The sequence below is a fragment of the Streptomyces sp. NPDC054834 genome (assembly GCF_053611185.1).
Genome location: NZ_JBSGZV010000024.1, coordinates 1 through 113,051, shown reverse-complemented (window position 1 = coordinate 113,051; position 113,051 = coordinate 1). Strand labels below are relative to the sequence as shown.

The window sequence follows — 113,051 nt, the reverse complement described above, 5'->3', positions numbered from 1 at the left end:
CCGAAATGGTTCCCCTCGCCGATGACACCGACGTGGGGGACTGATGAGGTAGGGGATGTGCAACCCCGTATTCCCCACCAGTCCGCCCGTGACCAGGGCGTCCACCGGCCGGACGACGAGGCCGGGCTCGGTGCGGAGCTGACGGCGGTGGTAGCCGTGGCCCGCCGCAGGGCCGTCCGGTACAGGGACCGGCAGATCGACACCGCTCATCTGCTGCACTCGCTCCTGGAGACCGACGCCGAGGTGCGCGCCGCAATCGGCGACGCCCGCAAGGTCGTCCGTCTGCTCGGCTACCTCGTGCAGCGCAGCATCGGCTACGGCCTGCGCTGGCAGAGCAGCGTGGAGGACTCCGGCACGCTGTCCTTCCTGAAGGACGCCGAGGGCTGGTCGCCGGTCGCCGCGGCCGCCATGCGGTGTGCCCGCGACCGCGCCGGTCGGCACGGGGAGGAACGGGCCCGCGGCATCGACCTCCTCGCGGCGCTCGCCGCCGACCCGCAGGCCCGGGCGGTCGAGGTGCTCCGGCGCGCCGGAGTCGAGGCGGCAGACCTGCTCGCGCGGATCGACCGCGCGACGGCGGAGTGCGTCGGCGACGGCGGAAGGGCGCGCTGAGCGGTGCCCGGCGACCCGGCTCCGTCCAGCCGCTGAGACAGGTGTCAACGGGGGTGACGCTCATGTCGTCGCCTGCCATCATGTGCCGGTGCGTACGTCTGAGAGCAGTCATGGCGGTGGCAGGAAGGGCGTCGGGCTCGGCCTGGCACTCGGCTCCGCGCTCGCCTTCGGGGGATCCGGGGTCGCGGCCAAGCCGCTGATCGAGGCGGGGCTCGACCCGCTGCACGTGGTGTGGCTGCGAGTGACGGGTGCCGCGCTCGTGATGCTGCCCCTCGCCGTGCGCCATCGCGCCCTGCCGCGCCGCCGCCCCGCGCTGCTCGCCGGGTTCGGACTGCTCGCCGTGGCCGGCGTCCAGGCCTGCTACTTCGCCGCGCTGTCCCGTATCCCGGTGGGGGTCGCGCTGCTCGTGGAGTACCTCGCGCCCGCGCTCGTGCTCGGCTGGGTGCGGTTCGTGCAGCGGCGGCCCGTCACCAGGGCGGCCGCGCTCGGGGTGGTCCTCGCCGTCGGCGGCCTCGCCTGCGTGGTCGAGGTGTGGTCCGGCCTGGGCTTCGACGCGCTGGGGCTGCTCCTCGCGCTCGGCGCGGCCTGCTGCCAGGTCGGCTACTTCGTACTGTCGGATCAGGGCGCCGGGTCCGGCGAGGAGACGCCGGACCCGCTCGGCGTCATCGCCTACGGACTCCTCGTCGGTGCCGTCGTGCTGACCTTCGTCGCCCGGCCCTGGACCATGGACTGGTCGGTGCTGTCCGGCACCGCGCGCATGAACGGCACCGAAGTCCCGGCCGTCGCCCTGCTGGCCTGGATCGTGCTGGTCGCGACGGTCGTCGCCTACGTCACCGGCGTGCTGTCCGTGCGCCGGCTGTCCCCGCAGGTCGCGGGCGTCGTGGCCTGCCTGGAAGCGGTGATCGCGACCGTGCTGGCCTGGGTGCTGCTCGGCGAGCACCTCTCGGCGCCGCAGGTCGCCGGCGGTGCCGTCGTCCTGCTCGGCGCGTTCATCGCGCAGTCCTCGACACCGGCCACGGGCGCGGCGGAGCCGGTGGCGGGCGGGGGCGCCGAAAGGGAGTTGTCCGCGCGAGAAACGGCCGCCTAGGGTGTCGATCATGCCGTCGAACGCACTCGTCCTTCCGCCCCCGGCCGCCTGAGGCGGGCCTCCGGGAACGCGCCCGGCGTGTCGCCGGGCGGACGGTGCTGCCCGCAGACGAAGTCCGTGGGCTCCGCTCAACGAGATCAGCGGGGCCTCTGCCGAACTTCCACCTCTGCGGAGACCACTCGTGTCGCATGCTGTCTCTGGCCTGCCCGTCGGGCGTGGCCTGCTCTGTCTGATCGTCGCCGGTGCCGCCTGGGGCACCGCGGGCGCCGCCGCCGCACTGGTCTACCGGACCAGTGACATGAGCGCCGTCACCCTGTCCTTCTGGCACTGTGCCGCCGGGCTCGCGCTGCTGCTCGCCGACCGCGTGCTGCGCCGCCGCCCACGCCCTGCCGTGGCCGAAGCGCCCGGCCGCCGTGCGCTGAAGGCCGTGGCCACAGGCGTCGGCCTCGCCGTGTTCCAGACCGCCTATTTCGCGGCCGTGCCGGCCACCGGACTCGCCGTCGCGACCGTGGTCACCCTCGGCGCCGGCCCCGTGCTCATCGCGCTCGGCGCCCGCTTCGCGTTGGGGGAGCGGCTCGGCCCGGCCGGAACGGCCGCCGTCGCCGGGGCGCTCGCCGGACTGGTCGTGCTGATGTTCGGCGGCGCGGGAGCGACCGTACGTCCCTGGGGCGTGCTGCTCGCGCTCGCGTCGGCGGCCGGTTACTCCGCGATGACACTGCTCACCCGCTGGTGGGGGCGGGACGGCGGGAGCGACGCGCCGGGTACGACGGTGTGGGCGTTCGCGGTGACCAGCCTGTGCCTCCTGCCGTTCGCCCTCATGGAGGGCCTGCTGCCACACACCGCTCATCCCGTCCGGGTGCTGTGCCTCTTGGGGTACATCGCGGCGATTCCCACGGCGCTCGCGTATGCCCTTTACTTCGCGGGCGCCGCCGTCGTGAGGTCGGCCACCGTCTCCGTGATCATGCTCCTGGAGCCGGTGAGCGCGGCCGTCCTCGCCGTCGCCCTGCTCGGTGAGCACCTGACCGCTTCCACCGTGACCGGCACGCTGCTGATGCTCGGCTCGGTCACGGGCCTCGCCGTCGCGGAGGCACGCGAGGCGCGACGAGGGACGGGCGAGGAACGACCGGTCCTCGTGTGAGCCGGTCGGGTGCGGTCGACCGGGATGCGGTCGGGGGGCCTGACCAGCGGCCGGGGCCGTCGCTCAGGCCCCCCGCCGTATCAGATGTTCCCGCGCCGCCGCGTCGCGTGGGCCGTTGCGGCTCGCCAGGGCCGTCACCATGTGCCGGCGGACCTCTTCCGGTCGCTTACCCGCGTACTTGAACTTGGCCCGGATGTCCGTCACTTCCAGCCGCAGGACGCGGATGCCGGACAGGAGGCGGCCGTACGGGGCCTCACCCGGGGTGGCGCGGGCCGAGCCGCCCTCCGGCTGGAAGTGGCCGACCTGGCGGTTGAGGAGGCTGGCCTTCTCCACCGGGTCGTCCACGACGTGGGCGGTGCAGCTGAGCTGGACGGCCGCGTAGAAGCTCGTGGGGACGCCGTGTTCGGGCGGGACGTCGGGTGCGGCCTGCCAGGGGCCCGGAACGTAGACGTAGTCGTCGACCACGCTCAGCAGCACCCGTGGCTCCGCCTCGAGAGCGGGCCAGAGCGGATTGGGGCGGGCGAGGTGGGTGACGGCCTCGCCGCGGTCGGGGTCGTAGGCGAAGTGCAGCGGCTGGACGAGCGGTGGCTCGCCGGGCGGGCCGTTGACCGCGAGCTGGCCGAAGTCGTGGGCGGCCAGCCAGGTCTGCCACTCGGCGTCGTCGTGGGGTGCGTCCCAGGGGTGGATCAGCATCACAGGGCCGTGAGGTAGTCGGGGAGCGCGGTGCCGGGAGCCAGGTCGGCCTCGGGGAGCGGAGTGTCGTACCCCTTGCGCAGCGGGACCACGCCGGCCCAGTGGGGGAGGGCGAGGTCCTCGGGCTCGTCGTTCACGCCGCCGGTGCGGAGCTTGGCGGAGACCTCGTCCAGGTCGAGGCGGATCACGGCGGTGGCGGCCAGCTCCTTCTTGTTGGCGGGGCGGGAGTCGGCGGCGCGGCCCGCGACGACATGGTCGACCAGCGCGTCCAGGGCGAGCCGCTTCTCCTCGGGGTCGGTGACTTCGTACGCGGTGCCGTGCACCACCACGGAGCGGTAGTTGATCGAGTGGTGGAAGGCGGAGCGGGCCAGCACCAGGCCGTCGACATGGGTGACCGTCAGGCACACCGGCAGCCCCGGGTCGGCCTGGCCGGTCATCCGCAGCGGGCGCGAGCCCGTGGAGCCGTGCACGTACAGGCGCTCGCCGACCCGGGCGTAGAGCGTGGGCAGCACCACGGGCGCGCCGTCGCGGACGAAGCCGAGGTGGCAGACGTAGCCCTCGTCGAGTATCGCGTGCACCAGTTCCCTGTCGTACGACGCCTTTTGCGCGGCACGCGTGGGGACGGTGCGGTCGGTCGGGCGGTACGCGGCCGGCTGCGGTGGCGTCTGCTGGGTGCCCTGCATGACGGTCTCCCTTGCATTTCGATTGCACTAGTGCATAATTGGTTTTGTGCTAGGAGAGTATCGGATCGAAGGGCGCGGCGCAGCGGAGATTGCCGCGAGTATCGAGGGCGCGGTGGGCGCCGGGACCCTGGAGCCCGGCCAACTGCTCCCTCCGATGCGGGAGTTGGCGGTTCGGCTGGGTGTGAACCCGAACACTGTCGCGGCTGCCTATCGCACCCTGCGCGAGCGGGGGGTCATCGAGACCGCCGGGCGCCGGGGCAGCCGGATCCGGCCCAAGCCGGCCACCACCGGGCGGGAGAAGGTACGCGTGGACGTACCGGCCGGGGTGCGTGACCTGTCCGCCGGCAACCCCGACCCCGCGTTGCTGCCGCCGCTCGCACCGACGCTGGCGGCCGTCGCCGAGGAGGCGGACCGGGAACCGGTGCTGTACGGCGACGATCCCGTGGAGCCGGAACTGGCCCGCATCACACGGGCCGAACTCGATGCCGACGGCGTCCCCGAGGGCCCTCTGGCGGTGCTCTCCGGGGCCCTCGACGCGGTGGAACGCGTCCTCGCCGCCCATCTCAAGCCGGGGGACACCGTCGCCGTCGAGGACCCCGGCTGGGGCCGCACCCTCGATCTCGTCGCCGCCCTCGGACTGCGCACGATCCCCGTCGGCGTCGACGACGAGGGGCCGCGGCCCGAGGCGTTGCGCACGGCCCTGCGCTCCGGCGCGCGGGCCGTGATCGTCACCGACCGCGCGCAGAACCCCACCGGTGCCTCCGTGAGCGCCCCCCGCGCGCGTGCCCTGCGGGCCGTCCTCCGTGAACACCCGCAGACCCTGCTCATCGAGGACGACCACGGTCACGGCATCGTCGACCTGCCGCTGCATCCCCTCGCGGGCGTCACCCACCACTGGGCGTTCGTCCGCTCCGCCGCCAAGGCCTACGGTCCCGACCTCAGGCACGCCGTGCTCACCGGCGACCCGGTCACCGTCGACCGGGTCCGCGGCCGGCAGCGGCTCGGGCCGGGCTGGGTGAGCTTGCTGCTGCAACGGACGGTGGTCCGGCTGCGGGCGAGCGGCGCGGTCGACGGACCGGCGGTGGCGGCGGCGTACCGGGCCCGGCGGGAGCTGCTCATCGACGCGCTCGCCGAGCGCGGGGTCCGCGCCCATGGCCGCAGCGGGATGAACGTCTGGGTGCCCGTCCCCGACGAGACCGGCGCGGTGGCCCGCCTCCTGCACGCCGGCTGGGCCGTCTCGCCCGGCGCCCGCTTCCGCCTCGACGCCCCGCCCGGCATCCGGATCACCGTCTCGACCCTGACCCCGGCCGAGGCCGCCCCGCTGGCGGACGCGATCGCCTCCGCGGTCGGGCCGACCCCGATGCGCAGCTATGTGTAGGGGTGCCTAGGCCGCCCGCTTGCCCCGTGCCTGCGTCAGCGCCGCCCCCGCCAGCACGATCACCGCCCCCACCGGAGTCGTCCAGTGCAGTGTCTCGTCCAGGATGGCGACGCCGGCGGCTGTGGCGATGACCGGGATGAAGTAGGTGACCATCTGGGCCGTCGTCGGCCCGACCTCGGCGACCAGGCCGTACTGGATGAGGACCGCGAGGCCGGTGCCGAGGGCGCCGAGGGCTGCGACGGCGAGCAGCGGTATGAGGGCGAAGTGGGCGGGGGCGGTGGTGAACAGGGGGGTGACGACGGTCAGCTGGAGCGTGGCCAGGAGCAGCTGGGCGCCCGTCATCGACAGGTGGGAGTGGCCGCTGCCGGCGAGTGTGCGGCGGACGTATATCCAGCCGACCGGGTAGCTGAGCGAGGCCAGCAGGGCCAGCGCGGTGCCCGTGGCGTCGAGGCCGGTGAAGCCCTGCCAGGCGCCCAGGACCGTCAGGACGCCCAGGAAGCCCAGGCCGAGCCCGGCGACCCGCAGTCGCGTCGGCCGGTCCTCGGAGAGGGCGACCAGGGACAAGGCCATGCCCCACAGGGGCGAGGTGGCGTTGCAGATGCCGGCCAGCGTGGACGGGATCGTCAGTTCCGAGTAGGCGAAGAGGGAGAACGGCAGGGCGTTGAGCAGGAACGCGGCGACCGCCAGATGGCCCCAGGTGCGGGCCCCGCGCGGGAGTCGCTCCCGCTTCACCGCCATCGCGGCCCCGAGCACCGCCGTGCCGAAGACCAGCCGCCCGAGGGTGACCTGGAAGGGCGCGTAGCCCTCCGTGCCCACTTTGATGAGCAGGAAGCTGAAGCCCCATATCAGGGACAGGGCACCGAAGCGGAGGCGCCAGTCGAGGCGGGCGCGGGGGCGCGCGGCGGTCTGTCGGGCTTCGGTGCGAGTGGCAGTGGCGGTGGTCATGGCCTCCACGATGCTGGAGTCAACCTCGTAGCACAATTGAGATTTCCACAGCGAAACCTCTTAGTATTACTTATATGTTGAACCTGGAGCGCCTGCGCACCCTCGACGCCCTCGCCCGGCACGGCTCCGTCAGCGGGGCGGCCGAGGCGCTGCACGTCACGACGTCCGCGGTCTCCCAGCAGCTCGGCAAACTGGAGCGGGAGGTCGGCCAGCAACTCCTGGCCAAGAACGGGCGGGGCGTCCGGCTCACCGACGGCGGCCGGCTGCTCGCCGAGCACGCGGCGCGCATCCTCTCCCAGGTGGAGCTCGCCCAGTCCGACCTGGAGGCGCACCGGGGCCAGGTCGCCGGAGAGCTGCGGCTGTCGGCGTTCCCGACCGCCGCACGCGGTCTGTTCCCCACCGCTCTCGCCGACCTGCGCGCCCGGCACCCCGCGCTGCGGGTGCGCTCCGGCGAGCTGGAGCCGGAGAACGGCATCGCCGGAGTGGTGCGCGGCGACCTGGACCTCGCGGTCGTCCTCGACTGGTACAACAAGCCGATGCCGGTACCCGACGGCCTGGTCAAGGCACCCCTGCTCGACGACCCCGCCGACGTGGCGATGCCGGCGGGCCACCCGCTCGCGGACCGCGACGAGGTGGACCTCGGGGAGTTCGCCGAAGACGAGTGGATCACCTGGGGCGAGGGCGAGTTCTGCCACGAGTGGCTGATGTTCACGCTGCGCTCGCGCGGCGTCGAGCCGATCGTCGGTCACCGTGCCGCCGAGACCCACACCCAACTGGGCCTGGTCGCCGCCGGGCTCGGCGTGTGCATCGCGCCGGCGCTGGGCCGCCACCCGGTGCCCCCCGGCGTCGTCACGGTCCCGCTCAAGCAGCGGGTGCGCCGCCATGTGTACGTCGTCTGGCGCGCGGACGCCGACCGCCGCCCGTCGATCCGCGCGGCGGTCGAGGCACTGCGGACGGCGGCCGAACAGGTCGGCTGAACCGCCCCGACAGTCTTATGCGGGCCCCAGCTTGCTGAAGTCCCAGGAGACGATCTTCTCCGGTGTCAGCCGCGCCCAGGCGTGCCGCCCGTCGTGGGGCATCTCGTCCAGGCCGAAGTTCTTGCGCGCGAACAGCGTCTCCGCGGTGTCCAGTTCGGCGCACAGCTCCCCGATGCGCGGCACCTCGCCCACGAACTCCATCGTGCCGGTCAGCTCGACGCCGCGCAGCTGGTCGTACTCCTCGCCCGAGTCGACCACGATCGCCACCCGCGGATCGCGGCTGAGGTCCGTCCAGCGCTTGCTGCGCACCACCGAGTACAGCCACAGCGACACGCCGTCCCAGGCGTACCACAGGGCACTCACGTGCGGTGTGCCGTTCGCCGACACGGTGGCGACCCGGCAGGTCCGCTGGGTGGTGAGGAACTCGTCGACCTCACCCGTTGTCATCATGATCTTCCGGCCTCGGCGCTGAGTGGCAGTCATGCATCCCCCTCTTCTCCCACGTCGTGCCAGAGGAGACGGTCCGGGTCCTGTCCGGCGCCTAGATCCTCTGACATCACGTCAGAAAAGAATGAGTCGTCTTCCCCTCGGACGCAATGCCGGTTAGTCTCGCCCGCCCCGAACTCCGGCGAAAGGGCGCGAACATGGCGTCGCACGAGCAGCTCGGTGAAGTCCTCGACCCCGCGAGCACCGTCCTGCTCACCGTGGAGTGCCAGCAGGGCGTGGTCGGTCCGGACAGCGCGCTGCCCGAACTCGCCCGTCAGGCCCGCTCCTCCGGGGCCCTGGGCAACATCGCCCGGCTGGTCGCCGCCGCGCACGACAGCGGTGTCCAGGTGATCCACGCAGTCGCCGAACGCCGGCCCGACGGCCGGGCCGCCAGCCGCAACGCGCGGCTGTTCCGTGCCGCCGAACGGCTCCCGGTACAGCAGCTGTCCGGCACCTCGGCGGTGCGTGTCGCGGCGCCGATCGAGGTCACCGAGGAGGACATCGTCGTACGACGGCTGCACGGCCTCTCGCCCGTACAGGGCACCGAGGTCGACGCACTGCTGCGCAACCTGGGCTGCCGCACACTGATCGTCACCGGGGTCTCGGCCAACGTGGCGATCCCCAACGCCGTGTTCGACGCGGTCAACCTCGGCTACACCGTTGTCGTGCCCGCCGACGCCATCGCGGGGGTGCCCGCCGACTACACCCCCGCGATGATCCGCAACACCCTCGCGCTGGTCGCCACGGTCGCGACCACGGACGAGGTGCTCGGCTGCCTCAGGCGGCCGCGCCGCCGGGACTGACGCCGGCGTTCACGCCAGCTTGATCTCGTCCCCGGAGACGGTGATGTTCGCGGCGGCCAGCGGCTGCGTCGCGGGCCCCTGCTTCACACTTCCGTCGGCGGCGGAGAAGTGGCTGTTGTGGCACGGGCAGACGATCACGCCGTTGGCGACGCTGCCCACCGCGCACCCCGCGTGGGTGCACTTGGACGAGAACGCCTTGTACGTGCCCGCGGCCGGCTGGGTGACGACAACGCCCTGGTCCTTGAAGATCTTGCCGCCGCCCTCGGGGATGTCCGAGGTCTTGGCGAGCGCGGTGCCACCGGCGCTGCCGCCGCTCTCCTGCGCGCTGGGCGAGCTGCCGGCACCAGCGGCGGCACCGGCCGATCCGGTCGTTCCGGTGGACCCGGCCGCGCTGGAGGAGTCCGACGACTTGTCGTCCGAACCGCAGGCGGTCAGCGCGGCGGCGAGTCCCGCCGCTCCGGCCGCCGCCACGACGGTACGACGGGCCGGACCCGCTGCGGGAGTGGGCGATGCGCTGGTCATGAGGGATTCCCTTCCGCGGAGCTTTTCGTGATCCGTCCAGGGGTACGGTCTCGGGGCACCACCTGTTCAGACGGCATCGAGATCTTGTCTTCCTGGAGATGAGGCGAACGTAAACCACAGCTGTCGTTCCGCTGTCGGTCCGGGCGTCGCCGCAGCCCCCAGTAGCCTGGGGCGATGCTCAAAGAAGTCATCGCGACCCGCTACATCACGCCCCTGCGTGAGGGCGGCTCGCTGCCGGGGCTCGTCGAGGCCGACGACTTCGGGACGTACGTCATGAAGTTCACCGGCGCCGGCCAGGGCCGCAAGACGCTGGTGGCCGAGGTCGTCTGCGGCGAACTGGCCCGCCGCCTCGGCTTCCGGATGCCCCGGCTGGTGACGATCGACCTCGACCCGGTCCTGGGGCTCGGCGAACCCGACCAGCAGGTGCAGGAACTGCTCAGGTCCAGCGCCGGCACCAACCTCGGCATGGACTTCCTCTCCGGTGCCCTCGGCTTCGACCCGCTCGCCTTCACGGTGAGCAGCGAGGAGGCCGGGCGGATCGTCTGGTTCGACGCGCTGGTGAACAACGTCGACCGCTCCTGGCGCAACCCGAACCTGCTGATGCACCGGGGAGAGCTGTGGCTCATCGACCACGGCGCCACCATGATCTGGCACCACAACTGGCCTTCCGCCGAGACCTCCGCGGCCCGTCCGTACGATGCCTCGGACCACGCCCTCGCGCGCTTCGCGCCCGATGTCCGCTCGGCCGCCGCCGCGTTGGCGCCCCTGGTCACCGAGGAACTCCTCGCGGAGGTCACCGCCGAGATCCCCGACGCCTGGCTGGCCGGTGAACCCGGCTTCGCCACCCCGGACGATCTCCGGCGGGCCTATGCGCGTCCGCTGCTCGCGCGGGCCGCCGGCATCCACGAGCGCGTCGACGGCATCCACGGCATCGAGGGGAACAAGTGACCGAGCGCCACATCACCCGGGCGGGCCAGGGCGGCGACCGCGACGTCTTCGAGTACGCGCTGCTCAGGGTCGTACCCCGCGTCGAGCGGGGCGAGTGCATCAACGCGGGAGTCGTCGTCTACTGCCGCGCGCAGGCGTACGTCGGCGCCCGTACGCATCTCGACGAGGCCCGGCTGCTGGCCCTCGATCCGTATGCGGACGTGGCGGCTGTGCGGGCCGCGCTGGGCGCGGTCGAGGGCGTGTGCACCGGGGGTGGGGCGGCCGGGCAGGCAGCGGGGGACGACGCCGGGCGGCGCTTCCGCTGGCTGATCGCGCCCCGCTCGACGGTCGTGCAGCCCGGGCCCGTGCACACGGGGCTCACGACCGATCCGGCGGGCGAGGCGGAGCGGTTGCTGGACCTCCTGGTGAGGTAATGGATCACACGCACCCTGTGTGCCGTTGACACCGGGTGCCAGGGCTTCTAGCGTCACGGGTGCTGAAGGTACTAAGCGGTCGCTCACCAATCGGGCGCACCTTCTCTAGGGCGAGGAGAACCAGCAATGTCCACCACTGAGCAGCGGGTCGCCGTGGTCACCGGCGCCGCGCGCGGCATCGGCGCCGCCACCGCCGTACGACTGGCCGCCGAGGGCCGCGCGGTCGCCGTGATCGACCTCGACGAGGCCGCCTGCAAGGACACCGTGGAGAAGATCACCGCGGCCGGCGGCAAGGCCATCGCGGTCGGCGCCGACGTCTCCGACGAGGCGCAGGTCGAGGCCGCCATCGCGCGCGTCGTCGAGGAGCTGGGCGCCCCGACGATCCTGGTCAACAACGCGGGTGTGCTCCGTGACAACCTGCTGTTCAAGATGAGCGCCTCGGACTGGGACACCGTCCTGAACGTGCACCTGCGCGGCTCCTTCCTGATGACGAAGGCCGTCCAGAAGCACATGGTGGACGCCGGCTTCGGCCGCGTCGTCAACCTGTCCTCCTCCTCCGCGCTCGGCAACCGCGGCCAGGCCAACTACTCCGCCGCCAAGGCGGGCCTCCAGGGCTTCACCAAGACCCTCGCCATCGAGCTGGGCAAGTTCGGCATCACCGCCAACGCCGTCGCCCCGGGCTTCATCGCCACCGAGATGACCAAGGCCACGGCCGAGCGCGTCAAGATGGGCTTCGAGGAGTTCAAGGCCGCCGCCGCCACCCAGATCCCGGTGCAGCGCGTGGGTGAGCCCGAGGACATCGCCAACGCCATCGCGTTCTTCACGGGCGAGGCCGCCGGCTTTGTCTCCGGCCAGGTCCTGTACGTCGCCGGCGGACCGCTGAACTAGGAACACTGGGGACCACGGACATGACTGAACTTCCTGAACTCTCCGGCAGGGTCGCCCTCGTCACGGGCGCCAGCCGCGGCATCGGACACGGCGTCGCCGAGGCGCTGGTCGCGCGCGGCGACCGGGTGTGCATCACCGGCCGCAACGAGGATGCCCTGAAGGAGGCCGTCGAGCAGCTCGGCGCCGAACGGGTCATCGGCGTCGCCGGCAAGGCGCACGACCTCGCTCACCAGGCCGAGGCCGTCGAGCGCACCATGGAGGCCTTCGGCCGCGTCGACTTCCTGGTCAACAACGCCGGTACGAACCCGGTGTTCGGGCCGATCGCCGACCTCGACCTGGATGTCGCGCGCAAGGTGTTCGAGACCAACGTGATCTCGGCGCTCGGCTTCGCGCAGAAGACCTGGCACGCCTGGCAGAAGGACAACGGCGGCGCGATCGTCAACATCGCCTCGGTCGCGGGCCTCGCGCCCTCGCCGTTCATCGGCGCCTACGGCGTCAGCAAGGCCGCGATGATCAACCTGACCCAGCAGCTGGCGCACGAGTTCGCGCCCAAGGTGCGGGTCAACGCCATCGCCCCGGCCGTCGTGAAGACCAAGTTCGCGCAGGCCCTGTACGAGGGCCGGGAGGAGGAGGCGGCCGCCGCCTACCCGCTCGCCCGGCTCGGCGTGCCCTCCGACATCGGCGGCGCCGCCGCCTTCCTCACCTCGGCGCAGTCCGACTGGATCACCGGGCAGACGCTCGTGGTCGACGGCGGCATCTTCCTGAACGCCGGCGTGGGCTGACGGCGTCCGCCGTCATGCGCTCCGGGCGCCGTTCCCCAGGGAGCGGCGCCCGTTTCGCGCCGTACAGGATCCGCACAGTGGGAATGACAACGTCGTCATAACACAGTGGATCAAGGAGCCTGCTCACAGGGTGGTTCAGGGGGCGTGACGCTGCGGTATGGTCTGCCGACCCTTGGTATGGCAGATCGAGGAGCGTGCGCGTGTTCAAGCGGAACCGAGGCCTGCAGAAGGTGGCTGCGGTCCTGTCCATATCCTTGGTGGCCGGCTGCGGGATCTTTTCCGACGGTGACCAGGACAGCGGCGGGGCGATCGTGGTGGGCACCACGAGCGCGCCCAGCACCCTGGATCCGGCCGCCTCCTGGGACCAGTCCTGGGAACTCTTCCGCAACATCTACCAGACCCTGCTCAACTACCCCGTCGGCGCGACCACGCCGCAGCCCGACGCGGCCGAGAGCTGCCGGTTCTCGGAGGCCAACACCGTCTACACCTGCAAGCTCCGCTCGGACCTGACTTTCTCCAACGGGCACAAACTGGATGCTCAGGCCGTCAAGTACTCGTTCGACCGAATCAAGAAGATCAACGTCAGTACCGGCCCCGCCGGCCTGCTGGCCGGTCTCGACCGGGTCCAGGCGGTGGGCGACCGCGAGGTCGTCTTCCACCTGAACAAGCCGGACGCCACGTTCCCGTTCGTGCTGGCAACGCCCGGCATGTCGATCGTGGACCCCGCGGAGTACTCGAAGAACGCGCTCCGCAAGGACGACCAGGTGGTCGGGTCCGGGCCGTACGACCTGAAGTCCTACCAGCAGGGCAAGGAGGCCGTGCTGGTCGCGAACAAGAGCTACAAGGGCTTCGCGAAGCGCAAGAACGACGCGGTGACCATCCGCTATTACCAGGATTCGCGTCTGCTGGCCGGCGACCTGCGTGACAAGAAGATCGACGTCATCTTCCGCGGCCTCGCCGCCGCCGACGTCCTCTCCTTCCAGAGCCGGGGCGACAAGGACGTCGATCTCATCGACGGATCGAGCAACGAGATCGAGTACCTGGTGTTCAACCCCAAGGACCCCTGGGCCCGCAAGACCCCCGTTCGAAGAGCCATCGCCCAGCTCATCAACCGCGGCGAGATCGTCCACCAGGTCTACAAGGACACCGTCCAACCGCTCTACTCCATGGTCCCCGCCGGCCTGACCGGGCACACCTCCGTCTTCTTCGACGACTTCGGAGACCCCAGCGTCACCAAGGCCCGCAAGATCCTCACCGACGCGGGCATCACCCAGAAGGTGCCTCTCACGCTCTGGTACACCACCGACCGCTACGGCTCGGCGACCGCGAAGGAGTTCCAGGAGATCAAGAGCCAGCTGGAGGCCTCCGGCCTGTTCACCGTCACCCTGCACGGTGCCCCCTGGAACAGCTACGTCACGGGCTACCAGAAGGGCGAGTACCCGGTGTTCGGGCGCGGGTGGTCCCCCGACTTCCCCGACGCCGACAACTTCATCGCGCCGTTCGTCGGCAACCAGAACGCCGTCGGCACGCCCTACTCGGCACCCAAGATCACTGACGACCTGCTGCCCCGCTCCCGTCGGGAGGCCGACCGCGGCCGCGTGGTGAAGGAGTTCCAGGAGGCCCAGACGATCCTGGCGAACGACGTGCGGCTGCTGCCGCTGTGGCAGGGCAAGCAGTACCTGGCCGTGAGCGACGACATCTCCGGCGCGGAGCGGTCGGTCGACCCGTCCACGATCATGATGATGTGGGAGCTGTTCCGGAAGACCAGCTGGTAGCGGAGGCGTTCTCCGAGGACGCGGCACCGTTGTCAGTGGTCGCCGGTAGGTTCTGAGAACTGGAAGTGACCGCACATCGTGAGGACGTTGACGTGACCGACATCGCCATGCTGCCCGAGTCCTGGCGCGGGGTTCTGGGCGACGAGCTGCAGCAGCCCTACTTCAAGGAGCTGACCGAGTTCGTCGAGGAGGAGCGGTCGAAGGGTCCCGTCCATCCGCCGCGCGAGGAGGTCTTCGCCGCGCTGGACGCCACGCCGTACGAGAAGGTGAAGGTCCTGATCCTCGGTCAGGACCCCTACCACGGCGAGGGCCAGGGCCACGGCCTGTGCTTCTCGGTCCGGCCCGGCGTGCGGATCCCGCCGTCGCTGCGCAACATCTACAAGGAAATGCACGAGGAGCTGGGCACGCCGGTCCCGGACAACGGCTATCTGATGCCGTGGGCCCAGCAGGGCGTCCTGCTGCTGAACGCGGTGCTCACAGTCCGCGGCGGCGAGGCCAACTCGCACAAGGGCCGGGGCTGGGAGCGGTTCACGGACGCGGTGATCCGCGCGGTGGCCGGCCGGCCCGACCCGGCGGTCTTCGTGCTGTGGGGCAACTACGCGCAGAAGAAGCTCCCGCTGATCGACGCCGAGCGGCACGCCGTGGTGAAGGGCGCGCACCCCTCGCCGCTGTCGGCCAAGAAGTTCTTCGGCTCCCGTCCGTTCACGCAGATCAACGAGGCCGTCGCCGCCCAGGGCCACGAGCCGATCGACTGGAGCATCCCGAACCTCGGCTGACCGCGGCCGGGCGGTCCCGTGTCGTACGGGGCCGCCTGACCGGGATTGCCGGTGCCGACGGTTAGCGTCGTCCGGTACAGGCCCCTACGTGTGCCCGGAGGACGCGGTGGCGGAGCGACAGGAGCAGGCGGCGCCGGACGCCGTGCTGACGCGGATCGGGCAGGTCGTGATGCTGCATCACGGCGGGGACCGCGAGGAGGCCCGGCACCGGTTCCTGGATCTGTGGGCGGAGCTGGCGGAGGACGGGGACCCGCTGCACCGCTGCACGCTGGCCCACTACCTGGCCGACACCCAGGACGACCCCTCCGACGAACTCGCCTGGGACCTGCGGGCGTTGTCGGCGGCGGAGGAACTGGCCCAGGAGCACGAGGCCGGGGACGAGAGCCCGGCCGCGGTGCGTGCCTTCTACCCCAGCCTGCACCTGAACCTCGCCGCCGACTACGTGAAACTGGGCCACTCCGAGGCCGCCCGAACCCATCTGCGCCGTGCCCGAGGGGCGGCCGACGCACTCGGCGAGGACCGCTACGGGGACGGGGTGCGGGCGGCGATCAGCCGGCTGGAGCTGCGGCTGGGGGAGGAGGGTTCCTCCGGAGGGGAGTCCTGGGGCCCGCCGAGACAGCGGCCGACGTAGCGCAGGCGGCCTCCGGCCGGGGTCAGTGCCCGTAGGTCTGGTCGCAGATGACCGCCTGCGGGCTGTCCGGGCGCCAGCCGCCGTACTGCTTGCCGAGGGCGCACACGTCCGGGTTCTCCGGCACGGACTTCGGTACGTACTTCGACGCGCCCGGGATCTTCACGCGCGGCTGCTCGGGTGGCTTGCGAGGAGGCCGCGGACGCGTGACCTGGGGCGGCGGCTGCCGGGGCACCGCTGAGACCACCGGACGGTGCGGCGCGGGCGTCGCGGGGTGGCCAGGCCGACGGGACGGGCCGACCATCTCCAGTGCCTCCCGGGCCGGTGCCTGCACGACCCGTGGCCGGGTGCTGCCGTCCGGCCGGGCCACCGAGGTCTGTGACGGTGCCGTACCCGGCGGCGGGCCGGGCGCCAGCGGACGCTGGACCGTCACACAGCCGGAGAGGGCCGAGACGGCCACGGTGGCCAGGAGCGCTGCGGTGGTCGTCGTTCGATGCACCCGGGCAACTCTGGTGGGTGACAGCCGGGTTGGAAATGGCACCGGGGCGGATGGTGCCCCGCACGGGTGATCTCGTACCCCGTACGGGGGGTGCGCGCACGCCGGGGGTGACGTCAGTCGCCGGTGGCGCCGTCCAGCCGCTCGCGGACCAGGTCGGCGTGGCCGTTGTGGCGGGCGTACTCCTCGATCATGTGGGTGTAGATCCAGCGGAGGTTGAAGGGCTCGTCGGTGAACTTGCTGGTGCCCTCGGAGAGGTCGTCGAGACCGAACCTGGCCGCGTGCCGTCGAGCGATCTCTATCTCGGTCTGCCAGGTGCCGTACGCCTCCTGCCAGGTGTCCGCCTCGGTGAGATGAAACTCGCCGTCCGGGTCCTCGTCGCTGTAGTAGACCGGCCCGGGATCGTCGCCGGCCAGCACCTTGCGGAACCAGCCCCGCTCCACCTCCGCCATGTGCCGCACCAGCCCCATCAGCGACAGCTCGGACGGCGGCACGGACGCCGTGCGCAACTGTTCGTCGGTCAGGCCCTCGCACTTCCAGGCCAGCGTCTGGCGGTGGTAGTCCAGCCAGCCCTCCAGCATGGTGCGTTCGTCGGCGTTCTGGGCGGGCTCTTCCCGCTTGGTCGTCATAGCCGCATCCTCGCCCAACTCGCCCTGTCCCTCTACGGGTTTTCCGCGTCCGCTCAGCCCCCCGGTCAGCCCGCCCGGTCAGCGCCCCAGCATTCCGCGCAACAGCTCCCGCATCCCCGCCCGCACCTCCGCCAGGCTGGGTACCTCCGCGTTGAACGACCCGGCCACGCACGAGAACATCAGCCCGTCCGCCCAGCCGACCAGTGACAACACGTGCCGGGCCGGGTCGGTCGAGCCGACTGCGGTGAGCATGGCGGCGAGCTGGTCGCGGAAGACGGCGCCCGTCGCGTCGTAGAAGGCGCGCAGTTCGGGCCGGCGGGTCGCCTCCAGAGCCAGTTCGTAGCGGGCGACGAGCAGGTCGCGGTTGCGGGTGATCGAGCGGTGCGTGGCCAGGGCCAGGGCGTCCGCCAGCGCGTCGAGCCCGCCGTGCGGGTCCGGCATCTCGTCCAGGGCCAGCACCCGCGCCTCCCGCTCGGCGTGCCTGCGCACCGCCAGCTCCAGCAGCGCCTGCCGGGTGCGGGCCACGTTGGACGTGGAGCCCTGCGGCAGCCCCGCCGCCTCGTCGACCGCTCGGTGCGTCAGCCCGCGCATGCCGCGTGAGGCGAGCAGGGCGAGGGCGGTGTCGGCGACCAGGTCGGCGCGGGAGGCGCTCGCGGGGTGTACGGACATGCCGGTCAACCTACCGCCTGAACTACGTCTGTAGTGTCACCTGTCGTCAGGACTACACCTGTAGTACGGTCGAGGGACTACTTCACTACGCTTGTAGTGCGCGGTGCGCCGCGCCGGAGGAGGAGTCATGGCACAGTCGCGTGCCGTCGTCATCGGGGGCGGCATCGGGGGTCTGACCGCCGCGGCGGCCCTGCACCGGGCCGGATGGCAGGTCACCCTGGTGGAGCGGGCCCGCTCCCTGGAGCCGGTCGGCGCGGCCATCTCGCTGGCCCCGAACGCCCTGCGCGCCCTGGACGTCCTCGGTATCGGCGAGGAGGTCCGCGACCTGGCCGCCTGGCAGGGCGACGGGGGGCTGAGGGCACCGCACGGCCACTGGCTCTCCCGCTCCGACGCCGAGGCCGCCGCCGCCCGCTTCGGCGGCCCCCTGGTCCTGCTGCACCGGGCCACCCTGGTCAGCAGCCTCGCCGCGCTGCTTCCGCCGGGTACCGTCCGCACCGCCGCCGCGGCGGCCCTCGCCGACCCCGGCGACCGCGACCGGCCCGCCCGTGTGACCACCGCCGGCGACGAGCTGGAGGCCGACCTCGTGGTGGCCGCCGACGGCGTCCACTCCCGCGCGCGGAGTCTGCTGTTCCCCGGCCGTCCGGGGACCGTGTACGCCGGGTTCACCACCTGGCGGCTCGTGCTCCCGGTACCCGGGGCACGCTTCGCCTCGCACGAGACCTGGGGCCGGGGCCGGCTGTGGGGCACGCATCCGCTCAAGGACGGCCGGGTGTACGCGTACGCCGCCGCGACGGCCCCCGCCGGGGAGCGCTCCCCGGACGACGAACGGGCCGAGCTGCTGCGCCGGTTCGGCGACTGGCACGACCCGATCCCGGCCGTCCTCGCCGCCGCCCGCCCGGAGGACGTGCTGCGCCACGACGTCCACCACCTCGCCGAGCCGCTGCCCGCCTTCCACCACGGCCGTACCGCCCTCCTCGGCGACGCCGCGCACGCCATGCTCCCGACCCTCGGGCAGGGCGGCAACCAGGCCATCGAGGACGCCGTGGTCCTCGCGTTCCACGCCCGCGACCTCCCCGCCTACACGGCGGCCCGGCTGCCCCGCACGACCGCCATCGCCCGGCAGGCCGTCAGGGCCGCCCGCCTGAGCATGGCCGACGGCCGCGTGACCGTCGCCGTACGCGACACCGCGATCGCGGTGCTGTCGAAGGCCGCACCGGCGCTGTTGCTGCGCAGCTTCGACGGCATCGCAGACTGGCGGCCCCCGTATGCTTCCGGCAGGACACCGGCGGGCAACCACGACAGGGAGCGCACGTGAAGGTCGGCTGCATCGGACTCGGTGACATCGCGCAGAAGGCCTATCTGCCGGTGCTGGCCACGCAGCCGGGCATTGATCTGCACCTGCACACCCGCACGCCCGCGACGCTCGCCCGGGTCGCCGACGGCCTCCACCTCCCGGCCGACCGGCGGCACCCCACCCTGGACGCCCTGCTCGCCCAGGACCTCGACGCCGCCTTCGTGCACGCGCCCACCGTCGCGCACCCCGAGATCGTCACCCGGCTGCTCGAGGCGGGCGTACCGACGTACGTCGACAAGCCGCTGGCCTACGAACTCGCCGACTCCGAGCGGCTGGTGGCGCTCGCCGAGCGGCGCGGCGTCCCGCTCGCCGTCGGCTTCAACCGGCGGTACGCCCCCGGGTACGCGCAGTGCGCCGACCATCCGCGTGAGCTGATCATCATGCAGAAGAACCGGGTCGGGCTGCCGGAGGAGCCGCGCTCGATGATCCTCGACGACTTCATCCACGTCGTCGACACCCTGCGGTTCCTGGTCCCGGGCCCGGTCGACGACGTGACCGTGCGCGCCCGCACGGAGGGCGGCCTGCTGCACCACGTGGTGTTGCAGCTCGCCGGGGACGGCTTCACCGCGCTCGGCGTGATGAACCGGCTCAGCGGCTCGGCCGAGGAGATCCTCGAGGTCTCCGGCCAGGACACCAAGCGCCAGGTCGTCAACCTCGCCGAGATAATCGACCACAAGGGCCAGCCGACCGTGCGGCGGCGCGGCGACTGGGTGCCGGTCGCCCGGCAACGCGGCATCGAACAGGCGGTACTGGCGTTCCTCGACGCCGTGCGCGCGGGCAAGGCGCTCAGCGCCCGGGACGCACTGGTGACTCATGAGTTGTGCGAGCGGGTGGTACGTGCGGTGCTGGAGGGGGCGCCGGGGGCGGTCTGAGGGGTCGCAGACCCTCTCGCGCGCGCAGGGCGGCGTGCATGGGCCGGTCGCGGCAGCGGGCGTGTGGGCAGGGTGCTCAGCGCCCGGGACGCAGGCGACTTACGAGTTGTGCGAGCGGGTGGTACTTGCGGTGCTGGAGGGGGTGCCGGCGGCGGTCTGAGGGGCCGCAGATCCTCGCTCGCGCGCAGGGTGGCGCTGCATGGGCCGGTCGCGGCAGCGGGCGTGTGGGCAGGGTGCTCAGCGCCCGGGACGCACTGGTGACTCACGAGTTGTGCGAGCGGGTGTTACGTGCGGTTCCGGAGCGGTCCTCCGGCGCTGCCCGAGGGCGCGCAGGCCTTCGCTGACGCCCAGGGTGGCGAGCACGAGCAGGGCGCCGTGGACCGGCCAGTCGCCGTAGCGGACGTACGGGGTGATGCCGTGGGCGAGGGGCACGTCGTACACGCGGGTGGTGCTCGCGTCCGTGCCGAGCCAGGGCCCGACGCGCTGCCCTGCGGGCCCGTAGACGGCGGAGACGCCGGTCAGCGTCGCGTGCACCATGGGACGGCCGGTCTCGGCGGCGCGCAGTGCGGCCAGCGAGGCGTGCTGGGCGGGTGCCCAGCTGCCCTGGAACGACGACGTCGACGACTGGCCGAGCAGGATGTCCGCGCCGTCCTCGGCGAGATGGCGGCTCATGTCGGGGAACGCGGTCTCGAAGCACACCAGCGGGCCGACGCGCAGCCCGTGGCCGACGTTCATCACCACCTGCTGGGTGCCGCGGTGCCGGTCCTCGCCCGCCGCCCTGCCCACCGAGGTGGCCCAGCCGAGCAGTGAGCGGGCGGGTATGTACTCGCCGAACGGCACGAGCCGCATCTTGTCGTACCGCTCGCCGGTCGGGCCGTCCGGGCCGATCAGGATCGAGCTCTTGTATATGCCGGGCTGGTCGGAGCGGCGGGCGTCCACGTTGACCAGTACGTCGGCGCCGGTCGCACGGGACAGGGCGGCCAGTCGGCGGGCCAGGTCGGGGCGGTCGTCGAGGTCGTAGCCGACGCTGCTCTCGCCCCACACGACCAGGTCGACGTGCTGCCCGGCGAGCCTCCGGGTGAGCGCTTCCTCACGGTCGAAGCGCGTCGTCGGCCCCTTGATCACGCCGGGCTGGACGACCGCGATGCGCACCCCGCCGTCCACGGGGGGCCGTGGCGACCACACCCAGGCCGCCGAGGTCGCGGCTGCGGCAGCCGCCAGCGAGGCCACGGCGGGCACCCGGGACTCGCGCACCGACACCAGCTGGGCGATCGCGACGTTCACGGCCACCACCAGGAAGCTCAGCAGCCACACCCCGCCCACCGAGGCGAGCCGCAGCGCCGGGGCCACCTGCCACTGCGTGGCGCCGAGCATGCCCCACGGGCCGCCCAGCCCCTGCCAGGAGCGCACCAGCTCCACCCCCAGCCAGGCCGACGGCAGCACCAGCACCGCGGCCAGGCCCCGGCCGGGTCCGGGCACGCCACCCGCCGGCCGGTCACCGAGGAACCTGCGGGTGAGCCAGCCCCACGGCGCCCAGAGGGCACCCAGCAGGGCGGCCAGCAGGAAGATGAACACGTGCAGGCTGGGCAGCAGCCAGTGGTGCACGGCCACCATGAACCCGAACCCGCCGCACCAGCCGTCGTACGCCGCCCGCCGCCCGGTCGGCGCCGTGCGCGCGATCAGAAGCCACGGGACCAGCGCGACGAACGCGAACCACCACAACGAGGGCGCGGGAAACGCGAACACGGGCAGGGCACCCGCGAGCACGGCGGCGACGGAGCGCCGCCACGAGGAGGCGAGCCAGCGGTCGAACATATTCATAGATCGCCTCCCTACCCAGTGGACGGCAGCATGTGCACACCGATTTACCGGCGGGTGGCTCCAGTGTGCGCGCCGGAAGGGATCTCGGACAGGGGGCCCGGACTCAGTCCGCCGCCGGGGCCTGGCACGGGTCGGGGAGGCGGCGCCATTTCTCCTGGACGACGACCTCGCGCAGGCGCCAGCCGTCGGCCGTGCGCAGCAGGGCGAAGGAATAGCGCCCCCCGCACACGAGATCCGGCACGGTGGACCCGCCGGCGCCGCCCGCGAACCGCATCGGGTTGACGTAGTCGGCCTGCACCCGGGCGGTGTCCCCGGTGTCCTGCTCCAGAACGCCGAACCGCACCCGCCGGTTGACGATCAGATGCTGCCGCATGGCGAACAGCCCCAGACTCTCCGCGAGCCACCCGGCGATCTGCCCCACGTCCCCCTCGATGCCGCCGGCGCTGCGGTAGTCGGCCCGCCCGTCCGCCGTGAACAGCCTCCGGTACGCCGTCCAGTCGCCGTCGTCCACGGCCACCGCGTAGTCGGTCACCAGCCCGTCCACGGCCAGCCGGTCCATCACGGTCGCGAGCTCCACGCGCTGCGTCATCGGCACAGTGTTGGGCACCGGGCGGGAGGAGCCAAGAGGCGTGCGGGGATACGGGGATATTCGGTGGTGCCGGCCGGCGGCTCGCCACGGCCGCTTCCCCTCCTCCTGGAAGCACAGGTCGGCGGGAAGACCGCATTCCGAATACAACTGACCACGGCTGCTGTGGACTTCCGCTCCGCTCCTGCTTCGGTCACGTCCCGCTGCGCTGCTCCTGGACGGCCTTCATGAGGTCCTCCATGGCGGACTGGGTCTCGCGGTCACGCCCGTCGTCGATCGCTGCGAGAGCGGCGGCCGCGGCCTCACGGATCTGATGGGGAAGCCCGTCCGCGGCCGTGAGGTGGTAGGCGGCCTTACGGCGCGCCATGCGCTCTGCGGCGTCCACCGCGTCGGGGCCGGACAGAGGAAAGACGGCGGCCCTGTATGCCGATATCCCGAGCACCATCATGTCCGCGATTCCGTCGGCGTATCCGAGCGCGGCGGCCTTGCCCTGGCCTTCCCGAATCGTTGCGATCATTCGACGGCGGGACAGGATCGTGCCCAGAGCGCCGCCGCCTCCCAGGGAAAGGGCGCAGGCGACGGCGAGGAACGGCCCGTCCCATGCGTAGCCGGTGAATCCTCCGAGGATCGCGAGCGCGACGGTCCATGCGGCCGCTGTCCGGGCGCTTATCTGCTCGGGTGTGGTGTCCATGGCGGCAGTGTCCCAGCCGATACCAATGGCACCGGCGCGGGGTGGACCGCCGGCGTCGGACATCGGACATCGGACGTCGGGCGTCGGGCGCCGAGCACGGGTGTGCGCCGGTCATGGATCCCACGAGCATGACCGCAGGACGCCAGGTCGACACCCGGGCAGGGATCATGGACAGGTGAACAAGCGGACCAAGACAGCGGCTCCGGTCGAACAACCGGCGCACGAACCCGAGCTCTCCGCCTACCAACGCGCGCTGCGGGACAGGCTTCTCGCTGCCCCGGTGGTTCCCGCGCCCCAGCCCTGGCAGCCCGTCTTCGAGCGCCGCGTCCCGGTCGGCGGACTTCTCGGCATCGGCTTCGCCTCGCACCCCGACGACGGCCACGACCTGGTGATGGTCGTCTCGCACGACGGCCACGGCCTCTTCGACGCCGTCACGGGAGAGAAGATCGCCCGGGACCGGGACCCGGATGCCGAGGACAGTACACCCGACGCGGTTGCCGATCTGTCGTGCCCCGGGCTGGGACCGGTTGCCGGACGCAGAGTGCGCATCGCCGGGCTCTTCGGGGGAGGGCTTCACACCACCACCGCAGATGGCTGGGTGCTGGAGGTCGTCACCCCGGCCTGGCCCCACGATCGGATCCTGCTCTCCGCCGACGGCGGCCTGCCCCACTCCGGTCCGCACGGAGAGAAGTGGTGGCACATCTTTCACTCCGACTACTCCGAGTTCCGAGCCGCGGGCTTCTCACCCTCCGGCCGGACCCTGGCCGTTGCGACGAGCAGCGATCTTTCCCTGTGGACCCGCAGGACGGACGGCCGTAGCGGCGGCAGCGCCGAGACGTGACCGAGGTTGGCCTTGGAAGGGCAGCGGGAGGCGGAGTTGAGCGTCACAGGTGTGTGAATCGTCGGCGCGGTGTCCGACGAGAAGGTACGGGACCTGCTGGGCACCGCGGTCCAGGGCTCGCCGCCGACACCGGTGCCGGTGCACTGTGACGTGCCGGGGGAGCCGGCTTGGTGGCGGGCCAAGGCGCAGGTGTCCCCGTTCAGCGAGTCGACGCGTTGTCCCGGCAGTTGGAGCGCTGATGAGGACGCCATCCGGCTGAGCGCATTCTTCGGCGCCTGCCGCGACGACTCTCACCACGCGGATTCGCTGCGGGACGCCGTGATGGAGCAGTTTCCGCGCGATGTCGAGGGGGGCCTGTTCGTGGCCGTGACCCGCAAGGCCGACCCGTTCTCGGCCTTGGCCTACGCACCCGGTCCCGACGCGATGCTGCGACTGCCAGGCTGGTTCAGGGACTTCCTGCTCGACGTCGAGGAAGTCCGCGCTCAGCTGCCTGCGGCCGAGGAGGGCCGTGCCCTGACCGGAACCCCGCTTCGGGACGCGGTCGAGCGGAAGGAGTTCGCCAACCCGCGCGCCTCCCCGCGTGACCCACCAGGTACCGGTGGGGCACCTTCGGCGACAGGCCGGTCGGACGGGAGCCGGAAGTGGCCGAATCTCCTTGCGGACAGGGGGCGTTGGCGCTGACGGACGGTACCTATACTGACCGGATGATCAGCGTTCCGCTCAGCGCGCTCGAAGTGGCCATGGTCCAGACGGGAGCTCGGGCCGAAGACACGTTACGAGACACCACCGAGTTCGCCCGACGCCTCGAAGACCTCGGTTACCTGCGGCTCTGGTACGCCGAGCATCACCATTCCCCGGCCATCGGAGCGTTCCCGCCCGTCGTCCTGACCGCTCACGCGGCCGCGCTGACGTCGTCCATCCGGCTCGGCTCCGGGGGCGTGCTCGCCCCGAACCACGCCCCGATCATGCTGGCGGAGCAGTTCGGCACGCTGGCCGCGCTGCACGGGGGCCGGATCGATCTCGGCATCGGCCGTGGCCCGGGCACCTTCGACGAGTCCACCGCGCGGGCCCTGCGCCGGGGGGCCGGTCCGGCAACGGACGACGAGTACCGCGACGACGTGGCGGCGACCCTGCGTTTCCTCGTGGACGAGGTTGCCCTCGGCCCGCTCCCGGAGCCATGGCTGCTGGCCTCCAGCACGGCCGGTGCCGCGCTCGCCGCGGAACTCGGACTGCCGGTCGCCTTCGCCCATCACATCCGTCCCGACAACACCCTGCCCGCGCTCGCCCACTACCGCGAGTACTTCTCCCCCTCCCGCTGGTGCGCGCGCCCGCGCGTGCTGATCTGCGTGGAAACGGTGTGCGCCGAGACGGACGAGGAGGCCGCCCGGCTCGCCGGCCCCATGAATGTCGTCAAGGCCGGACTCCTCAAGGGGCGGGGCGACCTCCCCTTCCCCACGCCCGACGAGGCAGCCGGTCACTCGTTCGCCCCGGAAGAGGCGCAGATGCTGAGCAACTTCTGCGCCCATCAGGCGCACGGCTCACCCGAGGCCGTCGCGAAGCAGCTGACGCATCTGGTGGACGTGACCGGTGCGGACGAACTCATGCTCGTGACGCCCGTCTACGCCTTGGCCGACCGACTGAGGTCGTACGAACTGGTCAGACAGCACGTCGTGATGCCGACGGCGTCATGAGGATGCCCTGCGGAGTGGGACGGGCGGGGTTCGCCGAAGCGAGGGGTGTCAGGCCGCCTCGATGATCCCGTCCCGGATCGCCTCGGCCCACTCGATCACCAGCAGCTCGTACTCCGCCCGCTCCTGGGTCGAGAGGGATCCGCCCGCACGCAGCCACAGAGCGCGGATCTGCTCGTTCACCTCGGCAGCAGACCGCACGGAACCAGGGGTCATGGAATCGGGGGACACGCGGACAAGCCTAGGGGCAAGCACTGACACTGCGCTACCGCACCGCTACGCAGACCGTATGCGCTTGGTCACGGCCCGGCCGATCGGGGCCGGCGGACCGCAGAGGCTCTCAGCTCGCCGACTCGGCCGCGTGCGGGCTCAGTGCGCCCGCCGTGACCAGGGCGATGATGACGATGCCGAGGGTGACGCGGTACCAGACGAAGGGCATGAAGCTCTTCGACGAGATGAACTTCATGAACCAGGCGATCACCGCGTACCCGGACGCGAAGGCGATCACCGTGGCGAACAGCGTCGGCCCCCACGCCACATGCCCGCTGCCCACCGCGTCCTTCACTTCGAACGCCCCGGAGGCGAGCACCGCCGGGACAGCGAGCAGGAAGGAGTAGCGGGCGGCCGCCTCACGCTTGTAGCCCATGAACAGGCCGCCGCTGATCGTGGCGCCGGAACGGGAGACGCCGGGGACGAGGGCGCAGGCCTGGCAGAGGCCGTAGACGAGGCCGTCCTTGACGCTGAGGTCGGCGAGGGTCTTGCGCTGCTTGGGCGCCCGGTGCCGCCCGCCCGTCTCGTCGCGCGCCGCCAGGCGGTCGGCGATGCCGATGATCACGCCGACGACGATCAGCATGGTCGCGGTGACCCGCAGATCGCGGAAGGGTCCCTCGATCTGGTCCTTGAGCGTCACGCCCAGGAGCCCGATGGGTATCGAGCCGACGATCACCAGCCAGCCCATCTGGGCGTCGTGGTCCCGGCGCATCTCCTTGTGGGCCAGTGACCGGAACCAGGCCGAGACGATCCGCCCGATGTCCTTGCGGAAGTAGATCAGCACCGCGGTCTCCGTGCCGATCTGGGTGATCGCCGTGAAGGCCGCGCCCGGGTCCTTCCAGCCGGAGAAGGCCGCGGTCAGCCGCAGGTGCGCGCTGGAGGAGACGGGGAGGAACTCGGTCAGCCCCTGGACGAGTCCGAGGACGAGGGATTCGAACCAAGACATGAAGGTGTGGCGTCCAAGTGCTGAGTGGGCCGAGGGGTTGAGGACGATCCCGCGGTGATCCGGCGGTGATCCCGCGGTGGTCCGGCGGTGATCCGAGGGTGATCCGAGGGTGATCTTGTGTCGCGAGGGGCAGCGTACCGCCCCGCCGTGACAGGCCCGACACAGGGGCCGGCCAGGTGGGCGGGGCCGGGGGTGTTGACCGGCCGCGATGTCGCCACATACGTTGCAGCGGACAGGGAAAGCGCTTGCCGTGCTGGTCCGCGCACGCCCGCCGTCCCCGGAGGAGTGCTGATCACGCCCATGCCCCGCCCCACCACCCCGCTCACCGGCCGGCGCATCCGGGCCGCCGTCGTCGGCGCCGGCGCCATCGGACGAGGTTCCCATCTGCCCGCGCTCGCGCGGCTCGCCGAGGAGGGCGAGACGGAGGTCGTCGCCGCCGTGGACATCGACGCGCGGGCCGTCGAGGAGTTCTGCGCCGAGGCCGGCATCCCGCACGCCTACACCGACCTGCACCGGATGCTCGAGGAGCAGCGGCCCGACCTGGTGTGCGTCTGCACCCCGCCTACGCTGCACCGCGAGCAGACCGTGGCCGCGCTGCGCGCCGGGGCCTGGGTGTGGTGCGAGAAGCCGCCGGTGCCGACGCTCGCCGACTACGACGCCGTGGAGGCGGAGGAGGGGACGGACGGCGGTCCGTACGCCTCGATCGTCTTCCAGCACCGCTTCGGTTCGGGCTCCCGGCACGTGCGCCGGCTCATCACCGAGCGGGCGATGGGGCGTCCGCTGGTGGCGCACTGCCAGACCACCTGGTACCGCGACACCGCCTACTACGCCGTGCCCTGGCGGGGCCGCTGGCACACCGAGGGCGGCGGGCCCGCCATGGGACACGGCATCCATCAGATGGATCTGCTGCTGGACCTGCTCGGCCCGTGGAGCGAGGTGCGCGCCATGGCCGGGCGGCTGGTCCACGACGTGGAGACCGAGGACGTCTCCACGGCGCTGGTCCGGTTCGAGAGCGGCGCCATGGCGACGATCGTCAACAGCGTCCTGAGCCCCGACGAGGTGAGCCGCATCCGCATCGACTGCGAACGGGCCACCGTCGACCTCACCCATCTCTACGGCCACAGCAACGCGAACTGGCGCATCACCCCGGCCCGGGACGTGCCGGGCGACGAGGCCGCCGCCTGGCAGGACTTCGGCGCCGACGTGCCCAGTTCGCACCTGGCGCAGCTGCGGGAGCTGGTCGCGAGCATGCGCGCGGGGGAGCGGCCGCGCAGCAGCGGGGCGGACGGGCGGACCAGCCTGGAGCTGATCACCGCGCTGTACAAGTCGGCGTTCACGGACACGACGGTGAAGGCGGGCGAGATCGGGCCCGGCGACCCGTTCTACACGGCGATGCACGGCGGCGCGCCAGGCTGGTCGCCCGTCGTCGCGGAGGAGGTGTCCGCGTGACCCGCATGAGCCGGCTGCGCCTCGTCCACGCCCACGGTGACCGCATCACCGTCAGCGTGCCCGGTACCGGCGTCGAACTCCTCGCCTACGTCTACCGGCCGGAGGCCGCGTGGGAGGCGCCGAAGCCGTACCTCCACCCGATCCGGACGCTGGCCGGAGACGTCGTCACCGGCTACCGGCCCAACGACCACCGCTGGCACAAGGGCCTTCAGTTGACGGCCTCGCACCTGTCCGGCGCCAACCTGTGGGGCGGCAACTCCTACGTCCACGGCCAGGGGTACCTCGAACTCCCGGAGCAGGTCGGCTCGATGGCACACGTGGCCTTCGACGAGGTCACCGCGCACGACGACCGTGTGGTCATCGCGGAACGGCTGACCTGGCACCCGTACGGCGGTGACCTGTGGGCGGAGGAGGAGCGCCGGATCGAGGTGCACGACGTGGACCCGGCGTCGGGTTCCTGGGCGCTGACCTGGACCAGCGCCATCACCAACCGGCGGGCCGAGCCGCTGCGCTTCGGCAGCCCGACGACCGCGGGGCGTGAGATGGCCGGGTACACGGGCCTGTTCTGGCGCGGCCCGCGAGCCTTCCGCGACGGCCGGATCATCGGCCCGGACGCCGAGGGCCCCGACCTGATGGGCGCCCAGGCGCCCTGGCTGGCCTTCTCCGGCGAGCACGACGTCTCCGACGGGCACGCGACGCTCGTCTTCGCGCACGCTCCCGAGAACGACCACCTCGGTGCCGACGGGACCCACCCGGCCCACTGGTTCGTGCGCAGCGAGCCGTTCGCCGCGGTCGCCCCCTCCTGGGCGTTCTTCGACGAGCTGGAACTGGCTCCCGGCGACACGCTGCGCCGGCGTTACCGGGTCGTCGTGGCGGACGGGGCATGGGAGCGCGCGGAGATCGCCAAGTACCTGGAGGCGCATCCGTGGTGAGCGACGGGGAGTTCACGGGCCTGCCGGGCGGCGTCGCCGTCTCCCGGCTGTGCGTGTACGACTGGCCCGCCGCCGACGGCGTCCGCGGTGGAACTCCCCATCTGCACCTGGCCTGTTCGGAGGCGTACGTGGTCACTGGCGGGCGGGGTGCCGTGCAGACGCTCACGACGTCCGGGTACGAGGTCACGCCCCTCGTGCCCGGCACGGTGGCCTGGTTCACACCGGGGACCATCCACCGGCTCGTCAACGAGGACGACCTGCGCATCACCGTCCTCATGCAGAACAGCGGGCTGCCCGAGGCGGGGGACGCGGTGCTCACGCTGCCCCCGGAACAGCTGGCCGATCCCGAGGCCTACGCCGCCGCAACCACCATCCCGGCCGGCGCGCCGGAGGCGGAACGGGAGCGGATCGCCCGCGCCCGGCGCGACCTCGCGCTGGAGGGGTACCGGGCGCTGCGCGAGGCCTCCGGCCCGGAGGCACTGGCGGCCTTCCACCGCGCCGCCGCGGCGCTCGTACGGCCCCGGATCGCCGAGTGGCGCGAGCGCTGGCGGCGTGGCGCGGAGGCCGCCGCGGCGACGACGCGGGAGCAGCTCGACCGGCTCCAGCGAGGGGACGCCTCCCACCTGGCCGGTGCCGTCGTACGGGCCGAGCAGCCGTCGGAGTACGGGAAGTTCGGCATGTGCGGGCGGCTCGACGTGTATCCGGGGCCGGCCTGAGGGCAGGGGCCGGGCAGCCGTCGGGCCGGCCGCCGTCCAGCTCGGAGACGTCGGCGGGTGTCCGCCGGTCCGCTGCCGCGCTCGTACGGCGGATCGCCGAGTGGCGCGAGCGCCGGCGGTGACGGCGGAGCAGCTCGACCGGCTCGACGTGTATCCGGGGCCCGCCTGACGGCAGGGGCTACGCGGCTGTCGGTCCCGTCACCGTCCAGCCCTGGGCCTGCGGGTGGGCCGTGAGGTCCTCGTGGCGTACGGTCTCGCCGCAGGCCCGGCAGGTGACGGCCGGGACGAGTTCGTGGCCGCAGATGTGCTCGATCACCATGGGGCGGTCGTCGTCTGCACGCAGATGGCGGTCGCCCCACGCCATGAGGGTCATCAGGACCGGCTCCAGCTCCAGGCCCGCCTGTGTGGGCCGGTACTCGAAGCGCTGCGGGCGCTCGCTGTAGGCCCGCTTGGTCAGGATCCCGGCGTCCACGAGCCGGCGCAGCCGGGTGGCCAGGATGTCGCGCGGGGCGCCGATGTTGCGCACCAGCTGGTCGAAGCGGCCGTTGCCGAGGCACACCTCGCGCAGTACGAGCAGCGAGTACTTCTCCCCGACGAGCGCCAGGGCGTCGGCGATGGAGCAGGGGCGCGGATCTTTCGTGGCGGCCATGCGCCCAGTCTAGGTGAGGGTTTGATTTTCCAACTCGGCGAGCTATGGTGAGTTTGGTTTTCCTACTCACCGGTAGTCCCCGTAGTCGTGGAGGCCCGCACCATGCGTGACGCAGTCATCGTCGAAGCCGTACGCACGCCCATCGGCAAGGGCAAGCCGAACGGCGCCCTCGCGCACGTCCACCCCGTCGTGCTCCTCGCCCACACCCTGCGCACCCTCGTCGAGCGCTCCGGCGTCGACCCCGCCCTGATCGACGACGTCATCGGCGGCACCGTCGACCAGGTCGGTGAGCAGGCCATGAACACCACCCGGTACGCGGCCCTGTCCGCGGGCCTGCCCGAGACCGTCCCGGCCACCACCGTGGACCGGCAGTGCGGCTCCTCCCAGCAGGCGGTGCACTTCGCCGCCCAGGGCGTCATCGCGGGCGCCTACGACCTCGTCGTCGCCTGTGGCGTGGAGTCGATGAGCCGGGTGCCGATGTGGTCGAACGTGCCGCCCGGAAAGGACCCCTTCGGCCCCGGGATCGCCGAGCGCTACCCCGAGGGGCTCGTCCCACAGGGCATCAGCGCCGAGCTCATCGCCGCCAAGTGGTCCATCACGCGCGAGCAGATGGACGCCTTCGCGGTCTCCTCGCACCAGAAGGCCGCCGCTGCCTGGGAGAGCGGACTGTTCGACGCCGAGGTCGCGCCCCTGGACGGCGTCTCCCGCGACGAGTCGGTGCGGCCCGGCAGCACCCCGGAGATCCTCGCCGGGCTCAAGCCCGCCTACTTCGACCCGGGGTTCGCCGAACGCTTCCCGCAGATCGAGTGGAACGTCACCGCGGGCAACGCCAGCCCCGTCAACGACGGCGCCTCGGCGGTACTGATCACCTCCGCGGAGACCGCGCAGCGGCTCGGCCTGCGTCCGCTGGCCCGGCTGCACAGCTTCGCCGTCACCGGCTCCGACCCGCTGCTGATGCTCACCGGCGTCATACCGGCGACCGAGAAGGTGCTGCGCAGGGCGCACCTCACCCTCGCGGACATCGACCTGTTCGAGGTCAACGAGGCCTTCTCCAGCGTGGTCCTGGCCTGGCAGCAGGAGACCGGAGCCGACCTCACCAAGGTCAACGCGCACGGCGGCGCGATCGCCCTAGGCCACCCGCTGGGCGCGAGCGGCACCCGGCTCACCACGACCCTCGTCCACGCGATGCGCGAGCGCGGCGCCCGCTACGCGCTGCAGACGATGTGCGAGGCCGGCGGACTCGCCAACGCGATGGTTCTGGAAGCCGTCTGACGGCTCGTGCAGGTCCTCAGCGGGCGCGCAGGTGGTGGCGCTTGCGCCAGGCCACCACCATGCCCACCAGCGCGGGTACGGCGATCAAGGCCATCGCCACCAGGAACGCCGGCGAGGTCGGCGCCGAGGCGCGGGCCCCGGCGACGGCGTACGCGGCGGTGTTCGGGACCGAGCCGAGCGCCGTCGCCAGCAGGAACGGCAGCCAGCCCATGCGGGAGACGGCGGCACAGTAGTTCGCGGCCCAGAACGGCACGCCGGGGAAGAGCCGCGCCACCATCATCGAGCGGAAGCCGTGCCGGCTGAGCTGTCCGTCGGCCGCCTTCAGCCAGCGGCCGCGCAGCAGCGGACGCAGCGCGTCCTGACCGAGCAGCCGGCCCAGCCCGAAGGCGACCCCGGCACCGAGCACGGTGCCTGTCAGTGCCGTCCCGAGGCCCACCTGGGAGCCGAACAGGGCGCCCGCCGCGAGGTTGAGCAGCGGCCGGGGCACGAAGGCCACCGTGCACACCCCGTACGCCGCCGCGAAAACGGCCGCCGCGGCGGTCCCGCCGAGTTGCGGCGGCCAGCCGTGCGTGATCAGCCGCTGCGGTTCGAAGAGCAGCACGCATGCCGCGGCGGCCGCGAGCAGCACCACGAGCAGCGACAGCCGCGACCACGGCGACAGCAGCGCGCGCGTGCGGCGGGCGGCGAAGCCGGACGGGGCTGCGGGCAGGAGGGACGGGACGGACGGAAGGGGCGGAACGGTCGCGGCCGTGGGGACGGCGACCGCGAGCTCCGTGGCGGCGGCCCGGGGAGAGGCCGCGGCGGTGCCCCCAGAGCGGTTGGTGGCATCGAGCATCCGGTGACATTAACCGACGAGCGTGTGTGATCGCCGTATGGAACCCGTCCGTTGCGAGGTATCCGGGGCGGGTCAGCGCCCGAAAAACCATTCGACGTGGGACAAAGCGTCGGCCATGATCTACGTCATGTTCCGGCACGCCTTCCTCCTCGCAGCATCCGCGGTCGCGGATGCCCCGAAGGCTGCCGTCCCGATCTTCCTGGCCGCTGTCGACGGCGCCCGAAGCTGACCCTCTCCGGAACGTCCGGCGGACCCCGCAGGGGGAGGGTCGGCGAGTCCTCGGGGTCCCCATCTCTCCCGGATCTTCCCACACAGAGGCTTCGAGGTACTCAGCCATGCCCAAGACGGCATACGTACGCACCAAACCGCACCTGAACATCGGCACGATGGGTCACGTCGACCACGGCAAGACCACCCTGACCGCCGCCATCACCAAGGTCCTCGCCGAGCGCGGCACCGGCACGTTCATGCCCTTCGACCGCATCGACCGGGCCCCGGAGGAGGCCGCGCGCGGCATCACCATCAACATCGCGCACGTCGAGTACGAGACCGACACCCGGCACTACGCGCACGTGGACATGCCGGGCCATGCCGACTACGTCAAGAACATGGTCACCGGCGCCGCCCAGCTGGACGGCGCGATCCTGGTCGTCTCCGCGCTGGACGGGATCATGCCGCAGACCGCCGAACACGTGCTGCTCGCCCGGCAGGTGGGCGTGGACCACATCGTCGTCGCCCTGAACAAGGCCGACGCCGTCGACGACGGCGAGGAAAGCGTGCTCACCGACCTGGTCGAGCTCGAGGTCCGCGACCTGCTCACCGCGCACGGCTACGGTGGCGACGCCGCCCCCGTCGTACGGGTCTCCGGCCTCAGGGCCCTGGAGGGCGACCCGCGCTGGACGGCGTCCATCGAGGCGCTGCTCGACGCCGTGGACACGTATGTGCCCATGCCGGAGCGGTACCTGGACGCGCCGTTCCTGCTGCCGGTGGAGAACGTGCTCACCATCACCGGGCGGGGGACCGTCGTCACGGGTGCCGTCGAACGGGGCACGGTCCGGGCCGGCGACCGGGTCGAGGTGCTCGGCGCCGGGGTCGAGACGGTCGTCACCGGGCTGGAGACCTTCGGCAAGCCCATGGAGGAGGCCGAGGCCGGGGACAACGTGGCGCTGCTGCTGCGCGGGGTGCCGAGGGACGCCGTCCGGCGGGGGCATGTGGTGGCCGCGCCGGGGAGCGTCGTGCCTCGGCGCCGGTTCTCGGCGCAGGTGTACGTGCTGTCCGCCCGGGAGGGCGGGCGTACGACCCCCGTCTCCACCGGGTACCGGCCGCAGTTCTACATCCGTACGGCCGACGTGGTCGGGGACGTGGACCTCGGTGAGGTGGCGGTGGCGCGGCCCGGGGACACGGTTGCCATGACCGTGGAGCTGGGACGTGAGGTGCCGCTCGAGCCGGGGCTCGGGTTCGCCGTCCGGGAGGGCGGCAGGACTGTCGGAGCGGGCACGGTGACCGCCGTGTACTAGGCACAATGGGAAGGTGAACGAGTCCATACCCGTCTCCCGTGCCACCGACCACGGCACCGCCAAGCTGATGCCGGACGTCGACCGGGAGCGGGCGTGGCTGCTCACGGTCGACGGGGCGCCGCAGTCGTACGTGGACCTGGACGCGCCGACGCATCTGGAGTTCGAGTACGCGCGGCGGCTCGGGCATGTCCTGGACACCGTGGCCGAGCCGGGGCGACCGTTGGACGTGCTGCACCTCGGCGGCGGCGCGTTGACCCTGCCCCGGTATCTCGCGGCGACCCGGCCCGGGTCCCGGCAGGACGTCGTGGAGGCCGACCGGGGGCTGCTGGAGCTCGTCGCCGAGCACCTGCCGCTGCCGGACGGCGCCGGCATCACGCTGCACGCCGCCGACGCCCGGGCCTGGCTCGAGGCCGCCCCGGCCGGCTCGGCGGACGTGCTGATCGCCGACGTCTTCGGCGGCTCCCGGGTCCCCGCGCACCTCACCTCGCTCGCCTACGCCCGCGAGGCCGCCCGCGTGCTGCGCGCCGGCGGGGTGTATCTCGCCAACCTCGCCGACGCCGCGCCGTTCGCCTTCCTCCGCTCCCAGCTCGCCACCTTCGCGGCCGTCTTCGAGGAGCTGGCGCTGATCGCCGAGCCGGGTGTGCTGCGCGGCCGCCGGTTCGGCAACGCCGTGCTGGTCGCCGCGCACCACCCGGTCGACACGGCCACCCTGGCCCGGCGCACCGCCTCCGACGCCTTCCCGGCCCGGGTCGAACACGGTACGGCGCTGCGGGAGTTCACCGGCGCCGCCGCACCGGTACGGGACGAGGACGCCGTACCGTCACCGGCGCCGCCCGACGGGGCTTTCGGCATCGGCTGAGCGGTCAGCTCGCCGTCGGTTCCCCGTGCAGCCGTACCGTGCTGAGGATCTTCATGATGGTCGCGGTGTCGACCTCGTCCTTCACGCCCTTGGCGCCGAAGATGTTGAACGTCACCAGGTCCCCGGCGGAGTCCTTGAAGCCGAAGCTGAGTGTCTTGCCGTCGCTCGCGCACTTGCCCTTGCGCGGGGTGTTCGTCGAACGCGCCCAGGCGTAGGCGCCCTTGACGCCCGAGGCGGTCGTGTACGAGGTGGCCTTCTTGTCGTACGTGACGCTCTTCTTGTCCGGCTGGGTGTAGCCGCCGTACACCCACGTGGGCGCTTCCCCGATCGCCGCGTCGCCCGGGCTCTTGGCGCCGCTCGCGCCCTTCGTGCCCGCCGCGGCCAGCGCGGTGTCCGAGGTCCGGCCGTCCTTGTCGTCGTCGGACGTGCACCACTTGGGCTTGTACTCGGCCGGTGCCGACATCGTGTCGACCAGCTTGCCGTCGGACGACTTCTCGTCGGGGAAGGCGATGTTGCTGCCCGGGGGGTCGACCTGCCAGTCCGCGGGGACATCGAAGGCCGTGCCCCACCTGGGGTTGACCACGACCTTCCAGCCCGCGACGGTCGGCTTGTCGGTCTCGTCGCCGCGCGGGTTGTCGTCCGAGGCCGAGGAGGTGGCGGTCGGCGACGTACTCGCCTTGCCGTTCGAACCGCCTCCCTCGTCGTCCTTGCCACCGCCCAGCACGAGGAATCCGGTCACGCCGGCCGCGACGACCACGGTGGCGGCCGCCACGATCGCGACCAGCTTCGTCCGGTTCCCGCCGCCACCGCCCTGCGGCGGCTGCGGCGGCTGGGGGGCGCCGACGGGTGCCGGAGCGTCCCACTGCGGCGGTTGCTGTGGCGGCTGCTGCTGCGGCTGCTGCGCATAGGGGTTGGGCTGCTGGTACTGCTGGTAGCCGGGCTGCTGGTACGGATTCGGCTGCTGGTAACCCGGCTGCTGGTACGGGTTGTTCTGCGGGTTCTGCTCGCCCCCGGGCGGCTGCTGTCCTGGCCACATGGCACGTAACCCTAGTGGGTGGCGTGCGGGCTCTGGCCAGGATCGCCTACTCGTGAGTAACATGAGGGCCATGAGCGCAGACCAGATGTCGATCGGCGAGCTGCTGGCCGCCACGGTGCCGATGGTGCGGACCCTGAACCTCGAGTACCTCGAGACCGCTCCGGAGCGGGCCGTGCTGTCCCTGCCGGACCAGAGCGAGTACCGCAACCACGTCGGTGGGCCGCACGCCGGGGCGATGTTCACCCTCGGCGAGTCGGCCAGCGGTGCCATCGTGCTCGCCGCCTTCGGCGACCAGCTCTCGCGTGCCGTGCCGCTCCCGGTCACCGCGGAGATCGCGTTCAAGAAGATCGCCCTCGGGCCGGTCAAGGCCACGGCGACCCTCGGCCGCCCCGTCGCGGACGTCGTCGCCGAACTAGACGAGGGCAAGCGCCCGGAGTTCCCCGTGACCGTAGCCATCCAGCGGGAGGACGGCGCCGTCACCGGGGAGATGACGGTGGTGTGGACGCTGCGGCCGAACAGCTGAACCACGCTTTCAGGCTGCCCGCCGTCCCTCCTCCCGCCCGGCTGTGTCGCCCTCCAGTTCCGCGACGAACTCCTTGAGCCAGGCCACGAATTCCGGGCCCAGATCCGGGCGGCCGCAGGCCAGGCGGACCACCGTGCGGAGGTAGTCCGCCCTGTCGCCGGTGTCGTAGCGCAGCCCGTCGAAGACGACCCCGTGCACCGTGCCGCCCTCGGCCAGTTCCTGGAGGGCGTCCGTCAGCTGTATCTCGCCGCCGCGGCCGGGCGGCGTGCGCTCAAGGGTGTCGAAGACGGCCGGGTCGAGGACGTAGCGCCCGATCACCGCGTAGGCGCTCGGGGCGCTCTCGCGGGACGGCTTCTCCACCAGGCCGGTGACGCGTACGACGTCGTCCTCGCCGGTGGGTTCCACGGCCGCGCAGCCGTACAGGTGGATCTGGGCGGGGGCGACCCGCATGAGGGCGACCACGCTGCCGGCGTACCGGTCGCGGACGTCGAGCATGCGGCTGAGCAGGGTCTCACGCGGGTCGATCAGGTCGTCGCCGAGGAGGACGGCGAAGGGCTGGTCGCCGACGTGCCGGCGGGCGCACAGGACGGCATGGCCCAGGCCGAGCGGGTCACCCTGGCGGATGTGGTGGATGTCCGCCAGGCGCGCCGGGTCCCGCACGGCGTCGAGGCGCACGGTGTCGCCCTTGGCCGCGAGGGCCTGCTCCAGTTCGTAGGCGTGGTCGAAGTGGTCCTCGATGGCGCGCTTGTGCCGCCCGGTGACCATGAGGATGTCGTCGAGGCCGGCCGCGGCGGCCTCCTCGACGACGTACTGGATGGCCGGCTTGTCGACGACCGGCAGCATCTCCTTCGGTGTCGCCTTCGTCGCGGGCAGGAACCGGGTGCCCAGCCCGGCGGCCGGGACGACGGCCTTGCGCACCGTGCGGGGGAGGGCAGGGCCGGCTGGTGAGTGGGGGGCGATCATGCGCTCCATGCTGGGGGACGGGGATGAGAGCGCGCCGGGAGAGTCATGGGAGAAGCCTGTGGACGGTGCGTCATCCGGCCTTTGCCGACCAGTGTTTGATGCTTCCTCGAACGCCGCTTTCGAATGAGGGTGCGGATACCGTCGGTAACTCCGCTGAATTACCCGGACCCTGAACTTGGGTCACTCGAACTTCTTGTTTCCTGTGAGGCGCGTGTGCGAAGGTGAGCCTCCCGCGGGAGGGGCGAGGCCGGGCTCATGGAGGAAGGCCGAGCTCCTAAGGTACGCACCAATCAGCACTGATTTCCGCAGGGCGCGCATTCCCCGTGCCGCCTGCGGCTCGGAAGGAAAAGGTCCAGTGCAGCCCCCTCACCCCCCACGCCCGCCGTACCCGCCGCGCCCCGGATCCGGACCGGGGGATTCCGACCGTGACCTCGTCGCCCAGCTGCGCGGCACGGGCGAGGGCAGCCACCGCGCGGTCGCCCTGCTACTGGCCCGGCACTGGCGCGCGACCTGCGACTACGCGGTCATCTGCCTGTCGACTTCCACGAGTTCGGCCCAGTTGGTGGCCACCTCCGCCTTCAGCCGGGTACTCGGCCGCCTGTCGGGCGGGGCGGTCGGCGGCGCCCTGCGCCCGCAGCTCCTGGTGGCCGTACGGGAGACGGTCCGGGCCTGGGCCGCCGACGACGTGATTCCCATCGTCCTGCCGGAATTGCGCAAACCCAACGGCGGCCGCGGTCTACGCGCGGCGATGCCCGGCACCCCCGAAAGGCGCCAACTCGCCGAGCGCGCATTCCGGGCACTCCCGGGAGCCTCCCAATGCCTTCTGTGGCACACCGAGGTCGAGGCCGAACCGATAAACATACCAGCCGGTCTGCTGGGGGTCGACACAGCCACCGCGTCGGCCGCTCTGGGGCAGTCTCGCGAGCAATTCCGGGTGGCCTGCGTACGCGCCCACCGGGAACTCGCACCCACCAAGGAATGCCGCTTCTACAACCGTCTGCTGGAGGTCCCCATTCACCGGGGCGCCGCCCTGCTGCCCGATGTGCGACGGCATCTGGTGGAGTGCCGCTACTGCCGGTACGCCGCGGAACAGCTCAGCCACTTCGAGGACGGCCTGGACGTGCTGCTCGCCGAGACCGTGCTCGGCTGGGGCGCCCGCCGCTATCTCGACTCGCGCGCGGGACGCGGCGCCGCCGAGGAGCGGCCGCCCGCGCCGGAGGCCGTCCACCCGGCGGCCGGAGGACGTCATCGCACCGAGCCCGGGAGCGGCCGCCGCAAGGCTCTGATGATCGGCGTCGGCCTCACCTCCCTCGCGCTGCTCGCCACCGTCCTCGCCGCCAGAAGCTGGTCCGACGACGGCCGTGTCCCCCGCCCCCGCGCGACCTGGGGCGCCCCCAGCGGCAGTTCCGCCCGTCCGGGCGCCGGCGGCGAGGCGCCCCCGGCGCCGTCCCCGTCGGCCGCCTCCGCCGGCCGGACCGTCGAGGTCGGCCAGGGCAGGCTGCGCGGCCGCGCCGCCGGGCTGTGCCTGGACGTGCGCGGCGGCCGGGTCAGGGACGGAGCCCGCGCGCTGCTCACGGCGTGCTCCTCCGACCGGTCCCAGCAGTGGTCGTACGAGGACGACGGACTGCTGCGCAGCGTCGCCGATCCGGCCCTCTGCCTCGCCGCCGACCCCGACGCCGGGTCGGTCGTCCTGGCCGGCTGCGTCGTGCACGCCGGCGAGGTGTCCTACGACCTGACCGTTCGCGGCGAACTCCTGCTCCGCCGGCCCGGGGGGCTGGCCGTCGCCCCTGGTTCCGGCACGTCCCGCACCCACGTGGTCGTCACCGCCCGCGACGGCTCCGAGCAGCAGCGGTGGACGCTGGAGCCCTTGACCGGGCAGGCGCCGCGGAAGACTCCCGACGACGGGAAGCCCCGCCAGCCGGCGCCGGAGCAGACGTCCGCCCCCGCGCCCCCGGGAGCGGACGCACCACAGGACCGGCCCGCGCCGCCGCCGGAGGACCACCGGACCCGCATCGCCCAGGTCGGCTGTTGTGAGGGCGCCGGACCGGCCGAGGCGTCACCGGCACCGCCCACCGACACCGTCGGATCGCTCACCGCACCGGTCGACGACCTCGCCTCCGTCCGGTCCGGCGCGACCGGGAGCGCGACGACCTGGGTGTCGGCATTCGGCTAGCCCTCACCCGTCACTGGCCGTTACTTCAATGGTTTACGTTAATTTTCCCTGATTCGCGTTTCGCGCGCGGGAATTAGGCTGTCGAGCGGTTTCCCGCGGGCGCCGCCCCGATCGAGCCACGGCGCGGCGGACATGCGGATTTAACAGAGTGCGGCTCGGCGGCCCGGCGCGTTGCGCCGGGGTGAGTGGTGGGTGAATCCCTCGGACGCTTTGACGGGCTTGCGGTGGTGTGGTGCGTACCCGGGCATGGCCTGCGCGGTGGTGCGACTGAAGGGAATTGCTCGGATTTTCGGCTCTTGCGGTGAGTTCCGATGGCTGGCCGAATCAATTCGACGGCATGGGCAAGGCCAGCGCCGATATTGACCGGCGAGTAAGTCGCTCGCTAGTTTCCGGTGGCCTTGCACAGGAGTTCCCCGTCGCACAAGTCCCCCACCGTACTGGTCCACCGATTTTCTCGGAGCATCATGACGTCTGCCGTGCGCGCCCTGGACCTGATCATCTGCGTCACCCCTTTCGGAGAACCCGATGCCAGGCTCGCCGCGGCGGCATCCCGGGCCGGCGGACTCGGCGTCCTGGACCTGGGAGCCGGCGACCGAAGAACCCGTGAGGCGCTGGCCCGCCTGAGACGGATGGTCCCCGGGCCGTACGGGGTGCGGGTGGCCGCGCACTGCCGGATGCGGCCCGAAGACCTCCTCGCACATGGCCCGACGGGCCCGGGGGAGGAGCGTGCGGGCGCACCGGACACCGTGGTGCTGGCGCCGGACGCGCCGTGGCACGTCGACGAGATCGCCGCCCGCCACCGCGTTCTGGTCGAGGTGACGGACCTGGCCGCGGCCCGCGAGGCGGTCCGTGGCGGGGCGCACGGACTGATCGCCCGGGGCGGCGAGAGCGGCGGCCGGATCGGCGGCCTCAGCACCTTCGTACTTCTCCAACAGCTGCTGGCCGACCCCGACTTGGACGTGCCGGTGTGGGCCTGCGGCGGCATCGGGCCCCGTACGGCGGCGGCCGCCGTGGCCGGCGGGGCGGCCGGGGTGGTGCTCGACGGCCAACTGGCCCTGCTGGCCGAGTCCGAGCTGCCCGAGGCGACGGCGGCGGCACTGCGTTCCCTGGACGGCTCGGAGACCGTCGTGGTCGGCGGGCACCGCGTACTGCGCCGCCGGGGCCCGGACGCGCCGCCCCTGCCGGCCGACGACCCGGCGGCGGTCGCGGCCATGCTCGGCGCCCAGGACCCGCGCCGCCAACTGCTGCCGGTGGGACAGGACGGCTTCCTCGCGGCCCGTTTCGCCGAGCGATGGCGGGACGTGGGCGGCACCGTACGTGGGCTCACGACGGCCGTGCGGGAGGCGTCGGCGGAGGGTCCGCCGGCCGATTCCGGCGACGCTTCCCCCGCGAGCGCTCCCGGCCGTGCCCTGCTCCCCGGCTCCCCGATGAGCCGGGCCCTCGGCACCCGGCTGCCCGTGGCGCAGGGACCCATGACCCGGGTCAGTGACCAGGCGGGGTTCGCCGCCGCCGTGGCCGACGGGGGCGCGCTGCCGTTCCTGGCGCTGGCCCTCGCGAGCGGCGAGCAGGCCCGGGCGATGCTGGCGGAGACCCAGGCGGTGCTGGCGGGCCGGCCGTGGGGTGTGGGCGTGCTCGGGTTCGCGCCGGAGGACGTCAGGAACGCCCAGCTCGAAGCCGTACGGGAACTGCGGCCCAGCCACGCGATCATCGCGGGCGGCAGGCCCGCCCAGGCCGAGGCGCTGGAACGGGCCGGCATCAGCACCTTCCTGCACGTGCCCTCGCCGGGCCTGCTCAGGCAGTTCCTGGAGGCCGGGGCCCGCCGGTTCGTGTTCGAGGGCTCGGAATGCGGCGGCCACGTCGGACCGCGTGCGAGCTTCCCGCTGTGGGAGGCCCAACTCGCCGTCCTGGAGGACTTCCTGTCCGCCGCGGACGACGAGACCGCCCGGCGGATCGAGGTGTTCTTCGCGGGCGGCGTGCACGACGAGCGCTCGGCGGCGATGGTCGCCGCGCTCGCCGCACCCCTCACCGCCCGGGGCGCGGCGGTCGGCCTCCTCATGGGCACCGCCTACCTGTTCACGGCCGAGGCGGTCGAACGCGGCGCCATCCAGCCCCTGTTCCAGCGGCAGGTCGTCGCGGCGACCACGACCGCCCTGCTGGAGACCGCCCCCGGACACGCCACCCGCTGCGTGCCCAGCCCCTTCACCCGCGACTACCGCGACCGGGAAGCCGAGCTGCGCGCCCGGGGCGTGCCGGACCGGCGGCTCTGGGAGCAGCTGGAACGGCTCAACGTCGGGCGGCTGCGCATCGCCAGCAAGGGCCTGGACCGGCCCGACGGCGGGGAACTCACGCCCGTCGACGAGCAACGCCAGCTCGCCGAGGGCATGTTCATGGCCGGAGACGTGGCCGTCCTGCGCTCGGCGACCACCACGATCGACGCCCTGCACCGCTCGGTCACCGAGGGCGCGGCCGGCTTGCTCGCCGGCCGCACCAGGCAGCTGACCGAACGGCTCGGCGCCGACCGGACGCCGCGACCGGCGGCGCCCGCGCCGCTCGACATCGCTGTCATCGGCATGGCCTGCATGTTCCCCCAGGCCCCCGACCTGCCCGCCTTCTGGGCGAACGTCGTCGCCGGGCACGACGCGGTCACGGAGGTCCCGCCCGAGCGCTGGGACCCGGCCGTCCACCACGCCGACGGCAACACCACGTCAAAGTGGGGCGGCTTCCTGCCCCCCATCCCCTTCGACCCGCTGAGTTACGGCATCCCGCCCGCCTCGCTCGGCAGCATCGAGCCGGTCCAGCTGCTGTCCCTGGAGGCGGCCCGGCGTGCACTGGACGACGCCGGATACGGCGACACGGGGCGGGAGTTCGACCGCTCCCGCACCTCCGTCGTCTTCGGCGCGGAGGCGGGCAGCGACCTGTCCAACGCCGCCACACTGCGCGCCGTACTGCCGTCGTACTACGGAAAGGTGCCGGACGGGCTGGAGGCACAGCTGCCCCGGCTCACCGAGGACTCCTTCCCCGGCATGCTCGCCAACGTCATCTCGGGCCGGATCGCCAACCGCCTCGACCTCGGCGGGGCCAACTACACCGTCGACGCCGCCTGCGCCTCCTCACTGGCCGCGGTCGACGTCGCCTGCAAGGAACTCGTCGCCGGGACCAGCGACGTCGTACTCTGCGGCGGCGCCGACCTGCACAACGGCATCAACGACTACGTCCTGTTCTCCTCGGTGCACGCGCTCTCCCCGACCGGCCGCTCGCGGGCCTTCGACAGCTCGGCCGACGGCATCGCGCTCGGCGAGGGCGTCGCCTGCGTCGTCCTGAAGCGGCTGGCGGACGCCGAACGCGACGGCGACCGGATCTACGGCGTGATCAAGGGGCTCGGCTCGTCCAGCGACGGCCGCTCCCTCGGCCTGACGGCACCCCGCCCCGAGGGCCAGCGGGCCGCACTGGAAAGGGCGTACCGCAACGCACGCGTCTCACCCGCCGACGTCGGTCTCGTCGAGGCCCACGGCACCGGCACCGTGGTCGGCGACCGCACCGAACTCTCCATCCTCAGCGAGGTCTTCACCACCGCCGGCGCCGACGCGGGCGGCTGTTCGCTCGGCTCGGTCAAGTCGCAGATCGGGCACACCAAGTGTGCCGCAGGCCTCGCGGGCCTGATCAAGACCACGCTCGCCCTCTACACCGGCGTCAAGCCACCTACCCTGCACCTGGAGCGGCCCAACGCGGCCTGGCGGGAGGGGGAGAGCCCCTTCGCCTTCCACACACGGGCCCGGCCGTGGGCGGCCCCGGCCGGGGAACGGGTCGCCGGGGTCAGCGCGTTCGGCTTCGGCGGCACCAACTTCCATGTGGTCATCGGCGCTCACGGCGACGCCGTACCGCCCGAGCAGGCGCTGGACGCCTGGCCCGCCGAGCTGTTCCTCTTCCGGGGCAGGGACCTCCCGGCGGCCCACCGCGCCATCGGGGAACTGCTGACGGCCGCCGAGGCCGAGGGGCGCCCCTGGCGGCTGCGCGACCTCGCGCTGAGTGCGGCGAAACGAGCCGACGCCTCCCCGGAACCGGTGCGTGCGGCGATCGTGGCGGGTGACGTCGACGCCCTGATCGGGCAGTTGCGCAGGGCGCTGGCGGGGGAGCACGACCCGGACGCCGGCATTCATCTGGCGCGGCAGGAGGAGGAGGCCCTCGCCGAGGGCAAGGTCGCCTTCCTCTTCCCCGGCCAGGGCAGCCAGCGCCCCGGCATGCTCGCCGAGGTGTTCCTCGCCTTCCCCGAACTACAGCGGTTCCTGGAGCCGGCACGGGAGCACGCCGAGCGGATGTATCCGCCCGCCGCCTTCGACGAGGCAGGGCGGGCCCGGCAGCGGGCCGCGCTCACCGACACCCGGGCCGCCCAGCCCGCGCTCGGCATCACCGGCCTCGCCGCACACGCCCTGCTCGCCGCCGCCGGCGTACGGCCCGACATGGCGGCCGGACACAGCTACGGCGAACTGGCCGCCCTCTGCGCGGCCGGCGCCCTCGACCCCGAGACACTGCTGGAGCTCAGCGCCGAACGCGCGGCGGCGATCCTGGCCGCGGCGGGCGACGACCCCGGCACCATGGCCGCCGTCGCCGCCGGCGCCGAGGACGTCGAACGGGCCCTGCGCGCCTCGGGCGCACCCGCCACGGTCGTCGTCGCCAACCACAACTCGCCAGAGCAGACGGTGATCTCCGGCCCCACCGAGGACATCGCCACCGCCGTACGGCTGCTGCGCGCCGCCGGACACACCGCCAAGGGCGTCCCGGTCGCCTGCGCCTTCCACAGTCCCCTGGTGGCGGGCGCGGGCGAGCGGTTCGCCAAGATCCTGAAGGACAAGGCCGTACGGCCACCCGAGTTCCCGGTGTGGTCCAACCGCACCGCCGCCCCCTACGACCCCGACCCCGACGCCGTGCGCGCCGGACTCGCCGCGCAGATCGGCGCGCCGGTCGCCTTCGCCCGGCAGATCGAGGCGATGTACGAGGCGGGGGCGCGGACCTTCGTGGAGGCGGGGCCCGGCACGGTCCTCACCCGGCTGGTCCGGCAGATCCTCGGCGACCGCCCGCACCGCACCGTCGCCTGCGAGCCACGCGACGGCGGCGGCCTGCGCGGCTGGCTCGACGCACTCGCCCAACTCGCCGTCTCGGGACGGCCGGTGCGCACCGCCTGGCTCCTGAGAGGACGCGACGCCGTCGACGCGGTCCGCACACCGGCGCCCAAGCGGCCCGGGTGGACGGTCGACGGACAGCTGGTCCGCACCGCCGCCGGAGACCTCCTCCCCGGTGCGCTCGCACCGGCCCGACGTGTCGTGGAGACGACTGTGACGACGAACCCCCCGCACGGTGCCCCGCACGGCGCCCCCGCCGGCCGGGACGCGCTGATCTCCGAATTCCTGCGCACCAGCCGGGAGATGATCGCCGCGCAGCGAGACGTCCTCCTGACCTACTTCGGTGCGGTACCGGGCGCGTCGATCCCCGCACCGGCTGCCCCCGGCCCGCTGCCCCAGGCCGCGCCCGCCGAGCTGCTGCCCGCCGAGTTCCCGCCCGTCGAAGCGGCCGCCCCCTGGTCGCCGGCGCCCGATCCCGCCCAGGACAGCGGTGCGCCCACGGACGTCGACGTCCAGCGTGTCGTCCTGGAGATCATCAGCGAACGCACCGGCTACCCCGTCGACATGATCGAGCCCGACCTCGACCTGGAGGCGGACCTGAGCATCGACTCGATCAAACGGGCCGAGATCGCGGGCGAACTCGCCAAACGGCTGGGCATCGGCGGCGCCACCGACCTCCAAGCGGCCCTCGACGACGCCGAGTTGGAGGAGCTGGCCAGGGCGCGGACGGCCGCGGCGGTCACCGACTGGCTGGCGGCGCGGCTCAGCGCGGCCGACGACCGAACGGGGGCTGAACCGGCGACGATCCAGCCCACGGAGCCGTCCGAGATCACCGGCGAGGCTCCGAAACGGTTCGAGCTCCGCCCGGTGCCCCTGCCCGACGGCCCGCCGGACCCCACCGCCGTCCTCGCCGGGCAGCGGTTCGCCGTCCTCGGCGACGGCGCCGGCGCGGCCGGGCAGGTCGAGGCACGGCTCACCGGGTACGGCGCCCACGTCGTGACCGCCGGCCGGGAGCACCTCCTCACCGAGGCGGACGGCCCGCTGGACGGCGTCCTCTACCTCGGCGCGCTGCCCGGCGCCGACGTCCCGGTCCTGCCGGACGCCTTCCCCGTCCTGCGGGCCGCCCTGGCCCTGGGCCCGCGCCGGCTGCTGGCCGCCCGGCCCGCCGACGGCGCCGACGCACTGCCCGCGGCCGGGCTGTACGGCCTGTTCCGCACCATCGCCCGCGAGTACCCGGACACCCTCGCACGGGTCGTCGGCCTCGACGACACCGCCCCGTCCGCCGTCGCCGACGCCCTGCTCGCCGAGCTGCTCGCGCCGACGCCCGAGCAGGCCCCCGTCGTCCTGCGCACGGCCGCGGGCCGCCACGGCACGGAACTCGTCGAGGCACCGCTGGGCCCGCTCGGCGCCACCGGCGCAGGTCCCGCGGGGGACGGCGCCGCCGAGGCCGCCGCACTCGGCCTCGACCGGGACTCCGTGGTGCTGTTGGTGGGCGGCGCCCGCGGGATCACCGCCCGCTTCGCGGCCACGCTCGCCTCCGCCTGCCGCTGCCGCATCGAACTGATCGGCAGGACCCCCGCCCCCACCGGCCCCGAGGACCCGCGGACCGCCGGCGCCCGCACCCCGGCCGAACTGCGCGCGGCGCTCGCCGCCGACGCGGGCGGCGGCCCGCGCAAGCCCGCCGAGGTCAACCGCGCCACCGAACTCCTGCTGGCGCAGCGGGAGATCACCGCGACGCTCGAGGAACTCGCCGCACTCGGCAGCGACGCCCGCTACCGCTCCGTGGACTTCCGCGACCGGGACGCGGCACTCCAGGCGGTCAAGGAGATCCACGCCGAGCACGGCCGGCTCGACGGGGTCGTGTTCGCCGCCGGGGTGATCGAGGACCGGCTCATCGCCGAGAAGACCGCCGAGTCCTTCCAGCGCGTGTACGGCACCAAGACCGCCGGGGCGGCGACCCTGCTGGCCGCCCTGGAGGAACTCCCCACCGGGCCGGGCTTCGCCGTCCTGTTCGGCAGCGTCTCCGCCGTCCTCGGCAACCGGGGCCAGGCCGACTACGCGGCCGCCAACGACGCCCTGGAGGACCTCGGCGCCGACTGGGCGGCCCGTACCGGCCACCGCGCGCTGACCGTGCACTGGGGGCCGTGGGCGCCCACCGGCGGCCACACCGGCATGGTCAGCCCTGAACTCGGCCGGGAGTACGCCCGGCGCGGGGTGCGGCTCATCGACCCCGAAGAGGGCACCGCGGCCCTGCTGCGGGAACTCGCCTGGGGCGACGAGTCGGCCCGCGCGGTCGTCTACACCGCCTCGGGCTGGTGACATGTCGGACATGACGGAGCGTCAAACTCCGGTGGCGATCGTCGGAATGGCGGTCCTGCTGCCCGGGGCCGCCGACCTCGACGCCTACTGGCAGAACCTGCGCGACGGCGTGGACGCGATCGGCGACGTGCCCGAGAGCCGCTGGGATGCCGACTACTACCGTCCCTCGGCCGCGACCGGGCCTGCCGTCGCCGACCAGGTGTACTGCCGGCGCGGCGGGTTCGTGGACGGCCTGGCCGCGGTGGAGGTCACGAGGTTCGGCATCATGCCCGCCTCGGTGGCGGGCACCGAGCCGGACCAGCTGATCGCGCTGCACGTGGCCGACGCCGCGATCGCCGACGCGGGCGGCGCGGACCGGCTGCCCGACCGGCACCGCGTCGGTGTCGTCCTGGGCCGGGGCGGCTACCTCACCCCCGGCCTGGTCCGGCTCGACCAGCGGGTCCGGACGGCCGGACAACTCGTACGCACGCTGGGCGAGTTGCTGCCCGATCTGACACCAGACCAACTGGGCCGGGTCCGGGAGGCGTTCACCGAACGGCTGGGGCCGCAGAGCCCCGAGTCCGCGATCGGTCTGGTGCCCAACCTGGCGGCCTCCCGCATCGCCAACCGGCTCGACCTGCGCGGCCCCGCCTACACCGTGGACGCGGCCTGCGCCTCCTCGCTGGTCGCCGTCGACCAGGCGGTCGGCGAACTCGCCGCCGGGCGCTGCGACCTGATGCTGGCCGGGGGAGTGCACCACTGCCACGACATCACCCTCTGGAGCGTGTTCTCGCAGCTGCGCGCCCTCTCCCCGAGCCAGCGCATCCGCCCCTTCCACCGGGACGCCGACGGCATCCTCATCGGCGAGGGCACGGGCGTGGTCGTCCTCAAGCGTCTCGCCGACGCCGAGCGCGACGGCGACCGCGTCTACGCGGTGATCCGGGGCACGGGCGTGGCCAGCGACGGCCGTACGTCCGGTCTCGTCAACCCCGACCCGGGCGGCCAGGCCCACGCCGTACGCCAGGCCTGGCGGGCCGCCGGCCTCGACCCGGCCGCCCCCGGCGCGGTCGGCCTGCTGGAGGCGCACGGCACCGCCACCCCCGCCGGTGACGCGGCCGAACTGGCCACGCTGGCAGAGGTGTTCGGACGGGGAGACCCCGGCGCGCCGGACAGTGAGGACCGCGCCGTGCTCGGCTCGGTGAAGTCGATGATCGGCCACACCATGCCCGCCGCCGGAGTGGCGGGCCTCGTCAAGGCCGCCCTGGCCGTCCACCACGGCACGCTCCTGCCCACCCTGCACTGCGACGACCCCCACCCCGCGCTCGCCCGCACCCGCTTCCGGCCACTGCGGAAGGCGGTGCCCTGGGACACGACCCCGGACCGGCCGGTACGCCGGGCGGCGGTGAACGCGTTCGGCTTCGGCGGGATCAACGCCCACGTGGTACTGGAGGAGCCGCCCGGCGGGCACACGGCGCCGGCCATGGCACGCGCCGACCTCCGCGCCCCGGCACGCGTCGGCGGGCCGGGCGGTTCGGGGGCGGATGCGGGTGGGGGCGCTTCGGCGGCCCCGGCCGGCGTCGGTGAGCCGGCGGGCCGGGGGACAGGTGTGGTGGGCGGCGCCGCCGCCGGTGCCTCCGGGCCCGCCGGTTCCGGGGCCGTCGGGGACGAGGACCCCCGTGCCGCGGAACGCGCCGACCGGCCCGAGGGCTCGGTACAGGCCGTGGACGGGCCCCCGCGCACCCCCGCCCGGGTCACCGAACCCGAGCGTGTCCTCCTGCTCGCCGCCGACCACCCGGAGGGGCTCGTCGCGCTCCTCGCCGCGGACGACTCCGCCGTACTCGACTCCGGACTGGACAGCGACCGGACGCACCCCGAGGCCGGTCCGGTCCGGCTGGGCATCGTCGATCCGACCGCCAAGCGGCTGGCGCTGGCCCGGCGAGTGGTCGGCAAGGGCCGGGCCTGGCAGGGCCGCAGCGACGTCTGGTACCGGACCCGGCCGCTCCTCGGGCCCGGGCAGGGGAGACTCGCCTTCGTCTTCCCCGGCCTGGAAGCCGAGTTCACGCCCCGCGTCGACGACATCGCCGCCCACTTCGACCTGCCCCGGCTTCCCGGGGCCCCCGCCGAGGAGCTGCGGGTCGGTGACGTGGGCCGGCACGGCGCCGGTGTCGTCGGCGTGGGCCGGCTCCTCGACGCGGCGCTGCGCCGCATCGGCGTCGTGCCGGACGCGGTGGCCGGGCACAGCGTCGGCGAATGGACCGCGATGGCGGTGGCCGGGCTGTACTCCGGTGCCGAGGTCGACGCGTTCATGGCCGGGTTCGACCCGGACACGGTGACCGTCCCGGGCCTGGCCTTCGGCGCCGTCGGCGCACCCGCCGCGCAGGTCGCCGCCGCCCTCGCCGACGGCTGGGCGGACGCCGGGATCGTGCTCTCCCACGACAACGCGCCCAGCCAGTCGATGGTGTGCGGGCCGGACACGGCGGTCGGCGAGTTCGTCCGGGCCTTCCGCGCCCGCGGCGTGCTGTGTCAGGTGCTGCCCTTCCGCTCCGGGTTCCACACGCCGATGCTCGAGCCCTACCTGGCGCCCATCAAGGAAGCCGCCGACCGGTTCCGGCTCCATCCGCCCACCGTCCCCGTCTGGTCCGGGACCACGGCGGCACCCTTCCCGGAGGGCGAGGCCGCCGTACGCGAACTCTTCCTCCGGCATCTGCTCGAGCCCGTCCGCTTCCGCGCGCTCGTCGAGGCCCTGTACGACGCCGGGCACCGCGCCTTCGTCCAGGTGGGCCCGGGGCAACTCGCCTCCCTGATCGACGACACCCTCGGCGACCGCGATCACCTGGTCGTCGCCGCGAACTCGCCCCACCGCACGGGCCTCGCCCAACTCCGTCGCGCGGGTACGGCGTTGTGGGTGGCCGGGGCGCTGGTGGCACCGGCACTGCCCCGGCCGTGTGCCGCCGTACCCGCGGCCCGGCCGCACCGTCCGCCGGTCCGGCTGGACCTGGGCGGCGCGCTGGTGTCCCTCGACGGTCCGGCCCTGGCCGCACTGCGCGCGGAGTTACGCGCGACGCCTCCGGCGAGGGAGACGCGAGACCGAACCGGCGCCGACCCGACCCCGGTCGCCGGCATGCCGTCCCCGCTGGACGCCGTGGCCGAACGCTTTCCGGCCGCCGCCGAACTGAACGCGCTCCTGCGCGACACCGCGCACACGGCGGCCGCACTCATCGCGGCGGGTGGCCATGGACACCACTCGCCCCCGCCCGGGACCGGCGCCGGCTCTGCCGTTGCCACCCGGCAGACGACCGGCCCGCTGCCCGCCGCTGCCGGGCGCACCCCCGCCCGGGTCCCCGCGGCCACCGGGCAGGCCCCCGCTCGCACGGGAGCGCATGCCGGTCACCCTGAGGGAGGACGCCGCGCACCCGCGGCCGCCGGCCGGGCGGCCGTTCCGGTGCCCGCGGCCGCCGGGCCGAAGGCCGGCCCCGACCCCACGGCCTTCGGGCAGCCCCCGGTCCCTGCCCCTGAGGCCGCCCCGGGGACGACCGCCCCCGTCCCCCCGGCCACCTGGCAGACCACCGTCCGCGTGTCCCCCGAGACCATGCCCCACCTCCTCGACCACTGCTTCTTCCCACAGCGCCCCGGCTGGCCGGACGTGGCGGACCGGTGGCCGGTCGTCCCGGCGACCACGATCGTGCGGCACATGATGGACGCGGCGGAGCAGGCGTCACCCGGCATGCGGGCGGTCGCCGTGCACGGGGCGCGCTTCGACCGGTGGCTGACCGCCACACCGCCCGTCGACGTCACCGTCACCGTCACCCGCGCCCCGGACGACCCGCACCGCCTCGCCGTCTCCTTCGGCCCCACGGCCCGCGCCGTCGTCGAACTCGCCGACCGGCACCCCGCACCGCCCGTGACCCGCACGGCCCACCCCACCCCGGAACGCGTCCCCGACCACACCGCCACCCAGCTCTACACCGAGCGCTGGATGTTCCACGGACCGGCGTTCCAGGGGGTCACCGAACTCACCGGCATCGGCGACCGGCACGTACGCGGGGTCATCACCACCCCCTCCGCCCCCGGCGCCCTGCTCGACAACGTGGGCCAGATCCTCGGCTACTGGATCATGGCGACCCGGACCGGGCGGACCGTCGTGTTCCCCGTCCAGATGCGGCACATGCGGTTCCACGGACCGCACCCGGCCCCCGGTACGAAGGTCGAGTGCCTGGTGCGGATCACCTCGCTCACCGACACCGTCCTCGAGGCGGACGTGGAACTGACCGTCGCCGGACGGCTGTGGGCCCTGCTGACCGGCTGGCAGGACCGCCGGTTCGACAACGACCCGCAGACCCGCCCGGTCGAGCGCTTCCCCGAGCGCAACACCCTCTCCGAGCCCCGGCCCGGCGGCTGGTCACTGCTGCACGAGCGGTGGCCGGACCTCGCCTCCCGCGAGCTGATCATGCGCAACTCGCTGGCCGGCCCGGAGCGAGCGGAGTACGGCGAGCACGCGCCGCGCGGCCGCAGACAGTGGCTGCTCGGCCGGATCGCGGTCAAGGACGCCGTACGGCGATGGCTGTGGGAGCACGGCGAGGGGCCGGTCTTCCCGGCGGAGATCCGCGTCCGCAACGACGACCTGGGCCGCCCGTACGTCACGGGCGTCCACGGCCGCACCCTGCCCGCGCTCGACGTCTCGCTGGCCCACCGGGCCGAGGCGGGCGTGGCGATCGTACGGCCGCACAAGCCCGGACCGGGCCCCGGCATCGACATCGAAGAGGTCACCGAACGGGACCCGGCGGCCCTCGCCGCCGCGCTCGGCACGGACGAACTCGGGCTGCTGCGCGACCTGTCCGCGGCGGGGGACGCCTCGCTGTGGTTCACCCGGTTCTGGGCCGCCAAGGAGGCCGTCGCCAAGGCGGAGGGCACCGGATTCGGCGGCCGCCCCCGGGACTTCGCCGTCTTCCACGCGGTACCGGCCGGAGACCGGCTGCTGGTCTCGGGCCGCCTGGAACGCGTCTACACGGTGCGCCTCGCACCGGTCAGCAATCCCCCGGCACTGCCGGCCCGGGACTACGTCGTGGCCTGGACGACGGGCCCGGCGGGCGACGACGAAGAGGAGCAGGAGCGATGAATCCCACGGAGCCGACCACCGCGCACGCCGACGAGCAGGTGGTGCTCGCCGACATCAGGGGCCTGCTCCTGACCCTGCTGGAGGAGTACGGCGACGAGGATCTCGAGATCGGCATGAACACCACGTTCAACCGCGATCTCGAACTGGAGAGCATCGATCTCGTGGCCCTCGCCGGTCTGCTGAAGGAGCACTACGGGAACCGGGTCAACTTCGCCGAGTTCCTGGCCGGCATGGAGTTCGAGGAGATCATCGAGCTCACCGTCGGCAGGCTCGTCGAGCACGTCGTGCAGAGCCTGAAGGCCTCGGAGGCGGGCTGACGGATGGCCATGGTCGACGCCGGCGACATCCGGCTGCACGTGCAGAGAATCGGCCCCGAGGACGGCCGCGCCCCGGTGGCCACCGCCGTGCTCGTCCACGGCCTGCTCACCGACAGCCTGGCCAGCTACTACTTCACGGTCGCCCCGCGGTTCGCGGCGGCGGGCGTCGACGTGGTCATGTACGACCTGCGCGGCCACGGCCGCAGCGAACGACCGCCGTCCGGCTACACCCTCGACCACAACATCGACGACCTCGAGGCACTGCTCGACCGGCTGGGGATCACCGGGCCCGTCCATCTCGTCGGCAACTCCTACGGCGGCACCGTCGCCTTCGGCTACGCCGCCCGCCATCCGGAGCGGGTGGCCAGCCTCGCCCTGATCGAGTCCGAGCCGGCGACCGCGGCCTGGGCGGCGAAACTGGGCGGGATCCTGGACCGGGTGGTCTCCGAGCTGACGTACAACGAGCCCGACACGATCGCCTGGATCAGCGCCAACCGCGGTCACCACACCGCTCGCCTCGCCAAGGGCGCCGGACGACTGGCCCGGGAGACCACCCTCGGCCGGGACGTCCCCGCCAGCCGGGTGCTCACCGAGTCCGAGATCAGGGCCGTACGCTGCCCCGTCCTCGGCGTCTACGGCGGCGACTCGGACGTGGTGGAACTGGTGCCGCTGAAGGAGGCCCTGCTCGCGGACTTCCGGTCCGTCGTGCTGCCGGGACACGAGCACTCCGTGCTGGTGGAGGCGGCCGGGGCGGTCGGCGGGCACGTCCTGGACCTGATCCGCTCGGCGGGCGCCGAGGCAGTCCGGTGAGCGGGTTCCTGTTCGTCGTACCGCCCCTGGTCGGGCACATCAACCCCACGGTGGGCGTCGCCGCGGGGCTCGCCGCGCGCGGACACCGGGTGGCCTGGGCGTGCGCCGACCCCGCGCTGGTACGGCGGCTCGCGGGCCCGGAGGCCGTCGTCCTGCCCTGTGCGGGACCGGCCCCGGCCGCGCGCCCGCCGGAGCTGCGGGGGCCGGAGGCGCTGAAGTACCTGTGGGAGGGGTACCTGCTGCCGCTCGCGCACGCGATGGCTCCCGGGGTGCGGGCGGCCGTCGGGGAGTTCCGGCCCGAGGTCGTCGTCGCCGATCAGCAGGCCTTCGCCGGAGCCCTGGTGGCCGAGCGCCTCGGCCTGCCCTGGGCCACCTCCGCCACCACCTCGGCCGAACTCACCGGCGCCTACGACGGCATACCCAAGGTCGCCGACTGGCTCCGGGCGAGGCTCCGCGAACTGCGCGCCCGCATCGGCGACCCGGCCGGCGACACCGACCCGCGCTTCTCGCCCCACCTGCTGCTGGCCTTCAGCACCCCCGAACTAGCCGGCCCGTCGGCCGCCCGGGGCGACCACATCCACTACGTCGGCCCCTCGATCGCCGACCGCCCGGCCGCGCCCGGCTTCCCCTGGGAGTGGCTGGACCCCGGCCGGGCCACGGTCCTGGTGACCCTCGGCACCGCCAACGCCGACGTGGGCGGGCGCTTCCTCGCCGAGTGCGTGAGCGCGCTGCGGGAGCGGGCCGACAGGGTGCAGGCGGTGGTGGCCGATCCCGGGGGCACCCTGCCGGCGTCCGGCGACGACAAGGACGTCCTGGTCCTGCCCTCGGTGCCCCAGCTCCCGCTCCTGGAAAGGGCCGACGCGGTGGTGTGCCACGCCGGGCACAACACTGTCTGCGAGGCCCTCTGGCACGGCGTCCCGCTCGTCGTCGCCCCCATCCGCGACGACCAGCCCGTGGTGGCCGCCCAGGTCGTCGACGCCGGAGCGGGCGTCCGGGTGCGGTTCGGCCGGGTCACCGCGGCCCGGCTGGGCCCCGCACTCGACGCCGTCCTGCACGAACCCGCCCACCGCACCGCCGCCGGCCGGGTCCGCGCCGCCTTCCGGGCGGCGGGCGGCGCCCCCGCCGCCACCGTCCACCTCGAGCGACTGGCCGCCGACGCACGCCCGGAGGAGAGCCGATGAGCAACGAAACCCAGGGCCCTGACCGCGCTGACCGGGTCGCCGCGCTGCGCCCCGCCTACCAGGCCGACCTGGCCGACGGCACGGACCGCTTCTTCGCGCCCCGCCGCACCACCTGCCCCTGGTGCCGCTCGGACCGTCTGACCACCCGGCTGCGCACCACCGACCTGCTCCAGCACAAGCCGGGCCGCTTCGTCCTCGACCGCTGCGAGGCCTGCGGGCACACCTTCCAGAACCCGGCGCTGAACGAGACGGGCCTGGAGTTCTACTACCGCGACTTCTACGACGGCCTCGGCGAACAGCGGATGGGCGGGACCTTCGGCGGCCGCACCGGGATGTACCGGGGCCGCGCCGAGTCGATGCTGCCGCACGACCCCACCCCGAAGAACTGGCTCGACGTCGGCACCGGCCACGGCCACTTCTGCGCCGCCGCCCGCGAGGTGCTGCCCGGCACGACGTTCGACGGCCTCGACTTCACCGACGGCGTGGAGATCGCCGAACGAGAGGGTCGCGTCGAGCACGGCCACCGCGGTTCCTTCCCCGAGCTGGCCCCCGACCTCGCCGCCCGCTACGACGTCGTGAGCATGTTCCACTACCTGGAACACAGCACCGACCCCGACCGCGAACTGCGCGCCGCCCACCAGGCCGTCCGCCCCGGAGGCCACCTGCTCATCGAGGTCCCCGACCCCGAGAGCCGCTACGCCCGTCTCCTCGGCCGCTGGTGGCTGCCCTGGCTCCAGCCGCAGCACCTGCACCTCGTACCGGTCGGCAACCTGCGCCGGCGGCTCACCGAACTTGGCTTCACCGTGGTCGCCGAACAGCACGCCGAGCCGCACGACCCGGTCGACCTGCTCGCCGCCGTCTGGCTGGCCCTGGACCACATCGCGCCGCGCGAGGACGCCCCCTGGCTGCCCGAGCCGCCGGGCGCCCTCCGGCGCGGCCTGCGCGTCGCGGTCCTTCTCGCGGGGGTGCCGGTGCTCGTCGCGGCCACGCTCCTCGACCGGTTCGCGGTACGGCCCCTGTCCCATCGCCTCGGTCTGTCCAACGCCTACCGTCTGGTCGCCCGACGCGAGTGACCGGCGCGAGCGACGGGCGCGGGTGACCGGCGTGAGCGACCGCCGCTCACAGCACCTTGGCGCGGATCAGTGCCGACAGCACCAGCGTGCCCGGCAGCAGCGGCAGCCAGTCGGTGAGCACGCGGTAGCCGATCACGGTCGCGGTGGCCGCGCCCACCGGGGCGCCGCACGCGGCGACGAAGCGAGGGAACGGTTCGCCGGCCCCAGACCACCACCAGCTACAGGGGACAGAGGCACAGAGCCAGCCGCAGCGGGCGGGCCGGGGCGGGGGACACCGGGGGCGCGGGCGCGTCGAGCCGGAGGGAGGACACGGCAGGGTGCTTCCCGCCTCGCGTGTCGCCCGGATGTCCGGGAACCGACGCGGCGTCGGCGGATCGGTGCCAGGTCCGCGCGCACGGGCGCCGCCGTCCGGCGGTGAACCGGTAGCCTTCACAGGGGGCGCGCCGTCGGGTGACGTCCGCAGCAATGAGGACCGACAGGGGAGGAACCGGCGGTGCACGTCCAGGAATGGCTCGACTCGGTGCCCGCGGCCGCCGTCTACGCCGTGGTCGGCCTGGTGATCGGTCTGGAGAGCCTGGGCATCCCACTGCCCGGCGAGGTCATCCTGATCTCGGCGGCCCTGATGTCGTCCCAGCACTCCGGCATCAACCCCGTCGTACTGGGCGCGTGCGCGACCGCCGGCGCGGTCATCGGTGACTCCATCGGCTACGCGATCGGCCGCAAGGGCGGCCGCCCGCTGCTGGCCTGGCTGGGCAAGAAGTTCCCCAAGCACTTCAGCGAGGGCCATATCGCCACCGCCGAGCGGTCTTTCGAGAAGTGGGGCATGTGGGCGGTCTTCTTCGGCCGCTTCGTCGCGCTGCTCCGCATCTTCGCCGGCCCGCTCGCCGGAGTCCTGCACATGCCGTACTGGAAGTTCCTGACCGCGAACGTCCTCGGCGGCATCTGCTGGGCGGGCGGCACCACCGCGGTCATCTACTACGTCGGAGTCGTCGCCGAGGACTGGCTCAAGCGCTTCTCGTACCTGGGCCTGGTGGTGGCGCTGCTGATCGGCCTGACGTCGATGCTGGTGATCAGGCGCAAGGCGAAGAAGGCGGCGGCCGAGAAGCGGCAAGCCGAACCGGAGCCCGTTCCGGCCACCGACTGAGGATCGAGGGAGAGCCCCGGCGCTCAGCCCTGGTGCACGTCCCGGTGTGCCTTCGCCAGTTCCGCGTACATGGTGCCGTTGAGTGTCACTCCCTGACGCTCCTCCTCCGTCAGCTCCCGCTTCACCTTCGCCGGCACCCCCGCCACCAGTGAACCCGGCGGCACCACCATCCCCTGCGGCACCAAGGCCTGCGCGGCGACCAGCGAACCGGCTCCGATCACCGCCCCGTTGAGCACCGTCGCCCCCATCCCGATCAGGCAGTCGTCCTCGACGGTCGCACCGTGGACCACGGCGTTGTGCCCGATGGACACCCGCTCCCCGACGCTGACCGGAAAGCCGGGGTCGGCATGGAGCGTCACGTTGTCCTGGACGTTCGCGCTCGCTCCGACGCTGATCCGCTCCACGTCCCCGCGCACCACCGCCCCGTACCAGACGCTCGCCCCCGCCTCCAGCGTCACGTCCCCGATCACGGACGCCGTGGGCGCCACGAACGCCTCGGGGTCGACCTTCGGTTCCCTGCCGCCCATGCCCGTGATCAACGCCTTGTGCGTCATCGCCTTCTCCTCGTCGTCGCTGTCTCCGCACCGTACGCCACCCGGTGGGGCGAAGATCACAGCCTTCCGGCCTCTCGGGCGGACCGCGCGCTGAGTACCGTGAGCGGGTGCCCAAGCCCAAGAACACGTTCTCGTTCTCTTCCTGGCGGCGCGGCCTCCTCCAGCGCGCCGTGCACGCGGGCTGGGCGTGGGTGCAGCGCACGGGATCGGTGACCGCCGAGCACCCCGGACGGCTGCGCTTCGGCGCCATGGGAACGGGTACCAGGCTCGCCTTCCCGCTGGGCACCGTCTTCGGTGAACCCTGGATCCACCTCGGCGCCCACTGCATCGTCGGCGAGCAGGTCACCCTGACCGCGGGCCTCATGCCCGACCTCGACCTCGGCCCCGAGCCCATCCTGCGCATCGGCGACGGGGTCGTGCTCGGCCGCGGCAGCCACGTCATCGCCGATACGACGGTCACCATCGGCAGCGACTGCTATTTCGGCCCGTACGTCTACGTCACGTCCACCAACCACTCCTACGACGACCCGCACGAGCCGATCGGCAGGCAGTGGCCGCGGATGGAGCCGGTGGAGATCGGCCCGGGGTGCTGGATCGGCACCGGCGCGGTGATCCTGCCGGGCGCGCGGATCGGCCGGAACGTGGTCGTGGCCGCCGGGGCGGTGGTCCGCGGGACCGTGCCCGACCACGCCGTGGTGGCCGGCGCGCCCGCCCGGGTCGTACGACGCTGGACCCCCGCCGACGGCTGGCAGCCGCCGCTTCGGACCCCGCCTCCCGTGCCGATCCCGGAAGGCGTCACCCCGGACCAGCTGTCGGCCCTGGCCGACCTGGACGAGCGGGACGTGGCCCGGCTCGCCGAGCTGGAGACGGAGAGCTGAGTCAGCCCGTCGCCAGCAGCAGCGTGCCCAGCAGGGCGAGGCCCGCGCCCGCCGCCTGGACGGCGCGCAGGCGTTCGTGCAGGAAGCCCCGGGCGGCCAGGGCGGTCACCACCGGGTACAGCGAGGCGAGCACCGCGGCCACGGTGACCGGGCCGTGCTGGGCGGCGACCGAGTAGGTGCCGTTGGCCGCCACGTCCGCGAGTCCGACGAACGCGAGCGCCGGCAGGGCGGCCCAGGGGAAGCCGCCCGCCGGGAGGGCGGGGGCGCCCCGCTTGACGGAGACGTACAGCGCGGCGCCACCCGCGGCGACGTTCGTCACGCGCTGCACGAACAGTGCGAGGAACAGGCCGGTGACGGTGGTCGAGGCCTCCGCGATCAGCGCGAACACCGTGCCGAAGCCGAGCGCCGCGACCAGCGTGAGCAGGATCGCCTGCCGCTGCACGGGCGCGCCGCGCAGTTGCGGCCCGCCTGCGAGGACGACGCCGGTGACGGCGACCGCGATGCCCGCGACCTGCGCCGGGCCGGGACGCTCACCGAGGAGGAGGCCGACGGTGACGGGCACGGCGACGCTGAGGGTGGCGAGCGGCGACACGACGCCCATCGGCCCCAGTGCGAGCGCCTTGTAGAAGGACAGGAGTGCGACCGGGCCGACGAGGCCCGCCGCGAACGCGAACCACAGCCGGGGACCGGCCTCGCTCCAGCCGCCCGTCGCGACCACGATCGCGCCCAGCACCACGGCCGCGATCGCCTGGGACAGCACGACGACCGACAGTGCGGGGTTGCGCCGCGTCAGCAGCCCGCCGCCGAAATCGGCCAGGCCCCACAGGAGGCTGGTGGCCAGGGCGAAGAATGCTGTCACGGGCCCTCGCTTAGTACAGTTCGGTGAACGATTGGTACACCCACCGTAGTTCAGTTTGATGAACCCTGTCATCTAGAATATTGGACGGAATGTGTCGGACCTCGATCTGCTGACCCAGTCCCTGGCGCGCAGCGTCAAGCACTGGCGCGCGGTGCGCGGCTTCACCCTGGACGTGCTGGCCGCCCGGGCCGGCGTCAGCCGCGGCATGCTCATCCAGATCGAGCAGGCCCGCACCAACCCCAGCCTCGGCACCGTCGTCAAGATCGGCGACGCGCTCGGTGTCAGCATCACCACCCTGCTCGAGTACGAGCAGGGTCCGACGGTCCGGATCGTCCCGGCCGAGCAGGCCGTACGGCTCTGGCACACGGACGCGGGCAGCTACAACCGGCTCCTCGCGGGCACCGAGGCCCCCGGACCGCTGGAGATCTGGGACTGGCGCCTGATGCCCGGCGAGCACAGCTCCTCCGACCCGCACCCCGCCGGCACGGTAGAACTCCTCCACGTCACGGCCGGGGAGCTGACCCTCGCCGTCGACGGCACGGAGTACCGCGTCCCGGCCGGCGCGAGCGCCTCCTTCGAGGCGAACACTCCCCACACGTACGGCAACACCGGCGACGTGCCGATGGAGATGGTGATGGCGGTCTCGGTGCCGCCCGTCCCCTGAGATGCCCGGCCGCCCCTCGCCCCACGGCTGTTAGCGTGCGGCCATGCGCGCACCCATCGGTCACTTCGACACCGCCACGCCCGCTCCGGACTGCCTCGACGAGCTGACCCGCCCGGTCGCCGACGCCGTACGCGACTGGCGCGGCAGCGTCCCCGCCGACCAGATCGTCTACGTCGACACCGATCCGCAGTGGGCGGACACCGCCGTCTTCGTCGAGCACTACGGCCGCGAGCTGCTGGAGCAGTCGGCCAACTGCGTGGTCGTCGCGGGCAAACGGGGCGGCGAGAGCACCCTGGCCGCGTGTGTCGTTCTCTCCACCACCCGGGTCGACGTGAACGGCGTCGTGCGCCGCCGGCTCGGTGCCCGCAAGGCCTCCTTCGCGTCGATGGAGACCGCGACGGGGGAGACCGGCATGGAGTACGGGGGCGTCACCCCGATCGGTCTCCCGGACGGCTGGCCGGTGCTGGTGGACTCGGCCGTCGTCGACCTGCCGTACGTCCTGGTCGGCAGCGGACGCCGGCGCGGCAAGCTGCTGGTGCCGGGGAAGGCGTTCGCCGAGCTGCCCGGTGCCGTGGTGCTGGAGGGTCTGGGCGTGGCCTGACGTCAGGCGGTCACGTGGTGGGCCAGCGGCAGATGCGGGTCCGTCTCGCCCGGGGCGGGCGCCGGATCCGCGTGCACCAGGGCCGCGGTGAGCCTCGGCACGGCGTGCAGCAGGGCGTGCTCGGCCTCGACGGCGACGGCGTGCGCCTGCCGGACCGTCGCCTCGCCGTCCACCACGACCGCGACCTCCGCGCGCAGCCGGTGCCCGATCCACCTCAGCCGAAGCTCGCCGACCTCCCGCACCCCCGGGACCTCCCTGAGCGCCCGCTCGGCCCGGTCCACCAGCGCCGGGTCGACGGCGTCCATCACCCGCCGGAACACCTCGCGCGCCGCGTCCCGCAGCACCAGCCCGATCGCCGCCGTGATCGCCAGCCCCACCAGCGGGTCGGCGAGCCGCCACCCCAACGCGGATCCTCCGGCGCCGACCAGCACGGCCAGTGACGTGAAGCCGTCCGTGCGGGCGTGCAGACCGTCGGCGACCAGCGCGGCCGAGCCGATCGCGCGGCCCACCCGGATCCGGTACCGGGCCACCCACTCGTTCCCCGCGAATCCGGCCACGGCGGCGACGGCGACGGCCGGGACGTGCGTCACGGGCCGCGGGTCGAGGAGCCGGTCCACCGCCGTCCATGCGGCGAAGGCCGCGGACGCGGCGATCGTCAGCACGATCGCGATGCCCGCGAGATCCTCGGCGCGCCCGTATCCGTAGGTGAAGCGGCGCGTGGGGGCGCGGCGGCCGAGTGCGAAGGCGATGGCCAGCGGTACGGCGGTCAGCGCGTCCGCGGCGTTGTGCACCGTGTCGCCGAGCAGTGCCACCGACCCCGAGGCGGCCACCACGACCGCCTGCACCAGGGCCGTCCCGCCCAGCACCGCCAGCGACACCCACAGGGCGCGCATGCCGCGCGCGCTCGACTCCAGCGCGGGGTCGAGCTTGTCGGCGGTCTCGTGGGAGTGCGGGGTGAGGAGATGGGCGAGGCGGTGGCGGACAGAGGGACGGTGAGGGTGTTCGTGGTGAGGGTGATGGTGGTGGTGCCGATCGCTCACGGGGCTCCCCTTCCGGTGCGCGGAGGTGGACGGGCGGCCGCCCACAGCGCCATTATGTGCGTATGAGCGCACGCATGCACCTGTCATCTGCGCACCATGCGCACCCGCGCAGCCCGGGCGAGGAGCAGTTCGCGCTCGCCGCCGAACTCCTCGCCCTGCTCGGCGACCGCACCCGCCTCGCGCTGCTGCACGCCCTGACGGAGGGGGAGGCGGACGTCACGACCCTCACGGCGGCGTGCGGGGCTGCCCGGCCGGCCGTCAGCCAGCACCTGGCCCGGCTGCGGCTCGCGGGGCTGGTGAACACCCGCAAGGAGGGCCGCCGGGTGGTGTACTCACTGCGCGACGGACATCTGCGCCGCCTCGTCGACGAGGCGCTGAACGTGGCGGACCACCGGCTCAGCGACCGCCCGCCGCACGACTGACCGCACCGAGTACCGACGGCGCCTAGTACCGCGCCGCCGTTCCCAGATACTGCTCCGCGAACGCGGCTGCCGCCGCCGGGGAAGTGAACAGGCGCCGCAGCCGGGCCATCGTGGTGCCCGCGCGGTAGGGATCGCCGGAGGCGGCGCCGTGGTAGATGTCGGACAGCCACTGCGAGAACTCCTGGTAGTCCCACACCCGCCGCAGGCATGCCGCCGAGTAGCCGTCCAGCCCGCTGTCGTCGCCCTCGGTGAGCCGCGCGGCGAGCGCGTCGCCGAGCAGGAAGGCGTCGTGCAGGGCCAGGTTCATGCCCTTGGCCGCGATGGGCGCGGTCAGGTGCGCGGCGTCACCCGCGAGGAACAGCCGCCCGGACGCCACGGGCTCCACGACGTAGTCGTGCATGTCCAGCACGCGCTTCTCGATCAGCCGTCCCTCCGTCAGCGGTGGCGCCCCCACTGCCCCGAGCCGCTCCCGCAGCTCGGTCCAGACGCGTTCGTGTCCCCAGTTCTCCGGGTCGTCGCCGGGCGGGCACTGGAGGTAGTAGCGGGTGACTTCCGGGCCGCGGGCCATGTGCCCGGCGAACCCGCGCGGATGGACGCCGAACACGACGCAGTCGGAGGACGGCGGCGCCTCGGCGAGCAGCGCCAGCCAGCCGATGCCGTAGTCGTGCCGCGCGATCCGGGCCCGCCCGGACGGCAGCGCGTCCCGCGTCACGCCGCGAGCCCCGTCGCAGCCCGCCACGAACTCGCAGTGGATCACCCGGCGTCGGTCCGTCTCCGGGCAGAGGTACGACACCGACGGCCGGCCGGTGTCCAGGTCGTGCAGCCGTACGTCCCGCACGCCGAAGCGGATGTCGCCGCCCCGGACGTCGGCGTACTCGCGCACCAGGTCGGTCACCAGCAACGGCTGGGGATACACGTAGTGGTGGTGACCCGTCAGGTCGGTGTAGGAGAACCGGTAGCGCTCACCGTCGAAGCGGAACTCGCACCGGGAGTGCGCCTGCGCCCGGGCGGGCAGGTTCCCGGCCAGTCCGCGCCGCGCGAGCTCGCGCACCGCCCACTCCTCGACGATCCCGGCTCTCGGCCGTGTCTCGATGAACTCCCGGCTCTCGGTCTCCAGGACGACACAGTCGACGGCGGCGGCCCGCAGGGTGTTGCCGACGGTGAGTCCGGCGGGCCCGGCGCCCACGATGACGACGGGACGGCGTTCCGCGGAAGGGGAGTCGTGGGGGGAGGGGAGCGTCACCCGAGCATTATGACGGTGTCCCGTCAGCCGCGGCCGGGGGCCGTGGCGGACGGGACACCGCTTGGTCGGAGGGGGACCGGGTCAGTGCGCCGGAGCGTCGGTGACCACGACCTCCTCGATGCTGCGCTCGATCTGCTCGGGCTTCGAGGCGGTCGCCTTGGCCCAGTAGTAGATGCCCAGGGAGAAGGCCGCCACCACCAGGATGTCCCACCACAGGGCGATGTGACCCTGGCCACCGAAGCCGCCCTGCCACGAGATCAGGCCCAGGCCCACCAGGTAGGCCGGCAGCCACTGCGCGGCGCGGAAGTCCAGCCGGGGCGCGTCGGGCAGTCCCTTGCTGGTGGCGTAGAAGGCGTAGCCGCCGAGCAGCACGTAACCGAGGACGATCGCGAAGCCCAGGCGCCACAGGGTGTCCCAGCCGGCCCAGTAGATGATCAGGTTGGCCACCACGAAGGACAGCGGGGAGATGACCTTGCCGCCGGGCAGCCGGTAGGGGCGCTCGTGGTTCGGCAGGCGGTCGGCGAAGACGCCGTACGCCAGCGGGGCACCCGCGTACATCAGGACGCTCGCCGAGGTGATGAAGCCGACCAGCTCCTGCCAGCTCGGGAACGGCAGGAAGCAGACCACACCGGTCACGAAGGACATGATCAGGCCGAACCACGGCACGCCGCGCTGGTCCGTCTTGGCGAACGCCTTCGGCGCGTAGCCGTTCTTGGCCAGGCCGAAGGAGACGCGGGAGGTGGCGGTGGTGTAGATCAGGCCGGTGCCGCCGGGGGAGATGATCGCGTCGACGTAGAGCACCCAGCCCAGCCAGCCCAGGCCGACCAGGGTCGCCAGGCCCGCCCACGGGCCGCTGATGCCCGCGAAGTCGAGCTTGGCCCAGCCGTGCGCGAACGAGGCGTGCGGCAGTGCGGCGATGAACACGACCTGGAGCAGGATGTAGATCACCGCGCCGATCGCGACGGAGCCGAGGGTCGCACGCGGCAGGTCCCGCTTCGGGTTGCGGCTCTCGCCCGCCAGCTGGATCGCCTGCTCGAAGCCGAGCAGCGCGAAGATGATGCCGCTGGAGCTGATGGCGCCGAGCACGCCCTTGGCGCCGAACGGGGCGAAGCCCTCCGAGGTGAAGTTCGACGTGTGGAAGTTGCCGGCGGCGATGATGAAGATCGCGCCCAGCGGGACGGCGATCTTCCACCAGGTGGCGGCGCTGTTGGTGTGCGCCAAGGCGCGGACGCCGAAGAAGTTGACGCCGACGAAGACCGCCATGAGGGCGACGGCGGTGAGGAAACCGCTGGTCGTCAGTGTGCCGTCGGTGTGCTGGAGGCCCTGGGCCCACTTCCAGTGACCGGCGTAGCCGATCATGGCCTCGACCTCGATCGGGGCGACGGTCGCCGCCTGGAGCCAGGCGAACCAGCCGAAGGACATGCCGGCCAGGCCGCCGAACGCGTAGTGCGGGTAGCGCGCGGTGCCGCCGGCCACGGGGAACATGCCGCCGAGTTCGGCATGCACCAGCGCGAGGAGGACGATCGCGATCGCGCCGATCACCCACGAGATGATCGCCGCGGGACCGGCCACCACGACCGCCTTCTCGGCGCCGTAGAGCCAGCCGGAGCCGATGATGGAACCCACAGAGGCCCACATCAGTCCGATCAGCCCGACGTCCCTCCGTAGACCGCTGGAGTCCTTCGTGGCTTCCGGCACAGCATGGTCGACATTCACCATGTCAAGTGGCCTCTCAGTTTCTGAACGCAGGTTTAACGAGCAATGCCGCCATAGGCTAGGGATGCATCCGAAAACGCAAAAGAGTGTTTCCGAAGTTTTGACTCTTCACCTGGAACGTTGCGAGCTCGCTCTTCGCACAGGTCAGGGACTGCCACGGAATGTTCGTATTCAGACACGGAATGTGAGAAGAGAGTAAGACAGCTTAGGATGGCAGATGCAGACGGGGAATTTCGATCGCCGGGCACCGGTCCATCACCATCTCCAGTCCCGCCGCCCGGGTCCGCTCGTACGCGGCCTCGTCGACCACTCCGAGCTGGAACCAGACCGCCTTCGCGCCCTTGGCGACCGCCTCGTCGGCGACCGGCCCGGCGAGGCCGCTGTTGACGAAGACATCGACCACGTCCACCTCGAACGGGATCTCGGCGAGCGAGGCGTAGCCGGGCTCGCCGTGCACCGTCTCCGCGTTGGGGTGGACGGGCACCACACGCTTGCCGAAGCGCCGCAGCACCTCCGCGACGCCGTACGCGGCCCGGCTCCGGTTCGAGGAGAGGCCGACGACGGCCCAGGTGTCACCGAGCTCGGACAGGATCCTGCGGATGGTCGCTGCGTCGCCGTACACGTCCGGCCTCCTCGGGCATCGGGGGTTGTGTCCTCGGCGGAAACGGCGGCCGCCGGGCGGTGATTCCCGCCGGAACTGTCCAAAAGACCCACCCGGGTGCCCGGTATACCCGCCACAATGTCCCGGATCGCGGCCAAGTGACTGCATACGACCGTCCGTCCGCCTACGCTCGGGCCGTGCTCCGCATCATCGACTCCCGCACCGGTGAGCCCGTCGAGGCCGCTCCCGCCCGGCGGGGCCTGACCCGGGTCCAGGCGCACGCCTCGGGCCTCGACGCCTCGGCCCTGCGCGTGCTGCTGGTCGCCGACGTCCTCGTCCGCGCCCTGGAACTCGGCGGCAACCCCGTCTGGGCCATCCTCACCGGGGCCCGACAGCAGGCGGAACTCCGCGCGGCCGCCACCACCCTGGGCGTCCGCCCCTTCGAGGACGGCCAGGACCTCGCGGCGGGGCTGGGCGAGGCGCAGGTCATCCATGTGGCGGAGTGGCGGGGAACGCCGAGCGGAGGGGCCCCGACCGGCGGGGCCTCGGCCGACGGGGCCGTCCTGGTCGGGGTCGCTCCGGTGACCGGGCCGGGGCGCGGAACCGGGCCCGCCGCGCGGACGGCACCCGGGGGCGCCGCCCTGGAGGGCGTCTCCGATCCCGCCGTCCTGCGCCTGGCCCTGCTCGCCGCGCCCCACGGCGCGTCCCTGCGGCTCGACGCGGACGCCCTCGACGAGGCGGGCCGCAGCCTCGCGCGCTGGCGGCGGGCCGTCGCCGTCTGGGCCCGAAAACCGTCGCGACCGGTCCCCGAGGAGGTACGCGGGCGGCTGCGCACCGCCTGGGAGAACGATCTGGACGTACCCGGAGTACTGCGCGTGCTGCGCTGGGTGGAGGTCGAGCCGGGCCTGCCGGACGGCGCCCGCTTCGAGACGTACGCCTACGCCGACCGGCTCCTCGGCCTCGACCTCGTGCGCGACATCGGGAGCCTCGCGTGACGGCCCGCGCGGGTGCCGGCCCGCTGCGCCGTCTGATCGTCCTGCGGCACGCCAAGTCCGCCTGGCCGCCGGACGTCCCCGACCACGACCGCCCGCTGGCACCGCGCGGCCGCCGCGACGCGCCCGCCGCCGGACGTGCCCTCGCGGCGGCCGACCCGCTGCCCGACCTCGCCCTGTGCTCCACCGCCGTACGCGCCCGCCAGACCTGGGAACTGGCCTCGGCCCAGTGGGGCACCCCGCCCCCGGTCCGGTTCGACCCACGGCTGTACGCGGCCGACGTGCCGGACCTGCTTCAGGCCGTCCGCGAGGTGCCGTCCGAGGTCGCCACCCTGCTCCTCGTCGGACACAACCCCGGCCTGGAGGACCTGGTGCTCGAACTGGCCGGGGAAGGCCTGGACGACGCCCTGGACCGGGTCCGCACGAAGTTCCCGACCTCGGCCATCGCGGACCTCACCTGGTACGGCCCGTCCTGGCGGGACCTGACGCCCGGCACGGCGCTGCTGACCTCGCTGGCGGTGCCCCGGGGCCGGAAGAGCTAGAACCTCCTGACGCGGGACGTCCGCGCGGCTGCGCATAGGCTGGCCGGATGCAGGACGAGTACCGCACAGTGGCCCGCGCGGGCGTGCACGAGACCGAGGTCAACCGCTCCCGCTTCCTGTGCGCGCTCGCCCCGGCGGCCACCGAGCAGGAGGCCCAGGACTTCGTCGCCGCGGTCCGCAAGCAGCACGCGGACGCCACGCACAACTGCTGGGCGTACGTCATCGGCGCCGACGCCTCCGTCCAGAAGGCCAGCGACGACGGCGAACCGGGTGGCACGGCCGGCGTGCCCATGCTCCAGATGCTGCTGCGCCGCGACATGCGGTACGTCGTCGCCGTCGTCACCCGCTACTACGGCGGGGTCAAACTGGGCGCGGGCGGCCTCATCCGGGCTTACGGCGGTGCGGTCGGCGAAGCCCTGGACGCGGTCGGCACCCGCACCCGGCGCCGCTTCCGGCTGGCCACGCTCACCGTCGACCACCAGCGCGCCGGCAAGGTGCAGAACGATCTGCACACGACCGGACGCGAGGTGCGGGACGTGCGCTACGGGGAGGCGGTCACCATCGAGATCGGCCTGCCGGACGCCGACGTGGACGCCTTCCGCGCCTGGCTGGCCGACGCCACGGCGGGGACGGCCGCGTTCGAACTGGGCGGGGAGGCCTACGGGGACGCGTAACGGACATTTCAGTCTGAATGCCAGCCGATGCGGACGGAATTCGACGTCCGTGGTGGATCAGTGGCCGACAGGCGTTAGCGTGGTGGCTGCTGACGACGAGCCGGAGTGTTTTCTTGAGAGTGCTGCACACCTCCGACTGGCATCTCGGCCGAGCCTTTCACCGGGTGAACATGCTCACCGCCCAGGCCGAGTTCATCGGTCATCTCGTCACCACCGTGCGGGAGCGCGACGTGGACGCGGTCGTCGTGTCGGGCGACGTCTACGACCGGGCGGTGCCCCCGCTCGCCGCGGTCGAGCTGTTCGACGACGCCCTGCACCGGCTGGCCGAACTGGGCGTGCCCACGGTGATGATCTCCGGCAACCACGACTCGGCCCGCCGGCTCGGCGTGGGCGCCGGCCTCATCGGGCGCGCGGGCATCCACCTGCGGACCGAGCCGTCCGCCTGCGGGACGCCCGTCGTACTGGCCGACGCCTTCGGGGACGTCGCCTTCTACGGACTGCCGTACCTCGAACCCGCCCTGGTCAAGGACGAGTTCGCGGTGCAGAGGGCGGGCCACGAGGCCGTCCTGGCCGCCGCCGTGGAACGGGTCCGCGCCGACCTCGCCGCCCGGGCGCCCGGCACCCGTTCCGTCGTCCTCGCGCACGCCTTCGTCACCGGCGGCGAGGCCAGCGACAGCGAGCGGGACATCACCGTGGGCGGGGTGGCCGCCGTACCGGCCGGGGTCTTCGACGGTGTCGACTACGTGGCGCTGGGTCACCTGCACGGCTGCCAGACCATCACCGAGCGCGTGCGCTACTCGGGCTCCCCGCTGGCGTACTCCTTCTCGGAGACCGACCACCGCAAGAGCATGTGGCTCGTCGACCTGGCCGCCGACGGCTCGGTCACCGCCGAGCGTGTCGACTGCCCCGTGCCGCGCCCGCTGGCCCGCATCCGCGGCGGCCTGGAGGACCTGCTCGCCGACCCCGCACTGGCCCGGCACGAGGACGCCTGGGTCGAGGCCACCCTCACCGACCCGGTCCGCCCCGCCGACCCCATGGCCCGCCTCACCGAGCGGTTCCCGCACACCCTCAGCCTCGTCTTCGCCCCCGACCGCGCCCCCGACGACCCCGCCGTCTCCTACGCCCGGCGCCTCGCGGGCCGCAGCGACCAGCAGATCGCCGAGGACTTCGTCGCCCATGTGCGCGGTGCCGGGCCCGACGAGCACGAACAGACCGTGCTGCGCGAGGCGTTCGACGCCGTGCGCGCCGACGACGCGGTGCGGGAGGTGGCCCGGTGAGGCTGCACCGGCTCGACATCACCGCCTTCGGGCCGTTCGGCGGGTCCCAGACGGTCGACTTCGACGCGTTGTCCGCCGCGGGGCTGTTCCTGCTGCACGGCCCCACCGGCGCGGGCAAGACCTCCGTCCTGGACGCCGTGTGCTACGCGCTGTACGGGGCCGTGCCCGGCGCCCGGCAGGGCAATCAGGGCATGAACCTGCGCAGCGATCACGCCGAGGCGGGCACCCGCACCGAGGTCTGCCTCGAACTCACCGTCGCCGGACGGCGCTTGCGGATCACCCGGCAGCCGCCATGGGAACGCCCCAAGCTGCGCGGCAAGGGAATGACGGTCGACAAGGCCCAGACCTGGCTGCGCGAGTACGACGCCACGGCCGGCGCCTGGAAGGACCTCAGCCGCTCCCACCAGGAGGTCGGCAACGAGGTCGAGCAGCTGCTCGGCATGAGCCGCGAGCAGTTCTGCCAGGTCGTCCTGCTGCCCCAGGGCGACTTCGCCCGCTTCCTGCGCGCCGACGCCGAGGCCCGCGGCAGGCTGCTCGGCCGTCTCTTCGACACCCGGCACTTCGCCGAGGTCGAGAAACGCCTGGCCGAGCGCAGGAAGGCGACCGAGGCCCGGGTGCGGGAGGGGGACGCCGCGCTGCTGGCCGACGCGCACCGCATGCAGCAGGAGGCCGGCGACGCCATGGAGCTGCCGGAGCTGGCCCCCGGCGAACCGGGCCTCGCCGAGGCCGTCCTGGGCGCCGCCGCCGTGGCCCGCAGCACCGCCCGCGAACGGCTCACCCTCGCCCACTGCCGCCTCACCGCCGCCGAGTCCGCGCAGGCCGCCGCCGACCGTACGCTGACCGACGTACGCGAACTGGCGCGGTTGCAGGGCCGGTTCACCGAGGCACGGCAGCGCGCCGTACGCCTGGAGGAGCGGGCCGGCGCCCATCGCGAGGCGCAGCAGCGGATGGAGCGGGCGCGGAAGGCGGAGGCCGTGGCGCCGGCACTGGAACTGCGGGAGGCGGCCGAGGCCGGACACCGCGGGGCGGCCGCCGCCGAGGCACGCGCGCGTGCGCTGCTGCCGGAGACCTTCACGGGCGCCGGCGCGACAGGGCTCGCGACCGCCGCCCGCCGCGCCGCCGAGGAACTGGGCGGCCTGGAGTCCGCGCGCCGGGCCGAGCGGCGGCTCGCCGAAGCCGTCGAGGAGCGCGGCCGCCTGGACCGGCAGGACCGGGACGACGAGGACGTCCTGCGCGAAGCCGAGGGCTGGCTCGCCGACTGGGACACCACCCGCGCGGGGCTCCAGGCCCGTATCGACTCCGCCCAGGTGGCCGCGACCCGCGCCGAACAACTCGCCGTACAGCGCGAACCCGCGCGCCGGCGGCTGGAGGCGGCGCGACTGCGGGACGAGCTGGGCCGGGACACCGACGAGGCGCGGCGCAAGGCCCTCGCCTCCGAGAACCGGGCCCTTGAAGCGCGGGCGCACTGGCTCGACCTCAAGGAAGAGCGACTGAACGGCATCGCCGCCGAACTGGCCGCCGGCCTCTCCGACGGAGAGCCCTGCGCCGTCTGCGGGGCCACCGAACACCCGGCGCCCGCACGGAAGTTCGCGGGGCATGTCGACCGCGAGGCGGAAGAGCGCGCCCTTGCCGCCTACCAGCAGGCCGACGAACAGCGCGCCGACGACGAACGGCGCCTCAGCGTCGTACGGGAGGCACTGGCCGCCGCCACCGCCGAGGCCGGCGACACCCCCACCGCTCAACTGGCCGCCCAGGCCGACGAGCTGGAGCAGGAGTACACGCGGGCCCGACGGGCCGCCTCCGACCTGCACGCGGCGCACGAGGAGCTGCGGCTGGCGGAGCAGGAGCGTGAACGCCGTCTGGCCGACCGGCAGCAGGCCAAGGTCCGCGCCGCCGAACACCTCACCCGGCGCGAGGCCCTCGACCGCGAGAAGGCCACTCTGGAGCGGGAACTGACCGAGGCCCGGGGCGGCGCCGACAGCGTGGCCGCCCGGGCCGCCCAGCTGGAGCGGCGGGCCGCGTTGCTCACCGACGCCGCCGACACCGCGCGCGCCGCCGAGGACGCCGCCGAGCGCCTCAAGGACGCCGACGCCCGGCTCGCCGACGCCGCCTACCGCGCCGGCTTCGACACCCCGCAGGCCGCGGCCGCCGCGCTGCTCGACGACGCGGCCCACCGGGAGCTGCAACACCGCCTGGACGCCTGGCAGTCCGAGGAGACCGCCGTACGGGCCGTGCTGGCGGAAACCGACACGGCGGCCGCCGCCCAGCAGCCGCCCGCCGATCCCACGGCGGCGGAAGAGACCGCGCGGCGGGCCGCCCGGCGGCTGCGCGAGGCCGCCTCCGCGTGCGACGCCGCCGCCCGCTGCTGCGCCGAGCTGGACCGGCTCTCCGCCCGCGCGGCCGACGGCGTGCGACGGCTGGCGCCGCTGCGCGAGGAGTACGAGCGGGTGGCCCGGCTGGCCGCCCTCACCGCGGGTACCTCCGCCGACAACGAACGCAGGATGCGCCTGGAGTCGTACGTGCTCGCGGCCCGTCTGGAACAGGTCGCCGCCGCCGCGACCGTACGCCTTCAGCGGATGTCCTCCGGCCGCTACACCCTCGTGCACTCCGCCGACCGCAGCGGACGCGGCCGCAGCGGGCTCGGCCTGCACGTCGTCGACGCCTGGACCGGCCGCGAGCGGGACACGGCGACGCTGTCCGGCGGCGAGACGTTCTTCGCCTCCCTCGCGCTCGCCCTCGGCCTCGCGGACGTCGTCACCGACGAGGCCGGCGGGGTACGGCTGGACACGCTCTTCATCGACGAGGGCTTCGGCAGCCTCGACGACCAGACCCTCGACGAGGTCCTCGACGTCCTCGACTCGCTGAGGGAGCGCGACCGCAGCGTCGGCATCGTCAGCCACGTCGCCGACCTGCGCCGCAGGATCCACGCGCAGTTGGAGGTCGTCAAGGGCAGAACGGGATCGGCGCTCCGGCAGCGTGGCGTCCGATGAGGTCAGCGCCCGAGCGGACGCCGGGGCAGCGGTGAGGAGTACACGACGCTGGTGGTCACCGAGCCCAGCGCGCCGATCCGCCCCGAGATCTCTTCCAGATGGGACATGGACCGCGCGGCGACCTTGATGACGAAGCAGTCGTCGCCCGTGACGTGGTGGGCCTCCAGGATCTCCGGCGTCGCGGCGACCAGGTCGTGGAACGGCTTGTAGTTGGCGTTCGGATACCTCAGCCGCACGAACGCCAGGATCGACAGGCCGAGACGCTCGGGGTCGACGACGGCCGCGTACCCCTGGATGACGCCCGCCTCCTCCAGCCGGCGCACCCGCTCGGTGACCGCGCTCGGTGACATGGAGACGGCGCGCGCCAGCTCCGCATAGCCGGCGCGTCCGTCCCGCTGGAGGATCTCGAGGATGCGCCAGTCGGTGGCGTCCGGGGAATACACGGTCATCCCGCATGAATAGCAGGGGAAACCCCGGCCGATCAACGGCAGGCCCGTGGAACCTCACTTCAGGAAGCGGGCCACCGGCCATAGATTTCAACCATGACCACCATGAATGCCATGACCACCAACACCGCCGTGAGCCCCGTCCTCCGCGTCGCCCCGGCCGCCCCGGCCACCGCCGCCGCCCACTTCCGCGCGAGCCTCGCCTTCCACGCCGACGTCTCCGACGTGGCCGCCGCGCTCGCCGCCGACGGCGACCCCGGTTTCGTCGTCCTCGACTCCCGCTCCACCGAGTCCTGGGACCAGGGCCACATCCCCGGCGCCGTCCACCTCCCCACCGCGCTCATCCCCGAGCAGGCCGGGCAACTCCTCGACCGATCCGTGCCGGTGGTGACGTACTGCTGGGGCCCCGGCTGCAACGGCGCCACCCGCGCCGCACTCGCCCTCGCCGAACTCGGCTACCAGGTCAAGGAGATGCTCGGCGGCTTCGAGTACTGGGTGCGCGAGGGCTTCGAGTTCGAGACCTGGCAGGGCCGCGAGCGCCGGGCCGCGGACCCGCTGACCGCGCCGGTGGCGGGGGACTGCGGCTGCTAGGTTCTGTGCCCATGGCGCGATACGCGGATCCAGGCACGGTGGAGTGGGTCGAATCGGGCGGCGGCCCGCTGGTGGCGGTCCCGGAGGCGGTGCTGCCGTTCTGGGCGGGCGCCGACGGCGAGGACCTGGCCACGGACTACGACCGGGCCTGCGAGGTCGACGGGTACGTCGGTCTGCTCCCGGTCGGCGACAGCGCGGCCCTGGTCCTCGGCGACGAACCGGCGTCCACCTCCTTCCTCCCCGACCACGGCACCTTCGTCCGCTGGTGCGCCGCGGGCTCCGAGGACGAACTGCTGGCCGGTGTGCCCGCCGCCCTCGACACGGCCGTCTGGGAGCACGAGGTCCGCTGGGACGTGCCCGGCCCGGTCCTCCTCTTCGACTCGGCATGGCCGGGCACGGAGACGGACCGGACCGAACACCTGCGGGTCCCGCTGGACGCCGGCCGGTACGCCGTCCGCGCCACCTACGCCAAGCCCGGCCCCGAGACCTGGCTGGGGCTGGTGCAGTTGCGGCGACTCATGACGTGACAGGGGCGCCCGCGCCGTCGCGGCCCCGTGAGGGTCAGAGCCGGGACACCTCGTCCAGCAGGTCGTCGAGGCCCAGCGAGCCCTGGGAGAGGGCCGCCATGTGCCAGGCCTTGAGGTCGAAGGCGTCGCCGTGCCGCTCGCGGGCGTTGTCCCGGCCCCGCAGCCAGGCCCGTTCGCCCAGCTTGTAGCCGATCGCCTGGCCGGGAATGGTCAGGTAGCGGGTCAGCTCACTCTCCACGAAGTCCGCCGGGCGGCTGCTGTGCCGCAGGAAGAACTCCTGGGCCAGCTCCGGCGTCCACCGCTCACCGGGGTGGAACGGCGAGTCCGCCGGGATCTCCAGCTCCAGGTGCATGCCGATGTCCACGATGACCCGCGCGGCCCGCATCATCTGCGCGTCGAGGTAACCCAGCCGCTCCTCGGGACCGGAGAGGTAGCCGAGCTCGTCCATCAGCCGTTCCGCGTACAGCGCCCAGCCCTCCGCGTTGGCGCTGACCCCGCCCACCGAGGCCTGGTAAAGGGAGAGGTCCTCGGCCACGTGCGCCCACTGGGCGAGCTGGAGGTGGTGGCCCGGGACACCCTCGTGGTACCAGGTCGAGACCAGGTCGTACACCGGGAACCGGGTCCGGCCCATCGTCGGCAGCCAGGTGCGGCCCGGGCGCGTGAAGTCCTGCGACGGGGCCGTGTAGTACGGGGCCGCCGCACCGCCGGGCGGCGCGATGTGGGCCTCCACCTTCCGCACCCGCTCGGCGAGTTCGAAGTGGGTACCGTCCAGCTCCTCGATCGCGCGGTCCATCAGGGCCTGCAACCAGTCGCGGACCTCGTCGACGCCTTCGATGTGCCGGCCGTGACCGTCCAGGTGCGCCAGCGCCGCCCACGGCGTCTCCGCACCGGGCAGGATCTTCTCGGCCTCCTGCCGCATCTCGCCGAGGATGCGGTGGAACTCGGTCCAGCCGTAGGCGTACGCCTCGTCCAGGTCGAGGTCGGTGCCGTTGTAGTAGCGCGCCCAGCGGGCGTAGCGCTCGCGGCCCACCGTGTTCGGGGCGCCCTCGACGGCCGGCGCGTACACGTCCCGCATCCAGTCCCGCAGCTCCACCACGGCCGCGGTCGCCGCGCGGGCGGCCTCGTCCAGCTCGGTGCGCAGCGCCTCGGGACCCGCCGCGGCGAAGTCCTCGTACCAGCCGCGGCCCTTGCCGTCCGTGTCCGACCACTCGGTGAGCTGCTCGACGAACGTGGCCGTGGGGCGCGGCGCCGCGTACAGCTTGCGTTCCAGGCCGAGGGCCAGGGACTCGCGGTAGCCCGCCAGCGCGGCCGGCACCGCGCGCAGCCGCTGGGCGATCGCCGCCCAGTCCTCCTCCGTCTGCGCCGGCGTCACGGTGAACACGTCCCGCACCGCGTGCCCGGGCGTGTGCATGTTGCCGACCTGGCGCAGGCCCTCCTCCGCTTCGTGCACCGCGAGCTCGGCGGTGAGCCGCTCGCGCAGCAGCCGTGCGCAGCGGCGCTCCCGGTCACTGTCCGCGCCGGGCCGGCGCTCGGCCTCGTCGAGCCGCGCCAGCGTGGTGCGCGCCAGCTCCGCCCGGGCCTCCTGGCCGGCGGGGGAGAAGTCCGGCAGCCTGCTCGAACTCTCCTTGACGCCGAGGTAGGTACCGATCACCGGGTCCAGGACGATGAGTTCGTCGACGTAGGCGTCGGCGACCTCGCGGGGCAACGGGCTCTTGGTCTCAGACATGCGGCCCATCCTCGTACGGACCGATGCCGGCGTCACCCCGATTCAGCTGTCGGCGTTTCCGGGTGGCAACAGCGGCCCGCAGTCCCACTGCTGGAAGATCAACCGGGTCTCCACGCGGGCCACTTCGCGCCGTGACGTGAACTCGTCCAGGACCAGCCGCTGCAGATCCGCCATGTCCGCGACCGTGACATGCACCAGATAGTCGTCCGGCCCCGTCAGATGGAACACCGTCCGGGACTCCGGCAGCGCCCGGATGCGCTCCACGAAGGGCCCCACCAGTTCCCGCCGGTGCGGCCTGACCTGCACCGACAGCAGCGCCTGAAGTCCGCGCCCGAGCTTCGCCGGGTCGAGCCGCAGCTGATGGCCGAGGATCACCCCCGACCGGCGCAGCCTGGTCACCCGGTCCAGGCAGGTCGAGGGCGCGACACCGACCTGCGCGGCGAGGTCGCGGTAGGTGGTCCGGGCGTCGTTCTGCAACAGCCGCAGCAGATGCAGATCCACCGGATCCAGTACGACGGATTCGGCCATGGCCCGAACGTAACACGGAGTACGCAACCCGAGAACCGTTCGGTGTTCACTCTTCCGCCCATGGACTCAGCGAGCATCCGCGCGCACGACGACGCGCGCACCACGTCGAGAGCACTCGCCACGGAGGCCGTGCACGCAGGCCGTGACGACCTCGCCCGGCAGGGACTGCACGCCCCGCCGATCGACCTGTCCACCACCTACCCGTCCTACGACAGCCGCGCCGAGGCCGCCCGCATCGACGCCTTCGCCACGGACGGCGCCGAGCCCGTCGGCCCGCCGGTCTACGGGCGGCTCGGCAACCCGACGGTGGCCCGGTTCGAGACCGCCCTGGCCCGGCTCGAGGGCACCGAGGCCGCGGTCGCCTTCGCCAGCGGCATGGCCGCGCTCAGCGCCGTCCTGCTCGCCCGCGGCGCGACCGGCCTGCGGCACGTCGTCGCCGTACGTCCCCTCTACGGGTGCAGTGACCACCTCCTGACCGCCGGTCTGCTCGGCACGGAGGTGACCTGGACCGACCCGGCCGGGATCACCGACGCGCTGCGCCCCGACACCGGGTTGGTGATGGTCGAGTCACCGGCCAACCCCACCCTCGCCGAGCTCGACCTGCGCGCCATCGCCCACGCCTGCGGAAGCGTGCCACTGCTGGCCGACAACACCTTCGCCACGCCCGTGCTGCAACGCCCGGCCGAGCAGGGCGCCCGGCTGGTGCTGCACAGCGCCACCAAGTACCTCGGCGGGCACGGCGACGTGCTGGCGGGCGTGGTGGCCTGCGACGAAGAATTCGCGCGGCGGCTGAGGCAGGTGCGGTTCGCCACCGGCGGCGTCCTGCACCCGCTGGCCGGCTACCTGCTGCTGAGGGGGCTGTCGACCCTGCCCGTGCGGGTGCGGGCCGCCTCCGCGAACGCCGACGAGCTGGCCCGCCGCCTCAGGGCCGATCCGCGTGTGGCCCGGGTCCGATACCCGCGCATCGGCGGCGCGATGATCGCGTTCGAGGTGCACGGCGACCCGCACGAGGTCATCGCGCGGGTACGGCTGATCACGCCCGCCGTGAGCCTGGGCAGCGTCGACACCCTCATCCAGCACCCGGCGTCCATCAGCCACCGCATCGTCGACGCCGAGGACCGGCGGGGCGCCGGCGTCGGCGACCGGCTGCTGCGGCTGTCGGTGGGGCTGGAGGACGTCGAGGACCTGTGGGCGGACCTGGACCGGGCCCTCGGAGTGCGGGCGGGGTGTCCGGCTGAGGCGGGACACCGTCAGGCGGTGGGCTGAGCCGCGCACCGATGCGCGGCCCGGCGGGACGGGCCGTGCCTCGGTGCACGGGGCGGCCGGACGTCAGTCCCGGGAGGTCCGCCCGCCGGACGGCCGCTGTACGGCCTCGCCGTCGTAGGGCAGGCGCGAGACGACCGGGGTGGCGTCCAGACGGGCGGTGATGACGAGCGTGCCCTCCTCGACCTGGTAGTCGAGGGGGAGGCCCAGTCCGCGCATCGCGGCGACCATGCCGGTGTTGGAGGCCTGCGTCACCGCGTACACGCTCGCGCAGCCTGCCTCGACGGCCATCGCCACCAGCCGGCCGAGCAGTTCGGCGCCGACGCCGCGCCGCTGCCACTCGTCCTCGATGAGCAGCGCGACCTCCGTCTCGTCGCCGTCCCACAGCAGGTGACCGAGGCCGACGACGCGGCCGGGCGTGGTCTGCACGGCCAGCGTCCGCCCGAAGCGGGGGCTGAGCAGGTGCTTGAGGTAGCGGTCGGCGTCACCGACCGGGCCGTGGTACCGCATGCCGAGGGTCCGGGCCGAGCAGCGCTCGTGCATCGCCTTCGCCGTCTTCAGGTCGCGGGTGTCGGCCCGGCGCACGGTGATGGCGTTGCCCTCGGGCAGCGTCAGCACGTCCTGGCTGTGCGGGATGCGCGGACCGAGCCGGGCGTCCAGTTCCACCAGCGCCCGCGCCCGGGCGAACTCCGTCGGCGTGAACGGCAGATACGGCCGCTCCACCGTGATCACTCCGCCTTCCGGCGCCCGCAACCGCATGACGGTCTCCTCGAGTACCCCCTCGACCGGTACGGCCTCCGGGCCGCGCCCACCCCCGACCGGGGTGGCCGGCAGTGAACGGATGGTGCACCGGCCCAGCAACTGTCGCAGCGCAAGCGGCAGTTCCGCCGCGTCCAGTGCGGTGCGGGCCGCGAGGCCGAGTACCCGGGTCGGCGCGTCCACCAGGTCGTGCGCGTCCGCCCGCTCGATCCAGGTGCTCATGCCCCCGGCCCGCGAGACCGCCCGGCTGATCTCGGCCGCCGCGAGCTCGCCGGGGCCCCGCAGCAGGAACTCGTCCACGGTGCCCTCGGCCAGCGGATGCGTCTGGAGGCTCAGGATGTCGACCCGCTGTCCGGCCAGCGCCGTGCACAGCCGGGCCAGCGAACCCGGCTCGTCCTTCACCGTCGTCCGCATCCGCCACAGCGTGCTCGCCCCGGCCACGTCCTCGGGTGTCGCCGCGGGCTCGGCGGACGGCCCGGCCTGCCGCACTACGGCGGACGGCCGGGCACCGGTATCACCGGTCGGCGGTGCGTGCCCGTGGCGCCGTGCCCACCAGGTGTGGAACCCCGCGGTCGCGGCCAGCGCGATCGCCGAGATCACCAGCAGCACCGGGCCGTCCGGTCCGTGCCCGATCAGGTTGGCCACTCCGTCCGCCACCGCGACGGCCGTGAACAGGGCGGCGAGTTCGACGAGGTCCCGCCGCCAGTGGTGCACCGGACGTCCGTCCTTCGCACGCGTCACATCAGACATGTCTCGAGTCATGCAGCCACTGTGAAGGAACGGTGTTGCGTGATCACGAACGCTTTGTGACTGATGGGTAAAGCATGCTTCTGTCCTTTTTATTGCTCTTTCTATGACTCCTCATGCGGCTGCCTCCGTCACCAGCGCTCCGCGCAGCCGGCGCGCCTCACCGATCAGCCGCGACGAGCCTGGCCGGGCGGCGATCCGGTCGAGGTGGGGCACGGGTCGCAGGCTCCCGTCCGCTCGGCGCAGTCGGCGGCCACGGCCAGCAGGTCCCCGAGCCCGCGGGCCGGCAGAGCCCCCGCCGGGCCCGATGTCGCCAGGTCGGCGAGCAGCACGGGCAGGGCGTGGCGGAGTGTGGACCAGATCGTCGCGTTCGCCCCCGTGGCCGCCGCCGAACGCGCCGACTCGGCCAGCCGCACCGGCTTCACCGCCCCGCGCCGCATCAACTGCCCGAGGTCCGCGCCGAGCCGAGCCGGGTCGAGCTGCCCGCGCGCGGCGAGCACCAGCAACGCGTCCACGGCGGCGAGCCGGTCCTCCGCATGCCGCGCGCCCAGCCCGTACGCCAGGCACAGGTGCACGCTCTCACCCGCCTCGCCGCCGGACTCGGCGAGCGGGGGGCAGTGGGAGCAGTACCAGCGCTCACCGAAGGCGGTCACCGGTCGGCCCAGCGGGCGGAACTCCGCGGGGAAGCCGACCTGGAGCTCGTGGAGTTCCCCGAACTCCACGAGTATGCGCGCCCCTGAGGTCCGCCGTCCGGCCGAGGGCAGGAGGGCTCCCTCGGCGGCCAGCCAGTCGGAGAGCCTCGCCCTCTCGGCCGTGCCGAGCGCCGCCGCCCGCTGTGCCGCCGAAGCGGCCGCCGCACGGTCCGCCCGCCGCACCCGGAGCAGCGCCTGCGCGAAGTCGGCCGCCGAGAGGTCCAGGTGGCGATTTGGGGCCGGGAAAGCGCGCCGCGCACCGGGGGATGACTCCGGTGCGCGGCACAGGGTAAGAGCGTACGGGAGTTACTGGCCGACCCGGCCCGGCCGCAGCACCTGCGTGAACAGGACGGTGCCGTCGTACTCGCGCAGCCGGACCGTCAGCTCGCCGCTGTCGCCGTCGATGTCGACCTCGCCGAAGAACTGGTAGCCCTCGGCCGGTGACACGTTCGAGGCGGTCGGCGCCTTGACGAACACCCGGTCGGGGCCGAACGTGCCGTCGAGCGCGTTGGCCGGGAAGGCGCCGGCGTTGAGCGGGCCGGAGACGAACTCCCAGAACGGCTCGAAGTCCTTGAACGCGGCCCGCGACGGGTCGTAGTGCTGGGCCGAGGTGTGGTGGACGTCGGCGGTCAGCCACAGCGTGCCGGTGATCCGCCGGTGCTTGATGAACCGCAGCAGCTCGGCGATCTGGAGCTCGCGGCCGAGCGGCGCGCCCGGGTCGCCCTGCGCGACGGCCTCGAAGTTCGCCCTGCCCTCGACCGGGTCGGGCACGACCAGGCCGAGCGGCATGTCCGCGGCGATGACCTTCCACACCGCACGCGACCGGCCGAGCTCGCGCTTGAGCCACTCCAGCTGCTCACGGCCGAGGATGCCCTGCGGGTCGGTGGTCTGGTTGTCGGGCGAGTTGGCGTTGCGGTACGTGCGCATGTCGAGCACGAACACGTCGAGGAGCGGACCGTGATGGTGGACACGGTAGATCCGGCCGTCCGGGCGTCCGCTGATCGTGGAGATCGGGAAGTACTCGGAGAAGGCCTGCCGCGAGCGCAGCGCCAGGTCGTCGAGCTTCGTGCCGGCCGGGTAGGGGGTGCCGGTGCCGATGACCTCGCCCGGGTACCAGTTGTTGCGGACCTCGTGGTCGTCCCACTGGATGACGTTCGGCACCTGCGCGTTGAACCGGCGCAGCGCCGTGTCCAGCAGGTTGTAGCGGAAGTTGCCGCGGAAGTCGTCCAGCGTGACTGCGACGTGGGACTTCTCGTCGGTCGTGATGTTGCGGTACAGGCTGCCGTCGGGCAGGGCCTGCGTCGCCGAGATCACGCCGTCGGCGTAGATGTTGTCGCCGCTGCACAGGAAGAAGTCCGGGTCCACCTTCGCCATGGCGTCGAAGATCCGGTAGCCGCCGATCGACTCGTTGATGCCCCAGCCCTGTCCGGCCAGATCCCCGGACCAGACGAAGCGCACGCCCTGGCGCCGCCGGGCGGGGGCGGTGCGGAAGGTGCCCGCCACCGGTGCGCCGGTGCGCCGCGGGTCGTCCGGGTCGGCGAGCAGCACGCGGTAGTGGATCTGCTCGCCGGACGGCAGTCCGCGCAGCCGGGTGGTGCCGGTGAAGTCGGTGTCGGCGCCGAGCAGCGGGCCGTGCCATCTGTGGGGGTTGCGGAAGGACTCGGTGGCCGACGTCTCGACGATCATGCGGGCCGGCCGGTCCGAGCGCACCCACACCAGACCGGAGTCGGAGGTCACGTCGCCCGCCTGCACGCCCCAGTCCGCCTCGGGCCGCCCGGACAGGGCGAAGGCCGGTGCCGCGCCGATGGCGGTGGGCAGGGTCAGGGCCGCCGACGCGGCGAGGGAGCCGCGCAGGACGCTGCGGCGGCCGGGGAAGGGTCGGTGGGACATGCGGGGCCTCCAGGACGGGATCCGGCCAGTGTGCAGAGCCACAACTACTGGGGCGCCGCAGCGCGCACGGAAACCGCAAGTGAACAACTGGCCGTCGGCGGAGGAGAACCGGCGTGCGATTCCAGAACCCGTTCTCTGCGTCGGCCCGTCGGCCCGTCGGCCCGTCGTCCCGTCGTCCCGTGGCCCAGGCCGTCAGCCGGCCAGGGCCTCCGCCATCAGCTTCACGCCTTCGCGGATCCGTGCCGGTGACAGGTGGGCGTACCCGAGGACCAGCCGCACCCCGCGGTCGTCGGCACGCGCGTGCGTGCAGGCGCTCAGCGGACGCACCACGACACCGGCCGCGGCGAGCCGCCCGGTGAAGACCTCCTCCGGCCCGTACCCCTCGGGCAGTTCGGCGATGGCGTGCAGGCCCGCGGCGATCCCGGAGACCCGTGCGTCCGGGAAGTGCTCCGCCAGCGCGGCGACCAGGACGTTCCGCCGCTCGCGGTAGACGCGCTGGCAGCGGCGCAGCTGGCGGTCGTAGTCGCCGCGTTCCAGGAAGCGGGTGAACAGCGCCTGGTCGAGGACGGGGTGGCCCAGATCCATGGTCCGTTTGCGTTCCACCAGCTCGTCGGCCAGCCACTGGGGCACCAGCAGCCAGCCCAGCCGCAGGCCGGGAGCGAGGGACTTGCTGACCGAACCCGCGTAGACCACCCGGTCGGGATCGAGGCCCTGGAGGGCGCCCACGGGAGCGCGGTCGTAGCGGAAGTCGCCGTCGTAGTCGTCCTCCAGGACGACACCGTCCACGGACCGTGCCCAGTCGAGCAGTTCGGCACGGCGCCGGGCGGAGTAGGCGATTCCGGTGGGGAACTGGTGGGCCGGTGTCGTCGTCACGGCCCGTACGCCCGAGGCGCGCAGCGGACCGACCGCGAGGCCCTCGGTGTCCAGAGGCAGTGGCACGGTGTCCAGGCCGGCCGAGGCGTACAGGGCGACGTGCTGCGGGCTGCCCGGGTCCTCCACGCCGATCGAGCGCATCCCGCGCGCGTGGAGCGCGGCGCCGAGCAGGGCGGTGGCCTGGGCGACACCGGAGACCACCACGATCCGCTCCGGGTCGGCGACCACGCCCCGGCGGCGGGCCAGCAACTCGGCGAGAGCCGTGCGCAGGCGCGGCAGCCCACGCGGGTCGGGATAGCCGAGGTCGTGGTGCGGCAGCTCGGCCAGGACGGCGCGCTGCGCGGCGGCCCAGGCGGCGCGCGGGAACAACGACAGATCCGGCGTCCCGGGGACGAAGTCCGTACGCCCGCCCGGGGAGCGCGGCGCCAGGTCACGCGCGCGGGGCGCGGCGGCCCGCACGGCCTCGCCCACCCAGGTCCCGGCGCCCCTGCCGCTGCGCAGATAGCCCTCGGCGGTCAACTGCTCGTACGCCTCCGTCACCAGCCCCCGCGACACGCCGAGGTCGGCGGCGAGGTCCCGGCTGGACGGCAGCCGCGTGCCCGCCGTCAGGCGGCCCGAGCGGATCGCCTCGCGCAGCGCCGCCTGGAGCGAGCGGCCACGCGCGCGTGCCGGCGCCGAGGCGGCCGGGAGCAGCAGCTCCCACGCGGCGGAGCCTACGAGCCCGCCCGGATTGGTCCCCGATGTCGTCATGGCACTGGACCTTAAACCGGACCGCACGACTTCCTAGCGTCGCCGTCATGAATGCCACCACCACCCGCGGCGCCCTCCTCGCCGCGCTCGCCTGCGTCCTCGTCGGCGGCTCCTTCACCGCCAACAGCGTCCTCGGCGACTACCCCTACGCAGGCGGCCAGTTCCTCCGCTACGCCCTGGCCTGCCTGCTGCTCCTCCCGCTCACCGGCCGGGGCGGACGCGCACCGCTGCGCGGGCTCGCGCCCCGTCAATGGGCCCGCCTGGCGCTCCTCGCGGCGGTCGGCATGGTCGGGTTCAACCTCGCCGTCATCGCCGCCGAGCGCAGTGCGGAACCAGCGGTCCCGGGGGTCTTCGTGGGCTGCGCGCCCGTGGTGGTGGCGGTCGTCGTGCCGATCACCGACGGGCGCCGTCCTCAGCGAGCCGTTCTGCACGGGGCGTCGCTCGTCGCCGTGGGCGCGTTCACCGTCCAGGGATGGGGGCGTGCCGACGGCGCCGGGATCGCGTTCTCCGCGTGCGCCCTGGCCGGTGAGGTTGGCTTCGCCGTCCTCGCCGTGCCCGTCCTGCGGCCGCTCGGGCCACGGCTGTTGTCCGCCACGGTCTGCGGTGTGGCAGCCGTCGAGGCGGCCGTGGCAGGAGTCGTCCTGGACGGCGGCGGCTGGCTGCGGCGCCCCGACGGCACGGAGGCCGCCGCGCTGCTGTGGCAGGCGGCGGTCGTCACGGTCGTCGGCTTCGTGTGCTGGTACATGGGCATGCAGCGGCTCGGCGCGGAGCGGGCCACGCTGTTCTCCGGGCTCATCCCGGTGGCCGCCGCCTGCACCGCGCCGCTCGTCGGAACGGGCTCCTACGGGGCCGCCCAGGCCGCGGGCAGCGCCCTCGTGGGTGCCGGCGTCGCTCTGGGCTCCGGCGCGTCGGCAGGGTTCCGCCGCCGGTCAGCGACTGCCGTCCAGGATGACGCGCGCGACCAGCGCCGGGTCGTCGTTCATCGGGACGTGACCGCAGCGGGGCAGCCGCACCAGCCGCGCCTTGGGGATGATGCCCTTGGCCCGGACGCCCTGGCGGGGCACCAGCAGGCGGTCGCTGGAGCCCCAGGCCACGGTGACGGGAAGGCCGGGGATGTCGTCGGTGAACTGGACCCCGGTACCGGACCGGAGGGTGTCGTCGAACCCGGTCGCGTTCGCCAGCGCCAGCGTCTCGGCGACCACGGCGTCGGGTGAGCGGCGGGTGGGGCGGGCGTAGATCGTGCTCGTCAGCGCGACTCGGCCGACCGCCGTGCGGGCCGCCCGCTCGACCAACGGCAACGGGAGCCGCCGGGAGATCCGGCGCATCGCCATCAGGATGCCGAAGGCATAGCGCCGCTCGGTCGCGGACCAGAACCCCGCGGGCGACAGGGCCGTGACGGACCGCACGAGCTTCTCGCGGCCGAGTTCCAGGGCTATCAGGCCACCGAGCGAGTTGCCCGCGACATGCGGACGCTCCAGTTCCAGTGCCTCGCAGAACGCGCGGAACACGGCGGTCGTCGTGGGCAGGTCGTACGCCAGGCCCTCCGGCAGGCCGGGGGACGCGCCGAAGCCGGGCAGGTCCACGGCGAACACCTCGCGCTCGGTCGCGAGAACGTCCACCACCGGGTCCCAGGCCTGCCGGTGGTGGCCGATGCCGTGCAGCAGGAGCAGCGGTTCGCCGCTGCCCACGCGCGCGTAGGAGACGGTCACGGTTCGCGGGCCGTGCGGTGAGGGGACCGGGAAGGAGACGGTGGCGGACATGGTGCTGCTCCTCGTCTGGACTCGCTGGAAGCCGTGGGTAGACAGCCTGTCAGCAATTGCTACCGACGGGTAGCCCCCGGGGTCCCCCATCTCTTCCCCGTTCGTCTCTTCCCTGTACGGAATCCAGCGGTCAACGGGCCCTGCGCAGCTCCACGTTGAAGTCCGGGTGCCCGAGCGTCCGGTACAGGTTCAGCCACAGCGGCAGGTACATCTCCAGGGCCCGCGCCGACCGGATGCCGCCCAGGTCCAGCACCCGCTCCGCCGGCCAGCCGAACTCCCCGAGGAGGGACGTCACCTGCTCCTTGGCGCCGGTGTCCTCCCCGCAGATGAACAACTGGTGCTCGCCCGGCACCCGGCCCGGATCGACCATCACCTGACAGTTGACCGTGTTCAGCGTCTTCACCACGCGCGCGTGCGGAAAGGCCCGCTGGATCTGCTCGCCCACGCTGTCCGACTCGACGGGGTCCAGCCGCGGCTGCCCCTCCTCGAAGGCCAGGGGATTCGACACGTCCACGATCAACTTGCCGTCGAGGTTGCCCGCGCCCGCGGCCTCCAGTGCCTCCAGCGCCACCCGCCCGCCCACCGCGTTCAGCACCACCTCGGCGGCCCCGGCCGCCTCCGCGAACGTACCCGCGCGTGCCCGGACGCCCGCGCCCTCGGCCCACTCCAGGCCGGCCGGGTTGTCCTTGCCACGCGATCCCAGAGTCACCTCGTGCCCCAGCGCCACCAGCTTGCCGGCCAGGGTGCGGCCCACCTCGCCCGTACCGAGCACCGCGTACCGCATCGGCCCACCTCCCGCGTCCGTTCCGCCGACCGTCGGCGGCCCGCCGATCATTCTGGTCCGCAGATGTGACGGACGGACCGATTCCGCGCGGACGGCAAGCAGCGCTCCCCGGCCGAGCGATCGGCCGAGCCATCAGCCGCCTCCGATAACGCCGTGTGAACGCTTCGCGGCGGACACCTCCGCGTTCCCCATGCGAACCAGGATTGGTCTTGACCAAGGGTGAGGGCCGCCTTATGGTCGCAGATAAGTGCAACAACCTTTAATAAACAAGGGCGCTAAAACGCCGAGGCCACGGCGATTGCGGAGGACAGGGTGGGGACCACGCAGCTGGAATCGGTGCCGGAACCGAAGTACTGGCACCTCAAGACCGTGCTCAGCGAGGCACTGGACTCCGAGTTCGCGGTGGGCGAGATCCTGCCGAACGAGCGCGACCTCGCCGCCCGGTTCGGCGTCGCCCGCGCCACGCTCCGCCAGGCCCTCGAACAGCTCGAACTGGAAGGACGGCTCCAGCGTCGGCGCGGCGTCGGTACGACCGTGGCACCGCCGCGTGTGGGCGTAGCCGTGGGCACCGAGCAGCAGGCCTGGCCGGGCGCCCCCGGTGACGCCTGGCAGCCCGTCGACTGCGCGGAGGCCGAGGCGCCCGCCGCCGTCGCCTCCGCGCTGGAGACCGGCCCCGACGAGGCCGTGCACATCGTGCGCCGCTCCCGCGTGTCGCACGGCCAGCCGGTCGCCGCCGAACTGCTCTACGTCCCGGCGTCCTCGGTCCCCGACCTGTCCGGGATCGACGCGCCCTCCGGACCCGCACGCGCGCGTGCCGTACTGCGCGAACTGCAGCACCTGGAGCTGGAGGGCCAGGACCGCGCCGTGGAACTCGGCTCGGCCCGTGCGGACGACGCCAGGGAACTCGACCGGCTGCCCGGTGCCCCGGTCCTCGTCGTCACCACCCACTTCATCGCCCAGGGCCGCACCGCGGCGCTCTCCGTCGCCACCTACCGCGCGGACACCTGCCGGCTGACCTTCGCCGACTCGGGCGGGGTGGAGATACACCACGGACCCGAGCGCCAGGCCTCCTAGGGCCTGGCCCTAGACCGATCGCCCGGGCGAGCACCGAGCCCGCTGTCGAGGCCGCACATTCGCACAGTCGCACCCCTCGCGCCCCGGAACCCCCCGGGGCGCGACGCGTACCGCCGCGACACCCCGTCAGCGCCGGGCCGTGACCGTGCCCTCCACCGCGAACAACTGCTCCTCGACATGATCGAGAGCGAGCCGCAGGGCACCCGTCGCCACGGCCGCCTCCCCGAGAAGGGACAGCGTCACCCTTGGCGGCCGCAGGCAGTAGCGCGCGAGCTCACGCCGCAGTGGTTCCAGTACGCCGTCCAGCCCGGCCGCCCAGCCGCCGATCACCACCAGCTCGGGATCGAGCGCGAGGACCAGCGCCGCGACATCGTGCACGAGCCGCTGGATGAACCGGTCGACGGCGGCCCGGGCCCGGTGGTCGCCCTCGCGCGCCAGCGCGAACACCTCGGCGACCGCCTGCTCGTCCAGCGGATGCAGCGGCTCGTGCGTGGTGGACAGCAGCGTCTCCGGCGTCGCCTCCCGGCCCAGCAGATGCAGCGCGCCGATCTCCCCGGCGGCTCCGCCGTACCCCCGGTGCAGCCGTCCCCCGATCAGTGAACCGGCGCCCGGGCTCAGTCCGGCCAGCACGAACACGACGTCGTCCGACTCGGTCGCGGCGCCCTTCCAGTGCTCGGCGACGGCGGCGGCGTTGGCGTCGTTCTCCAACAGGACCGGGCACTTGAAGGAGCGGCTGAGCCGTTCGCCCAGGCGCAGGCCCGTCCACTGGGGCAGCGCGGTGCCCAGCCGTATCCTGCCGTCGGCCTCCACGATCCCCGGAGTGCCGACCCCCACGGCACGCAGCGAGCCGCGCGCGACCCCGGCCCGCCGCAGCAGCTCGGCCACCGTGGCACGCAGCCGCTCCAGACGCTCGTCCACGTCGGCTGTCTCCGAGACGTCCTTGGCCTGGGAGCCCAGGATCCGCCCGTCGAGGTCGGCGAGGAGCGCGGCGACGCGGTGCGCCCCGATCTCCAGGCCCAGCAGGTGCCCCGCCTCGGCCCGGAACCGGAACCGCCGCGCGGGCCGCCCCTGCCGCCGGGCGGCGCCCTCCTCGGCCGCCTTCTCCACGACGAGACCGGCCTCGATGAGCCCCTCGACAACGCCCTCGACGGTGGGCCGGGACAGCCCCGTCACCCGGGTGATCTCCGTGAGCGTCGCGCAGTCCGTGGCACGCAACGCGTGCAGCACCACCGCGGAATTGATCCTTCGCAGCAGCGAGGGATCCCCGCCGGTCAGCCGCCCCACCGTCCGTCCTCCCAGCTCGTGCGCCGTGTGGGGCGGATGGTACTCGGCAGGCGCGACCCCGGCGAGAGCCGGGCGCCCGCGTTCCGGGCAGGCCTTCGGATCATCCCGGAGCGACGAATCCCGACTCGTAGGCGGCGATCACAGCCTGGGTGCGGTCCCGCGCCCCGAGCTTCGCCAGTACGGCGCTGACGTGCGACTTGACCGTCTCCGTCCCCACCACCAGCCGGCCGGCGATCTCCGCGTTCGACAGCCCCCGCGCCATCAGCCGCAGCACCTCGGCCTCCCGCTCGGTCAGCCGGGCCCGCTCCATCACGGCCCGGGCGGCACGATCGCCGCCGTCGCCGTGGCCGCCGTACCGCGCGGCGAGCTGCCGTACGGAGGCGGGGAACAGCAGCGACTCGCCCTCGGCGACGAGCCGCACCGCGTGCACGATCTCGGCGGGCCGGGCGCGCTTCAGCAGGAAGCCGTCGGCGCCCGCCCGCAGCGCCTCGTACACGTACTCGTCGTTCTCGAAGGTGGTCACCACGAGGATCTTCGGCGGGCTGTCGACGGTGCGCAGCACCGCGCGCGTGGCCTCGATGCCGTCCAGCAGCGGCATCCGTACGTCCATCGCGACCACATCCGGGCGCAACTGCCGGACCAGCGGGATCACCGCCGCGCCGTCGGCCGCCTCGCCGACGACCTCGATGTCGGGCTGAGCCTCCAGCACGGCTCGCAGACCCGCGCGGACCAGGGGTTCGTCGTCGACGAGGAGAACGGTGACCGGCATCCGGCCAGCGTAGATCAGCGCAGCGGCAGCTCTACATGCACCTGCCAGTCGCCTTCGTCCGGGGCGGTGTGCGCGCGACCGCCGAGCAGGGCCGCGCGCTCGCGTATCCCGCGCAGACCACTGCCCACGCCGGTGCCCGGGATGCCGGCGGTGAGTGGATTGCGGACCTCCAGACCGAGGTTGCCGCCGGTGACGTCGACACGGACGCGGACCGGGACGGCTCCCGCGTGCCGGAGCACATTGGTCAGTGCCTCCTGGAGGATGCGGTAGCCCTCGCGGGAGACCGGGCCGGGGACCGTCTCCAGGAGGCCGGTGAAATCCGCGTCGACCTTCGCTCCCGAGGCGCGGGCGGACTCCAGCAGACGATCCGCGTCCGTCAGAGCCGGGCGGCTGCTCACGGGGCGCCGCGACTCCCGCAGGATGCCCAGCACCCGCTCCAGGTCCTCCAGTGCCGCCCGACCGGTCTCCTCTATGGCATCCAGGGCGCGGTCGGTGAACTCCGGGTCGCGGGCCGCGCGCGCCGCGCCCGCCTGCACCACGGCGACGGTCAGCGCGTGGCCGATCGAGTCGTGCAGCTCGCGCGCGATGCGCGTGCGCTCCAGGAGGAGCTCGGTGCGCTCTTCCAGCGCGGCGATGCGTTCGGCGGGGGAGGGGCCGAGAAGCCGGCGCGCAAGGGCGGTGACCAGCTCGCCGAGGCCGACGACGACGGCGTACAGGGCGATCACGGGCAGTGGGACGAGCAAGGCGTAGGCCCAGTGGGGCTCCGAGACCGGCAGCAGCGGATCGTCCGTGGGCACGCGCCCGAGCGCCGCGCCGGTCAGGTCCACGGCGAGGACCGGCAGCCAGACGGTGGCGAAGCCGGCGGCGACCGACAGTGCCATCCGCGCCTCCAGCCACAGCACCGTGCGGAGCCGGTCGCGCCAGGTAGCCGACGGGGCCGTGGTGATACCCGAGTCCTGCTCACCCGGCGTCAGCAGCAGGTGGGCCTGCACGCCCTCGCCCCTGCGCACGCCCGGGATCAGCAGCCCCACCGGAACCAGTGCCAGCGCGGGCACCCACGGCGTGGCCGAGTCGATGAACAGCCACACGCTGACGATCAGCATCGGCACCCACAGGTGCAGCAGGCGTGTGTACGTCGTCCCCCGGAGCAACGGGCGCAGAAAGCGGGCCATTTGGTCATCGTGCCAGCCGCCACCGACAGCGGACCTCCCCCGCGCGGGGGAGACGATCTCCACCAGCGGGGGAGGACCGAACTCCTGGCCGGCGGCCAGGCTGTTGCCATGACCAGCATCGACATCCAAGACCTCACCAAGGAGTACGGCACCCGGCGAGCCGTGGACCACCTGACCTTCCATGTCCTCCCCGGCCGCGTCACCGGCTTCCTCGGCCCCAACGGCGCCGGAAAGTCCACCACCATGCGGCTCGTGCTCGGCCTCGACCGCCCGACCTCCGGCTCCGCCACGATCGGCGGCCGGCCCTACGCCACCCTCCGCGAACCCCTGCGCCAGGTGGGCGCCCTCCTCGACGCGCAGGCCGCGCACGGCTCCCGAACCGGCCGCGACCACCTGCGAGCCCTGGCGGCGAGCAACCGCATCTCCCCGCGCCGGGTCGACGAGGTGCTGGAGGAGACGGGGCTCGGGACGGCGGGCCGGCGCCGGGTGCGGACGTACTCCCTGGGCATGCGCCAGCGCCTCGGCATCGCGGCCGCGCTGCTCGGCGACCCCGAGGTGGTACTGCTCGACGAGCCGTCCAACGGCCTCGACCCCGAAGGCATCGTCTGGATCCGCGAGCTGCTGCGCCGCCTGGCGGCCGAAGGGCGCACGGTCCTGGTCTCCAGCCATCTCATGAACGAGACCGCCTCCTTCGCGGACCATCTCGTCGTCCTCGGACGGGGCCGCCTGCTGGCCGACACCCCGGTACGGGACTTCATCCACGCGCGCGTGCGGCCCCGCGTACGACTGCGCACGACCGACGGCACGGCCCTCGGCGGCCTGCTGGACCGGCACGGGTACGACGCCTCCCACGGCGACGACGGTGCGTGGACCGTGCGGTACGCGCGCGTGGAGGACATCGGTCGTCTGGTGTCCGAGGCGGGCCTGCCCGTCCTGGAACTCACGCAGGAAGAGGCCACCTTGGAGCAGGCCTACCTCGATCTGACATCCACCGAAGCCGAGTTCGCCGCAGCCCGCCGGGAGGCCTGACCATGTCCTTCGCACCCGCCTTGCACGCCGAGTGGCTCAAGATCCGTACGCTGCGCTCCCTGATCGGCAGCCTGTGCGCGGTCGTGCTCGCCACCGCCGCCTTCTCCGCGTTCTCGGCGGCCGACGCGGACGACACCGACCCGCTGTTCTCGGTCTACTTCGGGGTGAGCTTCGGGCAGATCGCGGCGATAGCGTTCGGCACGACGGCCGTGGCCGCCGAGTTCCGGGGCGGCGCGCTGCGCCTGACGCTGGCCTCGGTGCCCGACCGGCGGCGCTGGTTCGCGGCGAAGGCCGCGGCGATCGCGCTGCCCGCCCTCGTGGTCGGTCTGGTCACCGGGGCGGTGACTTTCGCGGTGGGCAAGGCCGCGCTCGGAGCGGGCACGGCGGCCGGGCCGACCTGGAGCGAGGGAGTGCGCGGCGCGGTCGGCTGCGGCGTCTACCTCACCCTGATGGCACTGTTCGCGGCCGGAGTCGCGGCCGTGCTGCGCAGCGGCGTGGCGACGCTGAGCACCCTGATTCCGTTCCTCCTGATCGTGTCCTTCGTGGTCGGCGACGATGTCTCCGGCAATGTCGCCGACTTCCTGCCCGACCGGGCGGGGCAGGTGGTCCTGCACAGCGACTGGGACGGCAGCCTCGGACCGTGGACGGGGCTCGCGGTGACGGCGCTGTGGACGGTGGGGGCGTTGCTGGCGGGGGCGTGGAGCGTGGGGCGCCGGGACGCCTGACTCCGCACCAATTGTCAGTGGGGCCGGGTTTACTGGACCCATGAACATCGCACGGCACACCGCCCTCATCGACGAGTTGTGCTTCCGCCCGTTCGCGGCGGAGCACGACACGTCGGGCGTAGGAGAGGGGGGACCCGGCTATCACGCGGTGGTGTTAGAGAGCAGCCACGGCGACTGCGGGACGCGGGCGGCGATGGTGGAGCAGTACGAGAAGTACCGCGACGCTCTCTACGAGCAGTTCGCGTCCCGCTGGGGAGAGACCGCTCCCTGGAACACACAGACCACTTTGCTGCGGACCGGGCAGGAGGAGATACCCGAGCCCTGGGCCTCGGTGAGTGCTCGCGCCCGAGTGGCCTACCTCTGGGAAGCGGAGGGGACGGGCCGTTGGGTCGCGGTCTTCGTCGCCGACCGGGACGAGACCGACGACGTCCAGCTGCTCGCCGTGGTCACGGAGATCGACCCGCCGTGACCCGTCAGCCCTCCGCTGCCACGCGCAACCGCGCGAACTCCTCCGCCATCGTCGCCGCCGTCCAATGGGCGTTCAGACCGCTCGGGTTGGGCAGCACCCACACACGTGTGTCCCCGATCGTCCGCTCCTGCGGCCCCACCCGGGCCGTGCGGTCGCCGAACGCCGCCCGGTAGGCGGTCACCCCCACCACGGCCAGCCACCTCGGCCGCAGCCGCGTCACCTTCGCCGACAGCAGCCGGCCGCCCTGGGCGTACTCCCGCGCGGTCAGCTCGTCGGCCCGCGCCGTCGCCCGCGCCACGACGTTCGTGATCCCGAGCCCGTACGACAGCAACTCCCGCTGCTCCGACGGCTTCAGCAGCCTGGGTGTGAACCCGGACAGATGCAGCACCGGCCAGAAGCGGTTGCCGGGCCGGGCGAAGTGGTGGCCCGTCGCGGCCGTCATCAGCCCCGGATTGATGCCGCAGAACAGGACGTGCAGGCCGTCCGCGACCACGTCCGGCACCAGACGGTCACGGGCGGCCTCCAGTTCCGCCGGGGTGAAACGGGTCAGAGGATCGCCCCCGGGGCGTAACCCGCGGCCTCCGGGTGCCGCTTGACGATCTTCTCGATCCGGCCGACGACGACGCCGACCTGGTCGGCCGCCGCGCCGGTGAAGGACAGCTTGTCGGCCATGAGCTGCTCCAGCCGCGCCCGGTCGAGCGGGAGGCGCTCGTCGGCGGCGAGCTTGTCCAGCAGGTCGTTGCGCTCGGCGCCCTGCTCGCGCATCGCCAGCGCTGTGGCGACCGCGTTCTCCTTGATGGCCTCGTGGGCGACCTCGCGGCCGACCCCGGCCCGCACCGCGGCCATCAGCACCTTGGTAGTGGCGAGGAACGGCAGGTAGCGGTCCAGCTCACGGGCGATCACCGCCGGGAAGGCACCGAACTCGTCGAGGACGGTGAGGAAGGTCTCCAGTAGGCCGTCCAGGGCGAAGAAGGCGTCCGGCAGCGCGACCCGGCGCACCACCGAGCAGGAGACGTCGCCCTCGTTCCACTGGTCGCCCGCCAGCTCGCCGGTCATCGAGGCGTAGCCGCGGAGGATGACCATCAGGCCGTTGACGCGCTCGCAGGAGCGGGTGTTCATCTTGTGCGGCATGGCGGAGGAACCGACCTGGCCGGGCTTGAAGCCCTCGGTCACCAGCTCGTGGCCAGCCATCAGCCGGATGGTCTTGGCCAGCGAGGAAGGCGCGGCGGCCAGCTGTACCAGCGCGGTCACGACCTCGTAGTCCAGCGAGCGCGGGTAGACCTGGCCGACCGAGGTGAACGCCTGCGAGAAGCCGAGGTGACCGGCGATCCGCCGCTCCAGATCGGCGAGCTTGCCCGCGTCACCGCCCAGCAGGTCCAGCATGTCCTGCGCGGTGCCCACCGGGCCCTTGATGCCGCGCAGCGGATAGCGGGCCAGCAGCTCCTCGACCCGGCCGTACGCCACGAGCAGCTCGTCGGCGGCGGTCGCGAAACGCTTGCCGAGGGTGGTGGCCTGCGCGGCCACGTTGTGGGAGCGGCCGGCCATGACCAGCTCGCCGTACTCGGCGGCCAGCTTCGCCAGCCGGGCCAGGACGGCCACCGTGCGGTCGCGCACCAGCTCCAGCGAGAGCCGGATCTGGAGCTGCTCGACGTTCTCCGTCAGGTCGCGGGAGGTCATGCCCTTGTGCACGTGCTCGTGCCCGGCGAGGTCGTTGAACTCCTCGATCCGCGCCTTCACGTCGTGCCGCGTGACCTTCTCACGCTCGGCGATCGAGACGAGGTCGACGGTGTCGAGGACACGCTCGTAGTCGGCGAGCGCCGCGTCGGGAACCTCGATCCCGAGGTCCTTCTGGGCCCGCAGCACGGCGAGCCAGAGCTGCCGCTCCAGCTTCACCTTCTGCTCGGGCGACCAGAGCGTGGCGAGCTCGGCGGAGGCGTAGCGTCCGGCGAGGACGTTCGGGATGCGGGGCTTGGCGGGCGCAGAAGTCACGTGTACGGATTCTACTGGCGATTCGTGCAGGCCAGCGCCACGGCCCCGTTCGGCGGAAGCTACGAGACCCGGGTCACGTCGGCGGCCTCGCCGGTCTCGGCCAGCTCCGCCAGCACATCCGCGTGGCACGGCTCGGGCGCGCACCAGCAGGCCAGCGTCCGCCCGCGCAGCCCGGCCACCTGGTCGAGCAGCTCGGGCCGCTCCAGCACATACGCCCGGTACATCGCCATCACCTCGGCCCGGGTGCCGTCCCGTTTCTTCTTCGGGGTGTCGTAGGCGAACGGGTTGTACAGCGGGTGCCGGGGCAGGTCCCAGCCGCCCATGGTCCAGCGGCGCCCGACGTAGACGACGTCCGCGGGGCGTGTTCCAGCCGGGGGCCGAACTCGTGGATCCGGCCCCTGACGCTGATCACCCGGGTGGCCATGGAACGGACGTTACGCCGCCGGGCCCTCGTACGGCAGCAGCTCGGGGCGCTTCGCGGGGCGGCCGTCGCCGGAGGAGCGGCCGGTCAGGCGCCGCCCTATCCAGGGCAGCAGGTACTGCCGGGCGAACCGCACGTCCGTGACCCGCCGGGTGACCCAGCCAGGCGGCACGGTCGCCGCCAGCGGGGTCCGCCACTCCGGGTCCTCGGCTTCGTGGCCGAGCGTCTGCCAGACCGCCTCGGCGACCCGGCGGTGCCCCTCCGCCGTCAGGTGCAGCCGGTCCACGTCCCACATCCGGGGGTCGGCCAGCGAGGGCGCCGCGTAGAGGTCGACCACCAGGGCGCCGTGCCGTGCGGCGAGCTCGTCGACACAGGCGAACAGCTCCTCCATGCGCGGCCGGAACCGCTCGAGGACCGGGCCCTGCCGGCCGGGGCTGCGCATCAGCACGAGTTGCTTGCACGAGGGCGCCAGCCGCTCGACGGCCTTCGTGAGCAGATCCCGTACCCGCCCCATGTCGCACTTGGGTCGCAGCGTGTCGTTGAGACCGCCGACCAGAGTGATCACGTCGGCCCCCATCGCGGCCGCCACGGGTACCTGCTCGTCGACAATCTGCCCGATCAACTTGCCGCGCACCGCGAGGTTGGCGTACCGGAACCCGGGGGTGCGGGCGGCCATCCGTGCGGCGAGGAGGTCGGCCCAGCCCCGGTAGGAACCGTCGGGCAGCAGGTCCGACATGCCTTCGGTGAAGGAGTCGCCGACGGCGACGAGGCTGGTGTGTACGGGATGGGGTATGGAATTCGTCTGCATGGCGACAGCGATGGTATCCCGGTCCCATACCCGCCGGTCGGTCGCCCTCGACCGACCGGCCCTCGGTCACCGCGCGGGCCGGTTGCCCTTGACCGACCGGCCCGCGGTCACCGCCGGTCCGTGGTCACCGTCGGGGTGTCGGCTTCGGCCGATTGCCGGCCCGGGTCCGTGCCGGGACCGCTGCCGGCCCGGCCGACGGCTCGTGCCGGGGGTTGCTCCCATCCGGCCGACACCCCGGGCGACTTGCCGTCGGTGGGCCGCCCCCCCCGGCCCCTGCCCGGGGGTGCCGGGCCCCGCCCGTGTCAGCCGGGCCCCGCCGGGCCTTGCCCGTGTCAGCCGGTCCCCGCCGGGCCCTGCCCGTGTCAGCCGGGCCCTGCCCGTGTCAGCCGGTCCCCGTCGGTCCCCACCCGCCCCCGTCGGTCGCCCCGGTGCGACGAGGCGGCCGTCCCGTCCGGCCGGGCGGCATCGTCACGCAGGCTGTCCGAACAGCTGCCGCAGCACGTCCTCCATCGTCACCAGCCCGGCCAGCCGCCCGTCCGTCCCGAGCACCGCCGCGAGATGCGTACGGCTGCCCCGCATCGCGGTGAGGACGTCGTCGAGCGGTGTGCTCTCGCGTACCCGGGCGATGGGCCGCATGTCCCGTAGGCGGAACGGCACGTCCCGCGGTGAGGCGTCCAGCGCGTCCTTCACGTGCAGGTAGCCGACGATCCGGCGCCCCTCGTCCACGACGGGGAAGCGCGAGAAGCCGGACTCGGCCGACAGGCGTTCCAGCTGCTCGGGCGTGACGCCCACGCGCGCGTACACCACCCGTTCCAGCGGGACCACGACGTCCCGCACCGGGCGGCTGCCCAGCTCCAGCGCGTCGTGCAGCCGCTCCTGGGCGCGGTCGTCGATCAGGCCGGCCTCGCCGGCGTCCTTGACTATCTCCGCGAGTTCGGCGTCGGAGAAGGTCGCCGAGACCTCGTTCCTGGTCTCGACCCTGAGCAGCTTCAGCAGCGTGTTCGCGAAGGCGTTCACCGTGAAGATCACCGGCCGCAGGGTCCGGGACAGCGCGACCAGGGGCGGGCCGAGCAGCAGCGCGCTGCGCACGGGTTCGGCGAGCGAGATGTTCTTCGGCACCATCTCGCCGAGCAGCATGTGCAGATACGTGGCCAGGGCCAGCGCGATCACGAAGGAGACGGCATGGCCCGCGTTCTTGGACACGCCCAGCGCGTGGAACACCGGTTCCAGCAGGTGCGCGATGGCCGGTTCCGCGACCACGCCGAGGACCAGCGTGCACAGCGTGATGCCCAGCTGAGCCGTTGCCAGCAGCGCGGACACGTGCTCCAGACCCCACAGCACGCTCTTCGCGCGCCGGTCGCCCGCTTCCGCGTGCGGCTCGATCTGGCTGCGCCGCACGGAGATCAGCGCGAACTCGGCGCCCACGAAGAAGGCGTTGACGACCAGCGTCGCCAGTCCGATCAGCAACTGGACGGCGGTCATCGCACGGCCTCCCGGTGTTCGTCGTCGAGCGGCGCGTGCAGCAGCACCCTGGCGGCCCGGTGCCCCGAGTCGTCCACCACGTCGAGCCGCCACCCGGCGACCTCGACGTGGTCCCCGTTCTCAGGTATCCGCCCCAGCGTCCTCGCCACGAGCCCGGCCAGCGTCTCGTAGGGCCCGTCCGGTACCCGCAGGCCCACCCGGGCGAGCTGGTCGGTGCGGGTGGCGCCGTCCGCCGAGAACAGGGCGCGCCCCTGCTCGTCGGCCCCGGCCGGCGCCAGGCCGGGCGTCTCGTGCGGGTCGTGCTCGTCCCGTACCTCGCCGACGACCTCTTCGACGATGTCCTCCAGGGTGACGACTCCCGCGGTACCGCCGTACTCGTCGATGACGACGGCCATGGTGTTCTTGCCGGAGAGCCGGTCCAGCAGCCGGTCGACGGTGAGCGACTCGGGGACCAGCAGGGGTTCGCGCATCACCTGTGCGACGGAGCGGTGGGTCCGCCGCTCGGCGGGGACGGCCAGGACGTCCTTGATGTGGGCGCTGCCGACGACGGAGTCGAGGCTGTCGCGGTAGACCGGAAACCGGGACAGTCCGGTCGCCCTGGTCGCGTTCGCCACGTCCTGGCAGGTCGCCTGGACGTCGAGGGCGACGACCTGGACGCGGGGGGTCATCACGTTCTCCGCGGTGAGGTCGGCGAGGTTGAGGGTGCGGACGAACAGCTCGGCGGTGTCCGCCTCCAGGGCGCCCTCCTTGGCGGAGTGCCGGGCCAGCGCCGCCAGCTCCTGCGGTCCGCGCGCGGAGGCCAGCTCCTCGGCGGGCTCCACGCCGAGGCGGCGCACGACGCGGTTCGCCGTGTTGTTCAGGTGCGTGATGAAGGGGCGGAAGGCGGCGCTGAACCAGCGCTGCGGATTGCCGAGCCGTTTCGCCATGGCCAGCGGTGAGGAGATGGCCCAGTTCTTGGGCACCAGCTCGCCGACGACCATCAGGAACACCGTGGACAGGGCCGTGCCGAGCACCAGCGCGACCGAGCTCGCCGCGGACTGCGAGATGCCCAGCGCTTGCAGCGGACCGGCGAGCAGCTTGGCGATGGACGGCTCGGACAGCATGCCGACCACCAGGTTGGTGACCGTGATGCCGAGTTGCGCCCCGGAGAGCTGGAATGTCAGGCTCCGTACGGCTTTGAGGGCGCCGACGGCACCGCGCTCGCCGCGCTGGGCGGCCCGCTCCAGCTCGCCCCGCTCGACCGTGGTCAGCGAGAACTCGGCCGCGACGAAGGCGCCGCAGGCGAGCGAGAGCAGGACCGCCACCAGCAGGAGGAGTACTTCGGTCATCGGGTCACCTCCTTCCCATGGTTGTACAGGGCAGGAAGCGGCGCTCGATGTCGCCGACGAGGAGGCTCGCCCATGGGCGCGGACTCACAACCTTTCATGCGGGGCCGAGTGATCCTCCAATGGTAAAGGATGGGCAAAGAAATGTGGGGGTGCGCTCAGTCGGCGGCGAGCGGCTTCACCCAGCGCCGCCATACCTCCTCGGGCGCGTATCCGGCGGCCCGCCAGGCGTGGTGCGCGATCTCGTTGTGCACCAGCACCATCGCGTCCCCGCGCCGCCCGCCGAGCCGGACGAACCGCTCCTCCGCGGCGGCCAGCAGCGCCGAGCCGATGCCCATCCGCCGCCGCTGAGGATGCACCGCCAGCCGGTACAGATGACAGCGCCAGCCGTCGAAGCCGGCGATCACCGTGCCGACGAGTTCCCCGTCCTTCTCGGCGAGGATCAGCGCCTCGGGGTCACGGGTCACCAGCCGTTCGACGCCGTCCCCGTCGTCGCTGATGCTGGTGCCCTCGGCGGCCGTCTTCCAGAAGGCGAGCACGGCGTCGAGGTCGTCGCGTCCGGCGGGCCGTATGTGCAGGTCAGTCATGCGATCATCACATCACCGACGGCTACGTGGCCCCGTCGATTTCCAGCATGCGGACGGCCGCTACTCGCCGTGCAACTCCTCGATCACCGGCGCGAAGGCCTCCAGGTACGGCTCCAGCACGGTCAGGTAGGAGAACCCGTACCGCTCACGCTGTGCCCGCACCCGCGTCACGATCTCCTCCAGGGTGCCGACCAGCACCATCGGCAGGGCCAGCGCCTGCTCCACGGTCAGCTGGGGCTGGCGGTCGAGCAGTGGTCTGAGCACGGCCTCGGGGTCGTCGGTGACGGCCACCATCTGGACGAGCAGGTTCACTTCGGCGGGCTCCGCGCGACCCGCCGCGAACTTCCGGTAGCGGGCCACGCGCTCGTCGAGTTCCTCGGCGGTGAGCGGCGAGAGCTTCCCAGCCGTACTGCCCGCGACCGGCCTGAGGCCCGTGAACGCCGCGATGTCGGCCTGCTCGGCGGTCAGCCGCAGCATCCGGTCACCGTTGGCCCCGATCAGCAGGGGCACCCGCGGCTGCCGGGGACGTGGCTGGTGGTCCGCCGAGCCGAGCAGCCGCTCCACCTCGGCCACCGTGCGGACGAGATGGTCCACGCGCTCGCGCGGCGAACCGTAGGGCAGCCCGGCCGTGTCGTGCTCCGCCTGCACATAGCCGGTGCCGAGCCCGAGTTCGAGACGGCCGCCCGTCAGCGCGTCCGTGGTGGCCACCTCGCGGGCCAGCAGCGCAGGATTCCAGAAACCGGCGTTGAGCACGAAGGTGCCCAGCCGCGGCCGCCGCGTCACCCCGGCGGCCGCGACGAGGGCCGGGAACGGCGCGACCATGCCGAGGTGATCCGGGACGAGGATCACGTCGTACCCCAGATCCTCGTCCCGGCGGCACTTGGCCCGCCACTCCTCGGCGGACGCGGAAGCGAGCAGGCTGACCCCGAAGCGGAACGGACGCGGCATGAACTCTCCTCGGCAGCGGACGACTTGAGCCTTCGCCGCGATTCCATCACTCGTGTGCGATGGCCGCCAGCACATTCATGCGGGATGCACGCAACGCGGGCAGCAGGGCGGCCACCACGCCCACCACCGCAGAGCCGATCACGACCGCGACGATCGTGCCCCATGGAATCGCCAGCGCGGTCATGCCCTGGAGGGCCAGCACCTGCTGGGTGCACACGCCCCACACCAGGCCCAGGGCGAGGCCCAGCACCGCGCCGAACACCGCGATCACCACCGACTCCAGCCGGATCATGCGGCGCAGCTGCCGCCGGGCCAGCCCGATGGCGCGCAGCAGGCCGATCTCCCTGGTGCGCTCCACGACCGACAGGGCCAGGGTGTTGACCACGCCGAGCACCGCGATGACGATCGCCAGCCCGAGCAGCGCGTACACGAGATAGAGCAGCACCGCGATCTGGTCGTGGACCAGCTTCTTGTAGTCGGCCTGGTCACGGACCTGCACCTGCGGATACGCCTCGAGCGTCTTCTCCAGCCGCGAGCGCAGCTGGTCCGCGCCCGTGCCGGGGGTCTTGTCGACGTACAGTGCCGCGTCCTGGCCGCCGGGTACGTACTTCTCCGCCGTGGCGATGCCGAAGAACAGCCCGCCCTGCATGCCGAATCCGGAGCCGCCCTGATCGGTGAGTGCGCCCACGGTCATGTCGGTGGTCCGGCCGCCCGGGAACTCCACAGGGACCGTGCCGCCCAGGCGGACGTGGTGGTCCTCGGCGAAGTTCACGTCCATGCCGAGGTGCCCGCCGGCCAGCGCCGCCGCGCTGTCGCCGCTCTTGTAGGTGACGTGGGCGACGTCGTCCACCTGCGGGTCGTACCCGGAGGCGGTCGTCTCGACCCGCTTGCCGTCCGGCAGTCGTACCGCCACCGGCACGAAACGCTGGCGTACGACGAGACGCACGCCCTCGGTGGCGCGCACCCTGTCGGTGATCTCCTTGGTGAAGGGCTGGAAGTTGGCGTTCTGGACGGTGAAGTCGGCGCCGAGCGTCTTGTCGATCTGCTGGTCGAACGACCGGGACATGGAGGCGCTGGCCACCGACATACCGCCGACCAGGGCCAGACCCACCATGAGCGCGGCGGCGGTGGCGCCGGTGCGGCGGGGGTTGCGCAGGGCGTTGCGCTGGCTCATCCGGCCGACCGACCCGAACAGCGCGGGGAACGCGCCGCCCAGGACGCGGATCACCGGCCGGACCAGCAGCGGACCGGCGATGACAGTGGCGACGAGGGTCAGGACGACGCCGAGGCCCAGCAGGGAGGCCGCCGAGGCGGTCTTCGTCGCCGCCGCGCAGCCCATCAGCGCGGCCGCACCGGCCGCTCCGACGACGCCACCGACGATCGCGCGCGTCTTCAGCGGCCGTCCCACCCCGGCGACCTCGGCGTCCGCCAGCGCCGCCATCGGCGAGACCCCCGCCGCGCGCCGGGCGGGCAGGTACGCCGCGACGAAGGTGACGCCGACGCCGACGACGTACGCCGAGACCGGCGTCGGCCAGCCGATGACCATCTCCGTCGCCTTGAGGTTCATGCCGAACGCGCTCATCAATTTGATCAGCCCGAACGCCAGCCCGATGCCGGCCGCGAGGCCCAGCGTCGAGCCGACCAGACCGAGCAGCACCGCCTCGGTCAGCACCGACCGCCGCACCTGCCGCCGGTCGGCGCCCAGCGCCCGCAGCAGGCCCAGTTCCCGGGTGCGCTGGGCGATCAGCATGGAGAAGGTGTTGACGATCAGGAAGATCCCGACCAGGACGGCGATCCCGGCGAAGCCGAGCATCACGTACTTGATCACATCGAGGAATCCGCCGAGGTCGGCGGCGGCCGACTTGGCCTGTTCGTCGGAGGTCTTCAGGTCGTAGGGACCGGTGCCGGTCAGCTGGCCGACACGGCTCTTCAGCTCGGTGTCGCTCACGCCCTTCGCCGCGTCCACGGAGATGCTGGTGGCCCGGCCGGGCGAGCCGAGCAGCTCCTTGGCGGCGACCGCGGGGTCGAGGAAGACCAGGGCCGCGCCCGGGTTGGTGGTGGTGAAGGTGGCGATGCCGACGACTTTCACCCGGAAGGTGCCGGGCGCCGCCTGCACCGTCAGCGTGTCGCCGATGCGCACGTCCTTCTTGTCGGCGGTGTCCGCGTCGAGCAGCGCCTCGCCCGCGCCGTGCGGGGCGTGACCGGAGGTCAGCTTCACCGGGCTGCGGTGGGTGAGGTACCAGTCGGTGGCGATGGTCGGGGCGCCGGTGGTCGGACCCACGGACTTGTTCCGGCTGTCGACCACCACGATGTTCTGCACGGACACGTCCGCGTGGGTCGCGGCGACCCCGTCGACCTTCGCGACCCGGGCCGCGAGCGAGGCGGGCACGGTCTGGACCGAGCCGGTCGGCACGGACGACTTGAGGTCCGTCTTCGGCTCCACCGTCACGTCCGCCGAGGTGGAGGCGAAGAGCCGGTCGAAGGTGCGGGTGACCGTGTCGGAGAAGATGAGGCTGCCCGCGACGAACGCCACGGACAGGACGACGGCCAGCGCGGACAGCAACAGCCGCCCCTTGTGGGCGAGGAAGCTGCGGAGGGTCGCCTTGAGCACCGGTTCAGTCCTCCTCGGCGGCGCCGTCGCGGTCGGACGCGCCGCGCGTGACGTCGAAGCCGGGGGTCTGGGGGTTCCTTCCGGAAAAGAGCCGCATCCGTTCGAGCACCGCTTCCGCCGTGGGCCGTTCCATCTCGTCCACGATCCGTCCGTCGCCGAGGAAGAGCACCAGGTCGGAGTGGGCGGCGGCGCCCGGGTCGTGGGTCACCATGACCACGGTCTGCCCCAGGTCGTCGACCGCGTCGCGCAGGAACCCGAGGACCTCCAGTCCGGCCCGCGAGTCGAGGTTGCCGGTCGGCTCGTCGGCGAAGATCAGCTCCGGCCGGGAGGCCAGCGCCCGGGCGCAGGCCACGCGCTGCTGCTGCCCGCCGGACAGCTGCGTGGGCCGGTGTTTGAGCCGGTCCCGCAGCCCCAGCGTGTCGATGACCTGGTCCAGCCACTTCTCGTCGGGCTTCTTGCCCGCGATGTCCATGGGCAGGGTGATGTTCTCGGCCGCGTTCAGCGTCGGGATGAGGTTGAAGGACTGGAACATGAAGCCGATCCGGTCCCGCCGCAGCCGGGTCAGCTCGCGCTCCTTCAGCCCGGTGATCTCGGTGTCGCCGAGCCACACCTGACCGGCCGACACCGTGTCGAGCCCCGCCAGGCAGTGCATCAGGGTGGACTTCCCGGAGCCCGAGGGCCCCATGACCGCGGTGAACCGGCCACGCTCGATGTCCACGTCCACCGAATCCAGGGCGAGCACGCCGGTCTCGCCAGAACCGTACGCCTTGGTCAGCCCCCGGGCGCGGGCCGCGGTCCCGTCGCCGGGCGCCCGGCCGGGCGCGTGCTCCGCAGCAGGTGTGGACAAGGCCGCCTCCTCGCTCGCCTGGACGTCGTGACTCTTCGTCCCGGCCGAGCGTAGTGTGACGGGGCGCACACCCGGTATCCCCCATGGGGCAGAGCGAGCCTCCGTCTCAGGTCGCACTCCCGGTACCGGTGTAAGGGGCACTCTCCACCCGGGGGAGGAGAGCCTGCCGGCCCGCCCCAGGGGCCCGAGCCCGTCAGCCGGGCGATCACCGCTCCCCGGGCCGCCAGGCGGTGCCCAGCACGCAGAACGAAGTGGGCAGCCTCGGCCCCTTCTCCGGCACCAGCACCTCGCGGTACGGGCCCAGCTCGAACCCGGCCGCCCGCAGCGCCGTGACCGGCTCGCGGGACAGATGACAGCCGCCGTTCAGCGCCGGCCACACCGTCCCGTCCAGGGCCCGCTGGGTGAGAGTCATCGCCCGGCCGCCGCCCCGGCCGTGCTCGAAGAACCGGACCTCCCCGCCGGGCCGCAGCACCCGCCGCACCTCGCCCAGCGCACGCGGCACGTCCCGGACGCTGCACAGCACCAGCGAGAGCACGACCGCGTCGAAGGCCTCGCTCTTCACCGGCAGCGCCTCCGCCGCGCCCGGCACCACGTCCACCGGCACCTCCGCGCGCCGGGCGGCCCGCGCCGCCAGCTGTCTGAGCAGGCGTTCGGGTTCGATCGCGACGACCTCCGAGACCGCGCCCGGATAGTGCGCGAAGTTCAGACCGTTTCCCGCGCCGATCTCGATCACCCGCCCGGACAACCCGGCGAGCATCCGCTCCCGCACCCCGGCCAGGCCCAGCCTGGACTCGGCAGCCGTGCTGACGCGGACGTAGTAGCGGGCGAAGAGCGGGTGGTGGACGGGATCCCGTGCCACCTTGCCGGAGCCGATGGAGCGCAGCCGCATGACGACCTCCCGGAGAGGACGGGCCTACGGGGATTGTCCCCCGTACGGGCCCGTCGCACCCCCGTGTCCTCGCACGGTTCCAGGACACGGCTCGTTCCAGGACACGGCTCTACGAGATGAAGTCGCGCACCTGCTCGTACACGCCGTGGTCGTCGTTCATGTCGGTGTGCGAGATGCAGCCGACGTCGACGTTGGTCGCACCGCTGAGCAGCGCCGAGGAGTCCGGGTCGATCGCCTCGTCGCAGTCCGACCAGTAACTGGCGTACGACACGCTGCCGGGCGTCTCGTCACCGGAGTTGAGCGCGGTCAGGAAGGAACTGCCCGTCTGCATCTCCTTGCAGGACGCGTACAGCCACCCGCACAGGGAGGCGATGGAGGTGCCGTGGTTCACCCCGGCGACCGACACGAAGTCGTCGACGTACGACGTCCCGCCGAGGTTCTTGAGGTAGGAGCGGCCGCTCAGCGCGCCCATGGAGTGGACGACGAGGTCGACCTTCGAGGCGCCGGTCGTCGCCAGCACGGACTTCACCTCGGTGGCCAGCTGCTGGGCGGTGGTGGCGTTCGACTGAGTCCAGTCGTACGACCACGCGAAGAGCTCCGAGGAGGAGTAGCCGTCGGCCTCGAAATCCGCGACCCAGTCGTTCCAGCTGCTCGCCGAACCGCTGAGTCCGTGCACGAACACGACCGGGTTGTGACTCGCCGCGTGCGCCGGAGCCGCGGTGAGGGGGAGGGACAGAAGGAACGATGCGGTCACCGCCGAAACTACCGTGGCGATACGACGCTTGTGGCGTTGCATGAAGCCTCCTGAAACGGTGGGGTCGCCAGGAGTGTCAGGAAGGGTCTACGCGCGCCGCATCGGTGAAGTCGCCAGTCTTTACGAGTCAACTGACCCGCCAGTAACGTCGATGGTGTGGTGACGCCGGTGAACCCCCCACCTCTGGACCGCACTTCGCCACCGCCGCTCCCCGACGCGGGGCCCGCCCCCTCCGCGGGCGTCCGCGCGCGGCTGCGGCACGTCGCGTACGACGACCCGCGTGCCGTCGCCGAACTCCTCCCGCGCCTGACCGAACGACAGGCCGCGGCCCTCGACCCGCTGCCCACGGGGCCCGCCGCCGTCGCGCCCCGGCTGCTGCGCGCCCACCGCCAGGAGATCCGCTCCTTGCCCGACGACACCCGGCTGCTGCTGCTCCTCGCCGCGGCCGACCAGCATCCGGTCGCCTCCCACGCCTTCCTGCGAGCCGTCGCCGCGGCCCGCCTCGACACCCGGCCGCTGGAGGCCGCCGACGTCGCGGGCGTCGCCCATGTCACCGTCGACGGGGTGGAGTTCCGCGATGCCTGGACGAGGATCGCCGCGTACGACGCCGCGTCCCCGGCGGACCGGCGCGAGGCGCACCGGCTGCTCGCCCGGATGCTGAGCGGCAAGGGCGAGGCGCCCCGCCGCTCCTGGCACCGGGCCGCGGGCGCCCTCGGCCCCAGCCCGCGCCTCGCCGCGGAACTCCGCACGTCCGCCGACCGGGCCCGGGCCGCCGGCGACACGGCCCTGGCCGGTGCGCTCGCCGAACGCGCCGCCGCCCTCTGCACCGACCCGGGCACCCGGACCCGGCTGCTGGCCGACGCCGCCGCCGACGCCTGGCGCACCGGCGACGCGGACCGGGCCCGCACCCTGGCCGCCCGCACCGACGACCCCGTCCTGAACGGAGCCCTCGCCCTGCGCGCGGGCAACGCGGCAGAGGCCTTCGACGCACTGCTGACGGCGACGATCCGGTCCGGGCGAGCGGGGGTTCCGGGCCGGTACGGCGGTTCGAGAAGCCCGGTCGGGGACGGCGCTGGAGGGGACCTGGGGCGGGAGGGCGGCGCGGGGGTGCCGGCCGGGGAGGGCGGTGCGGGGGCGGCCGACGGGCATGGCGGTGTTGCGGTTCCGGCGTGGGAGGGGCATGCGGGAGCTGCGGGCGGCGGCGGTGCTGCGGAGGCCTTGGCCGTGGACGGTGGTTCAGGGGGTCCGGTCGGGGGCGGCGTTGGGGCAGACCCGGTGCGGGAGGGAGGCACGGGCGCGGTGGCTGGGCGGGGCGTTGCGGGCAGTGTGGTCGGGTACGTGAGCGCACGCGCGGGGGAACCGCTTCAGGCCCGTGGCGCGGGTCGGGCGGGTGAGGGCGTGGAGTTGCTGGCCCTTGTCACCGAGGCCGCCGTCTACACCGGGGACCTGCGGCGGTGCCGGGAGGCGTTCCTGGTCGCCCACTGGCTGGGCGTGCCGCCGCCCGGCGCGCTCGGCGGGCTGGCCGCGGCGGTGGAGGGCCGCTACGAGGACGCCCGTGACCTGCTCAAGCGGACCGCCGGACGGTGCGGGCCCGGCGGCGACCCCACCCTGCTGATCCATGCCGGCATCACCGCCCTGATGCTCGGCGACGACAACCGAGCCGCCACCGCCACCCTCCGGGCGGCCACCGCGGCCCGGGCCCGGGGCACGCTCGCGACCGTGGCGCAGGCCATGGAGTTCCGTGCCTATGCCGACTTCTGGACCGGCCGCTCTCGCGCCGCCGAGGCCGCCGCCAGGGAGGCGCTGGAGCTGGCGTACGCCACCGGGCAGGACAACGGCGCCTGCCATCTGCGGGCCGCCCTGGCCATGTTCGCGGCGGTCACCGGCGACGAGGAGGCCTGTCACGAGCACGCCCGGGCCGCCCGCTCCCACGCCCTGGCGCGCGGCCTGGGCCTGCCCGCCGCCCTCGCCCAGTGGGCGCTCGCCTTCCTCGACCTGACGGGCGGCCGGTTCTCCGCCGCGGCGGCCCGGCTGCGCGCCCTCGCCGCGTTCGGCCCCGGTCACGGCCACCGCGCCATCCGGCACCTGGCCACTCCCCACTACGTCGAGGCCGCCGTCCGCACCGGCGACACCCGTGTCGCGCGCGCCGCCCACGCCGACTACCACCGCTGGGCGAGCGCCGTCCGCAGCCCCGACGAGCTGGCCCTCAGCGCCCGCTGCCGGGCCCTGCTCGCCCCCGGTGCCGAGGCCGTCGACCACTACCGCACCGCCCTCGACCTGCATGCCCGAGGCACCCGGGACTACGAACGTGCCCGCACTGAGCTGCTGTTCGGCGGCGCGCTGCGCCGACTGCGCCGCCGGAGCGAGGCCCGCGACCGGCTGCACAGCGCCCTCGAGGCGTTCGAGTCCTTCGGCGCCCCGCACTGCGCGGCCCGGGCCCGCGCGGAACTCCGCGCCCTCGGCACCCCGTTGACCCCGCAGCCCACCGCACAGACCGACCCGACCGCCCGGCTGACGGCCCAGCAGCTGATGATCGCCCGCATGGCCGCCGAGGGCGCCACCAACCGCGAGATCGCCGACCGCCTCGCCCTCAGCCCCCGCACGATCGACCACCATCTGCGCGGGGTCTTCGCCCGGCTGGACATCAGGTCGCGGATCGAGCTGGTACGGCTGCTCGGGGACGACGACATCCCCGGCAGCCGCTGACAGCCTGTGTCACCGGCTCCTGACCCGCTCAGGGAGCGTTGCGCACGCGGAACGCCTCCGCGTCCCACGTCCCGGCCAGCCGCGGCGCCAGCCAACCCGGCGCCATCGCACAGAACTCCTCGGGCGGCAGCGCCCCGGCCCCGGCGGGCAGCGCGCCCAGCAGCGGGACTCCGGCCGCCTCCGGGAGATCGGCGAGGTTGCAACGGCAGGCCAGGTCCGGGGAGCCGGGCCAGCTGCCGATCACCACGCCCAGCAACTCGATCTCCCGGGAGCGCAGTTCGCGTGCCGTCAGCTCGGTCGTGTTCAGCGTGCCCAGCCCGGCCGAGGCGACGACCAGCACCGGCGCGTTCAGCAGCCGGGCCGCGTCCGCGAGCGTGCCGCCCGCCGCGTCGAACCGGACGAGCAGCCCGCCCGCCCCCTCGACCAGCACCAGATCGTGCTCCGTGGCCAGCTTGGCGGCGGCCTCGGCCACCTCGTGCGGATGCACCGGCGCCATACCCGCCCGCCGCGCCGCCGTGCCAGGAGCCAACGGCTCCGGATACCGGGCCAGTTCGGCCGTCGTCACTGCTCCCGCGAGCCGCGCGACCTCGTCGGCGTCCCCGCGCTCGTCGGGCCGTACACCCGTCTGCGCGGCCTTCAGCACGGCTACCGACCGCCCCGCCGCCACGACGGCCGCCGCCACGGCGGCGGTCGTGACGGTCTTGCCGACCTCCGTGCCCGTCCCCGTGATCACCAGTACCGGCATCTCATCCCTCCCGCGCCGCCGCGCACACGGCACGCGCGATCCGCGCCACGTCCGCGTCGCCGGTGACGTACGGCGGCATCGTGTAGATCAGGTCGCGGAAGGGCCGCAGCCAGACGCCCTCGCGCACGGCGGCCCGGGTGGCCGTCGCCATGTCGACTTCGTGGTCCAGCTGTACGACCCCGATCGCGCCCAGGACCCGTACGTCCCGCACTCCCGGCAGTCGCGCGGCCGGAGCGAGCCCGTCGCGCAGACCCGCCTCGACGCGCTTGACCTCCGCGGGCCAGTCCTGCCCGAGCAGCAGTCCGATGGAGGCACAGGCGACGGCCGCCGCCAGCGGATTGCCCATGAACGTCGGCCCGTGGGCCAGCACCGGCACCTCGCCCCGCGAGATGCCGTCGGCCACGCGCGCGGTGCACAACGTCGCCGCCATCGTCATGTAGCCGCCGGTCAGGGCCTTGCCCACGCACATCACGTCCGGGGTCACGGCCGCGTGGTCCGCCGCGAACAGCGCGCCGGTGCGCCCGAAGCCGGTCGCGATCTCGTCGAACACCAGCAGCACGTCGTGCGCGTCGCACGCCTCGCGCAACGTGCGCAGATACGCGGGGGAGTGGAACCGCATCCCGCCCGCGCCCTGCACCACCGGCTCCACGATCACGGCGGCCAGCTCACCGGCGTGCCGCTCGATCAGATCGTGCAGATGACCGGCGTAGGCGTCCTCGTACTCCACCGGCGGCGCGTCCGCGAACACCTGGCGCGGGAGCACCCCGCTCCACAGCTCGTGCATCCCGCCCTCGGGATCGCACACGGACATCGGCTGCCAGGTGTCGCCGTGGTAGCCGCCCCGCCAGGTCAGCAGCCGCCGCTTCTCCGGACGGCCGAGCGAACGCCAGTACTGGAGGCACATCTTGACCGCGACCTCGACCGACACCGAACCGGAGTCGGCCAGGAAGACATGCTCGAGTCCCTCTGGCGACATGTCGACAAGGAGCTTCGCGAGGCGTACGGCGGGCTCGTGGGTGAGCCCGCCGAACATCACGTGGCTCATCCGCCGCAGCTGCGAGCGCGCCGCCTCGTTGAGGACCGGATGGTTGTAGCCGTGGATCGCCGACCACCACGACGACATGCCGTCGACCAGTTCACCCGAGCCGTCGGCGAGCCGGAGCCGGACCCCGCTCGCCGACTCCACGACGAGCGGATCGACACGGCCTGGCATCGGGCCGTACGGATGCCACACGTGCCGCCGGTCCAGTTCCAGCAGCTCCGGCACGCTCGGACCGGACAGGTCAGGCATTGGGCGCGAGGTCCGTTCCGGCACCCCGGCGGCGGACGGCGACGAGGTCGGTGCGGGGCTCGCCCGCCACCGTGGCGGTCGCGGCGGTACCGCAGACGCCGCCGCCCTCATGGGAGCCGCACCCCGCGTCCGCGTGCGACCCGCACCCGGCATCGGCGTGCGACCCGCAACCCGCCTCCGCGTGCGACCCACAGCCGCCCCCGGCCGCCGCGCGGTGCTCCGGCAGCGTCACCTCGCCGGCGCCCTCCACCTCGAACCCGGCGTCCGCGATCATCTCCAGGTCGGCCTTGCCCGCCTGGCCCTCACTGGTCAGGTAGTCGCCCAGGAAGATGGAGTTGGCCAGGTTCAGGGCCAGCGGCTGCATGGTGCGCAGATGCACCTCACGGCCGCCGGCGATGCGCACCTCGACGTCGGGGCAGACGAACCGGACCATCGCCAGGATGCGCAGACAGCGCTGCGGGGAGAGGTGCCACTCCTTGGCGAGCGGCGTGCCCTCCATCGGGATCAGGAAGTTCACCGGCACGGAGTCCGGGTCCAGCTCGCGCAGCGAGAAGACGACGTCGACCAGGTCCTCGTCGCTCTCGCCCATGCCTGCGATGAGACCCGAACAGGCGGACAGCCCGGCCGCGTGCGCCTTCTGCACCGTGTCCACCCGGTCGGCGTACGTGTGCGTGGTCGTGATGTCCGCGTACGTCCCCTCGGAGGTGTTGAGGTTGTGGTTGTACGCGTCCGCGCCGGCCTCGCGCAGCCGCTCGGCCTGGCCGTCGGAGAGCAGGCCGAGACAGGCGCACACCTCGACCTCCTCGTTCTGCTCCTTGATCGTCCTGATCGTCTCGGAGACCCGGTCCACGTCCCGGTCCGTCGGACCGCGCCCGCTGGCCACCAGACAGACCCGCTTGGCACCCCCGGCCAGGCCCGCGGCCGCCGCCCTGGAGGCGTCGTCGGGCTTGAGCCAGGTGTACTTGAGGATGTCGGCCTTGGAGCCGAGCCGCTGGGAGCAGTAGGAGCAGTCCTCGGGGCACAAGCCGGACTTGAGGTTGACCAGGTAGTTAAGTTTCACGCGCCGGCCGAACCAGTGCCGGCGCACCTTGCCGGCCGCGGCCACCACATCGAGTACGTCGTCGTCGGAGGTGGCCAGTACGGCGAGTGCTTCCTCGCGGGTCGGCAGCTCGCGCCGAAGCCCCTTGTCCACCAGCGTGTTCAGCAGGTCCATGAGGTCCGATCCTGTCTTACGTGACCGCTCCGGGCCAAGGAGAGTTTGCACAACGGAGACTGGTTGCTCGTGTGGGTATTGCCACACCCTGGGCGGCTGGGCGTCCGGCTAGTGTCTGTCCACTGCCTACAAAATCCCCGGAGGAGCCATGGCGTTCGGCTGGATCGACGACCAGGCGGAGCTGCGCCGCCGCGCCGGACTGGTACGGACCCTCAGGCCCCGGGTCGCCGACTCACCGCTCCTCGACCTCGCGAGCAACGACTACCTGGGCCTGGCCCGCCATCCCGAGGTGACCGAGGGGGCCGTGACGGCGACCCGGACCTGGGGCGGCGGCTCCACCGGTTCCCGGCTGGTGACCGGCACCACGGAACTGCACACCGAGCTCGAGCGCGAGCTGGCCGGGTTCTGCGGCTTCGAGGCGGCCCTGGTGTTCTCCTCCGGCTACGCCGCCAACCTCGCGGCCGTCACCACGCTCGGGCCGCACGGCTCCCTGATCGTCTCCGACGCGGGCAACCACGCGTCCCTCATCGACGGATGCCGGCTGGCCCGCGGCACGACGCAGGTCGTCGGGCACGCCGACCCGGAGGCGGTCCGCAAGGCCCTGGACACGCACGAGGGGGCCGCGGTCGCCGTCTCCGACACGGTGTTCTCCGTCGACGGGGACGCGGCGCCGCTGGCCGCGCTCGCCGAGGCGTGCCGGGCACACGGCGCAGGGCTGGTCGTCGACGATGCCCATGGCCTGGGCGTCCTGGGCGACGGCGGCCGGGGAGCCCCGTACGCGGCCGGGCTCGCCGGCGCGGAGGACGTGGTCGTCACGGTCACCCTGTCCAAGTCGCTGGGCAGCCAGGGCGGTGCCGTCCTCGGTCCGGCCCGGGTGATCGACCACCTGGTCAACGCGGCACGAACGTTCATTTTCGACACGGGCCTCGCCCCCGCCGCGGCGGGCGCGGCCCTGGCCGCCCTCAGGCTGCTGCGTCGCGAGCCGGAACGGGCGGCGAGGGCGCGTGAGGTGGCTGCCGAACTGCACGCACGCCTGACGGCCGCGGGGCTGGAGGCGGTGCGTCCGGACGCCGCGGTGGTCTCCGTGCGTGCCCCGTCCCCGGAGGGGGCCGTGCGCTGGGCGGCCGACTGCCGGGCAGCGGGCCTGGCCGTGGGCTGCTTCCGTCCTCCTTCCGTGCCCGACGGCATCTCACGGCTCAGGCTGACCGCCCGAGCGGACCTCTCCGGGGCCGAGATCGAACGCGCTGTACGAGTGATAGGCGAGACGCGACCATGAGTCGGCGTGACACGGCCGTGCGCCGCCTGGACGGAATCTGATCGGAACCGATCAGAAGGTCATCGGAGCTTGGCGAGGAACCCCGCCCAGCTCCCGGGGGAGAAGAGCAGCGCGGGTCCGGCCGGGTCCTTGGAGTCGCGTACGGCGAGCAGTCCGGTCCAGGGACCGGAGTGCGGCCTCGCCGTCTCCACACAGTTGTTCGCTCCGGTGCTGTGGCTGCTGCGCAGCCACAGCACGTCGTGCAGATCGGTGCTGGAAGGTACGTTCCGAGGCAGTGCAGTCATGGTGCCTCCTTACGCGCCGTCACTTATCCCGGCGATGTAATCCAACGAGTCCTCGGCTGAAAGGGCGCGGATCTGAAGGGAGTTGAAGGCCTCTGAGTAGGCCCGGAGGTCTTCTTTCCGTTCGAGGTAGAGGCTACTCGTCAAGTGGTCGAGAACAACCACATCCAGATCAGAAGTGCTCGGAAATGAGAAGATAACGAAAGGGCCGGTGATACCGATATGCGCCCCGGCGGAGAACGGCAACACCTGGAGGCGCACTTGCGGCAGACGCGCCGCCTCGGTGAGCCGCTGAAGCTGCCGAGCCATCACGTCCGGCCCGCCGACCTCCCGCCGCAGCACCCCCTCGTCCAGGACGGCGCTGAGCTCCAGCGGCGGATCCGACCGCAGCACGTCCTGCCTGGCCAGCCGCACCTCCACCAGCGCGTCCAGCCGCTCCTCGGTGTCGTCGACGCCCCCGCCCACGGCCGCCCGGGTGACGGCACGGGCGTACTCCGGCGTCTGAAGCAGCCCCGGGACCACCGATGTCTCCAGGGTGCGCATCCCGCTCGCCTGCGACTCCAGGCTGATGAAGTCACGGTAGGTGGGCGGCAGCACCCCCCTGTACGCGTGCCACCAGTGGTGCCGGCCGCCGCCTTCGTCGGAGCCCGCCAGCACCATCAGCAACTCACGCAGTTGGCGGTCCGTCACCCCGTACGCGTCCAGGAGTAACCGCACATCGGCCGATTTCACCCCGCTGGCGCCCGTCTCGATCCGGCTCACCTTCGACTGGTGCCAGCCCACCAGACGGGCGGCCTCCCCACTGGTGAGGCCCGCACCGGTGCGCAGCGTGCGCAGTTCGTCGCCCAGTTTCCGGCGGCGCACTGCGGGACCGTTCTGCATGGGCCACTCCTTACTCGCCATTACTCCTTACGTGCCACCCGAATACGGTCTGCCGTCGCAGAGTTCACCGCTTCGAGCGACAGATATATGCATATCTTGGTGGATCCCACCCGTTGACCGGCGCGCTGATGGCAGTCTGGCGATGAAGCACCAGTCCGGGACCGTACTCGAACCATCCGCTCCGTGTCGGACTCCGGTCCGGTGGGAAAGGGACGACGTCGCCATGGCAGACCATCTGGAAGCATCCGTCACTCTGCCGAGCGATCCCGCCTCGGTCGCCGCGGCCCGCACCTATGCCGTGGGCACCCTCGCGGAGTGGGGCCTTCCATCGGACACCGACGCGGCCGACACCATCCGGCTCATCGTCTCCGAACTCGCCACCAACGCCGTACAGCACACCTTGGGGCAGTCACCCACCTTCACGGTGGACCTCGCGCTCGACCGTGACGAACACCTGCGCATCGGCGTCACCGACAGCCATCCCCGTCTCCCGAGGAGACTCCCCGCGGCCGTGCAGCAGGACAACGGCCGCGGCATGGTCATCATCCGCTGGCTGACCGCCGAGAGCGGCGGCAGGCTCAGGGTGCGGCGCACCCGCGAGGGGGGCAAGACCGTCCTCATCGAGCTGCCGTGGGCGGTGCCGGACCGGCCGGTCACGACCGCGGGGCAGCAGGAGCCCTAGGGCCGGTGCGGGGCCGGCCGGCCCCGCAC

Annotated in this window: 102 protein-coding genes and 4 pseudogenes; 53 read left to right on the top strand and 53 right to left on the bottom strand. The window is 73.1% G+C overall.

Annotated features, from left to right (window positions below):
- Window positions 1–57: 57 nt before the first annotated feature.
- The 3 genes from ACWGJM_RS28710 (at window position 58) to ACWGJM_RS28700 (ending at window position 2,834) form a co-directional block, all read left to right on the top strand.
- Window positions 58–609: a Clp protease N-terminal domain-containing protein gene (locus tag ACWGJM_RS28710; protein WP_453414617.1), complete on the top strand. Its 552-nt coding sequence runs from the start codon at window positions 58–60 to the stop codon at window positions 607–609.
- An 82-nt stretch (window positions 610–691) separates the two neighbouring features.
- Window positions 692–1,696: an EamA family transporter gene (locus tag ACWGJM_RS28705; RefSeq protein WP_453414616.1), complete on the top strand. Its 1,005-nt coding sequence runs from the start codon at window positions 692–694 to the stop codon at window positions 1,694–1,696.
- 181 nt (window positions 1,697–1,877) lie between these two features.
- Complete coding sequence (locus ACWGJM_RS28700) at window positions 1,878–2,834, top strand: DMT family transporter (protein ID WP_453414615.1); 957 nt, start codon at window positions 1,878–1,880, stop codon at window positions 2,832–2,834.
- 63 nt (window positions 2,835–2,897) lie between these two features.
- On the opposite strand, the gene ACWGJM_RS28695 is transcribed toward ACWGJM_RS28700, so the two are convergent.
- Window positions 2,898–3,527, bottom strand: a complete 630-nt coding sequence (locus tag ACWGJM_RS28695; RefSeq protein ID WP_453414614.1) for an FMN-binding negative transcriptional regulator — start codon at window positions 3,525–3,527, stop codon at window positions 2,898–2,900.
- Window positions 3,527–4,210, bottom strand: a complete 684-nt coding sequence (locus tag ACWGJM_RS28690; protein ID WP_453414613.1) for a pyridoxamine 5'-phosphate oxidase family protein — start codon at window positions 4,208–4,210, stop codon at window positions 3,527–3,529. The genes ACWGJM_RS28695 and ACWGJM_RS28690 overlap by 1 nt, the downstream gene beginning before the upstream one ends.
- Window positions 4,211–4,256: 46 nt before the next feature.
- On the opposite strand from ACWGJM_RS28690, the gene ACWGJM_RS28685 reads away from it, so the two are divergent.
- Window positions 4,257–5,588 carry an aminotransferase class I/II-fold pyridoxal phosphate-dependent enzyme gene (locus tag ACWGJM_RS28685; protein ID WP_453414612.1) on the top strand — a complete coding sequence of 444 codons (1,332 nt, stop codon included), beginning with the start codon at window positions 4,257–4,259 and terminating at the stop codon, window positions 5,586–5,588.
- 6 nt (window positions 5,589–5,594) lie between these two features.
- Here ACWGJM_RS28685 and ACWGJM_RS28680 read toward each other — a convergent pair whose 3' ends face one another.
- Window positions 5,595–6,533, bottom strand: coding sequence for a DMT family transporter (locus ACWGJM_RS28680; protein WP_453414611.1), 939 nt, complete (start codon window positions 6,531–6,533; stop codon window positions 5,595–5,597).
- Window positions 6,534–6,607: 74 nt separating this feature from the next.
- On the opposite strand from ACWGJM_RS28680, the gene ACWGJM_RS28675 reads away from it, so the two are divergent.
- On the top strand, window positions 6,608–7,510 hold the full coding sequence (locus ACWGJM_RS28675) for a LysR family transcriptional regulator (protein WP_453414610.1): 903 nt from the start codon (window positions 6,608–6,610) through the stop codon (window positions 7,508–7,510).
- A gap of 15 nt (window positions 7,511–7,525) precedes the next feature.
- Here the strand turns inward: ACWGJM_RS28675 and ACWGJM_RS28670 are convergent, their stop codons facing one another.
- Window positions 7,526–7,993 carry a pyridoxamine 5'-phosphate oxidase family protein gene (locus ACWGJM_RS28670; RefSeq protein WP_453414609.1) on the bottom strand — a complete coding sequence of 156 codons (468 nt, stop codon included), beginning with the start codon at window positions 7,991–7,993 and terminating at the stop codon, window positions 7,526–7,528.
- Between the two features lie 161 nt (window positions 7,994–8,154).
- Here ACWGJM_RS28670 and ACWGJM_RS28665 point away from each other — a divergent pair, with 161 nt between their 5' ends.
- Entirely contained in the window at window positions 8,155–8,799 is a 645-nt protein-coding gene (locus ACWGJM_RS28665; RefSeq protein WP_453414608.1) for a cysteine hydrolase, read from the top strand.
- A 9-nt stretch (window positions 8,800–8,808) separates the two neighbouring features.
- Here ACWGJM_RS28665 and ACWGJM_RS28660 read toward each other — a convergent pair whose 3' ends face one another.
- A complete protein-coding gene (locus tag ACWGJM_RS28660; RefSeq protein ID WP_453414607.1) occupies window positions 8,809–9,321 on the bottom strand; it encodes a Rieske (2Fe-2S) protein in 513 nt (170 codons plus the stop codon).
- 174 nt (window positions 9,322–9,495) lie between these two features.
- On the opposite strand from ACWGJM_RS28660, the gene ACWGJM_RS28655 reads away from it, so the two are divergent.
- The 7 genes from ACWGJM_RS28655 to ACWGJM_RS28625 all read left to right on the top strand — a co-directional run bounded on the left by ACWGJM_RS28655 (window position 9,496) and on the right by ACWGJM_RS28625 (window position 15,534).
- Window positions 9,496–10,269: a HipA family kinase gene (locus ACWGJM_RS28655; RefSeq protein ID WP_453414606.1), complete on the top strand. Its 774-nt coding sequence runs from the start codon at window positions 9,496–9,498 to the stop codon at window positions 10,267–10,269.
- On the top strand, window positions 10,266–10,682 hold the full coding sequence (locus ACWGJM_RS28650) for a DUF3037 domain-containing protein (protein ID WP_453414605.1): 417 nt from the start codon (window positions 10,266–10,268) through the stop codon (window positions 10,680–10,682). The genes ACWGJM_RS28655 and ACWGJM_RS28650 overlap by 4 nt, the downstream gene beginning before the upstream one ends.
- Window positions 10,683–10,808: 126 nt before the next feature.
- A complete protein-coding gene (gene fabG / locus ACWGJM_RS28645) occupies window positions 10,809–11,570 on the top strand; it encodes a 3-oxoacyl-ACP reductase FabG (protein WP_453414604.1) in 762 nt (253 codons plus the stop codon).
- Between the two features lie 20 nt (window positions 11,571–11,590).
- Window positions 11,591–12,352 (top strand): SDR family oxidoreductase, encoded by a 762-nt coding sequence (locus tag ACWGJM_RS28640; protein WP_132855006.1) that lies wholly within the window; start codon window positions 11,591–11,593, stop codon window positions 12,350–12,352.
- A gap of 200 nt (window positions 12,353–12,552) precedes the next feature.
- Window positions 12,553–14,127 (top strand): ABC transporter substrate-binding protein, encoded by a 1,575-nt coding sequence (locus tag ACWGJM_RS28635; RefSeq protein WP_453414603.1) that lies wholly within the window; start codon window positions 12,553–12,555, stop codon window positions 14,125–14,127.
- A gap of 92 nt (window positions 14,128–14,219) precedes the next feature.
- The gene (locus ACWGJM_RS28630; protein ID WP_453414602.1) at window positions 14,220–14,903 is read left to right on the top strand and encodes a uracil-DNA glycosylase; all 684 of its coding nucleotides are present in this window, start codon (window positions 14,220–14,222) and stop codon (window positions 14,901–14,903) included.
- A 106-nt stretch (window positions 14,904–15,009) separates the two neighbouring features.
- Window positions 15,010–15,534 carry a hypothetical protein gene (locus ACWGJM_RS28625; RefSeq protein WP_453414601.1) on the top strand — a complete coding sequence of 175 codons (525 nt, stop codon included), beginning with the start codon at window positions 15,010–15,012 and terminating at the stop codon, window positions 15,532–15,534.
- 22 nt (window positions 15,535–15,556) lie between these two features.
- Here the strand turns inward: ACWGJM_RS28625 and ACWGJM_RS28620 are convergent, their stop codons facing one another.
- The 3 genes from ACWGJM_RS28620 to ACWGJM_RS28610 form a co-directional block, all read right to left on the bottom strand.
- Window positions 15,557–16,030 carry a hypothetical protein gene (locus ACWGJM_RS28620; RefSeq protein WP_453414600.1) on the bottom strand — a complete coding sequence of 158 codons (474 nt, stop codon included), beginning with the start codon at window positions 16,028–16,030 and terminating at the stop codon, window positions 15,557–15,559.
- Window positions 16,031–16,143: 113 nt separating this feature from the next.
- Window positions 16,144–16,656 carry a DinB family protein gene (locus ACWGJM_RS28615; RefSeq protein WP_453414599.1) on the bottom strand — a complete coding sequence of 171 codons (513 nt, stop codon included), beginning with the start codon at window positions 16,654–16,656 and terminating at the stop codon, window positions 16,144–16,146.
- 78 nt (window positions 16,657–16,734) lie between these two features.
- Window positions 16,735–17,325, bottom strand: coding sequence for a TetR/AcrR family transcriptional regulator (locus tag ACWGJM_RS28610; RefSeq protein ID WP_453414598.1), 591 nt, complete (start codon window positions 17,323–17,325; stop codon window positions 16,735–16,737).
- Window positions 17,326–17,452: 127 nt separating this feature from the next.
- Here ACWGJM_RS28610 and ACWGJM_RS28605 point away from each other — a divergent pair, with 127 nt between their 5' ends.
- Together ACWGJM_RS28605 and ACWGJM_RS28600 are read left to right on the top strand one after the other, a co-directional pair.
- On the top strand, window positions 17,453–18,640 hold the full coding sequence (locus tag ACWGJM_RS28605; protein WP_453414597.1) for an FAD-dependent monooxygenase: 1,188 nt from the start codon (window positions 17,453–17,455) through the stop codon (window positions 18,638–18,640).
- Window positions 18,637–19,551, top strand: a complete 915-nt coding sequence (locus tag ACWGJM_RS28600; protein WP_453414596.1) for a Gfo/Idh/MocA family protein — start codon at window positions 18,637–18,639, stop codon at window positions 19,549–19,551. The genes ACWGJM_RS28605 and ACWGJM_RS28600 overlap by 4 nt, the downstream gene beginning before the upstream one ends.
- A gap of 237 nt (window positions 19,552–19,788) precedes the next feature.
- Here the strand turns inward: ACWGJM_RS28600 and lnt are convergent, their stop codons facing one another.
- From lnt to ACWGJM_RS28585, 3 genes are all read right to left on the bottom strand, one after another.
- Entirely contained in the window at window positions 19,789–21,372 is a 1,584-nt protein-coding gene (lnt, locus tag ACWGJM_RS28595) for an apolipoprotein N-acyltransferase (RefSeq protein WP_453414595.1), read from the bottom strand.
- A gap of 103 nt (window positions 21,373–21,475) precedes the next feature.
- Window positions 21,476–21,961, bottom strand: a complete 486-nt coding sequence (locus ACWGJM_RS28590; RefSeq protein ID WP_453414594.1) for a nuclear transport factor 2 family protein — start codon at window positions 21,959–21,961, stop codon at window positions 21,476–21,478.
- Window positions 21,962–22,151: 190 nt separating this feature from the next.
- Window positions 22,152–22,649 carry a hypothetical protein gene (locus tag ACWGJM_RS28585; RefSeq protein ID WP_453414593.1) on the bottom strand — a complete coding sequence of 166 codons (498 nt, stop codon included), beginning with the start codon at window positions 22,647–22,649 and terminating at the stop codon, window positions 22,152–22,154.
- Between the two features lie 175 nt (window positions 22,650–22,824).
- On the opposite strand from ACWGJM_RS28585, the gene ACWGJM_RS28580 reads away from it, so the two are divergent.
- From ACWGJM_RS28580 to ACWGJM_RS28570, 3 genes are all read left to right on the top strand, one after another.
- Window positions 22,825–23,490, top strand: a complete 666-nt coding sequence (locus ACWGJM_RS28580) for a hypothetical protein (RefSeq protein WP_453414592.1) — start codon at window positions 22,825–22,827, stop codon at window positions 23,488–23,490.
- A gap of 69 nt (window positions 23,491–23,559) precedes the next feature.
- A complete protein-coding gene (locus ACWGJM_RS28575; protein ID WP_453414591.1) occupies window positions 23,560–24,171 on the top strand; it encodes a hypothetical protein in 612 nt (203 codons plus the stop codon).
- A 23-nt stretch (window positions 24,172–24,194) separates the two neighbouring features.
- Window positions 24,195–25,181 (top strand): LLM class flavin-dependent oxidoreductase, encoded by a 987-nt coding sequence (locus tag ACWGJM_RS28570; RefSeq protein WP_453414590.1) that lies wholly within the window; start codon window positions 24,195–24,197, stop codon window positions 25,179–25,181.
- A 48-nt stretch (window positions 25,182–25,229) separates the two neighbouring features.
- Here ACWGJM_RS28570 and ACWGJM_RS28565 read toward each other — a convergent pair whose 3' ends face one another.
- Both ACWGJM_RS28565 and ACWGJM_RS28560 read right to left on the bottom strand, forming a co-directional pair.
- Window positions 25,230–25,409: a hypothetical protein gene (locus ACWGJM_RS28565; protein WP_132854993.1), complete on the bottom strand. Its 180-nt coding sequence runs from the start codon at window positions 25,407–25,409 to the stop codon at window positions 25,230–25,232.
- A gap of 109 nt (window positions 25,410–25,518) precedes the next feature.
- Window positions 25,519–26,394, bottom strand: a complete 876-nt coding sequence (locus ACWGJM_RS28560) for an undecaprenyl-diphosphate phosphatase (protein ID WP_453414589.1) — start codon at window positions 26,392–26,394, stop codon at window positions 25,519–25,521.
- A gap of 300 nt (window positions 26,395–26,694) precedes the next feature.
- Here ACWGJM_RS28560 and ACWGJM_RS28555 point away from each other — a divergent pair, with 300 nt between their 5' ends.
- Genes ACWGJM_RS28555 through ACWGJM_RS28545 form a run of 3 tightly spaced genes read left to right on the top strand, consistent with a single transcriptional unit; the run spans window position 26,695 to window position 29,491 of the window.
- Window positions 26,695–27,843 carry a Gfo/Idh/MocA family protein gene (locus ACWGJM_RS28555; RefSeq protein WP_453414588.1) on the top strand — a complete coding sequence of 383 codons (1,149 nt, stop codon included), beginning with the start codon at window positions 26,695–26,697 and terminating at the stop codon, window positions 27,841–27,843.
- 5 nt (window positions 27,844–27,848) lie between these two features.
- A complete protein-coding gene (locus ACWGJM_RS28550) occupies window positions 27,849–28,775 on the top strand; it encodes a DUF6807 domain-containing protein (RefSeq protein ID WP_453414641.1) in 927 nt (308 codons plus the stop codon).
- Window positions 28,727–29,491 (top strand): cupin domain-containing protein, encoded by a 765-nt coding sequence (locus ACWGJM_RS28545; RefSeq protein WP_453414587.1) that lies wholly within the window; start codon window positions 28,727–28,729, stop codon window positions 29,489–29,491. Before ACWGJM_RS28550 ends, ACWGJM_RS28545 begins: the two co-directional genes overlap by 49 nt.
- A gap of 178 nt (window positions 29,492–29,669) precedes the next feature.
- On the opposite strand, the gene ACWGJM_RS28540 is transcribed toward ACWGJM_RS28545, so the two are convergent.
- Window positions 29,670–30,140: a winged helix-turn-helix transcriptional regulator gene (locus tag ACWGJM_RS28540; protein WP_453414586.1), complete on the bottom strand. Its 471-nt coding sequence runs from the start codon at window positions 30,138–30,140 to the stop codon at window positions 29,670–29,672.
- A gap of 102 nt (window positions 30,141–30,242) precedes the next feature.
- Between ACWGJM_RS28540 and ACWGJM_RS28535 the strand changes: the two genes are divergently transcribed.
- Complete coding sequence (locus ACWGJM_RS28535; RefSeq protein ID WP_453414585.1) at window positions 30,243–31,412, top strand: thiolase family protein; 1,170 nt, start codon at window positions 30,243–30,245, stop codon at window positions 31,410–31,412.
- A 16-nt stretch (window positions 31,413–31,428) separates the two neighbouring features.
- On the opposite strand, the gene ACWGJM_RS28530 is transcribed toward ACWGJM_RS28535, so the two are convergent.
- Entirely contained in the window at window positions 31,429–32,247 is an 819-nt protein-coding gene (locus ACWGJM_RS28530) for a TVP38/TMEM64 family protein (protein ID WP_453414584.1), read from the bottom strand.
- A 335-nt stretch (window positions 32,248–32,582) separates the two neighbouring features.
- On the opposite strand from ACWGJM_RS28530, the gene tuf reads away from it, so the two are divergent.
- Complete coding sequence (gene tuf / locus ACWGJM_RS28525; RefSeq protein WP_453414583.1) at window positions 32,583–33,764, top strand: elongation factor Tu; 1,182 nt, start codon at window positions 32,583–32,585, stop codon at window positions 33,762–33,764.
- A gap of 13 nt (window positions 33,765–33,777) precedes the next feature.
- Complete coding sequence (locus ACWGJM_RS28520) at window positions 33,778–34,623, top strand: spermidine synthase (RefSeq protein ID WP_453414582.1); 846 nt, start codon at window positions 33,778–33,780, stop codon at window positions 34,621–34,623.
- A 4-nt stretch (window positions 34,624–34,627) separates the two neighbouring features.
- Here ACWGJM_RS28520 and ACWGJM_RS28515 read toward each other — a convergent pair whose 3' ends face one another.
- Window positions 34,628–35,659, bottom strand: coding sequence for a hypothetical protein (locus tag ACWGJM_RS28515; RefSeq protein WP_453414581.1), 1,032 nt, complete (start codon window positions 35,657–35,659; stop codon window positions 34,628–34,630).
- Between the two features lie 85 nt (window positions 35,660–35,744).
- Here ACWGJM_RS28515 and ACWGJM_RS28510 point away from each other — a divergent pair, with 85 nt between their 5' ends.
- Complete coding sequence (locus tag ACWGJM_RS28510) at window positions 35,745–36,182, top strand: DUF4442 domain-containing protein (protein WP_453414640.1); 438 nt, start codon at window positions 35,745–35,747, stop codon at window positions 36,180–36,182.
- 9 nt (window positions 36,183–36,191) lie between these two features.
- On the opposite strand, the gene galU is transcribed toward ACWGJM_RS28510, so the two are convergent.
- On the bottom strand, window positions 36,192–37,145 hold the full coding sequence (gene galU / locus ACWGJM_RS28505; protein WP_453414580.1) for a UTP--glucose-1-phosphate uridylyltransferase GalU: 954 nt from the start codon (window positions 37,143–37,145) through the stop codon (window positions 36,192–36,194).
- Window positions 37,146–37,500: 355 nt separating this feature from the next.
- Between galU and ACWGJM_RS28500 the strand changes: the two genes are divergently transcribed.
- From ACWGJM_RS28500 to ACWGJM_RS28470, 7 genes are all read left to right on the top strand, one after another.
- On the top strand, window positions 37,501–39,318 hold the full coding sequence (locus tag ACWGJM_RS28500) for an RICIN domain-containing protein (protein WP_453414579.1): 1,818 nt from the start codon (window positions 37,501–37,503) through the stop codon (window positions 39,316–39,318).
- A 464-nt stretch (window positions 39,319–39,782) separates the two neighbouring features.
- A complete protein-coding gene (locus ACWGJM_RS28495; protein WP_453414578.1) occupies window positions 39,783–46,754 on the top strand; it encodes an SDR family NAD(P)-dependent oxidoreductase in 6,972 nt (2,323 codons plus the stop codon).
- Between the two features lie 10 nt (window positions 46,755–46,764).
- Window positions 46,765–51,849: a beta-ketoacyl synthase N-terminal-like domain-containing protein gene (locus tag ACWGJM_RS28490; RefSeq protein ID WP_453414577.1), complete on the top strand. Its 5,085-nt coding sequence runs from the start codon at window positions 46,765–46,767 to the stop codon at window positions 51,847–51,849.
- On the top strand, window positions 51,846–52,166 hold the full coding sequence (locus ACWGJM_RS28485; protein ID WP_453414576.1) for a phosphopantetheine-binding protein: 321 nt from the start codon (window positions 51,846–51,848) through the stop codon (window positions 52,164–52,166). Before ACWGJM_RS28490 ends, ACWGJM_RS28485 begins: the two co-directional genes overlap by 4 nt.
- 3 nt (window positions 52,167–52,169) lie before the next feature.
- Window positions 52,170–52,976, top strand: a complete 807-nt coding sequence (locus ACWGJM_RS28480) for an alpha/beta fold hydrolase (RefSeq protein ID WP_453414575.1) — start codon at window positions 52,170–52,172, stop codon at window positions 52,974–52,976.
- Window positions 52,973–54,157, top strand: coding sequence for a glycosyltransferase (locus ACWGJM_RS28475; protein WP_453414574.1), 1,185 nt, complete (start codon window positions 52,973–52,975; stop codon window positions 54,155–54,157). Before ACWGJM_RS28480 ends, ACWGJM_RS28475 begins: the two co-directional genes overlap by 4 nt.
- Entirely contained in the window at window positions 54,154–55,230 is a 1,077-nt protein-coding gene (locus tag ACWGJM_RS28470) for a class I SAM-dependent methyltransferase (protein ID WP_453414573.1), read from the top strand. Before ACWGJM_RS28475 ends, ACWGJM_RS28470 begins: the two co-directional genes overlap by 4 nt.
- 46 nt (window positions 55,231–55,276) lie before the next feature.
- Here ACWGJM_RS28470 and ACWGJM_RS28465 read toward each other — a convergent pair.
- Window positions 55,277–55,479 (bottom strand): annotated as a pseudogene (locus ACWGJM_RS28465) (UPF0104 family protein); the annotation flags it as partial.
- Between the two features lie 244 nt (window positions 55,480–55,723).
- Between ACWGJM_RS28465 and ACWGJM_RS28460 the strand changes: the two are divergent.
- A complete protein-coding gene (locus tag ACWGJM_RS28460; RefSeq protein WP_453414572.1) occupies window positions 55,724–56,374 on the top strand; it encodes a DedA family protein in 651 nt (216 codons plus the stop codon).
- Between the two features lie 23 nt (window positions 56,375–56,397).
- On the opposite strand, the gene ACWGJM_RS28455 is transcribed toward ACWGJM_RS28460, so the two are convergent.
- Window positions 56,398–56,928, bottom strand: coding sequence for a gamma carbonic anhydrase family protein (locus tag ACWGJM_RS28455; RefSeq protein WP_453414571.1), 531 nt, complete (start codon window positions 56,926–56,928; stop codon window positions 56,398–56,400).
- A gap of 107 nt (window positions 56,929–57,035) precedes the next feature.
- Between ACWGJM_RS28455 and ACWGJM_RS28450 the strand changes: the two genes are divergently transcribed.
- Window positions 57,036–57,806, top strand: a complete 771-nt coding sequence (locus ACWGJM_RS28450) for an acyltransferase (protein WP_453414570.1) — start codon at window positions 57,036–57,038, stop codon at window positions 57,804–57,806.
- A gap of 1 nt (window position 57,807) precedes the next feature.
- On the opposite strand, the gene ACWGJM_RS28445 is transcribed toward ACWGJM_RS28450, so the two are convergent.
- Complete coding sequence (locus ACWGJM_RS28445; RefSeq protein WP_453414569.1) at window positions 57,808–58,665, bottom strand: EamA family transporter; 858 nt, start codon at window positions 58,663–58,665, stop codon at window positions 57,808–57,810.
- A gap of 91 nt (window positions 58,666–58,756) precedes the next feature.
- On the opposite strand from ACWGJM_RS28445, the gene ACWGJM_RS28440 reads away from it, so the two are divergent.
- Complete coding sequence (locus tag ACWGJM_RS28440; protein WP_453414568.1) at window positions 58,757–59,329, top strand: helix-turn-helix domain-containing protein; 573 nt, start codon at window positions 58,757–58,759, stop codon at window positions 59,327–59,329.
- Window positions 59,330–59,372: 43 nt separating this feature from the next.
- Complete coding sequence (locus ACWGJM_RS28435) at window positions 59,373–59,930, top strand: YbaK/EbsC family protein (protein ID WP_453414567.1); 558 nt, start codon at window positions 59,373–59,375, stop codon at window positions 59,928–59,930.
- Between the two features lie 2 nt (window positions 59,931–59,932).
- Here ACWGJM_RS28435 and ACWGJM_RS28430 read toward each other — a convergent pair whose 3' ends face one another.
- Window positions 59,933–60,970, bottom strand: a complete 1,038-nt coding sequence (locus ACWGJM_RS28430; protein WP_453414566.1) for a cation diffusion facilitator family transporter — start codon at window positions 60,968–60,970, stop codon at window positions 59,933–59,935.
- Between the two features lie 62 nt (window positions 60,971–61,032).
- Here ACWGJM_RS28430 and ACWGJM_RS28425 point away from each other — a divergent pair, with 62 nt between their 5' ends.
- A complete protein-coding gene (locus tag ACWGJM_RS28425; RefSeq protein ID WP_453414565.1) occupies window positions 61,033–61,392 on the top strand; it encodes an ArsR/SmtB family transcription factor in 360 nt (119 codons plus the stop codon).
- Window positions 61,393–61,414: 22 nt separating this feature from the next.
- Here the strand turns inward: ACWGJM_RS28425 and ACWGJM_RS28420 are convergent, their stop codons facing one another.
- The 3 genes from ACWGJM_RS28420 to ACWGJM_RS28410 form a co-directional block, all read right to left on the bottom strand.
- Window positions 61,415–62,635 carry a 4-hydroxybenzoate 3-monooxygenase gene (locus tag ACWGJM_RS28420; RefSeq protein WP_453414564.1) on the bottom strand — a complete coding sequence of 407 codons (1,221 nt, stop codon included), beginning with the start codon at window positions 62,633–62,635 and terminating at the stop codon, window positions 61,415–61,417.
- An 81-nt stretch (window positions 62,636–62,716) separates the two neighbouring features.
- Entirely contained in the window at window positions 62,717–64,354 is a 1,638-nt protein-coding gene (locus ACWGJM_RS28415; RefSeq protein WP_453414563.1) for an APC family permease, read from the bottom strand.
- Between the two features lie 202 nt (window positions 64,355–64,556).
- Window positions 64,557–64,973: a CoA-binding protein gene (locus ACWGJM_RS28410; RefSeq protein ID WP_453414562.1), complete on the bottom strand. Its 417-nt coding sequence runs from the start codon at window positions 64,971–64,973 to the stop codon at window positions 64,557–64,559.
- Between the two features lie 176 nt (window positions 64,974–65,149).
- Here ACWGJM_RS28410 and ACWGJM_RS28405 point away from each other — a divergent pair, with 176 nt between their 5' ends.
- From ACWGJM_RS28405 to ACWGJM_RS28385, 5 genes are all read left to right on the top strand, one after another.
- A complete protein-coding gene (locus ACWGJM_RS28405; RefSeq protein ID WP_453414561.1) occupies window positions 65,150–65,947 on the top strand; it encodes a hypothetical protein in 798 nt (265 codons plus the stop codon).
- Entirely contained in the window at window positions 65,944–66,486 is a 543-nt protein-coding gene (locus tag ACWGJM_RS28400) for a SixA phosphatase family protein (protein WP_453414560.1), read from the top strand. The genes ACWGJM_RS28405 and ACWGJM_RS28400 overlap by 4 nt, the downstream gene beginning before the upstream one ends.
- A 47-nt stretch (window positions 66,487–66,533) precedes the next feature.
- The gene (locus ACWGJM_RS28395) at window positions 66,534–67,160 is read left to right on the top strand and encodes a YigZ family protein (protein ID WP_453414559.1); all 627 of its coding nucleotides are present in this window, start codon (window positions 66,534–66,536) and stop codon (window positions 67,158–67,160) included.
- A gap of 113 nt (window positions 67,161–67,273) precedes the next feature.
- The gene (locus ACWGJM_RS28390; protein WP_453414558.1) at window positions 67,274–68,437 is read left to right on the top strand and encodes an exonuclease SbcCD subunit D; all 1,164 of its coding nucleotides are present in this window, start codon (window positions 67,274–67,276) and stop codon (window positions 68,435–68,437) included.
- Entirely contained in the window at window positions 68,434–71,427 is a 2,994-nt protein-coding gene (locus ACWGJM_RS28385) for an AAA family ATPase (protein WP_453414557.1), read from the top strand. The genes ACWGJM_RS28390 and ACWGJM_RS28385 overlap by 4 nt, the downstream gene beginning before the upstream one ends.
- A 2-nt stretch (window positions 71,428–71,429) precedes the next feature.
- Here ACWGJM_RS28385 and ACWGJM_RS28380 read toward each other — a convergent pair whose 3' ends face one another.
- Window positions 71,430–71,876, bottom strand: a complete 447-nt coding sequence (locus ACWGJM_RS28380) for an Lrp/AsnC family transcriptional regulator (RefSeq protein ID WP_453414556.1) — start codon at window positions 71,874–71,876, stop codon at window positions 71,430–71,432.
- A 93-nt stretch (window positions 71,877–71,969) separates the two neighbouring features.
- Between ACWGJM_RS28380 and ACWGJM_RS28375 the strand changes: the two genes are divergently transcribed.
- Window positions 71,970–72,464: a rhodanese-like domain-containing protein gene (locus tag ACWGJM_RS28375; protein WP_453414555.1), complete on the top strand. Its 495-nt coding sequence runs from the start codon at window positions 71,970–71,972 to the stop codon at window positions 72,462–72,464.
- An 11-nt stretch (window positions 72,465–72,475) separates the two neighbouring features.
- Entirely contained in the window at window positions 72,476–72,991 is a 516-nt protein-coding gene (locus ACWGJM_RS28370) for an immunity 21 family protein (protein WP_453414554.1), read from the top strand.
- 34 nt (window positions 72,992–73,025) lie between these two features.
- On the opposite strand, the gene ACWGJM_RS28365 is transcribed toward ACWGJM_RS28370, so the two are convergent.
- The gene (locus ACWGJM_RS28365; RefSeq protein ID WP_453414553.1) at window positions 73,026–74,717 is read right to left on the bottom strand and encodes a DUF885 domain-containing protein; all 1,692 of its coding nucleotides are present in this window, start codon (window positions 74,715–74,717) and stop codon (window positions 73,026–73,028) included.
- A gap of 42 nt (window positions 74,718–74,759) precedes the next feature.
- The gene (locus tag ACWGJM_RS28360; RefSeq protein WP_453414552.1) at window positions 74,760–75,245 is read right to left on the bottom strand and encodes an Lrp/AsnC family transcriptional regulator; all 486 of its coding nucleotides are present in this window, start codon (window positions 75,243–75,245) and stop codon (window positions 74,760–74,762) included.
- A 60-nt stretch (window positions 75,246–75,305) separates the two neighbouring features.
- Here ACWGJM_RS28360 and ACWGJM_RS28355 point away from each other — a divergent pair, with 60 nt between their 5' ends.
- A complete protein-coding gene (locus tag ACWGJM_RS28355; RefSeq protein WP_453414551.1) occupies window positions 75,306–76,511 on the top strand; it encodes a trans-sulfuration enzyme family protein in 1,206 nt (401 codons plus the stop codon).
- 63 nt (window positions 76,512–76,574) lie between these two features.
- Here the strand turns inward: ACWGJM_RS28355 and ACWGJM_RS28350 are convergent, their stop codons facing one another.
- The 4 genes and pseudogenes from ACWGJM_RS28350 to pdxR form a co-directional block, all read right to left on the bottom strand.
- Window positions 76,575–78,017 (bottom strand): GNAT family N-acetyltransferase, encoded by a 1,443-nt coding sequence (locus tag ACWGJM_RS28350; protein ID WP_453414550.1) that lies wholly within the window; start codon window positions 78,015–78,017, stop codon window positions 76,575–76,577.
- 111 nt (window positions 78,018–78,128) lie between these two features.
- Window positions 78,129–78,925 (bottom strand): annotated as a pseudogene (locus ACWGJM_RS28345) (DUF6493 family protein); the annotation flags it as partial.
- A gap of 87 nt (window positions 78,926–79,012) precedes the next feature.
- Window positions 79,013–80,596 carry an alkaline phosphatase D family protein gene (locus tag ACWGJM_RS28340; protein ID WP_453414549.1) on the bottom strand — a complete coding sequence of 528 codons (1,584 nt, stop codon included), beginning with the start codon at window positions 80,594–80,596 and terminating at the stop codon, window positions 79,013–79,015.
- Between the two features lie 192 nt (window positions 80,597–80,788).
- A complete protein-coding gene (gene pdxR / locus ACWGJM_RS28335; protein WP_453414548.1) occupies window positions 80,789–82,219 on the bottom strand; it encodes a MocR-like pyridoxine biosynthesis transcription factor PdxR in 1,431 nt (476 codons plus the stop codon).
- On the opposite strand from pdxR, the pseudogene ACWGJM_RS28330 reads away from it, so the two are divergent.
- Window positions 82,210–82,623: pseudogene (locus ACWGJM_RS28330) on the top strand (EamA family transporter); the annotation flags it as partial. The gene pdxR and the pseudogene ACWGJM_RS28330 overlap by 10 nt on opposite strands.
- Before the next feature lie 525 nt (window positions 82,624–83,148).
- Here the strand turns inward: ACWGJM_RS28330 and ACWGJM_RS28325 are convergent.
- Together ACWGJM_RS28325 and ACWGJM_RS28320 are read right to left on the bottom strand one after the other, a co-directional pair.
- On the bottom strand, window positions 83,149–83,979 hold the full coding sequence (locus tag ACWGJM_RS28325) for an alpha/beta fold hydrolase (protein WP_453414547.1): 831 nt from the start codon (window positions 83,977–83,979) through the stop codon (window positions 83,149–83,151).
- 130 nt (window positions 83,980–84,109) lie between these two features.
- Entirely contained in the window at window positions 84,110–84,763 is a 654-nt protein-coding gene (locus ACWGJM_RS28320) for an NADPH-dependent F420 reductase (protein ID WP_453414546.1), read from the bottom strand.
- Window positions 84,764–85,075: 312 nt separating this feature from the next.
- On the opposite strand from ACWGJM_RS28320, the gene ACWGJM_RS28315 reads away from it, so the two are divergent.
- Entirely contained in the window at window positions 85,076–85,837 is a 762-nt protein-coding gene (locus tag ACWGJM_RS28315; protein ID WP_453414545.1) for a GntR family transcriptional regulator, read from the top strand.
- A gap of 126 nt (window positions 85,838–85,963) precedes the next feature.
- Here the strand turns inward: ACWGJM_RS28315 and ACWGJM_RS28310 are convergent, their stop codons facing one another.
- The 3 genes from ACWGJM_RS28310 to ACWGJM_RS28300 form a co-directional block, all read right to left on the bottom strand.
- Window positions 85,964–87,121, bottom strand: coding sequence for an ROK family transcriptional regulator (locus ACWGJM_RS28310; protein WP_453414544.1), 1,158 nt, complete (start codon window positions 87,119–87,121; stop codon window positions 85,964–85,966).
- 100 nt (window positions 87,122–87,221) lie between these two features.
- Window positions 87,222–87,890 (bottom strand): response regulator, encoded by a 669-nt coding sequence (locus ACWGJM_RS28305; protein WP_453414543.1) that lies wholly within the window; start codon window positions 87,888–87,890, stop codon window positions 87,222–87,224.
- 14 nt (window positions 87,891–87,904) lie between these two features.
- On the bottom strand, window positions 87,905–89,062 hold the full coding sequence (locus ACWGJM_RS28300; RefSeq protein ID WP_453414542.1) for a histidine kinase: 1,158 nt from the start codon (window positions 89,060–89,062) through the stop codon (window positions 87,905–87,907).
- Window positions 89,063–89,170: 108 nt separating this feature from the next.
- On the opposite strand from ACWGJM_RS28300, the gene ACWGJM_RS28295 reads away from it, so the two are divergent.
- Genes ACWGJM_RS28295 through ACWGJM_RS28285 form a run of 3 tightly spaced genes read left to right on the top strand, consistent with a single transcriptional unit; the run spans window position 89,171 to window position 91,285 of the window.
- Entirely contained in the window at window positions 89,171–90,091 is a 921-nt protein-coding gene (locus ACWGJM_RS28295; protein WP_453414541.1) for an ATP-binding cassette domain-containing protein, read from the top strand.
- Between the two features lie 2 nt (window positions 90,092–90,093).
- Entirely contained in the window at window positions 90,094–90,816 is a 723-nt protein-coding gene (locus tag ACWGJM_RS28290; protein ID WP_453414540.1) for an ABC transporter permease, read from the top strand.
- A gap of 40 nt (window positions 90,817–90,856) precedes the next feature.
- The gene (locus ACWGJM_RS28285) at window positions 90,857–91,285 is read left to right on the top strand and encodes a hypothetical protein (protein ID WP_453414539.1); all 429 of its coding nucleotides are present in this window, start codon (window positions 90,857–90,859) and stop codon (window positions 91,283–91,285) included.
- A 4-nt stretch (window positions 91,286–91,289) separates the two neighbouring features.
- Here the strand turns inward: ACWGJM_RS28285 and mug are convergent, their stop codons facing one another.
- The 12 genes and pseudogenes from mug to ACWGJM_RS28225 all read right to left on the bottom strand — a co-directional run bounded on the left by mug (window position 91,290) and on the right by ACWGJM_RS28225 (window position 103,988).
- Window positions 91,290–91,787 carry a G/U mismatch-specific DNA glycosylase gene (gene mug, locus ACWGJM_RS28280; RefSeq protein WP_453414538.1) on the bottom strand — a complete coding sequence of 166 codons (498 nt, stop codon included), beginning with the start codon at window positions 91,785–91,787 and terminating at the stop codon, window positions 91,290–91,292.
- 44 nt (window positions 91,788–91,831) lie between these two features.
- A complete protein-coding gene (gene purB, locus ACWGJM_RS28275; protein ID WP_453414537.1) occupies window positions 91,832–93,274 on the bottom strand; it encodes an adenylosuccinate lyase in 1,443 nt (480 codons plus the stop codon).
- A 59-nt stretch (window positions 93,275–93,333) separates the two neighbouring features.
- A pseudogene (locus ACWGJM_RS28270) lies at window positions 93,334–93,698 on the bottom strand (DUF4326 domain-containing protein).
- Between the two features lie 10 nt (window positions 93,699–93,708).
- Window positions 93,709–94,503 carry an SGNH/GDSL hydrolase family protein gene (locus ACWGJM_RS28265; RefSeq protein ID WP_453414536.1) on the bottom strand — a complete coding sequence of 265 codons (795 nt, stop codon included), beginning with the start codon at window positions 94,501–94,503 and terminating at the stop codon, window positions 93,709–93,711.
- Window positions 94,504–94,971: 468 nt separating this feature from the next.
- Window positions 94,972–95,985: a hemolysin family protein gene (locus ACWGJM_RS28260; RefSeq protein ID WP_453414535.1), complete on the bottom strand. Its 1,014-nt coding sequence runs from the start codon at window positions 95,983–95,985 to the stop codon at window positions 94,972–94,974.
- Complete coding sequence (locus ACWGJM_RS28255; RefSeq protein ID WP_453414534.1) at window positions 95,982–97,313, bottom strand: hemolysin family protein; 1,332 nt, start codon at window positions 97,311–97,313, stop codon at window positions 95,982–95,984. The genes ACWGJM_RS28260 and ACWGJM_RS28255 overlap by 4 nt, the downstream gene beginning before the upstream one ends.
- 155 nt (window positions 97,314–97,468) lie before the next feature.
- On the bottom strand, window positions 97,469–97,897 hold the full coding sequence (locus ACWGJM_RS28250; RefSeq protein WP_453414533.1) for a GNAT family N-acetyltransferase: 429 nt from the start codon (window positions 97,895–97,897) through the stop codon (window positions 97,469–97,471).
- Between the two features lie 60 nt (window positions 97,898–97,957).
- Window positions 97,958–98,845: an LLM class F420-dependent oxidoreductase gene (locus ACWGJM_RS28245; protein WP_453414532.1), complete on the bottom strand. Its 888-nt coding sequence runs from the start codon at window positions 98,843–98,845 to the stop codon at window positions 97,958–97,960.
- Window positions 98,846–98,891: 46 nt separating this feature from the next.
- On the bottom strand, window positions 98,892–101,456 hold the full coding sequence (locus ACWGJM_RS28240; protein ID WP_453414531.1) for an ABC transporter permease: 2,565 nt from the start codon (window positions 101,454–101,456) through the stop codon (window positions 98,892–98,894).
- 4 nt (window positions 101,457–101,460) lie between these two features.
- Complete coding sequence (locus ACWGJM_RS28235) at window positions 101,461–102,303, bottom strand: ABC transporter ATP-binding protein (protein ID WP_453414530.1); 843 nt, start codon at window positions 102,301–102,303, stop codon at window positions 101,461–101,463.
- Window positions 102,304–102,508: 205 nt separating this feature from the next.
- On the bottom strand, window positions 102,509–103,192 hold the full coding sequence (locus ACWGJM_RS28230; protein WP_453414529.1) for a class I SAM-dependent methyltransferase: 684 nt from the start codon (window positions 103,190–103,192) through the stop codon (window positions 102,509–102,511).
- Window positions 103,193–103,301: 109 nt separating this feature from the next.
- Entirely contained in the window at window positions 103,302–103,988 is a 687-nt protein-coding gene (locus ACWGJM_RS28225; protein WP_453414528.1) for an esterase/lipase family protein, read from the bottom strand.
- A 117-nt stretch (window positions 103,989–104,105) separates the two neighbouring features.
- Between ACWGJM_RS28225 and ACWGJM_RS28220 the strand changes: the two genes are divergently transcribed.
- Window positions 104,106–106,652 (top strand): LuxR C-terminal-related transcriptional regulator, encoded by a 2,547-nt coding sequence (locus ACWGJM_RS28220; protein WP_453414639.1) that lies wholly within the window; start codon window positions 104,106–104,108, stop codon window positions 106,650–106,652.
- A gap of 28 nt (window positions 106,653–106,680) precedes the next feature.
- On the opposite strand, the gene bioD is transcribed toward ACWGJM_RS28220, so the two are convergent.
- The 3 genes from bioD to bioB are packed head-to-tail and all read right to left on the bottom strand — an operon-like array spanning window position 106,681 to window position 109,901.
- A complete protein-coding gene (gene bioD / locus ACWGJM_RS28215) occupies window positions 106,681–107,397 on the bottom strand; it encodes a dethiobiotin synthase (protein ID WP_453414527.1) in 717 nt (238 codons plus the stop codon).
- Between the two features lies 1 nt (window position 107,398).
- Complete coding sequence (locus ACWGJM_RS28210) at window positions 107,399–108,688, bottom strand: adenosylmethionine--8-amino-7-oxononanoate transaminase (protein ID WP_453414526.1); 1,290 nt, start codon at window positions 108,686–108,688, stop codon at window positions 107,399–107,401.
- Window positions 108,681–109,901, bottom strand: a complete 1,221-nt coding sequence (bioB, locus tag ACWGJM_RS28205) for a biotin synthase BioB (RefSeq protein WP_453414525.1) — start codon at window positions 109,899–109,901, stop codon at window positions 108,681–108,683. The genes ACWGJM_RS28210 and bioB overlap by 8 nt, the downstream gene beginning before the upstream one ends.
- A 148-nt stretch (window positions 109,902–110,049) precedes the next feature.
- Between bioB and ACWGJM_RS28200 the strand changes: the two genes are divergently transcribed.
- A complete protein-coding gene (locus ACWGJM_RS28200; RefSeq protein ID WP_453414524.1) occupies window positions 110,050–111,177 on the top strand; it encodes an 8-amino-7-oxononanoate synthase in 1,128 nt (375 codons plus the stop codon).
- A gap of 59 nt (window positions 111,178–111,236) precedes the next feature.
- Here ACWGJM_RS28200 and ACWGJM_RS28195 read toward each other — a convergent pair whose 3' ends face one another.
- Together ACWGJM_RS28195 and ACWGJM_RS28190 are read right to left on the bottom strand one after the other, a co-directional pair.
- A complete protein-coding gene (locus ACWGJM_RS28195; RefSeq protein WP_453414523.1) occupies window positions 111,237–111,461 on the bottom strand; it encodes a DUF397 domain-containing protein in 225 nt (74 codons plus the stop codon).
- Window positions 111,462–111,470: 9 nt separating this feature from the next.
- The gene (locus tag ACWGJM_RS28190; protein ID WP_453414522.1) at window positions 111,471–112,340 is read right to left on the bottom strand and encodes a helix-turn-helix domain-containing protein; all 870 of its coding nucleotides are present in this window, start codon (window positions 112,338–112,340) and stop codon (window positions 111,471–111,473) included.
- 223 nt (window positions 112,341–112,563) lie between these two features.
- Between ACWGJM_RS28190 and ACWGJM_RS28185 the strand changes: the two genes are divergently transcribed.
- Window positions 112,564–113,022: an ATP-binding protein gene (locus tag ACWGJM_RS28185; RefSeq protein WP_453414521.1), complete on the top strand. Its 459-nt coding sequence runs from the start codon at window positions 112,564–112,566 to the stop codon at window positions 113,020–113,022.
- The last annotated feature ends 29 nt before the right edge of the window (window positions 113,023–113,051 follow it).

Bases quoted from the DNA above. Each gene is read 5' to 3' on its own strand.
- tuf (WP_453414583.1), top strand. From the start codon at position 32,583: ATGCCCAAGACGGCATACGTACGCACCAAACCGCACCTGAACATCGGC.
- ACWGJM_RS28640 (WP_132855006.1), top strand. From the start codon at position 11,591: ATGACTGAACTTCCTGAACTCTCCGGCAGGGTCGCCCTCGTCACGGGC.
- ACWGJM_RS28305 (WP_453414543.1), bottom strand. From the start codon at position 87,890: ATGCCGGTCACCGTTCTCCTCGTCGACGACGAACCCCTGGTCCGCGCG.
- ACWGJM_RS28545 (WP_453414587.1), top strand. From the start codon at position 28,727: ATGGGAGCGCGCGGAGATCGCCAAGTACCTGGAGGCGCATCCGTGGTG.
- ACWGJM_RS28670 (WP_453414609.1), bottom strand. From the start codon at position 7,993: ATGACTGCCACTCAGCGCCGAGGCCGGAAGATCATGATGACAACGGGT.
- ACWGJM_RS28260 (WP_453414535.1), bottom strand. From the start codon at position 95,985: ATGACCGCCGTCCAGTTGCTGATCGGACTGGCGACGCTGGTCGTCAAC.
- ACWGJM_RS28495 (WP_453414578.1), top strand. From the start codon at position 39,783: ATGACGTCTGCCGTGCGCGCCCTGGACCTGATCATCTGCGTCACCCCT.
- ACWGJM_RS28615 (WP_453414599.1), bottom strand. From the start codon at position 16,656: ATGACGACCAAGCGGGAAGAGCCCGCCCAGAACGCCGACGAACGCACC.
- ACWGJM_RS28360 (WP_453414552.1), bottom strand. From the start codon at position 75,245: ATGGCCGAATCCGTCGTACTGGATCCGGTGGATCTGCATCTGCTGCGG.
- lnt (WP_453414595.1), bottom strand. From the start codon at position 21,372: ATGAATATGTTCGACCGCTGGCTCGCCTCCTCGTGGCGGCGCTCCGTC.
- ACWGJM_RS28585 (WP_453414593.1), bottom strand. From the start codon at position 22,649: ATGGACACCACACCCGAGCAGATAAGCGCCCGGACAGCGGCCGCATGG.
- ACWGJM_RS28365 (WP_453414553.1), bottom strand. From the start codon at position 74,717: ATGTCTGAGACCAAGAGCCCGTTGCCCCGCGAGGTCGCCGACGCCTAC.
- ACWGJM_RS28470 (WP_453414573.1), top strand. From the start codon at position 54,154: ATGAGCAACGAAACCCAGGGCCCTGACCGCGCTGACCGGGTCGCCGCG.
- ACWGJM_RS28255 (WP_453414534.1), bottom strand. From the start codon at position 97,313: ATGACCGAAGTACTCCTCCTGCTGGTGGCGGTCCTGCTCTCGCTCGCC.
- ACWGJM_RS28370 (WP_453414554.1), top strand. From the start codon at position 72,476: ATGGCGCGATACGCGGATCCAGGCACGGTGGAGTGGGTCGAATCGGGC.
- ACWGJM_RS28250 (WP_453414533.1), bottom strand. From the start codon at position 97,897: ATGACTGACCTGCACATACGGCCCGCCGGACGCGACGACCTCGACGCC.
- ACWGJM_RS28395 (WP_453414559.1), top strand. From the start codon at position 66,534: ATGCAGGACGAGTACCGCACAGTGGCCCGCGCGGGCGTGCACGAGACC.
- ACWGJM_RS28200 (WP_453414524.1), top strand. From the start codon at position 110,050: ATGGCGTTCGGCTGGATCGACGACCAGGCGGAGCTGCGCCGCCGCGCC.
- ACWGJM_RS28665 (WP_453414608.1), top strand. From the start codon at position 8,155: ATGGCGTCGCACGAGCAGCTCGGTGAAGTCCTCGACCCCGCGAGCACC.
- ACWGJM_RS28660 (WP_453414607.1), bottom strand. From the start codon at position 9,321: ATGACCAGCGCATCGCCCACTCCCGCAGCGGGTCCGGCCCGTCGTACC.
- ACWGJM_RS28375 (WP_453414555.1), top strand. From the start codon at position 71,970: ATGACCACCATGAATGCCATGACCACCAACACCGCCGTGAGCCCCGTC.
- ACWGJM_RS28485 (WP_453414576.1), top strand. From the start codon at position 51,846: ATGAATCCCACGGAGCCGACCACCGCGCACGCCGACGAGCAGGTGGTG.
- ACWGJM_RS28515 (WP_453414581.1), bottom strand. From the start codon at position 35,659: ATGTGGCCAGGACAGCAGCCGCCCGGGGGCGAGCAGAACCCGCAGAAC.
- ACWGJM_RS28190 (WP_453414522.1), bottom strand. From the start codon at position 112,340: ATGCAGAACGGTCCCGCAGTGCGCCGCCGGAAACTGGGCGACGAACTG.
- ACWGJM_RS28285 (WP_453414539.1), top strand. From the start codon at position 90,857: ATGAACATCGCACGGCACACCGCCCTCATCGACGAGTTGTGCTTCCGC.
- ACWGJM_RS28535 (WP_453414585.1), top strand. From the start codon at position 30,243: ATGCGTGACGCAGTCATCGTCGAAGCCGTACGCACGCCCATCGGCAAG.
- ACWGJM_RS28480 (WP_453414575.1), top strand. From the start codon at position 52,170: ATGGCCATGGTCGACGCCGGCGACATCCGGCTGCACGTGCAGAGAATC.
- ACWGJM_RS28695 (WP_453414614.1), bottom strand. From the start codon at position 3,527: ATGCTGATCCACCCCTGGGACGCACCCCACGACGACGCCGAGTGGCAG.
- ACWGJM_RS28265 (WP_453414536.1), bottom strand. From the start codon at position 94,503: ATGCAGACGAATTCCATACCCCATCCCGTACACACCAGCCTCGTCGCC.
- ACWGJM_RS28590 (WP_453414594.1), bottom strand. From the start codon at position 21,961: ATGACGCAGCGCGTGGAGCTCGCGACCGTGATGGACCGGCTGGCCGTG.
- ACWGJM_RS28300 (WP_453414542.1), bottom strand. From the start codon at position 89,062: ATGGCCCGCTTTCTGCGCCCGTTGCTCCGGGGGACGACGTACACACGC.
- ACWGJM_RS28340 (WP_453414549.1), bottom strand. From the start codon at position 80,596: ATGTCCCACCGACCCTTCCCCGGCCGCCGCAGCGTCCTGCGCGGCTCC.
- ACWGJM_RS28570 (WP_453414590.1), top strand. From the start codon at position 24,195: ATGATCAGCGTTCCGCTCAGCGCGCTCGAAGTGGCCATGGTCCAGACG.
- ACWGJM_RS28680 (WP_453414611.1), bottom strand. From the start codon at position 6,533: ATGACCACCGCCACTGCCACTCGCACCGAAGCCCGACAGACCGCCGCG.
- ACWGJM_RS28245 (WP_453414532.1), bottom strand. From the start codon at position 98,845: ATGCCGCGTCCGTTCCGCTTCGGGGTCAGCCTGCTCGCTTCCGCGTCC.
- ACWGJM_RS28555 (WP_453414588.1), top strand. From the start codon at position 26,695: ATGCCCCGCCCCACCACCCCGCTCACCGGCCGGCGCATCCGGGCCGCC.
- ACWGJM_RS28655 (WP_453414606.1), top strand. From the start codon at position 9,496: ATGCTCAAAGAAGTCATCGCGACCCGCTACATCACGCCCCTGCGTGAG.
- ACWGJM_RS28355 (WP_453414551.1), top strand. From the start codon at position 75,306: ATGGACTCAGCGAGCATCCGCGCGCACGACGACGCGCGCACCACGTCG.
- ACWGJM_RS28380 (WP_453414556.1), bottom strand. From the start codon at position 71,876: ATGACCGTGTATTCCCCGGACGCCACCGACTGGCGCATCCTCGAGATC.
- ACWGJM_RS28605 (WP_453414597.1), top strand. From the start codon at position 17,453: ATGGCACAGTCGCGTGCCGTCGTCATCGGGGGCGGCATCGGGGGTCTG.
- pdxR (WP_453414548.1), bottom strand. From the start codon at position 82,219: ATGACGACATCGGGGACCAATCCGGGCGGGCTCGTAGGCTCCGCCGCG.
- ACWGJM_RS28350 (WP_453414550.1), bottom strand. From the start codon at position 78,017: ATGTCTGATGTGACGCGTGCGAAGGACGGACGTCCGGTGCACCACTGG.
- ACWGJM_RS28225 (WP_453414528.1), bottom strand. From the start codon at position 103,988: ATGCAACGCCACAAGCGTCGTATCGCCACGGTAGTTTCGGCGGTGACC.
- ACWGJM_RS28415 (WP_453414563.1), bottom strand. From the start codon at position 64,354: ATGGTGAATGTCGACCATGCTGTGCCGGAAGCCACGAAGGACTCCAGC.
- fabG (WP_453414604.1), top strand. From the start codon at position 10,809: ATGTCCACCACTGAGCAGCGGGTCGCCGTGGTCACCGGCGCCGCGCGC.
- ACWGJM_RS28510 (WP_453414640.1), top strand. From the start codon at position 35,745: ATGTCGATCGGCGAGCTGCTGGCCGCCACGGTGCCGATGGTGCGGACC.
- galU (WP_453414580.1), bottom strand. From the start codon at position 37,145: ATGATCGCCCCCCACTCACCAGCCGGCCCTGCCCTCCCCCGCACGGTG.
- ACWGJM_RS28210 (WP_453414526.1), bottom strand. From the start codon at position 108,688: ATGCCTGACCTGTCCGGTCCGAGCGTGCCGGAGCTGCTGGAACTGGAC.
- ACWGJM_RS28550 (WP_453414641.1), top strand. From the start codon at position 27,849: ATGAGCCGGCTGCGCCTCGTCCACGCCCACGGTGACCGCATCACCGTC.
- ACWGJM_RS28195 (WP_453414523.1), bottom strand. From the start codon at position 111,461: ATGACTGCACTGCCTCGGAACGTACCTTCCAGCACCGATCTGCACGAC.
- bioB (WP_453414525.1), bottom strand. From the start codon at position 109,901: ATGGACCTGCTGAACACGCTGGTGGACAAGGGGCTTCGGCGCGAGCTG.
- ACWGJM_RS28290 (WP_453414540.1), top strand. From the start codon at position 90,094: ATGTCCTTCGCACCCGCCTTGCACGCCGAGTGGCTCAAGATCCGTACG.
- ACWGJM_RS28675 (WP_453414610.1), top strand. From the start codon at position 6,608: ATGTTGAACCTGGAGCGCCTGCGCACCCTCGACGCCCTCGCCCGGCAC.
- ACWGJM_RS28530 (WP_453414584.1), bottom strand. From the start codon at position 32,247: ATGCTCGATGCCACCAACCGCTCTGGGGGCACCGCCGCGGCCTCTCCC.
- ACWGJM_RS28230 (WP_453414529.1), bottom strand. From the start codon at position 103,192: ATGCGGCTGCGCTCCATCGGCTCCGGCAAGGTGGCACGGGATCCCGTC.
- ACWGJM_RS28540 (WP_453414586.1), bottom strand. From the start codon at position 30,140: ATGGCCGCCACGAAAGATCCGCGCCCCTGCTCCATCGCCGACGCCCTG.
- ACWGJM_RS28320 (WP_453414546.1), bottom strand. From the start codon at position 84,763: ATGCGGTACGCGGTGCTCGGTACGGGCGAGGTGGGCCGCACCCTGGCC.
- bioD (WP_453414527.1), bottom strand. From the start codon at position 107,397: ATGCCGGTACTGGTGATCACGGGGACGGGCACGGAGGTCGGCAAGACC.
- ACWGJM_RS28435 (WP_453414567.1), top strand. From the start codon at position 59,373: ATGCGCGCACCCATCGGTCACTTCGACACCGCCACGCCCGCTCCGGAC.
- ACWGJM_RS28690 (WP_453414613.1), bottom strand. From the start codon at position 4,210: ATGCAGGGCACCCAGCAGACGCCACCGCAGCCGGCCGCGTACCGCCCG.
- ACWGJM_RS28425 (WP_453414565.1), top strand. From the start codon at position 61,033: ATGAGCGCACGCATGCACCTGTCATCTGCGCACCATGCGCACCCGCGC.
- ACWGJM_RS28560 (WP_453414589.1), bottom strand. From the start codon at position 26,394: ATGTCTTGGTTCGAATCCCTCGTCCTCGGACTCGTCCAGGGGCTGACC.
- ACWGJM_RS28490 (WP_453414577.1), top strand. From the start codon at position 46,765: ATGACGGAGCGTCAAACTCCGGTGGCGATCGTCGGAATGGCGGTCCTG.
- ACWGJM_RS28325 (WP_453414547.1), bottom strand. From the start codon at position 83,979: ATGTCCGCCACCGTCTCCTTCCCGGTCCCCTCACCGCACGGCCCGCGA.
- ACWGJM_RS28185 (WP_453414521.1), top strand. From the start codon at position 112,564: ATGGCAGACCATCTGGAAGCATCCGTCACTCTGCCGAGCGATCCCGCC.
- ACWGJM_RS28455 (WP_453414571.1), bottom strand. From the start codon at position 56,928: ATGACGCACAAGGCGTTGATCACGGGCATGGGCGGCAGGGAACCGAAG.
- ACWGJM_RS28610 (WP_453414598.1), bottom strand. From the start codon at position 17,325: ATGTCCGTACACCCCGCGAGCGCCTCCCGCGCCGACCTGGTCGCCGAC.
- ACWGJM_RS28295 (WP_453414541.1), top strand. From the start codon at position 89,171: ATGACCAGCATCGACATCCAAGACCTCACCAAGGAGTACGGCACCCGG.